At 71.9% G+C, this 107,615-nt stretch carries 91 protein-coding genes, 1 tRNA gene, 1 pseudogene and 1 riboswitch; of the genes and pseudogenes, 61 read left to right on the top strand and 32 right to left on the bottom strand.

Going from position 1 to position 107,615, the window contains the following annotated elements:
- Positions 1 to 404 precede the first annotated feature (404 nt).
- A complete protein-coding gene (locus Ade02nite_RS33565; protein WP_203772620.1) occupies positions 405 to 1,016 on the top strand; it encodes a DUF4291 domain-containing protein in 612 nt (203 codons plus the stop codon).
- 189 nt (positions 1,017 to 1,205) lie between these two features.
- Here the strand turns inward: Ade02nite_RS33565 and Ade02nite_RS33560 are convergent, their stop codons facing one another.
- Both Ade02nite_RS33560 and Ade02nite_RS33555 read right to left on the bottom strand, forming a co-directional pair.
- The gene (locus Ade02nite_RS33560) at positions 1,206 to 2,258 is read right to left on the bottom strand and encodes a family 43 glycosylhydrolase (RefSeq protein WP_203772618.1); all 1,053 of its coding nucleotides are present in this window, start codon (positions 2,256 to 2,258) and stop codon (positions 1,206 to 1,208) included.
- A 9-nt stretch (positions 2,259 to 2,267) separates the two neighbouring features.
- Positions 2,268 to 4,700 (bottom strand): alpha-L-arabinofuranosidase family protein, encoded by a 2,433-nt coding sequence (locus tag Ade02nite_RS33555; protein WP_203772616.1) that lies wholly within the window; start codon positions 4,698 to 4,700, stop codon positions 2,268 to 2,270.
- 115 nt (positions 4,701 to 4,815) lie between these two features.
- Between Ade02nite_RS33555 and Ade02nite_RS33550 the strand changes: the two genes are divergently transcribed.
- Positions 4,816 to 5,766 (top strand): arabinan endo-1,5-alpha-L-arabinosidase, encoded by a 951-nt coding sequence (locus Ade02nite_RS33550; protein ID WP_239169242.1) that lies wholly within the window; start codon positions 4,816 to 4,818, stop codon positions 5,764 to 5,766.
- Here the strand turns inward: Ade02nite_RS33550 and Ade02nite_RS33545 are convergent.
- Positions 5,763 to 6,650 (bottom strand): HhH-GPD family protein, encoded by an 888-nt coding sequence (locus Ade02nite_RS33545; RefSeq protein ID WP_203772612.1) that lies wholly within the window; start codon positions 6,648 to 6,650, stop codon positions 5,763 to 5,765. The genes Ade02nite_RS33550 and Ade02nite_RS33545 overlap by 4 nt on opposite strands.
- A gap of 21 nt (positions 6,651 to 6,671) precedes the next feature.
- On the opposite strand from Ade02nite_RS33545, the gene Ade02nite_RS33540 reads away from it, so the two are divergent.
- The 5 genes from Ade02nite_RS33540 to Ade02nite_RS33520 all read left to right on the top strand — a co-directional run bounded on the left by Ade02nite_RS33540 (position 6,672) and on the right by Ade02nite_RS33520 (position 9,612).
- On the top strand, positions 6,672 to 7,172 hold the full coding sequence (locus Ade02nite_RS33540; protein ID WP_203772610.1) for a glycine cleavage system transcriptional repressor: 501 nt from the start codon (positions 6,672 to 6,674) through the stop codon (positions 7,170 to 7,172).
- Positions 7,169 to 7,696, top strand: a complete 528-nt coding sequence (locus Ade02nite_RS33535; RefSeq protein ID WP_203772608.1) for a peptide deformylase — start codon at positions 7,169 to 7,171, stop codon at positions 7,694 to 7,696. The genes Ade02nite_RS33540 and Ade02nite_RS33535 overlap by 4 nt, the downstream gene beginning before the upstream one ends.
- A gap of 139 nt (positions 7,697 to 7,835) precedes the next feature.
- Complete coding sequence (locus Ade02nite_RS33530) at positions 7,836 to 8,552, top strand: adhesin (protein ID WP_307871241.1); 717 nt, start codon at positions 7,836 to 7,838, stop codon at positions 8,550 to 8,552.
- Complete coding sequence (locus tag Ade02nite_RS33525) at positions 8,553 to 9,068, top strand: 2'-5' RNA ligase family protein (RefSeq protein ID WP_203772604.1); 516 nt, start codon at positions 8,553 to 8,555, stop codon at positions 9,066 to 9,068. It abuts the gene before it with no gap.
- A gap of 7 nt (positions 9,069 to 9,075) precedes the next feature.
- The gene (locus tag Ade02nite_RS33520; protein WP_239169241.1) at positions 9,076 to 9,612 is read left to right on the top strand and encodes a P-loop nucleotide/nucleoside kinase family protein; all 537 of its coding nucleotides are present in this window, start codon (positions 9,076 to 9,078) and stop codon (positions 9,610 to 9,612) included.
- A 124-nt stretch (positions 9,613 to 9,736) separates the two neighbouring features.
- Here the strand turns inward: Ade02nite_RS33520 and disA are convergent, their stop codons facing one another.
- The 4 genes from disA to Ade02nite_RS33500 form a co-directional block, all read right to left on the bottom strand.
- Positions 9,737 to 10,924, bottom strand: coding sequence for a DNA integrity scanning diadenylate cyclase DisA (gene disA, locus Ade02nite_RS33515; RefSeq protein ID WP_203772601.1), 1,188 nt, complete (start codon positions 10,922 to 10,924; stop codon positions 9,737 to 9,739).
- A 51-nt stretch (positions 10,925 to 10,975) separates the two neighbouring features.
- On the bottom strand, positions 10,976 to 12,406 hold the full coding sequence (gene radA / locus Ade02nite_RS33510) for a DNA repair protein RadA (RefSeq protein WP_203772600.1): 1,431 nt from the start codon (positions 12,404 to 12,406) through the stop codon (positions 10,976 to 10,978).
- Between the two features lie 29 nt (positions 12,407 to 12,435).
- A complete protein-coding gene (locus tag Ade02nite_RS33505) occupies positions 12,436 to 13,218 on the bottom strand; it encodes a hypothetical protein (RefSeq protein ID WP_203772597.1) in 783 nt (260 codons plus the stop codon).
- An 84-nt stretch (positions 13,219 to 13,302) separates the two neighbouring features.
- The gene (locus Ade02nite_RS33500; protein ID WP_203772595.1) at positions 13,303 to 14,130 is read right to left on the bottom strand and encodes a UbiA family prenyltransferase; all 828 of its coding nucleotides are present in this window, start codon (positions 14,128 to 14,130) and stop codon (positions 13,303 to 13,305) included.
- Between the two features lie 46 nt (positions 14,131 to 14,176).
- Here Ade02nite_RS33500 and Ade02nite_RS33495 point away from each other — a divergent pair, with 46 nt between their 5' ends.
- The 4 genes from Ade02nite_RS33495 (at position 14,177) to Ade02nite_RS33480 (ending at position 17,721) form a co-directional block, all read left to right on the top strand.
- A complete protein-coding gene (locus tag Ade02nite_RS33495; protein ID WP_203772594.1) occupies positions 14,177 to 14,881 on the top strand; it encodes a methyltransferase domain-containing protein in 705 nt (234 codons plus the stop codon).
- Positions 14,878 to 16,032, top strand: coding sequence for an acyl-CoA dehydrogenase family protein (locus Ade02nite_RS33490; RefSeq protein ID WP_203772592.1), 1,155 nt, complete (start codon positions 14,878 to 14,880; stop codon positions 16,030 to 16,032). The genes Ade02nite_RS33495 and Ade02nite_RS33490 overlap by 4 nt, the downstream gene beginning before the upstream one ends.
- Before the next feature lie 160 nt (positions 16,033 to 16,192).
- Positions 16,193 to 17,254 carry a type III polyketide synthase gene (locus Ade02nite_RS33485; protein ID WP_203772590.1) on the top strand — a complete coding sequence of 354 codons (1,062 nt, stop codon included), beginning with the start codon at positions 16,193 to 16,195 and terminating at the stop codon, positions 17,252 to 17,254.
- The gene (locus tag Ade02nite_RS33480) at positions 17,251 to 17,721 is read left to right on the top strand and encodes a DUF6023 family protein (protein ID WP_203772588.1); all 471 of its coding nucleotides are present in this window, start codon (positions 17,251 to 17,253) and stop codon (positions 17,719 to 17,721) included. The genes Ade02nite_RS33485 and Ade02nite_RS33480 overlap by 4 nt, the downstream gene beginning before the upstream one ends.
- Positions 17,722 to 17,969: 248 nt before the next feature.
- On the opposite strand, the gene Ade02nite_RS33475 is transcribed toward Ade02nite_RS33480, so the two are convergent.
- Entirely contained in the window at positions 17,970 to 18,737 is a 768-nt protein-coding gene (locus Ade02nite_RS33475; RefSeq protein ID WP_203772586.1) for a hypothetical protein, read from the bottom strand.
- A gap of 376 nt (positions 18,738 to 19,113) precedes the next feature.
- On the opposite strand from Ade02nite_RS33475, the gene Ade02nite_RS33470 reads away from it, so the two are divergent.
- The 5 genes from Ade02nite_RS33470 (at position 19,114) to Ade02nite_RS33450 (ending at position 23,872) form a co-directional block, all read left to right on the top strand.
- On the top strand, positions 19,114 to 19,599 hold the full coding sequence (locus Ade02nite_RS33470; protein ID WP_030443670.1) for a CarD family transcriptional regulator: 486 nt from the start codon (positions 19,114 to 19,116) through the stop codon (positions 19,597 to 19,599).
- A gap of 49 nt (positions 19,600 to 19,648) precedes the next feature.
- Positions 19,649 to 20,341, top strand: a complete 693-nt coding sequence (ispD, locus tag Ade02nite_RS33465) for a 2-C-methyl-D-erythritol 4-phosphate cytidylyltransferase (protein ID WP_203772584.1) — start codon at positions 19,649 to 19,651, stop codon at positions 20,339 to 20,341.
- A 152-nt stretch (positions 20,342 to 20,493) separates the two neighbouring features.
- Positions 20,494 to 20,967, top strand: a complete 474-nt coding sequence (gene ispF / locus Ade02nite_RS33460; RefSeq protein WP_203772582.1) for a 2-C-methyl-D-erythritol 2,4-cyclodiphosphate synthase — start codon at positions 20,494 to 20,496, stop codon at positions 20,965 to 20,967.
- 586 nt (positions 20,968 to 21,553) lie between these two features.
- Entirely contained in the window at positions 21,554 to 22,705 is a 1,152-nt protein-coding gene (locus tag Ade02nite_RS33455; protein WP_203772580.1) for a tetratricopeptide repeat protein, read from the top strand.
- 63 nt (positions 22,706 to 22,768) lie between these two features.
- On the top strand, positions 22,769 to 23,872 hold the full coding sequence (locus tag Ade02nite_RS33450) for a tyrosine-protein phosphatase (RefSeq protein WP_203772578.1): 1,104 nt from the start codon (positions 22,769 to 22,771) through the stop codon (positions 23,870 to 23,872).
- Here Ade02nite_RS33450 and Ade02nite_RS33445 read toward each other — a convergent pair.
- Positions 23,858 to 25,045, bottom strand: a complete 1,188-nt coding sequence (locus Ade02nite_RS33445; RefSeq protein WP_203772576.1) for an ROK family transcriptional regulator — start codon at positions 25,043 to 25,045, stop codon at positions 23,858 to 23,860. The two genes, Ade02nite_RS33450 and Ade02nite_RS33445, sit on opposite strands and share 15 nt — an antisense overlap.
- A 126-nt stretch (positions 25,046 to 25,171) precedes the next feature.
- Between Ade02nite_RS33445 and Ade02nite_RS50425 the strand changes: the two genes are divergently transcribed.
- The gene (locus Ade02nite_RS50425) at positions 25,172 to 26,377 is read left to right on the top strand and encodes a chitosanase (RefSeq protein ID WP_203772574.1); all 1,206 of its coding nucleotides are present in this window, start codon (positions 25,172 to 25,174) and stop codon (positions 26,375 to 26,377) included.
- A 54-nt stretch (positions 26,378 to 26,431) separates the two neighbouring features.
- On the top strand, positions 26,432 to 27,091 hold the full coding sequence (locus tag Ade02nite_RS33435) for a hypothetical protein (RefSeq protein ID WP_203772572.1): 660 nt from the start codon (positions 26,432 to 26,434) through the stop codon (positions 27,089 to 27,091).
- Here Ade02nite_RS33435 and Ade02nite_RS33430 read toward each other — a convergent pair whose 3' ends face one another.
- Positions 27,092 to 28,255: a homogentisate 1,2-dioxygenase gene (locus Ade02nite_RS33430; RefSeq protein ID WP_203772570.1), complete on the bottom strand. Its 1,164-nt coding sequence runs from the start codon at positions 28,253 to 28,255 to the stop codon at positions 27,092 to 27,094.
- 88 nt (positions 28,256 to 28,343) lie between these two features.
- Between Ade02nite_RS33430 and Ade02nite_RS33425 the strand changes: the two genes are divergently transcribed.
- From Ade02nite_RS33425 to Ade02nite_RS33410, 4 genes are read left to right on the top strand one after another with little or no spacing between them, the layout of a single operon-like run.
- Positions 28,344 to 29,189, top strand: a complete 846-nt coding sequence (locus Ade02nite_RS33425; RefSeq protein WP_203772568.1) for a hypothetical protein — start codon at positions 28,344 to 28,346, stop codon at positions 29,187 to 29,189.
- The gene (locus tag Ade02nite_RS33420; protein ID WP_203772566.1) at positions 29,186 to 30,274 is read left to right on the top strand and encodes a fumarylacetoacetate hydrolase family protein; all 1,089 of its coding nucleotides are present in this window, start codon (positions 29,186 to 29,188) and stop codon (positions 30,272 to 30,274) included. The genes Ade02nite_RS33425 and Ade02nite_RS33420 overlap by 4 nt, the downstream gene beginning before the upstream one ends.
- 29 nt (positions 30,275 to 30,303) lie before the next feature.
- On the top strand, positions 30,304 to 30,762 hold the full coding sequence (locus tag Ade02nite_RS33415) for an SRPBCC family protein (RefSeq protein ID WP_203772628.1): 459 nt from the start codon (positions 30,304 to 30,306) through the stop codon (positions 30,760 to 30,762).
- A gap of 14 nt (positions 30,763 to 30,776) precedes the next feature.
- Positions 30,777 to 31,871, top strand: a complete 1,095-nt coding sequence (locus Ade02nite_RS33410; RefSeq protein ID WP_239169240.1) for an outer membrane protein assembly factor BamB family protein — start codon at positions 30,777 to 30,779, stop codon at positions 31,869 to 31,871.
- A 26-nt stretch (positions 31,872 to 31,897) separates the two neighbouring features.
- On the opposite strand, the gene Ade02nite_RS33405 is transcribed toward Ade02nite_RS33410, so the two are convergent.
- On the bottom strand, positions 31,898 to 33,565 hold the full coding sequence (locus Ade02nite_RS33405; RefSeq protein ID WP_203772564.1) for a fumarate hydratase: 1,668 nt from the start codon (positions 33,563 to 33,565) through the stop codon (positions 31,898 to 31,900).
- A 70-nt stretch (positions 33,566 to 33,635) separates the two neighbouring features.
- Positions 33,636 to 34,940, bottom strand: coding sequence for a PQQ-binding-like beta-propeller repeat protein (locus tag Ade02nite_RS33400; protein WP_203772562.1), 1,305 nt, complete (start codon positions 34,938 to 34,940; stop codon positions 33,636 to 33,638).
- Positions 34,941 to 35,147: 207 nt separating this feature from the next.
- On the opposite strand from Ade02nite_RS33400, the gene hppD reads away from it, so the two are divergent.
- The 3 genes from hppD to hisC are packed head-to-tail and all read left to right on the top strand — an operon-like array spanning position 35,148 to position 38,464.
- Complete coding sequence (hppD, locus tag Ade02nite_RS33395) at positions 35,148 to 36,302, top strand: 4-hydroxyphenylpyruvate dioxygenase (RefSeq protein WP_203772560.1); 1,155 nt, start codon at positions 35,148 to 35,150, stop codon at positions 36,300 to 36,302.
- Positions 36,303 to 36,362: 60 nt separating this feature from the next.
- Positions 36,363 to 37,385: an RDD family protein gene (locus tag Ade02nite_RS33390; protein WP_203772558.1), complete on the top strand. Its 1,023-nt coding sequence runs from the start codon at positions 36,363 to 36,365 to the stop codon at positions 37,383 to 37,385.
- Complete coding sequence (hisC, locus tag Ade02nite_RS33385) at positions 37,382 to 38,464, top strand: histidinol-phosphate transaminase (RefSeq protein ID WP_203772556.1); 1,083 nt, start codon at positions 37,382 to 37,384, stop codon at positions 38,462 to 38,464. Before Ade02nite_RS33390 ends, hisC begins: the two co-directional genes overlap by 4 nt.
- A gap of 33 nt (positions 38,465 to 38,497) precedes the next feature.
- Here hisC and Ade02nite_RS33380 read toward each other — a convergent pair whose 3' ends face one another.
- Positions 38,498 to 39,724, bottom strand: coding sequence for an MFS transporter (locus tag Ade02nite_RS33380; RefSeq protein ID WP_239169239.1), 1,227 nt, complete (start codon positions 39,722 to 39,724; stop codon positions 38,498 to 38,500).
- A gap of 48 nt (positions 39,725 to 39,772) precedes the next feature.
- Between Ade02nite_RS33380 and Ade02nite_RS33375 the strand changes: the two genes are divergently transcribed.
- Positions 39,773 to 40,954, top strand: a complete 1,182-nt coding sequence (locus tag Ade02nite_RS33375) for an ROK family transcriptional regulator (protein WP_203772554.1) — start codon at positions 39,773 to 39,775, stop codon at positions 40,952 to 40,954.
- A 76-nt stretch (positions 40,955 to 41,030) separates the two neighbouring features.
- Here the strand turns inward: Ade02nite_RS33375 and Ade02nite_RS33370 are convergent, their stop codons facing one another.
- The 3 genes from Ade02nite_RS33370 to Ade02nite_RS33360 form a co-directional block, all read right to left on the bottom strand.
- Positions 41,031 to 41,546 (bottom strand): GNAT family N-acetyltransferase, encoded by a 516-nt coding sequence (locus Ade02nite_RS33370; RefSeq protein ID WP_379036940.1) that lies wholly within the window; start codon positions 41,544 to 41,546, stop codon positions 41,031 to 41,033.
- A 90-nt stretch (positions 41,547 to 41,636) separates the two neighbouring features.
- The gene (locus Ade02nite_RS33365) at positions 41,637 to 42,779 is read right to left on the bottom strand and encodes an acyltransferase family protein (RefSeq protein ID WP_203772552.1); all 1,143 of its coding nucleotides are present in this window, start codon (positions 42,777 to 42,779) and stop codon (positions 41,637 to 41,639) included.
- Positions 42,780 to 42,846: 67 nt separating this feature from the next.
- Entirely contained in the window at positions 42,847 to 43,359 is a 513-nt protein-coding gene (locus tag Ade02nite_RS33360; RefSeq protein ID WP_203772550.1) for a hypothetical protein, read from the bottom strand.
- A 301-nt stretch (positions 43,360 to 43,660) separates the two neighbouring features.
- Between Ade02nite_RS33360 and Ade02nite_RS33355 the strand changes: the two genes are divergently transcribed.
- From Ade02nite_RS33355 to rlmB, 4 genes are all read left to right on the top strand, one after another.
- Positions 43,661 to 46,633: an AfsR/SARP family transcriptional regulator gene (locus tag Ade02nite_RS33355; protein ID WP_203772548.1), complete on the top strand. Its 2,973-nt coding sequence runs from the start codon at positions 43,661 to 43,663 to the stop codon at positions 46,631 to 46,633.
- A 198-nt stretch (positions 46,634 to 46,831) separates the two neighbouring features.
- Entirely contained in the window at positions 46,832 to 48,232 is a 1,401-nt protein-coding gene (locus tag Ade02nite_RS33350; RefSeq protein ID WP_203772546.1) for a class II fumarate hydratase, read from the top strand.
- A gap of 87 nt (positions 48,233 to 48,319) precedes the next feature.
- Entirely contained in the window at positions 48,320 to 49,732 is a 1,413-nt protein-coding gene (cysS, locus tag Ade02nite_RS33345) for a cysteine--tRNA ligase (RefSeq protein ID WP_203772544.1), read from the top strand.
- On the top strand, positions 49,732 to 50,853 hold the full coding sequence (gene rlmB / locus Ade02nite_RS33340; RefSeq protein ID WP_203772542.1) for a 23S rRNA (guanosine(2251)-2'-O)-methyltransferase RlmB: 1,122 nt from the start codon (positions 49,732 to 49,734) through the stop codon (positions 50,851 to 50,853). The genes cysS and rlmB overlap by 1 nt, the downstream gene beginning before the upstream one ends.
- On the opposite strand, the gene Ade02nite_RS33335 is transcribed toward rlmB, so the two are convergent.
- Both Ade02nite_RS33335 and Ade02nite_RS33330 read right to left on the bottom strand, forming a co-directional pair.
- Entirely contained in the window at positions 50,847 to 51,959 is a 1,113-nt protein-coding gene (locus tag Ade02nite_RS33335; RefSeq protein ID WP_203772540.1) for an outer membrane protein assembly factor BamB family protein, read from the bottom strand. The two genes, rlmB and Ade02nite_RS33335, sit on opposite strands and share 7 nt — an antisense overlap.
- 1,106 nt (positions 51,960 to 53,065) lie before the next feature.
- A tRNA-Thr gene (locus Ade02nite_RS33330) sits at positions 53,066 to 53,139 on the bottom strand.
- Between the two features lie 134 nt (positions 53,140 to 53,273).
- Here Ade02nite_RS33330 and Ade02nite_RS33325 point away from each other — a divergent pair.
- Entirely contained in the window at positions 53,274 to 54,359 is a 1,086-nt protein-coding gene (locus Ade02nite_RS33325) for an ABC transporter ATP-binding protein (RefSeq protein ID WP_203772538.1), read from the top strand.
- 49 nt (positions 54,360 to 54,408) lie between these two features.
- On the opposite strand, the gene Ade02nite_RS33320 is transcribed toward Ade02nite_RS33325, so the two are convergent.
- Positions 54,409 to 57,297 (bottom strand): Hsp70 family protein, encoded by a 2,889-nt coding sequence (locus Ade02nite_RS33320; protein WP_203772536.1) that lies wholly within the window; start codon positions 57,295 to 57,297, stop codon positions 54,409 to 54,411.
- A 54-nt stretch (positions 57,298 to 57,351) separates the two neighbouring features.
- Between Ade02nite_RS33320 and Ade02nite_RS33315 the strand changes: the two genes are divergently transcribed.
- Both Ade02nite_RS33315 and Ade02nite_RS33310 read left to right on the top strand, forming a co-directional pair.
- Positions 57,352 to 57,780: a GNAT family N-acetyltransferase gene (locus Ade02nite_RS33315; protein WP_203772534.1), complete on the top strand. Its 429-nt coding sequence runs from the start codon at positions 57,352 to 57,354 to the stop codon at positions 57,778 to 57,780.
- Positions 57,777 to 58,955, top strand: a complete 1,179-nt coding sequence (locus tag Ade02nite_RS33310) for a low temperature requirement protein A (RefSeq protein WP_203772532.1) — start codon at positions 57,777 to 57,779, stop codon at positions 58,953 to 58,955. Before Ade02nite_RS33315 ends, Ade02nite_RS33310 begins: the two co-directional genes overlap by 4 nt.
- Here Ade02nite_RS33310 and Ade02nite_RS33305 read toward each other — a convergent pair.
- Complete coding sequence (locus Ade02nite_RS33305) at positions 58,912 to 59,550, bottom strand: TetR/AcrR family transcriptional regulator (RefSeq protein ID WP_203772530.1); 639 nt, start codon at positions 59,548 to 59,550, stop codon at positions 58,912 to 58,914. The two genes, Ade02nite_RS33310 and Ade02nite_RS33305, sit on opposite strands and share 44 nt — an antisense overlap.
- A gap of 66 nt (positions 59,551 to 59,616) precedes the next feature.
- Here Ade02nite_RS33305 and Ade02nite_RS33300 point away from each other — a divergent pair, with 66 nt between their 5' ends.
- Positions 59,617 to 60,156: a peroxiredoxin-like family protein gene (locus tag Ade02nite_RS33300; RefSeq protein WP_203772528.1), complete on the top strand. Its 540-nt coding sequence runs from the start codon at positions 59,617 to 59,619 to the stop codon at positions 60,154 to 60,156.
- Positions 60,157 to 60,351: 195 nt separating this feature from the next.
- On the top strand, positions 60,352 to 63,639 hold the full coding sequence (locus tag Ade02nite_RS33295) for a S8 family serine peptidase (RefSeq protein WP_438871006.1): 3,288 nt from the start codon (positions 60,352 to 60,354) through the stop codon (positions 63,637 to 63,639).
- Between the two features lie 62 nt (positions 63,640 to 63,701).
- On the opposite strand, the gene Ade02nite_RS33290 is transcribed toward Ade02nite_RS33295, so the two are convergent.
- Positions 63,702 to 64,580 carry a hypothetical protein gene (locus Ade02nite_RS33290; protein WP_203772526.1) on the bottom strand — a complete coding sequence of 293 codons (879 nt, stop codon included), beginning with the start codon at positions 64,578 to 64,580 and terminating at the stop codon, positions 63,702 to 63,704.
- A 160-nt stretch (positions 64,581 to 64,740) separates the two neighbouring features.
- Here Ade02nite_RS33290 and Ade02nite_RS33285 point away from each other — a divergent pair, with 160 nt between their 5' ends.
- A complete protein-coding gene (locus tag Ade02nite_RS33285; protein ID WP_203772524.1) occupies positions 64,741 to 66,477 on the top strand; it encodes a potassium channel family protein in 1,737 nt (578 codons plus the stop codon).
- On the opposite strand, the gene Ade02nite_RS33280 is transcribed toward Ade02nite_RS33285, so the two are convergent.
- Positions 66,457 to 67,737 carry a DUF4032 domain-containing protein gene (locus Ade02nite_RS33280; RefSeq protein ID WP_203772522.1) on the bottom strand — a complete coding sequence of 427 codons (1,281 nt, stop codon included), beginning with the start codon at positions 67,735 to 67,737 and terminating at the stop codon, positions 66,457 to 66,459. The two genes, Ade02nite_RS33285 and Ade02nite_RS33280, sit on opposite strands and share 21 nt — an antisense overlap.
- A 60-nt stretch (positions 67,738 to 67,797) precedes the next feature.
- Here Ade02nite_RS33280 and Ade02nite_RS33275 point away from each other — a divergent pair, with 60 nt between their 5' ends.
- Positions 67,798 to 69,228 (top strand): trypsin-like serine peptidase, encoded by a 1,431-nt coding sequence (locus tag Ade02nite_RS33275; RefSeq protein WP_203772520.1) that lies wholly within the window; start codon positions 67,798 to 67,800, stop codon positions 69,226 to 69,228.
- A 10-nt stretch (positions 69,229 to 69,238) separates the two neighbouring features.
- Positions 69,239 to 69,961, top strand: coding sequence for a phosphatase PAP2 family protein (locus Ade02nite_RS33270; protein ID WP_203772518.1), 723 nt, complete (start codon positions 69,239 to 69,241; stop codon positions 69,959 to 69,961).
- Here the strand turns inward: Ade02nite_RS33270 and nagA are convergent.
- From nagA to Ade02nite_RS33255, 3 genes are read right to left on the bottom strand one after another with little or no spacing between them, the layout of a single operon-like run.
- Complete coding sequence (gene nagA, locus Ade02nite_RS33265; RefSeq protein ID WP_203772516.1) at positions 69,920 to 71,008, bottom strand: N-acetylglucosamine-6-phosphate deacetylase; 1,089 nt, start codon at positions 71,006 to 71,008, stop codon at positions 69,920 to 69,922. The two genes, Ade02nite_RS33270 and nagA, sit on opposite strands and share 42 nt — an antisense overlap.
- Positions 71,005 to 71,922: an ROK family protein gene (locus Ade02nite_RS33260; protein WP_203772514.1), complete on the bottom strand. Its 918-nt coding sequence runs from the start codon at positions 71,920 to 71,922 to the stop codon at positions 71,005 to 71,007. The genes nagA and Ade02nite_RS33260 overlap by 4 nt, the downstream gene beginning before the upstream one ends.
- Entirely contained in the window at positions 71,919 to 72,833 is a 915-nt protein-coding gene (locus tag Ade02nite_RS33255) for an SIS domain-containing protein (protein WP_203772512.1), read from the bottom strand. The genes Ade02nite_RS33260 and Ade02nite_RS33255 overlap by 4 nt, the downstream gene beginning before the upstream one ends.
- 194 nt (positions 72,834 to 73,027) lie before the next feature.
- On the opposite strand from Ade02nite_RS33255, the gene Ade02nite_RS33250 reads away from it, so the two are divergent.
- Entirely contained in the window at positions 73,028 to 73,813 is a 786-nt protein-coding gene (locus Ade02nite_RS33250) for a DeoR/GlpR family DNA-binding transcription regulator (RefSeq protein ID WP_203772510.1), read from the top strand.
- Here the strand turns inward: Ade02nite_RS33250 and Ade02nite_RS33245 are convergent.
- A complete protein-coding gene (locus Ade02nite_RS33245) occupies positions 73,810 to 74,295 on the bottom strand; it encodes a glutathione peroxidase (RefSeq protein WP_203772508.1) in 486 nt (161 codons plus the stop codon). The two genes, Ade02nite_RS33250 and Ade02nite_RS33245, sit on opposite strands and share 4 nt — an antisense overlap.
- A gap of 26 nt (positions 74,296 to 74,321) precedes the next feature.
- Positions 74,322 to 74,696 carry a Uma2 family endonuclease gene (locus Ade02nite_RS33240; RefSeq protein ID WP_203772506.1) on the bottom strand — a complete coding sequence of 125 codons (375 nt, stop codon included), beginning with the start codon at positions 74,694 to 74,696 and terminating at the stop codon, positions 74,322 to 74,324.
- A gap of 284 nt (positions 74,697 to 74,980) precedes the next feature.
- Here Ade02nite_RS33240 and Ade02nite_RS33235 point away from each other — a divergent pair, with 284 nt between their 5' ends.
- The 8 genes and pseudogenes from Ade02nite_RS33235 to Ade02nite_RS33200 form a co-directional block, all read left to right on the top strand.
- Positions 74,981 to 75,784, top strand: a complete 804-nt coding sequence (locus tag Ade02nite_RS33235) for a hypothetical protein (RefSeq protein WP_203772504.1) — start codon at positions 74,981 to 74,983, stop codon at positions 75,782 to 75,784.
- Between the two features lie 57 nt (positions 75,785 to 75,841).
- The gene (locus Ade02nite_RS33230; protein ID WP_203772502.1) at positions 75,842 to 76,237 is read left to right on the top strand and encodes a hypothetical protein; all 396 of its coding nucleotides are present in this window, start codon (positions 75,842 to 75,844) and stop codon (positions 76,235 to 76,237) included.
- Between the two features lie 86 nt (positions 76,238 to 76,323).
- Complete coding sequence (locus tag Ade02nite_RS33225) at positions 76,324 to 76,641, top strand: hypothetical protein (RefSeq protein ID WP_203772500.1); 318 nt, start codon at positions 76,324 to 76,326, stop codon at positions 76,639 to 76,641.
- Between the two features lie 31 nt (positions 76,642 to 76,672).
- Entirely contained in the window at positions 76,673 to 77,800 is a 1,128-nt protein-coding gene (locus Ade02nite_RS33220; protein WP_239169238.1) for a putative T7SS-secreted protein, read from the top strand.
- Positions 77,801 to 77,809: 9 nt separating this feature from the next.
- Positions 77,810 to 78,199, top strand: a complete 390-nt coding sequence (locus Ade02nite_RS33215) for a contact-dependent growth inhibition system immunity protein (RefSeq protein WP_203772496.1) — start codon at positions 77,810 to 77,812, stop codon at positions 78,197 to 78,199.
- Between the two features lie 23 nt (positions 78,200 to 78,222).
- Positions 78,223 to 79,200 carry an ATP-binding cassette domain-containing protein gene (locus Ade02nite_RS33210; protein WP_203772494.1) on the top strand — a complete coding sequence of 326 codons (978 nt, stop codon included), beginning with the start codon at positions 78,223 to 78,225 and terminating at the stop codon, positions 79,198 to 79,200.
- A complete protein-coding gene (locus tag Ade02nite_RS33205; RefSeq protein ID WP_203772492.1) occupies positions 79,197 to 80,207 on the top strand; it encodes an ABC transporter permease subunit in 1,011 nt (336 codons plus the stop codon). The genes Ade02nite_RS33210 and Ade02nite_RS33205 overlap by 4 nt, the downstream gene beginning before the upstream one ends.
- Before the next feature lie 76 nt (positions 80,208 to 80,283).
- Positions 80,284 to 80,508, top strand: a pseudogene (locus tag Ade02nite_RS33200) (DUF3263 domain-containing protein); the annotation flags it as partial.
- 2 nt (positions 80,509 to 80,510) lie between these two features.
- Here Ade02nite_RS33200 and Ade02nite_RS33195 read toward each other — a convergent pair.
- The gene (locus tag Ade02nite_RS33195) at positions 80,511 to 82,712 is read right to left on the bottom strand and encodes an AAA family ATPase (RefSeq protein WP_203772488.1); all 2,202 of its coding nucleotides are present in this window, start codon (positions 82,710 to 82,712) and stop codon (positions 80,511 to 80,513) included.
- Between the two features lie 77 nt (positions 82,713 to 82,789).
- Between Ade02nite_RS33195 and Ade02nite_RS33190 the strand changes: the two genes are divergently transcribed.
- The 8 genes from Ade02nite_RS33190 to Ade02nite_RS33155 all read left to right on the top strand — a co-directional run bounded on the left by Ade02nite_RS33190 (position 82,790) and on the right by Ade02nite_RS33155 (position 92,794).
- Complete coding sequence (locus Ade02nite_RS33190) at positions 82,790 to 85,507, top strand: alpha/beta fold hydrolase (RefSeq protein ID WP_203772485.1); 2,718 nt, start codon at positions 82,790 to 82,792, stop codon at positions 85,505 to 85,507.
- Positions 85,504 to 86,370, top strand: a complete 867-nt coding sequence (locus Ade02nite_RS33185; protein ID WP_203772483.1) for an ABC transporter permease — start codon at positions 85,504 to 85,506, stop codon at positions 86,368 to 86,370. Before Ade02nite_RS33190 ends, Ade02nite_RS33185 begins: the two co-directional genes overlap by 4 nt.
- A 74-nt stretch (positions 86,371 to 86,444) precedes the next feature.
- Positions 86,445 to 87,476, top strand: coding sequence for a type IV toxin-antitoxin system AbiEi family antitoxin (locus tag Ade02nite_RS33180; protein ID WP_203772481.1), 1,032 nt, complete (start codon positions 86,445 to 86,447; stop codon positions 87,474 to 87,476).
- On the top strand, positions 87,454 to 88,296 hold the full coding sequence (locus Ade02nite_RS33175) for a hypothetical protein (RefSeq protein WP_203772479.1): 843 nt from the start codon (positions 87,454 to 87,456) through the stop codon (positions 88,294 to 88,296). The genes Ade02nite_RS33180 and Ade02nite_RS33175 overlap by 23 nt, the downstream gene beginning before the upstream one ends.
- Before the next feature lie 118 nt (positions 88,297 to 88,414).
- On the top strand, positions 88,415 to 89,056 hold the full coding sequence (locus Ade02nite_RS33170; RefSeq protein WP_203772477.1) for a GNAT family N-acetyltransferase: 642 nt from the start codon (positions 88,415 to 88,417) through the stop codon (positions 89,054 to 89,056).
- 103 nt (positions 89,057 to 89,159) lie between these two features.
- Positions 89,160 to 89,293: riboswitch (SAM riboswitch) on the top strand.
- Between the two features lie 11 nt (positions 89,294 to 89,304).
- Positions 89,305 to 90,591: a threonine synthase gene (gene thrC, locus Ade02nite_RS33165; protein ID WP_203772475.1), complete on the top strand. Its 1,287-nt coding sequence runs from the start codon at positions 89,305 to 89,307 to the stop codon at positions 90,589 to 90,591.
- A gap of 242 nt (positions 90,592 to 90,833) precedes the next feature.
- On the top strand, positions 90,834 to 91,811 hold the full coding sequence (locus tag Ade02nite_RS33160; RefSeq protein WP_203772473.1) for a GNAT family N-acetyltransferase: 978 nt from the start codon (positions 90,834 to 90,836) through the stop codon (positions 91,809 to 91,811).
- A complete protein-coding gene (locus Ade02nite_RS33155; protein ID WP_203772471.1) occupies positions 91,808 to 92,794 on the top strand; it encodes a GNAT family N-acetyltransferase in 987 nt (328 codons plus the stop codon). The genes Ade02nite_RS33160 and Ade02nite_RS33155 overlap by 4 nt, the downstream gene beginning before the upstream one ends.
- On the opposite strand, the gene Ade02nite_RS33150 is transcribed toward Ade02nite_RS33155, so the two are convergent.
- Together Ade02nite_RS33150 and Ade02nite_RS33145 are read right to left on the bottom strand one after the other, a co-directional pair.
- On the bottom strand, positions 92,730 to 93,197 hold the full coding sequence (locus Ade02nite_RS33150) for a hypothetical protein (RefSeq protein WP_203772469.1): 468 nt from the start codon (positions 93,195 to 93,197) through the stop codon (positions 92,730 to 92,732). The genes Ade02nite_RS33155 and Ade02nite_RS33150 overlap by 65 nt on opposite strands.
- The gene (locus Ade02nite_RS33145) at positions 93,197 to 93,706 is read right to left on the bottom strand and encodes a GNAT family N-acetyltransferase (protein WP_203772467.1); all 510 of its coding nucleotides are present in this window, start codon (positions 93,704 to 93,706) and stop codon (positions 93,197 to 93,199) included. Before Ade02nite_RS33145 ends, Ade02nite_RS33150 begins: the two co-directional genes overlap by 1 nt.
- 108 nt (positions 93,707 to 93,814) lie before the next feature.
- On the opposite strand from Ade02nite_RS33145, the gene Ade02nite_RS33140 reads away from it, so the two are divergent.
- A complete protein-coding gene (locus tag Ade02nite_RS33140) occupies positions 93,815 to 94,714 on the top strand; it encodes a hypothetical protein (RefSeq protein ID WP_203772465.1) in 900 nt (299 codons plus the stop codon).
- Positions 94,715 to 94,979: 265 nt separating this feature from the next.
- The gene (gene groL, locus Ade02nite_RS33135) at positions 94,980 to 96,602 is read left to right on the top strand and encodes a chaperonin GroEL (protein WP_203772463.1); all 1,623 of its coding nucleotides are present in this window, start codon (positions 94,980 to 94,982) and stop codon (positions 96,600 to 96,602) included.
- Between the two features lie 73 nt (positions 96,603 to 96,675).
- Here the strand turns inward: groL and Ade02nite_RS33130 are convergent, their stop codons facing one another.
- Positions 96,676 to 101,682 carry an Ig-like domain-containing protein gene (locus Ade02nite_RS33130; protein ID WP_203772461.1) on the bottom strand — a complete coding sequence of 1,669 codons (5,007 nt, stop codon included), beginning with the start codon at positions 101,680 to 101,682 and terminating at the stop codon, positions 96,676 to 96,678.
- A 121-nt stretch (positions 101,683 to 101,803) separates the two neighbouring features.
- Here Ade02nite_RS33130 and Ade02nite_RS33125 point away from each other — a divergent pair, with 121 nt between their 5' ends.
- A complete protein-coding gene (locus Ade02nite_RS33125) occupies positions 101,804 to 103,600 on the top strand; it encodes a glycerol-3-phosphate dehydrogenase/oxidase (protein WP_203772459.1) in 1,797 nt (598 codons plus the stop codon).
- Positions 103,597 to 103,869: a DUF4031 domain-containing protein gene (locus Ade02nite_RS33120; RefSeq protein WP_203772457.1), complete on the top strand. Its 273-nt coding sequence runs from the start codon at positions 103,597 to 103,599 to the stop codon at positions 103,867 to 103,869. Before Ade02nite_RS33125 ends, Ade02nite_RS33120 begins: the two co-directional genes overlap by 4 nt.
- Here Ade02nite_RS33120 and Ade02nite_RS33115 read toward each other — a convergent pair.
- The gene (locus tag Ade02nite_RS33115) at positions 103,850 to 104,500 is read right to left on the bottom strand and encodes an HD domain-containing protein (RefSeq protein ID WP_379036957.1); all 651 of its coding nucleotides are present in this window, start codon (positions 104,498 to 104,500) and stop codon (positions 103,850 to 103,852) included. The two genes, Ade02nite_RS33120 and Ade02nite_RS33115, sit on opposite strands and share 20 nt — an antisense overlap.
- Before the next feature lie 59 nt (positions 104,501 to 104,559).
- Here Ade02nite_RS33115 and Ade02nite_RS33110 point away from each other — a divergent pair, with 59 nt between their 5' ends.
- On the top strand, positions 104,560 to 105,729 hold the full coding sequence (locus Ade02nite_RS33110; protein ID WP_203772453.1) for an FUSC family protein: 1,170 nt from the start codon (positions 104,560 to 104,562) through the stop codon (positions 105,727 to 105,729).
- Positions 105,730 to 105,798: 69 nt separating this feature from the next.
- A partial coding sequence (locus Ade02nite_RS33105) for a PrsW family intramembrane metalloprotease (RefSeq protein ID WP_203772451.1) occupies positions 105,799 to 107,615 on the top strand: 1,817 nt, incomplete at its 3' end.

Raw genomic sequence — 107,615 nt, 5'->3', positions numbered from 1 at the left:
CCCGCCCACAGGCCCGCCCACAGGCCCGCCCACAGGCCCGCCCACAGGCCCGCCCACAGGCCCGCCCACAGGCCCGCCCACAGGCCCGCCCTCCCAAGGGGGCCGCCGCCTGACGAGCGTCATTGTCGCGCGGATCGGTCGATCTTGCGGTTGGGCCTGTGGACAACGCGTGCTGTGGATAAGTCGGCCCGGCCCCGCGAAGTCGAGGCATCGTCCGCGGGCCCTTTAAGGTCGGGGGCCATGCAAGCCGATGACCAGCGAGTCCTGCCGGGCCTGTCCGATCGGGTCGCGTGATGGTGTCGCCACGAGGCGCTCCAGGGTGAGGAAGAACGCTGCCGTGGTGACCGGATCAGCTGACGTGGTCGCGCGTATTTCGGTGGAGCGGGGCGGCTCGAGGGTTGACCATGGCGGTCGTGAACTACCGAGAAGTCAGGGCGGTTTATACGGACACCGCCATCACGGTCTATCAGGCCTATCCGCCCGCGATTGCTGATGCGGCGCTGCGGGCGGGGCGGTTTGTCGCGCCGTTCAAGCGGGAGCGGATGACGTGGATCAAGCCGTCGTTCCTGTGGATGATGTATCGCTGCGGGTGGGCCACCAAGCCGGGGCAGGAGCGGGTGCTCGCCGTGTCGATCACGCGTGCGGGGTTCGAGTGGGCGCTGCGGCGGGCGGTGCTCAGCCATTTCGACCGGGAGTTGTACGCCGACCAGGCCGCGTGGAGCCGGGAGCTCAAGCGCAGCCCGGTGCGGGTGCAGTGGGATCCGGAGCGTTCGCTGCGCCTGGGTGAGCTGCCCTGGCGGTCGTTGCAGGTCGGGCTCTCCGGCGAGGCCGTGCACGCCTATGTGGACGAGTGGATCGTCGGGATCGCGGACGTGACCGCGACGGCGCGGGAGATTCGCCGGCGGCTGGACGATCAGGACGACGCGGGGGCCGCCTCACTGCTGCCCGAGGAGAAGGTCTATGCGCTTCCGAGTGACATCGCTGCTCGGGTGGGGGAGCGCGCGCCGGGCCGGTAGGGGGCCTTGGCCGGCTCCGGCGCGCGCCGGATCAGGGGTGGTCCCGCGCAGTCGAAGGATGCGAGGGAATGGAAGTGGAGTGCGCCCGCGCCACCAATAAGAGGCCGCCGACGATCGAAGGACAGGGGAACGGGATCGAGGGTTGGGGCCGGCGCAGCTTGGGGGCGGAGCGGCGCCGGCTCGCGCGGGTCAGGTTATGGGGCCGGCACCTCCTGAGGGGACGCCGAAGGAGGGGGTGCCGTCGGGGTTCCAGTTCAGGCGCTGGATGCGGGTGTGGCGGTTCGGGTCGTACAGGGGGTCGCCCGTGATGTCGCGGTAGTCGCGGGCGTGGTAGACGAGGACGTCCGTCACGCCGTCCTCGGCGACGGTGAAACAGTTGTGGCCCGGGCCGTACTGGGAGGTCTCGGGGTTCGAGACGAAGATCGGGTTGGGGGTCTTCGTCCACGATGCCCTGTTCAGCAGGTCCGCGTTGGCGGAGGCGGTGAGCAGGCCCATGCAGTAGCGGGCGTCGGTGGCGCTCGCCGAGAAGGTCAGGAAGACGCGGCCGTTGCGGATCAGTGCGGCCGGGCCCTCGTTCACCTTGAAGCCCTGGATCTCCCAGGTGCGGGTCGGGGTGCTGATGCGGGTCGGCTTGGTCGCGAGCGTCCACGGATTCGCCATCCGGGCGATGTAGAGGCTCGTGTTGACGGCGATCTCCGGCTCGCTCTGCGCCCACACCAGGTAGCGGCTGCCCCGGTGGGCGAAGGTGGTCGCGTCCAGCGTGAAGCCGTCCCATTCGGTACGCAGCTGGGTCTTGAGCGTCCAGCCGGCCGGGTCCAGCGGGTCGGCGCGGGTCGACTCGAGCACGTACGTGCGGATGCGGAACACGTCGTCGGAGTCGCCAGCCGCGAAGTAGATGTACCAGCGGCCGTCGATGCGGTGCAGTTCCGGGGCCCAGATGTGGCCGCCCATCGTGCCGCTCGCCGGGCGCCGCCAGATCACCGACTCCGCGGCGGTCGACAGACCGGTCAACGTGGACGCGCCGCGGACGATGATGCGGTCGTACTCCGGCACCGACCCGGTGAAGTAGTACATGCCGTTCGTGCGGGGGGTGATGAACGGGTCGGCCCGCTGGGTGATCAGCGGCGGGACGGGTGCGGCCGCGGCCGCCGGGGACGCCGAGGAGAGTCCGGCGACCGTCCCGGCGGCGGCCACCCCGAGTGAGCCGCGCAGCAGGGTTCGCCTGCTCATTCCGTACGACATGGGGATCTCCTAACGAAGGGGGATGCGCAGGAAGGTGATCGAGTTGGCCGGGAACGACCTGGTGAAGGTCGAGCCGAGCCCGCGGACCGTGGACGTGACCGGCTGGATCGGCTCCGCGCTGCGGGTGTTCTGCTCGCCCGGATCGCCGGTGAGCACGGTCATCCGTCCCGTCGACGCCACCCGGAGGCCGTCGAGGTCGACCTTGGTGAGGGCCGCCTTGTCCTGCGCGTTGACGACCTTGACGATCAGCTCGCGGGAGCGGAGGTCCTTCGTGATCACCTGGGCGAAGGGCTCGGTGACCTTGTTGTCGTCGAAGGTGCCCCACACCTCGCCGTCACGGATCAGCGTGACCTTTGTGCCGCGTACCTGGATCGTCAGGTTGTAGGTCTGGCCCGTCACGACCGTGTCCGGCCTGGTGAGCAGCTGCTCCTTGGCGTCGGCGCTGCCGGACGCCTTCTCGATCGCGCCCTGCGTGTTGTTCCAGCCGCCGAGGTTCCACCAGTACCAGTTGTCGGAGTCCTTGATGCCGAACGGGATGAGGAAGCCCTCGGCGCCGCCGGTCTTGGTGGCCTTCAGCGTGATGTCGTAGTCGGTCGCCGTGATGTCCGTGGCCGCGGCCACCATCGTGTTCGTCGCCGCGGTGTCGGACTGCACGTAGGCGCCGTCCTGCACGCTCCACGTGCCGCGGTTGCTCAGCGAGGTCCAGCCGTCCGCGTTGCCGTCGGCGAAGTCGTCGCTGTAGAGGACGGTGCCGTCCGTACCGGTGACCTTGACGTCGTCGTAGCGGGCCGCGGTGGCCCATGTGGACAGCCCGACCCGGCCGGTGATCGGCTTGGGCTGGACGACCGCGCCCGCGACGGAGGACGGCACCACCCGGTCGCCGACGTTGTTCATGAACAGCTTCTGGGTCTGGTAGCTCGTGGTGCCCCACGACTCGTCGGCGTCGAACCAGATCAGGTCGGGCCGCCACTGGACGTGGTCGATGTTGGCGAGCAGCGGCGCGTACGACGCCATCCGCACCACGTCGGCGTTGCGTTCGAGGCCGGTCATGTACGCGGCCTCGGCCAGCGAGTTGGCGAACTTGGCGTCCTGCGACGCGTACTCCCCGAGGAAGACCTTGGGGCCGTTGCGGTCGTAGCTGTCGTAGCGCGCGTTGTTCTGCAGGAACCACGACGGGCTGTTGTAGTAATGCTCGTCGACCATGTCCGATCCGGCCGACCGGTTGAGCTCCCAGAGGCGGTCGAAGGTGGCGCCCTGGTCGTCCGGTCCCGAGTTGCCGATCACCGTGATCGTGGGGTACGCGGCCTTGATCGCCTCCCGGAACTTCAGGTAGTTCGCGAAGTACGCGTCCGGCAGGTTCTCCTCGTTGCCCACCGCGATCATGGTGAGCCCGAACGGCTTCGGGTGCCCCATCTGGGCTCGCAGCTTGCCCCACGTCGACGTGACCGGCCCGTTGGCGAACTCGATCAGGTCGAGCGTGTCCTGGATGTGCCGTTGCAGCAGCGCCGGATCGTCGGTGGCGCGATTTTGGCCGCAGCCGGTGACCAGGGCCGGCACGACGGGCAGGGGTGCGGCGCCGATGTCCTCGGCGAACTGGAAGTACTCGTAGTAGCCGAGGCCGTAGCTCTGGTTGTAGCCCCAGAAGTTGGCGTTGGTGGCGCGGGTCTCGACCGGGCCGACCGTGTCCTTCCACTGGTACGAGCGGGCGCGCGGGTAGCCGGACGCGGCGTCGTAGCCGTACATGCTGCCGGTGTTGACCAGGCAGCCGCCGGGGAAGCGCAGGAAGCCGGGCCGCAGGGCCGCGATCTTGGAGGCCAGGTCGGCCCTGAGGCCGTGGTTCTTGAACGTCTTGCGCGGGAAGAGCGAGACCATGTCGAGCTTGGCGGGGCCGGCGGTCTCGACCTTCAGCGTCGCCGCGTCGGTCGTGGCTGTCGCGCGGAGCGTAGCGCTGTACTTCCGCCACTCCCCACTTCGGACATTGACGATATGCCGAGTGGAGCCAAGGGTCACCGTCAAGGTGGTGGCCGCGTCCGCACGGGCCCAGACCGAGAAGTCGTAGAAATCGCCCGCCACAGTGGCGAACGGTGAGCTGACAACGCTGCCGTTTATGTCCAGATAAGTACGGTTGCGCTCGTTGATCCGCGACGCGTCGTCGCGCGTGGTCGCCGTCCCGGTGACGGTCCACCCGGTCAACCCGTTGTACGAAGCATTGTCCGCGGGCGAGAACTCGAACGACCGGTTCCGGACGAGCTCCGCGTAGAGCCCACCGTCCGCCGCCCAGTTGATGTCCTCGAAGAAGACGCCGTACAGGGAGTCGCTGATCGCGGCCCCGGTGGTGCCGGAGTCGACGGTGATCGTGTAGTCCGGCGTCGGCGCAGGTTGCGCGCCCGCAAGGGGAAGAGCGGCCAGTGCGGCGACCGCACCGGCGAGGAGGCGTGGCATAGATGGCCCTCTCTGTTCACGTAAACAGCGTGGCACCCGTAACACCTTGACGGTTGTCTATGTGAACGTTCACTCTAGCGGTAACACGACGGAAATGTCAGGAGTCGATTTCGCCATGAGATGGAAGAGCCTGATCGCCCTCGCCGCGGCCGCTGCGGTGCTGGTGGCCGCCGAGCCCGCGCTCGCCTACCCGGGCCCCGGCGTCGTCACCGGCAGCATCAACGTGCACGACCCCGGCATCGTCAAGAAGCCCGACGGCACCTACCTGATAGCGCACACCGGCGACAACATCCCGCTCAAGACGTCGGCCGACCGCACCGCGTTCCGCGACGCCGGCGTCGTCTTCCCCGGCGGCGCGTCCTGGACCACCGCGTACACCGGCGGCAGCGCCAACCTCTGGGCGCCAGACCTGTCCTACCGCAACGGCCGCTACTACCTCTACTACTCGGCCTCGACCTTCGGCTCCAACCGGTCGGCGATCTTCCTGGCCACCAGCACCACCGGCGCCTCCGGCTCGTGGACCAACCAGGGCCTGGTCATCGAGTCGCGCACCAGCGACAACTTCAACGCGATCGACCCCAACCTCTACGTCGACCCGTCCGGTCGCTGGTGGATGTCGTTCGGCTCGTTCTGGAGCGGGATCAAGCAGGTCCAGCTCAACCCGTCGACCGGCAAGCGGCTCGACAGCACGATCCGCTCGCTAGCCGGGCGTGGCGGCGGAGCGATCGAGGCGCCGTACCTCTTCCGGCACGGCTCCTACTACTACCTCTTCGTCTCGTTCGACCTCTGCTGCCGGGGCGCCTCCAGCACGTACCGGATCATGGTGGGCCGATCGACCAGCCCCACGGGACCGTTCGCGGACCGCAACGGCACGGCGATGACCAGCGGAGGCGGCACGGAGATCCTCGCGGGGCAGGGCAGCGTCCACGGGCCGGGTGGCCAATCGGTCTTCACCGACGTCGACGCGGACGTGCTCGTCTACCACTACTACGCGGACAACGGCGCCGCCCGGCTCGGCATCAACCTCATCGCGTACGACTCGGCGGGCTGGCCCTACGTCTATTAGAGGATCTGCACCTCGGGGGAGTCGCCGGCCAGCACGAACGAGCCGCCGAACGGCTCGACCAGGCCGTCCTCCACCAGGCCGGACAGCGCCCGGGCCCGCTGCACCTCGTCGGTCCAGACCAGGTCCAGGCGCTGCTTCGGCACCGGGCCGGTCGCGTGCCGCAGCACCTCCAGCAGCAGGCCGCGCACCTGGCGGTCCGTGCCGGCGTACCGCTGCGGCTTGCGGCTCGGGCCGTCGAGCGGGGGTGAGCCGTCGAGCCGCCACGCGCAGATCGCCTCGAACGGGCAGTCGGCGCAGCGCGGCGAGCGGGCGGTGCACACCAGCGCGCCGATCTCCATGAACGCGATGCTGGCGCGTGCGGCCTTCGCGGCGTCGGACGGCAGCAGCTCCTCCACGGCGGCCAGGTCCGCGGCGGTCGTGTTCGGTCCCGCGTCCGGCTTGCCCTCGACCGCGCGGGACACGACCCGGCGCACGTTCGTGTCGACCACCGGATGCCGCTGCCCGTACGCGAAGGTCGCGACCGCCCGCCCGGTGTACGTGCCGACGCCGGGCAGCGCGAGCAGCTGATCGAGATCGGACGGCACGTCGCCGCCGTGCCGCTCCACCATCGCCACCGCGCATGCGTGCAGGCGCATCGCGCGGCGCGGATAGCCGAGCCGGCCCCACATGCGGATCGCCTCGGAGGGCGGGTCGGCGGCGAGCGCGGCCGGGGTCGGCCAGCGGGTCATCCAGGCCCGCCAGGCCGGCTCCACCCGCACCACCGGGGTCTGCTGGAGCATCACCTCGCTGACCAGCACCCCCCACGGAGTCGTGTCGGGCTGCCGCCAGGGCAGATCGCGGGCGTTGGCGTCGTACCAGGCGATGGCGTCTTCGGCGAGAGTCATGGCAGGTCTTACTGTAGGTGAGTGCATGAGCTGGCCATCACCGTCATCGGCCCCGACCGTCCGGGCATCGTCGCCGACGTGTCCGAGGCGCTCGCCGCGGTCGGCGCCAACCTCACCGACTCCACGATGACCCGCCTGCGCGGCCACTTCACGATGACGCTGATCTGCACGGGCCCGTCCCCGGCCGAGGCCGAGGCGGCCATCGGCACGCTTTCCGGTGTGGTCACCCAGGTGCGCCAGGTCTCTCCCGAGACGTACGCCTCGAGCGGCGAGCCGTACGTCGTGAGCGTGCACGGCGCCGACCGGCTCGGCATCGTGGCCGCCGTGACCCGGGTGGTGGCCGCGGCCGGTGGCAACATCACCGACCTTTCGACGCGCCTGGCCGGCACCCTCTACGTTCTGGTCGCCGAGATCGACCTGCCGCCCGCGGCCGCCGACGAGCTCGCCGAGCAGCTGGCCGTGGCCGGCGCCGAGCTGGGCGTCGAGGTGACGCTGCGCCGCGCCGAGCCGGAGATCCTGTGATCGCTTGGGACGGCCCGGCCGGCCGCGTCCTGCCCGTCGTCACCGCTCCGGCGCCGGTCCTGAGCGCGGTCGGCGCCGAGGTCGACCCGTGCTCGCCCGAGATCGTCCAGCTGGCCGCCGACCTCGTCGCCACGATGCGCGTCTCGCCGGGCTGCGTCGGGCTGGCCGCTCCCCAGGTCGGCGTCGGCGCGCAGGTCTTCTGCGTCGACGTGACAGGCCACCCCAAGGCGTCCACCACGCACGGCGTGTTCGTGCTCTGCAACGCCAAGGTCATCGAGGCGAGCCGCTGGAAGGCCGGTCGCGAGGGCTGCATGTCCGTGCCCGACCTGACCGGCGACGTGAAGCGGGCGGGCCGCGTCGTCGTCTCGGCCACGCTGCCCGGCAGCGGCGAGCCGGTGACCGTCACGACGGACGCCTTCGAGGCGCGGGCGCTGCAACACGAGATCGACCACTGCGCCGGAAAGCTTTTTCTCGACCGGGTCGCCGGCGCGCACGCCGTCTACCAGCGCAAGGTGTATCTCTAACGAAGAAGAGGCGAGGACGTGTCGCATAACCCGGCGCGTCGCGGCCTTCGTCTCGGTCATCCGGGTTTACGGTGGCCCCATCATGCGATCGACGGTTGGTCCCCTTCCACCCGCCGTCTACTGGCGGCGTCGTGCAGTCGTGCTGGGCGCAGTGCTGCTCGGCATCATCGTGCTGTTCGTTTCCTGCTCCGGCAACGACGACAAGGACAACCCCAAGGGCACCTCGTCGTCCCAGCTGCCGACCCCCGCGCCGGCGTCCTCGCCGACCACCGAGCCGTCGTTCCTCGACGGGGCTCCGGGCGGCAACGACCCGTCGTTGCCGGCGCCCGGCGACATCGAGTCGCCGTCGCAGGATCCGCAACAGCCGCAGCAGCCCACCGCCACCGGGCCGACGCTGCCGGCGAACACGGCCACCGTCGCCGGCGGCCAGAACTCGAACGTCGACGTGCCCGCCGGTGCCACCGCCTGCACCGACCAGGAGATGCAGGTGACGCCCGTCCCGGCGCGCACCCAGCTGAAGCGCGGCGAATCGGTCGAGATCCAACTCAAGATCAAGAACACGAGCTCCCGTACGTGTTCGCGCGACGTCGGCGCGGACCCGCAGGAGCTGTACATCGACTCGGGCGCCTTCAAGTACTGGTCGTCCGACACGTGCAGCACCGCCAAGGGCAGCGACGTGCGCCAGCTGACCGCGGGCCAGGAGCTCGTCTACCGGGTGACGTGGAACGGCCGCCAGTCGAGCAGCTGCTCCAACGGCGCGCCGTCCGGCCCGACCCCGCCGAAGGGCCAGTTCCAGCTCTGGGGCCGCCTCGGCACCCTGGTGAGCCAGCCGGTCGCCCTGACCATGACGTCCTAAGTGGTCGCGGCGATCGAGCTCTACCTCGACGTCGACGCGACCCGAAGGATCCGGACATTGTGGCGCGCCCTCGAGGAGGAGGGCGTGCCCACGCTGGCCTCCCTGCTGAACGACAAGCACCGCCCGCACGTGTCCCTGGCGGCGGCCCGCACGCTGCCGCCGGAGGAAGTGGTGGCGGCGTTGTCGGACATGGTGGTGGCGCGGCCCCTGCCGGTGCGGCTCGACTTCGTGGGGCAGTTCGTGGGCCGGGTGCTGTGGCTCGGGGTCACGCCCACTGTGGAGCTGCTGTCGCATCACCGCGAGGTGCACGACAGGCTGGCCCGGGCGGGCGTGGAGACGTGGGAGCTGTACAGGCCGGGGAAGTGGGTGCCGCACTGCACGGTGTCCATGCGGGTGCCCAACCCGGTGATGGCCGTGGCGGTGCGGCGGTGCCTGGAGATGTTGCCGGTTCCGGCCCGGGTCGCGGGGGCTTCGGTCACCGATCACGCCCGGGGCGTGGCCGAGGAGCTGCGGTGAGGTGATCATGAAGCGGCCGACGCTGTTCCTGACCGTGGGGTTGCCCTGCACGGGAAAGACCACTGCCGCTCGGCGCATCGAGACCGAGCGGCAGGCGCTTCGCCTGACGAAGGACGAATGGGTGAAGGCCCTCTACGGGCCGGAGAACCCGGCGCCGGCGACGGACGTGATCGAAGGACGGCTCATCGCGATCGGGCTGCGCGCCCTGGAACTGGGCACCAACGTCGTGATCGATTTCGGCCTCTGGAGCCGCGACGAGCGCTCCGCTCTGCGCCGGGCGGCAGCGGACGTGGGCGCGACGGTGGAGATGCGTTACTTCGAGCTCGCCCCGGCCGAGCAGCGGCGACGGCTGGACCGGCGGCAGGCCGAGGCGCCGGACACCACATGGCCCATGTCCGACGAGGAGCTCGCCGAGTGGGCTGCCCTCTTCGAGACCCCGACGCAGGGCGAACTCGACGGCAGCGAACCCGTCGGTGATCCACCGGCCGGATTCGCGACCTGGGACGCGTGGCGCGGACACCGCTGGCCGCCATCGGTCCTCTGACGGCCGCCCCACGCCCCGCTGTGGGACGCGGCGTTGTGAGACGTGGCGTTGTCGGGCGGCGCTGTGAGGCGTGGCGCTGTGAGGCGTGGCGCTGTCGGGCGTGGCGCTGTCAGACGTGGCGCTGTCAGACGTAGCGCTCGAGGATCGATGCCTCGGCCAGGCGAGACAGGCCCTCGCGCACGCCCCGGGCGCGGGCGTCGCCGACGCCGTCGACGGCCTGGAGGTCCTCGACGGTGGCGCCCAGCAGGCGCTGGAGGCTGCCGAAGTGGTCGACCAGGCGGTCGACGATCTGGGTGGGCAGGCGGGGGACCTTGGCCAGCAGCCGGAAGCCCCGCGGGGAGACCGCGGCGTCCAGGGCGTCGGAGGCGCCGGGGTAGCCGATGGCCTTGGCCACCGCGACCAGGTCGATCATCTCGGTGGCGGTGAGGAGGTCGAGCTCGACCAGGGCCTCGTCCAGCGTGCGCGCCTTGCGGTGGCTGGGCAGGTAGTCGCGGATGACCAGGGTGCGGTCGGAGTCGACGCCGGCCATGAGCTCGTCGAGCTGGAGGGCGAGGAGGCGGCCGTCGGTGCCCAGCTCGACCACGTAGCCGGAGATCTCGTCGGCGATGCGGCGGACCATCTCGAGGCGCTGGACCACGGCGACCGCGTCACGGACCGTGACCAAGTCTTCGATCTCCAGCGCGGAGAGGGTGCCGGAGACCTCGTCGAGGCGGAGCTTGTAGCGCTCGAGGGTCGCCAGGGCCTGGTTGGCGCGCGACAGGATGGCGGCCGAGTCGTCGAGGACGTGGCGCTGACCGTTCACGTAAAGGCCGATGATGCGCATGGACTGGCTCACCGAGATGACCGGGAAGCCGGACTGCTTGGCGACGCGCTCGGCCGTGCGGTGCCGGGTGCCGGACTCCTCGGACGGGATGGACGGGTCGGGCATCAGGTGGACGGCGGCGCGGACGATGCGGGTGCCGTCGCTGGAGAGCACCACGGCGCCGTCCATCTTGCACAGCTCGCGCAGGCGGGTGGCCGAGAACTCGACGTCGAGCGGGAAGCCGCCGGTGCAGATGCTCTCGACGACGGCGTCGTAGCCCAGGACGATGAGCGCGCCCGTGCGGCCGCGCAGGATGCGCTCGAGGCCGTCGCGTAACGCTGTGCCGGGGGCCATCAGCGCGAGGTTGGCGCGGAGCGGGTCGGCGCTCACGCCCGAGCTGGTGAGGCCGGCGCTGGGATTGGTCGCCGCACGATGGGCCGAACCGTTGACACCCGTGCGGGGCGTCGGGGTGGCGGCGGCGGGCTTGGAACCATCGCGGTCGAGCGGCACCTGTACATTCTACGGACCCGTCTCCAGGTCAACGAGGCGTGGTTCGATGAATCACCGAGGGTCACCGCCGTGGGCGGCCGAGGCACGGGCCGCGGACTGGAGCGCGGAGCGCAGATCGCTCACCTCGATCACCTCCATGGCCTTGAGCGAGCCGGCCGTCTCGGGGGCGCAGCCGGGCGGCACCAGCGCCACCTTGAAGCCGAGCCGGGCCGCCTCGGCCAGCCGCCGGCCGACCGCGCCGACCCGCCGGATCTCGCCGGTCAGCCCCACCTCGCCGATGGCCACCAGGTGGGGCGCCATCGCCAGGTCGAGCCCGCCGGAGGCGACGGCGAGCGCCATGGCGAGGTCGGCCGACGGCTCGGTGAGCCGGATGCCGCCCACCGTCGCGGCGAAGACCTCGCGGTTGTAGAGCTTGAGCTGCTTGGTGCGGCGCTCGAGGACGGCCAGCACCATGGCGAGCCGGGCGCTGTCGAGGCCGGAGACCGTGCGCCGCGGCGAGCCCTGCACCTCGGCGCCGATCAGTGCCTGCACCTCGGTGACCAGCGCGCGCCGGCCCTCCATCGCCACGGTCACGCAGGTGCCGGGGACCGGCTCGGAATAGCGGGTGAGGAACAGGCCGGACGGATCGGGCAGGCTGGCGATGCCGCCCTCGTGCATCTCGAAGCAGCCCACCTCGTCGGCGGCGCCGAAGCGGTTCTTGACGCCGCGCACCAGGCGCAGCGACGAATGCTTGTCGCCCTCGAAGTGGAGCACCACGTCGACCAGGTGCTCCAGCACGCGCGGGCCGGCGACCTGGCCGTCCTTGGTGACGTGACCGACCAGGACGGTGGCGATGCCGCGCTCCTTGGCGACCCCGACCAGGGCGGCGGTGACCGCGCGGACCTGGGTGACGCCGCCGGGGACGCCCTCGGTGCCGGGGGCGGAGATGGTCTGCACCGAGTCGAGCACCAGCAGGCCCGGCTTGACCGCGTCGAGGTGGCCGAGGACGGCGGAGAGGTCGCTCTCGGACGCCAGGAAGAGCTTGTCGTGCAGGGCGCCGAGCCGCTCGGCGCGCAGGCGCACCTGGCTCACCGACTCCTCGCCACTGACCACCAGGGACGGCGAGCCGGCACCGGCGGCCCACTGCTGGGCCACGTCGAGCAGCAGTGTCGACTTGCCCACACCGGGCTCGCCGGCGAGCAGCACCACCGCGCCCGGCACCAGGCCGCCGCCGAGCACCCGGTCGAGCTCGCTCACATTTGTCGGCACGGCCTTGGCCGGGGCCGCGCTGATCTGGGCGATCGGCTTGGCCGGCTCGGACGGCATGCGCGAGCTGACCACGCGGCCCGCGCCGAGCGGCGTGGTCACCGTGGACTCGATGACCGAGCCCCACTCGCCGCACTCGGGGCACCGGCCCAGCCACTTCGGCGGCTGATGCCCGCAGGCGTCACAGACGAAAGCCGGCCGGGCGGCCTTGGCGGCGGAGCGAGTCGAAGATGTCACCCCGCCAAGCTAGCCGCCCGGTATGACAATTACTCGCCGCCGCCGAGGTTCTCGTGCTCCTCGTTCTCACCCGTCAGCGCCGGGCCGCGCGAGGCCGGCGACAGCGGCACCGCGAACGGCGCCTCCACCTGCAGCGGCTGCGAGTTGCCGCTGACCTCGAAGGTGAGGGCCAAAGACGTGCCGGGGGCGAGCTTGTCGCTGAGGCCGACGGCCCAGACCTTCTGCTCGTCCTCGGGGAGGAAGGTGGCGCTGCTCAGCGCGGGGATCGTGATCTGCGCGGGCAGCAGCTGCTGGGCGGGCTCGCTGGGCGCGCTCGCGCCGGCGCTGGGCCGGCCCGAGGAGCCGCCGGGCGCGACCGAGGGCTGGTCGGGGATGCCGCCGGCCTGGTCGTTGCTGCCGCCGACCTCGTCCTGCGACGGGCGGCTGCCGGAGGGCTCGGGGTTGGGGCCGGGCGAGGCCGCCTCGGCGCCGCCGCTCAGGCCGATCTGCTGCGCCGACACCAGGTTGTTGGTCGAGCCCTGCTGAGGGCTGCTGCTGATCGACACCTGGATCGGCGAGGTGGTCGTGTTGTAGAGGCTCAGCTCGAGCTGGGCCCGGCCGCCCGCCTCGTAGCCCTCGGGGCTGTTGTAGATCACCTGAAGATTGCGGATCTCGAGTCGCCCGTCGGGGCTCTGGGTGTTGAGACCCGAGATCGGTGCATCCAAGATGGCGGTCTCGGCGACCTGTCCGGCCGAGCAGGCGGACAGCGCCATCACGGCGACCGTGGCGACACCCGCGGCCAGTGCGACGCGGCGGGTTCCCAGCGAGCGCATCACGATCCTCCAAGAAACGAACACCAAAGGGCGTAAGCCCCAGCCTAGAGGTCGGCGATCGGGCTCGTGCGCCGACCCGTCCATTCACACCACCCGGCCGCTGAAGATCAGCAGCAGGACGTCGATCAGGGCCACCACGATGACCGCCCGGAACATCGCCACCGCGCGTCCCGAAGCGCGCGTGGTCGCGTACCAGCCCAGGGGAAGGACCACGACGCAAGCGCAGGCCGCCGCCCAGCCCGCCCACGACGGCGGCCCGGGCGGCCCGAAGACCAGCGTGAGGGTCGCGGCGAGAAGGAGCACCGCGGCGGCGATCGTGGAACCCGTGGCGCCTAGCACATGTGGCAGTCCTCGCACGCCGGTTCGGGCATCATCGGCGAGATCCGGCAGCACGTTGGCGAAGTGAGCGCCGCCACCCAGCAGCGCGCCCGCGGCCACCAGCCAGGCCGGCGGCGCGGGGTTGCCCGGCAGCGCGACCACCACGAAGGCCGGCAGCAGGCCGAACGCGACCAGATAGGGCACCACGGAGAACACCGTGGACTTCAGCGGCCAGTCGTAGAGCAGCGCGAAGACGCCGACCAGCGAGATCACGATCGTCGGCCCCCAGCCGAACGGCAGGCCCAGAAAGGGAATGGCCAGAGCGGCGATCAGACCCGCGACCCCGACGGTACGGCGGCTGACCGCACCCGAGGCGACGGGCTTGTCCGTACGGCCCGCCCGCCTGTCCCGGTCGGCGTCGAGCCAGTCGTTGACCCAGCCGACGGCGAGCTGGGTGGCGCCGACCGCGAGGAAGACACCGAGGATCGCCCAGCCGCGATGACCTGCTCCGATCGCCAGCAGCGTCATCGCCACCGTGACCGCTCCGCCGGGCTCCGGATGGGACGACTTGATCAACGCGAGGGCGCGGGACATGAATGCAGTGTGGTGGTTGTGCCGGATGCATGCCACGCTCGATCACATGCCGTCGATGCCGCGTAACGATCCGCGTCAGTACGACGACCTGGCCGGCGAGTGGTGGCGGCGCGGCGGCGGGTTCGAGCTCCTGCATTGGCTGGCGGCCGCCCGCGCGGAGCTGATCCCGCCCGCGCCGTCGCGCGGCGCCGTCCTCGTCGACGCGGGCTGCGGCGGCGGCCTGCTCGCCCCGCACGTCGAGGGCAAGGGCTACCGGCACGTCGGCGTCGACCTGCGCTGCTCGGGACTCGAGCAGGCGGCCGCGCGCGGGGTGACGCCGGTGCGCGGCGACGTGCTGGCGCTGCCGCTGGCCACCGGCTCGGCCGAGGTGGTGGCGGCCGGCGAGATCCTCGAGCACGTCACCGACCTGCCGGCCGCCGTGGCCGAGCTGGCGAGGGTGCTGCGGCCCGGCGGGCTGCTGGTGCTCGACACGGTCAACAGCGGCGCGCTGAGCCGCTTCGTGACGGTCACCCTCGGCGAGTGGCTCGGCCTGGCCCCGCGAGGGCTGCACGACCCCGCTCTCTTCGTCGATCCGCGCCGGCTCACCGCCGAGTTCGCCACCCACGGCGTACGCCTCGAGGTGCGCGGCGCCCGGCCCAGTGTTCCCGGTATGTGCCGCTGGCTGGCGTTGCGCCGGGCCGGCGGCCGCATCGTTCCCACCCGTTCGACAGCCGTGCTCTATCAGGGGCGTGGCCGCAAGGAGGACCCATGATCGAGGAAGCGCGGCGGCTGGCGCCCCGGTTCGCGGCCCGTGCGGCCGAGCACGATCGCGACGGCTCGTTCCCCGCCGCCGACTTCGCCGACCTGCGCGACGCCGGCTTCTTCGGCCTGATGGTGCCGAAGCGGCTGGGCGGCGCGGGGGCGGGCTTCGCCGAATACGCGGCCGTCGCCTACGAGCTGGCCCGCGGCAACGGCGCCACCGCCCTGATCTTCAACATGCACGCCTCGGTCACCGGCGCCCTGGCCGGAGTGAGCGACGAGCTCGCCGACGCGCTGGGGCTCTCGGCCGAGGCGCTCCAGGCCCGCGACGACCACCTGCGGGCGGCGGCCGACGGCTCCTGGTACGCGGTGGCGATGAGCGAGCGCGGCGCCGGCTCCCGGCTTTCCAAGATCACTACCTCGTACGAGCGCACGGACGGCGGCTACCACATCCGGGGCGCCAAGACCTTCTGCTCGGGCGCCGGGCACGCCGGCGCCTACCTGGTGGCCGCCCGCAGCGCCGACGACCCCGACCAGGTCTCGCAGTTCCTCGTGCCGGCCGGCGACGGCCTGCGCGTCGAGGAGACCTGGGACGCGCTCGGCATGCGCGCGACCGGCTCGCACGACCTGCACGTCGACGCGACCGTCCCGGCCGGCGCCCTGCTCGGCGGCGTGGAGGGCCTCGCGCTGGTGATCGCCCAGATCGCCCCGCACTGGATGGTGGCCAGCTACGCCGCCGTCTACGTGGGCGTGGCCCGCGCCGCGGTGGACGCCGCCGTCGAGCACGTCAACCAGCGCAAGCTCGGCCACCTGCCCGCCGTGCGCGCGCGGATCGGCCGGGCCGACGCCGCGGTCGCGGCCGCCCACCTGGCCGTGCTGGAGGCCGCCCGCCGGGTCGACGAGCAGCCCGGCGAGGCCGAGACGACCCGCTGGGTGTGGCGGGCCAAGCTGCTGGCCGGCACCACGGCCGCCGAGGTCGCCGCGTCGATGCTGGAGGCCGCAGGAACCTCGGCGATGCGCCGCGGCCATCCGCTGGAGCGCCTCTACCGCGACGCGCGGGCCGGGTCACTCCAGCCTGCCACCAGCGACGTGTGCGCCGACTGGCTCGGCGTCGACGCGCTCGGCGGCGATCCCGACTCCGACGGCTCCGCACCGCGGTGGTGACGGCGCCATGGGGTCGGCGCACTCGGCGCGATCCCGACTCCGACCGCTCCGCACGACGTTGGTGACGGCGTCGACGGGGTCGGCGCGATCCCGACGCCAAGCGCTCCGCATCACGTTGGTGACGGCGCCGACGGGGTAACAGTGGCCTGGGGAGGCTTAAGTGAATAACGAAGCGACCGTCGCCGGGGTGGGCACAGCACTACCGCCGGCCGTTGTTCAAGGCGAGCTGTGGGACGGCTACTTCGCGCGGCACTATCCCGCCGAGCGCCGGGCGCTGGTCAAGCGGATCTTCGAGAACTCGGGGGTCCGCACCCGGCAGGCGGCGGTGAGCCCGATGCTGGAGGACGTCTCGGACTGGTCCACCGAGCGCCGGATGCGCCGCTACCAGGTCGAGGCGGTGCCGCTCGGCAAGGAAGCGGTCGGCCGGGCGCTGACCGACGCCGGGATCAGCGCGGACGAGCTGGGGCTCTTCGCGGTCTGCTCCTGCACCGGATACGCGACGCCGGGGCTGGACATCCTGCTCGCCCGTGACCTCGGCATGTCACCGAGCGTGCGGCGGCTTTTCGTCGGGCACATGGGCTGTTACGCAGCGTTGCCGGGCCTGGGCTCGGTGGCCGACTACGTGGTGGCACAGGGCCGGCCGGCGCTGCTGCTCTGCGCCGAGCTGACCAGCCTGCACCTGCAGCCGGCCGCGGCCCGCCTCGACATGCAGCAGATCGTCTCGCACGCGCTCTTCGCGGACGCGGCGGCGGCCGTGGTGGTCACCCCGGGATCCGGCGGGTACGCCGTCCGCGAGGTCGCCGCGATCACGGACACGACGACCGCCGACCACATGACGTGGGAGGTCACGGACCTCGGGTTCCGGATGGGCCTGTCGCCGCGCGTGCCGGCGGTGCTGAAGGCGCACGTACGCCGGATGGTCGACGATCTTCTCGCCCGGCACGGCCTGACCGTCGCGGACGTGGACGGCTGGGCGGTGCACCCGGGCGGCCCGAAGATCCTCAACGTGGTGCAGGAACAGCTCGGGCTCGACGACGCGGCGATGGCGCCCTCGCGGGACGTGCTCGCCACGTACGGCAACTGCTCCTCACCGACGGTGTTGCTGGCGCTGGACGCTCTGCGTCGACTGCCGGAACCGCCGCAGCGGATCGTGATGCTGGCCTTCGGGCCGGGGCTGACGCTCTACGGCACGCTGCTGGAGACCTCTACAGTCACAGGGTGACAAGCGAGCGGGTGCGGGGGGCGGTGCTCTACGCGGCGGCGGCCGTGCTGCTCGCCGGCGGGACAGCGTGGTGGCTGCTGGCCGCGCCGGACGACACCAGGCCGGCCGGCCAGATCGACGAGTGGCAGCGCACCGCCGAGCGGCTCCTGCCGGACACCGACATGCAGCAGGACCGCAGCACGTTGACCCTCGACGCGGGCGCCGAGCAGTCGGTCTCGACCGAGCTGCCCAGCGGCGAGTACTCGGTGTCGCTGATCTGCGTGGGCGGGCCGGGCAGCACGGTGCGGGTCTCGCTCGACGCGACCGGCTTCGGCGGGGTGGGCGACTCGGGGCTGGGCCTGACCTGCGAGCAGGAACGGTCGCCGGAGAGCTTCCCGCTGCGGCTGACCGACGAGTTCCGCATGACCGTCAGCGCCGGTGAGGACAGCCCGGTGATCTTCCGCTACTCCGTGGTGCGCATCTCTTAGCCGCGTTCGGCAGCTTTCCTGCACGCCGTCCTCTGCGGCCTTCGGTCTGGGTGGCCTTCGGTCTGGGTGGCCTTCGGTCTGGGTGGCCTTCGGTCTGGGTGGCCTTCGGTCTGGGTGGCCTCCGGTCTGGGTGGCCTCCGGTCCGGGTGGCCTGGGTCTGGGCGGCCTCCTTCTGGGCGGCCTCCTTCTGGGCGGTCCCCTTTTGGGCGGTCCCCTTCTAGGCGGCCCCCTTTCTCAGAGGCCCCTTCTCAGAGCCGCGCCAGGTCCGCGCGGAGGTCCTCGACCGAGGCGATGCGGGGGATCTGGCGCACGATCTTGGAGGACCGGTCGACGATGATCGCGGCGGCGACGCCGTCGGGTGCGGGCAGCTCCAAATGGCTGCGGAGGCTGCCGGTCGGGTCGTGGAGCGGGCGCAGGATCTTGCCGGCGGCCTGAGGTGTCGTGTTGGTCGGCGGGGTGCCGGCCGCGCTCGCGGTGGCGGTGGACGACACGGTGATCACGGCGATCTCGGGACGCACGGCGTCGACAGTGTCGGAAACCAGCTCGGCGCAGGCGCAGCCGTCGATGAGCAGGATGACAGCGGGTAGCTGCCCGTTGATCGGGACCGTGCGGCCGTCGGAGGCGATCAGCTCGAGCGCGGGCAGCGTGGTGCCGCCGACGGCAGCGGTGGCGGCCGTGCGCTGGGCGGCGGGCTGGCGTGGCGGCCCGGGCCACGCCGAGGCGAAGAGGCTGGCCACGGTGACCATCACGGCCAACGAGACGATCAGCACGGGGGCGCGCACGGCCTTGGCGGCGAGCCGGCGCACGCGGCGCACCCCGGGGCGGCGGAGCAGGCGCTGCCACCGGGTCGGCGGACCGGAAAGGCGCAGCTCCTCGCGGATCGCCTCGACTTCGTCGGAGAGCTCGGAGAGATCGTCGGGGATGACGATGACGCCCCACTCCTCGGGCAGATCAGGCAGGTCGTCCGGCGAGCCGCCATCCGACGACCATCCGCCGTTGTCGCTCGCACCAGCCATGACTCACCCTCCCCCCGGGCCGACCCACACTTCTCTCCGGAGGAACCCAGTCGTCTCCGAAAACCCAGTCGCTCTTCGGTCGGGGACCTTGCCTCCCAGCCTTCCTCACGCGACGCTTCACCGCCAGAGGTGCGTGATTCCGGACCTTAGCGATAAGCTTGACCTCACAAACGCCGTAGGTACGAAATATCCGACCCACAGGTCATAGCGGTCACCCTTTCGTCACTTTGCGTCACCAAGGCAGCTCGCGGCGCTTCTGTCAAGCCGTAGAAAGGCCCGTCACAGGGCCTCTGAGCTGCACTAACAGTCACCGGCAGGGTGGGACATCGCTGCCTGAGCGTGTTACCCTAGACACAGCGAAAGGGGCTTCGAACCTATGGTTTTCAGTGTCGGCGAGACCGTTGTTTACCCCCACCACGGGGCCGCACTCATCGAGGCAATCGAGACTAGGGTCATCAAGGGCGAGGAAAAGCAGTATCTGGTCCTGCGCGTCGCCCAGGGCGACCTGACTGTTCGGGTGCCCGCTGAGAACGCCGAGATCGTCGGCGTGCGCGAAGTGGTCGGCGAGGAAGGCCTGGGCAAGGTCTTCGACGTCCTCCGCGCTCCGCACACCGAGGAGCCGACCAACTGGTCGCGGCGTTACAAGGCCAATCTCGAGAAGCTTGCCTCCGGTAACCCCCTCAAGGTTGCCGAGGTCGTTCGCGACCTCTGGCGTCGTGAGCGTGAGCGCGGCCTCTCGGCCGGCGAGAAGCGCATGCTCGCGAAAGCCCGCGACATTCTGGTCGGTGAGGTTGCTCTTGCGGAGAAGAGCACCAAGGACGAGGCCGAGGTTCTCCTCGACAAGGTCCTCACCGAGGCCTGATCTACCCAGCGACACAACAGCAAAACGTGTGTTTTCACAGGACCGCGACGTGACCGCGCAGCTTCGTGCTCGCGGTGACGTCGCGGTCCTGGTTCCGGCGGCAGGCGCCGGCCTGAGGCTCGGCCCGGGCGGCCCCAAGGCCCTGCGCCTGCTCGCCGGTGAACCGCTGCTTGTGCACGCGGTCCGCCGGGTCGCGGCGGCGCCGTCGGTGCGCCTGATCGTGGTCGCCGCTCCAGCGGCCGAGGTCGAGGCGGTTCGAGAGTTGCTGGCGCCGGTCGCGCCGGTCACCGTGGTGGCCGGCGGGGCCGAGCGGCAGGAATCGGTGGCTCGGGCGCTGGCCCAGGTGCCCGCCGACATCGAGATCGTGCTGGTCCACGACGCCGCCCGCGCGCTCACCCCACCCGACCTGATCGAGTCGGTGGCCGCGGCGGTCCGCGACGGACATCCCGCGGTGATCCCCGCCCTCCCGGTGGTCGACACGATCAAGGAAGTCGATCCCGGCGAGACGGTCCTCGGCACGGTCGACCGTTCCGTCTTGCGCAGCGTCCAGACCCCGCAGGGCTTCCGCCACGACGTGCTGGCCGCCGCGCACGCCGCCGCCGCCGACCACCTCACCGACGACGCCGGCCTGGTCGAAAAGGCCGGCCGCCCGGTGATCTGCGTCCCCGGCTCCGAGCTGGCCATGAAGATCACCCGGCCGCTCGACCTGATCCTCGCCGAGGCCCTCCTCAACCTCGGCTGACCTGCTGGATCGTTACCTCGCCGCCTCCTCTGAGCGCGCGTGGTCTTCTGCGGGCTCCGCCGACTCGTTGCCCGCCGCCTGCCCGGCCTGGGCCCGGCCGTCCCGCGTGTGCTTGCCTCGGGCCGCCGATCACGCGTCGGTAGGCTGAGCCGGTGATCAATCAGCGGGTCGGTATCGGGACGGACGTGCACGCCTTCGAGCCGGGCCGGCCGTGCTGGGTGGCGGGCCTCCTCTGGCCCGGCGAGATCGGCCTCGCCGGACACTCCGACGCCGACGTGGCCGCGCACGCCGCGTGCGATGCGCTCTTCGGGGCCGCCGGCCTGGGCGACCTGGGCAGCAACTTCGGCACTTCGCGGCCGGAATGGGCGGGCGCCTCCGGCGTGGCCCTGCTCACCGAGACGGCCCGGCTGGTGCGGGCCGCGTCCTTCGAGCCGGTGAACGTCTCGATCCAGGTGATCGGCAACCACCCGAAGATCGGCAAGCGCCGCGCGGAGGCCCAGGAGACCCTCTCGGCGGCGGTGGGCGCCCCGGTCACGGTCTCGGGCACCACCACTGACGGCCTGGGCCTGACCGGCCGAGGCGAGGGCCTGGCCGCGATGGCGGTGGCCCTGATCGCGGCCGTCTGAGCTCGTCGCTCGGGTCGCGCCTCTTCGGGCCGGGCCTCTTCGGGCCGGGCCCTTCGAGCCGCACCCAAGGCCAGCAAGATCACGGCTCTGGCGCGAATATCCTGATGGACGGGCCTGACAGCTGCTCACGCCTCACTCGAACCGGCTTCACGGCGAAACGGCTGTCCGCCGTAGGTTGCTGGGCGGCAACTCGTGCCGTCCAGCGGTCAACGTAAGGCTCTATGCCGTCGACGGTGCGTGGCAAGGCTGAGCCAGTCCCAGGCGGCGTCACGACTCTCCCATTGGGCGATCATCTCGCTGGCCCGCCGTAATCACACGGGTAGCCGTAAACGATGTCCGACAGATCCGCCATGACCGGATACAACGCTTCGACATCCCATCGATGTGGGGGAGGTCGTAGCCACCGTGCGCGGCGACGAAGGCGTATGCCCTGCCTGCTCGAAGTCGTCTTCCCGGGTGCACTCGGCGGCGCTGACCGATGTGCCGGTTGGTGGGTCGTGGGGTGGCTGTGGACAAAGTGTGGCGCTGTGGATAACGGCTCGCACCCGCGGAGGCGGGGTTTTGGGGGAGCGCCTACCCTCGACTCGTGGCCGCGCCTCTGGATCCCGAGACCACGCCGGAAGAGTACCGGCAGCGTGCTCTGCTGCTTGCCGACCTGGGCCGCTATGACGAGGCGGCGGGGGAGGTCGCGGCGGGGCTGAGTGTGGCGCCCGACGATGCGAGTCTGCTGGCGACTCTGGCGCGCATTCATCTGGCGGCGGAGCAGCCGGCGGAGGCTCTTGTCGCCGCGGATCGGGCTGCTTCGGCGGCGCCGGCCGAGGTGACTGCTCTTGTCGTGCGGGCGATGGCGTTGGCCGACACGCGCCAGTTCGGTGAGGCGGCTCGGGTCGCGGGCGACATCTTGCGGCAGTGGCCTTCGGACGCCTATGCGCAGCGGACCGGCGCTGCCCTGCTGAGCGAGTCGCGCAACGGGCAGGAGGCGCTGAACGCCGCCTGGAACGCCGTGCGGGTCGCGCCGTCGGAGGCCGAGGCGCATCTGGTGCTGGCGGTCGTGGCGGCGCGGCTGCGGCTTTTCGATCTGGCGCAGCGGGCGTACGCGCAGGCCCTGGATCTTGATCCGTCGATCGGGGACGCCCAGCGTGACATGGGCATCGTCCGGTTCGAGCGGCGGCGCTGGGCGCGGGCGCTGGAGGACCTGGCCGACGAGGCGACGTTGCCGGTGCCGCCGGACGCGGAGGGGGAGTATCCGTCGCCGTTCCCGCGGGCCTATCCGGCGCCGGACCGGCCGCAGGAGCCGGAGCCGCCGTCGGCGGCGCACTGGACCGAGGTGCCCGCGGTGAGCCGGCCCACCGGGCCGGTGCTGGACGTGTCGGAGAGCTCGGCGGAGCAGGTGCGGCGGTACGCGCTGTACGGGGCGAACGCCACCCAGATCACCGCGGTGATCGCGGGACTGATGACGCTGGCCAGCGACGGCATCTCGCGCATGTGGGCGGGCCTGATCGGGGTTCTGATCTTCGTGGGTGTCACCTTCCTGCTCAACCGGAACGTGCCCGAGCCGCTGGCGGTGGCGCTGTCGCGGCTGCGGGCGAACGATCGGCGGCTGGCCGCGGCGGCGTACGTGGGGTTCGTCGCTCCGCTGCTGTTGTTCGTCTATGCCCTGGCCGGCGGCATTGTGGCGCTGGTGTCCGCGATGGTGCTGGCGGCGGTGGCCGAGCTCCTGATCTTGACGCGGCGTTAACCCGGCGGTGGAGTGGCGGCTACCTCTGCCGCAGATTCTTTCGCGGTGCGCAACTTCAATGAAATGCAGCAGAGTCGCCGCCGGTTCCTGACGACCGTCGGCGCCGGGGCCTTGGCGGTAGGCGGCGGCCTCGCGACGAGCGCCGCACCCGCCCAGGCGAGCGCCGCACCCGCCCGGGCCGGCGGGCACCGCATCCCGTTCACCGCGGCCAAGGTCAGCCAGAACGCGGACGGCTCGTTCACGATCGGCTGGACCGCGCCGGGCGTGCGCCGGGTCGCCGTCTACGCGGGTAAGGACCAGCACCGGATCTCGCGGCGCCGGGCGGTGGCCCACGGCGGCGGGGCAGGCACGGTGACCGTGCGCGGGCTGGGCGCGGCCGACCGCTGGTGGTTCGAGATCGTGCCGGAGCGGGGGCAGTCGCTGACCCTGGCCGACCGGTCGCTGCACCTGGCGGCCGCGCCGAACTTCCGCGACGGCGGCGGCTACCGCACGGCCGGCGGGCAGTGGGTGCGGATGGGCGTGTTCTACCGCTCCAACAGCCTCGCCACGCTCACCGACGCGGACGTGGCCAAGCTCAAGCGGCTCGGCATCCGTACGGACATCGACTTCCGCACGGACGCCGAGGTGGCCGCCGGGCCGGACCGGATCCCGGCGGGCACGAAGTACGTCTTCGCGAACGTGGCCGGCACGTCGGACACGGGACTCGGCGGCTACTCGCTGGAGACCGAGGCCGGCGGCGTCGCGCTGATGGTCGCTGGCGAGAAGAGCATGGTGTCGGCGGACTCCGCGCGCAAGGCGTACCACACGTTCCTCACCACGGTGGCCGACCCGCGCGCCGCCGGCGTGCTCTACCACTGCACGGCGGGCAAGGACCGGACCGGCTGGGCCAGCGCCGCGCTGCTCACCGCGCTGGGCGTGCCGCGCGCGACGGTGTTCGAGGACTACCTGCTCAGCAACAGCTGTCTCGCCGCCTCGAACGCGGCCGCCCTCGCCGCGGTGCCGGCGTCGATCCGGGCCGGCTACAAGGCCGTGCTGGACGTGCGCGCCGAGTATCTCCAGTCCGGGTTCGACGAGGTCGCGGCGAAGTTCGGCACGTTCGACGGCTACCTGCGCGAGGGCCTCGGCATCTCGGCGCGCTCGCTGCGCGCCCGGCTACTGGTGGGCTGAGCGGATCGAGGCGATCAGGCTCTCCCGTACGGCGGTGAGCCCGGCGTCGAGCGCACCGAGCAGCACCGCGTCGTCGTCGATGGCGGTCAGCGCGATGGGGCTCTCCAGCGGCGCCGCGCGTCGCATCGCCGCGCTCACCGCGGAGAGCAGGGTGCCGCCGCCGGCCTGCGCGATCGGGCCGGCGAGCACCACCAGGTAGGGGTCGAGGACGGCGACGACCGCGGCGAGGCCGACAGCGATCCGGTCGGCCAGCCCGGTGAGGAAGTCGCCGGCCGCCGCCGGGTCGGCCGCCGCCGTGCGGACCGCCTCGGCCGGTGTGCGGCCCGGGACGCCGTTGTCCCGGGCCAGCTCGAGGATGGCCGCGCCGCCGAAGAGGTGCTGGAGGTCGAGCTTGCGGCCGGTGGAGTCGGGCGAGTAGAGCGGCATGTAGCCGATCTCGCCGGCGCCGCCCCGCGCGCCGCGCATCAGGGTGCCGGCCATGTCGATCGCCAGGCCCAGGCCCTCCTGGCCGAGCCAGAGCAGGGCGAAGCCGTCGGCGTCGCGGCCGACGCCGCGCCGGCGCTCGGCGACCGCGGCGAGGTTGACGTCGTTGTCGACGCCGACCTCGGTGCCGAGGGCGGCCGCTATGCGCGGCACCAGCCCGGCGCGCCCGAAGCCCGGCAGGTGCACGTGCCGGATGGTCGCGGCGCGCGCGTCGTAGGAGCCTGCCACGCCGAGGCGCACGTGCCGGACGCGGTCGGCGGGGACGCCGGCCTCGTCGCGCAGCCGGGCGACCACGTCGACGAGCGCGTCCATCGGGTCGCTGGCGAGGAAGTCCACACGCGACTCGACGCGGCCGCGCACCTCGCCGGTGAGGTCGCACAGCGCGGCGACCACCGAGGGCGCGCCACTGGGGCCGATGTCGCGCACGGAGACCGCGGCCGCGTACGCCGCGTCGGGCTTGGCCGCGTAGATCTCGGCGTTCGGGCCTGGGCGGCCGCTGTTGTGACCGACCACTGTGACCAGTCCGGCGTCGGTGAGCCGGCGCAGCACCTCGGAGATGGTCGGCGTCGACAGCGCGGTGAGTTTGCGGAGGTCGGAGCGGGTGAGCCGGCCCGGGTCGAGCAGGTGGGCCAGGGCCGCGCTCTCGTTCATGGCTCGGAGCAGCTTCGACGAGCCGGCCAGACGGGTCACCCGCCGGACGTTAAGCGGGGCCGTCACGGCATGTCAAGGGCATCGAGCCATATTGATAAAGTTGGTTAACTGTTCTAACGTCTCCCCGGCGCGCGCCACCCCTCATCCCCCGTCTCGAGGAGCGCCATGTTCCGCGCAAGGAGAGTCGCCTACGCCGGCGTCGCCCTGGCCGTCCCCGCCGCCGCCCTGATCTACGGGTTGCTGCCGGCCAGCGCCGCGACCGCCGGGCCGATCACCGGCATCGGCGGCAAGTGCATCGACGTCGCGAGCGCCAGCTCGGCCAACGGCGCCGCCGTCCAGCTCTACGACTGCAACGGCACGAACGCGCAGGTCTGGACCGTCGGCAACACCGACGGCAGCATCCGGGCGCTGGGCAAGTGCCTCGACGTGTCCGCCGCGTCGACGGCGAACGGAGCCAAGATCCAGCTGTACGACTGCAACGGCAGCGGCGCGCAGAAGTGGTCCACATCCGGCGGCGCGCTGGTCAACACCGGCTCCGGCAAGTGCCTGGACGCCACCGGGCAGAGCTCGGCCAACGGCACGCGGCTGCAGATCTGGACCTGCACCGGCACGGCGAACCAGACTTGGAGCCTGCCCGGCGGTACGACGCCGCCGACCACGCCGCCTGCCACTGGGGTCAACTTGGACAACCCGGCTAAGAAAGACGTCGCCATGCAGCTCGTGTCGGCGGCGGAGAACTCGTCGCTCGACTGGCGGGCCCAGTTCTCCTACATCGAGGACATCAACGACGGCCGCGGCTACACGGCCGGCATCATCGGCTTCTGCTCGGGCACCGGCGACATGCTGGAGCTCGTCGAGGCGTACACGGCCGCCGTGCCCGGCAACGTGCTGGCCAAGTACCTGCCGGCGCTGCGCTCGGTGAACGGCACCGCCTCGCACGCGGGCCTCGACCCCACCTTCACCCGCGACTGGCGTACGGCCGCGGCCGACCCGGCCTTCCAGGCGGCCCAGGAGGCCGAGCGGGACAGGGTCTACTTCAACCCGTCGGTGCGCGACGGCAAGAACGACGGCGTCCGCGCCCTCGGCCAGTTCGCCTACTACGACGCCGCGGTCATGCACGGGTACGAGGGCATGCGCCAGATCCGCAGCGCCGCCCTGAAGCGGGCCAAGCCGCCGGCGCAGGGCGGCGACGAGCGCACCTGGCTCAGCGTCTTCCTGGACGAGCGCGTGACCGAGATGAAGAAGGAGGCCGCGCACGACGACACCACCCGGGTCGACACCGCGCAGCGCCGCTTCCTCGCCAACGGCAATCTCGACCTGAACACGCCGCTCGACTTCGCGGTCTACGGACAGAACTTCCATATCGGCTGATACGACAGTGGGGCCGGGGCTGATCATCGGTCCCGGCCCCACTAGTTTGTCGGCATGGTCGATCTCGTCATCGCCGGTGTGGCGGTCCTGCTTCTCGTGGCGGTCACCATCGCGGTCGTACGAGGGGAGCGCCTCACCCGCGCCCGGATGGCCGCCGCGCTGGCGGTGGCCGTGCTGGCCGCCGGCACGTTCGCGGTGACGCTCTACCACAGCCAGGCGTCGTCCGGCTCGGACGAGGCCGAGGTGCCGACCGCCTTCGCGTCGTCGGCTCCGCGCCAGGCCTTCGGCACGGCGGTGCTCCCGATCGACGTGCCGATGGGCACGGGCGACAAATATCCGCAGGGCGCCCTCTGGCTGTCGCCGCCGCGCGTCGGGACGAACGCCTACACCGGCGACATCTCGCTGCTCTGCTCGACGCCGGGCAAGGACGACAAGGTGCAGAACTGCACAGGCACGGACAAGCGGGTGTGGAGCGCCGAGCCGCTGGAGAAGCGCGCGACGATCGGGCCGGCGACGGGTGACCCGTTCACCGACCCGGCCGCCTGCGACGAGGGCAACGGCGTGACCTACGGCTCCGGCTACCTGGAACTGACCGCGGGCAAGGCCTACTGCCTGCACCGCGGCGGCGACGTGCTCGGGATGCGGGTGCCCGCCTTTCCGGGCGAGCAGCCGCTGCCCGAGCACATCGTCGTCGAGCTCTCCGTGCTGCGCTAGCTAGGGCTGGCGGTTCCAGGTCCAGGCGTACGCGGTGTCCTCCACCGAGAGGCCCGCGTCGCACAGATCGAGCGGGCGGAACGTGTCGATCATGACGGCCAGCTCGTCGAAGGCCTCGGCGCCCAGCGCGCGCTCGACAGCGCCCGGCTGCGGTCCGTGGGTGAAGCCGGACGGGTGCAGCGAGATCGATCCCTGCTCGATGCCGGAGCCGCGGCGGGCCTCGTAGTTGCCGCCGGTGTAGAACATCATCTCGTCGGAGTCGACGTTGTGGTGGTTGTACGGCACCGGGATCGCCAGCGGGTGGTAGTCGACCTTGCGCGGCACGAAGGAGCAGACCACGAAGTTGGGCCCCTCGAAGGTCTGGTGCACCGGCGGCGGCTGGTGCACGCGGCCGGTGATCGGCTCGAAGTCGTGGATCGAGAACGCCCACGGGTAGAGGCAGCCGTCCCAGCCGACCACGTCGAACGGGTGCTGGGCGTAGACGTGCCGGGTCCAGCCGGCGCGGTGCTTCACGTAGACCTCGACGTCGGTGCCCTCGGCCAGCAGCGGCTCGCCCGGCCCGCGCACGTCGCGCTCGCAGTACGGGGCGTGCTCGAGGAACTGGCCGCGCACCGAGAGGTAGCGCTTCGGCGGTCCGATGTGGCCGGTCGCCTCGATCGTCAGCAGCCGTACGGGCCCGTCCTGCGGCACGACGCGGTGCACCACCGAGGTCGGGATGATCACGTAGTCGCCGGTGCCGATCTCGAGCGTGCCGAAGCTGGTCTCGACGATCGCCCGGCCCTGTTCGACGTAGAGGCACTCGTCGCCGATCGCGTCGCGGTAGAGCGGCGACGGGCGGTCCGCGACCACGTACCCGATCTTGACGTCGTTGTTGGCCAGCAGCGGGCGGCGCCCGAGGACCGCGTCGGCCGGTCCGGCGTCCAGCTTGTGCGTCCGCAGGTGGCGCGGCTTCAGCGGGAGGTTGGGCGAGCGGGTGCTCGGCGGTGGCTCGTACGTCTCGGCCGAGACGATGGCGGTCGGCGGGTGCCGGTGGTAGAGCAGCGACGAGTCGGAGGAGAAGCCCTCCTGGCCCATCAGCTCCTCGGCGTAGAGCCCGCCGTCGGGGCGCCGGAACTGCGTGTGCCTCTTGTGCGGCACCTCGCCGACGCTGCGGTAGTACGGCATCGTTGCCTCCCAGAGTTCGCCTGGACAGCAAAACCGACATAGCGGACGTGGTTGTCCGCCTCTCGAAGCGTCTATTAGGTTCGGATTCGTGTCAACGCTGGTGCCTCCGCTCTTCGCCGGGCTGGTGGACGACGCGTCCCTGATGCCGCCGAGCCCGGTCGGCGTGCCCGAGGCTGTCGCCAAGCACGCCGAGCACCGCGAGGGCTGGTTCGCCGGCCTGCTCGGGCCGCTGCTCGTCCCCGCCTCGCTGATCGGTGCCGACCTGAGCGCCGCGAAGCTGCCGGTCGCGCTGGTCGGCGACGTCGCCGTGAGCGCGGTGCCGATCGCGGTCGACAAGCTGCGCGCCGCCGGGGCGGTCGTCACCCACCTCGAGGCCGCGGTGGCGCGCCGCGGCGAGGATCCGCAGCCAGGTCTGGCCAACCTGCGCGCCCTGGCGGGCGACGATCCGACCCTCGAGGTGTACGCGGAGATCCCGCTGAGCTGGGGACTGCTGGCCGCCCTCGACGCGGTCGCCGAGGCGCGCGCGGCCGGGTTGCGGATGGCGCCCAAGTTCCGGGTGGGCGGGCTGGCCGCCGAGCTCTTCCCGACCCCGGTGGAGCTGGCCGCGGTGCTGTGCGCCTGCCGCGACCGGCGGCTGCCGTTCCGGCTGGCGGCCGGGCTGCGGCACGCGATCCGCCACACCGACCCCGAGACCGGCTTCACCCACCACGGCTTCCTCAACGTGCTGACCGCCTCGATCGCCGCCGAGCAGGGCGGCGAGGTGGCCGAGGTCGCCGAGGTGCTGGCGGCCACCCATCCGGTGCCGCTGGTCGAGTCGTGCCGCGCCCGGCGTGACCAGCGCCGGCCGCTGTTCGCCGGGTTCGGCGTCGCCAACGTCGTCGAGCCGCTGACCGAGCTGGTCCGGCTCGGCCTGATCAACGGGGGTTACTCATGACCGGCTTCGGCATCGACAACCTGCCGTACGGGGTGTTCAGCGTCCCCCGCGGGGAGCGCCGTCTCGGCGTACGGCTGGGGAACGACGTTGTTGACCTCTCGGGTCTCGGCGGGCTCTTCGCCGCGCCCTCGCTCAACCCGCTGATGGCCGCCGGCCGTCGGGAGTGGACGGCGGCGCGCGAGGCGGTGATCGACCACGTGATGGCGGGGCCGCCGACGATCCCGCTGCACGACGTGACGCTGCACCTGCCGTTCGAGGTGGCCGACTACACCGACTTCTACTCGTCCGAAGCGCACGCGGTGAACACGGCGCGCATCCTGCGGCCCTCGTCGCCGGAGCTGCCACCGCAGTGGCGGCACCTGCCGATCGGCTACCACGGCCGGTCGTCGACGGTGGTGGTCTCGGGCACGCCGATCCGGCGGCCGTCCGGGCAGCTCGACTCCGGCGTCTACGGGCCCACCCGGCGGCTGGACATCGAGGCCGAGGTCGGTTTCGTGGTCGGCGTGCCGGGCCGGCTGATCCCGACCGGCTCCTTCGAAGATCACGTGTTCGGGGTCGTGCTGGTCAACGACTGGTCCGCGCGCGACATCCAGGCCTGGGAATACCGTCCGCTCGGGCCGTTCCTCGGCAAGTCGTTCGCCACGTCGGTGTCCCCGTGGGTCGTGCCGCTGTCCGTGCTGACGCCGGTCGCGCCGCCCCGGCAGGATCCACAGCCGCTGGACTACCTGCGGCCGGCCGGCCCGGCGTACGACCTGCGCCTGTCGATCTCGTGGAACGAGACGCCGGTGAGCTCACCGCCGTTCGCGACGATGTATTGGACCGCGGCGCAGCAACTCGCCCACCTGACCAGCAACGGGGCGTCGGTGCGGACCGGCGATCTGTACGCGTCGGGCACCGTGTCCGGCCCCGAGCGCGGCCAGGTGGGCTCGTTCCTCGAGCTGACCTCGAACGGCGCGGCCCCGGTGACGCTCGCCGACGGGTCGCGGCGCGGCTACCTGCGCGACGGCGACCGCGTCGAGATCAGCGGATCCTCGGCCGACGGCAAGATCGCGCTCGGTTCGGTCCTCGGAACCGTTGCCGGATAGCTACTGTCGGACGCATGGGGGGTGACGCTATGTCGACGGTGGTGGTGACCCGGCCGATCGACGCGCCTGTCGCGGTGGTCTGGCGAGTCTTCACCGATCTGAGCCGGCGGCGGGAGTGGCTCTCCGCCGTCACCCGGGTCGAGGTGCGCAGCCACGGCGACTTCGGCGCGGGCACGGTCTGGCGCGAGACCCGGCAGATGGCCGACGGCGGCGAGGTCACCGAGGAGTTCCGGGTGCTCGAATGCGTGGTGCCGGAGCGGTTCGTGGTCACGTCGCCCGGCATCGGCGCCGACTACCGCATGACCTACTCGTTCCAGCCGGTGATCTCCGGGCGGCACCGCGGCGGCACGATGGTGACCGTGGTGCAGGACGGCAGCCCGACCGCGCCGGCCGGGCGGATCCTCGCGCTGATCTTCGGCGGCCTGGCGGCGGAGACCGCGGAGGGCGCGCTGCGGCGCGACCTGGACGACCTGGCGGCGGCCGCCTGACATAACCTCTTCTGGTGCTCCGAGTGCTGATACGTACGTCGTTGGCGCTCGTCGTAGCCGTCGCGGCCGCCCTGATCGGCTGGCGGGTGCTGGCACCGGCGGAGGTCTCGTCCACGGTCGCCGGCCCGTCACCGGTGGCCGTCACGCGTTCGCCCGGGGTCACCGGCCGGACCAATCAGGCGCCGCTGATCGTCGGCGACGCGGTCCGGGTGTACGCGTCGAAGCGCCAGACCCGGGCCGACACCCCGGTCGACGCGAAGAGCGTGATGACCGCGATCTGGTCGCTGCGGCGCTGGCCGCAGCAGCTCTCCGGCGTCGTGGCCGTCGGCGACACGGTGGTCAGCCGCTGGGCCGACGGCGAGCTGATCGCGCTCTCCGCCCGCACCGGCAAGACCGTCTGGCGCGTCTCCACCGGCATCGGCGCGCCGGCCTTCGACGGCCACCGGACCGGGGCGTCCACCGTCTGGGCGCCGGGCGACCTCCACACGGGCGACGGCGCCGTCCTGGTCGGCGGCGCGAGCCGGGTGAACGCCTACGACGCGGCCACGGGAGCCCTGCGCTGGTCGGAGCCGATCTCGTGCGGCGACGCGTTCACCACCGCGGGCGGTCAGTTCGTCTGCACGGAGCAGGCCTTCTCGCTGGCGACCGGCAAGGCGGTGACCGGGTGGCCGGCCGGCCCGCACACCCCGCTGGGCTGCGACGTCGCCGCGTCGGCGTGCGGCGGCCTGCGCGACGCGGCCGGGCAGGGCTGGCTGGTCACGGGCGCCCGGCCCGAGCGCTCGGCCGTGCTCGACCAGCAGGGCAGCACGGTGGCCGCCGGGCGCGCGATCGCCCCGCGGCCCGGCGCGCAGGTGCTGGGCGCTTCGCAGGGCCGCCTGGTGCTGCTCACCGACGACCGCCACCTGCGCATCGCCGACGCCGTCACGGGCGCCGTGTCGGCCGATTTCGCGCTGGCCGTGGACACCGAGAAGCTGACCTGGAAGCCGGGCCTGTGGCAGGTCACCGACCACTGGGTGGCGATCGAGCGCCTGGCCGCGGACGGCCCGGCAAGCCCGGACAAACCAGGCCACTACTTCACCGTCGACACGGTCATCATCGCCGCCATCTGACCGGCCGGTGCCCCACCCGACGGGGTCTAGGGCTTCGGGCCGATGCGGAGGGTGGGGTTGGGCTTGGTGACCTCGGCGAAGAAGTCGTTGCCCTTGTCGTCGACGACGATGAAGGCGGGGAAGTCCTCCACCTCGATGCGCCAGACGGCCTCCATGCCCAGCTCGGGGTATTCGAGCACCTCGACGTGGCGGATGCAGTCCTGGGCGAGGCGGGCCGCCGGGCCGCCGATGGAGCCGAGGTAGAAGCCGCCGTAGGACTGGCAGGCCCGGGTCACCTGGGCGGAGCGGTTGCCCTTGGCGAGCATGACCAGGGAGCCGCCCGCGGCCTGGAATTTCTCGACGTACGAGTCCATGCGGCCGGCCGTGGTGGGGCCGAACGAGCCGGAGGCGTAGCCTTCGGGGGTCTTCGCCGGGCCGGCGTAGTAGACGGCGTGGTCGCGCAGGTACTGGGGCATGGGCTCGCCGGCGTCGAGGCGTTCGGCGATCTTGGCGTGGGCGATGTCGCGGGCCACCACCAGCGGGCCGGTGAGCGACAGGCGGGTCTTGACCGGGTACTTCGAGAGCTCGGCGCGGATCTCGGCCATCGGGCGGTTGAGGTCGACCTTGACCACCGGCTCGTTGCTGACGTCGACGTCGGGCAGGAAGCGGGCCGGGTCGGTCTCGAGGCGCTCCAGCCAGACGCCGGAGGGCGTGATCTTGGCCAGGGCCTGGCGGTCGGCGGAGCAGGAGACGGCGATCGCCACCGGGCAGGACGCGCCGTGCCGGGGCAGGCGGATCACCCGTACGTCGTGGCAGAAGTAGCGGCCGCCGAACTGGGCGCCGATGCCGAAGTCGCGGGTCAGCTCGAGGACCGCCGCCTCCAGCTCGACGTCACGGAAGCCGTGCCCGGCCATCGTGCCGTGCCGGGGCAGGTTGTCCAGGTACTTGGCGCTGGCCAGCTTGGCGGTCTTGAGCGCGTGCTCGGCGCTGGTGCCGCCGATGACCACGGCCAGGTGGTACGGCGGGCAGGCCGACGTGCCGATCAGGCGCAGCTTCTCGTCGAGGAACTCCATCATGCGCGCCGGGTTCAGCAGCGCCTTGGTCTCCTGGTAGAGGTACGACTTGTTGGCCGAGCCGCCGCCCTTGGCCATGAACAGGAACTTGTACGCGTCGGGCTGGCCGCCCGGGTCCTCCGCGTACAGCTCGATCTGGGCCGGCAGGTTGGATCCCGTGTTGCGCTCGTCCCACATGGTGAGCGGCGCGAGCTGGGAGTAGCGCAGGTTGAGGCGGGTGTACGCCTGGTAGACGCCCTGCGCGATCGCCTGCTCGTCGGTGCCGTCGGTGAGCACGTGCCGGCCGCGCTTGCCCATCACGATGGCCGTGCCGGTGTCCTGGCACATCGGCAGCACGCCGCCGGCCGCGATGTTGGCGTTGCGCAGCAGGTCGAGCGCGACGAACCGGTCGTTGGCCGAGGCGCGCGGGTCGTCGATGATCGAGCGCAGCTGGGACAGGTGCGCCGGGCGCAGGAAGTGGGCGATGTCGTGCATCGCCTCGGCGGTGAGCTGGGTGATCGCGAACGGCTCGACGGTGAGGAACTGCCGGCCGCCCGGCCCCGCGACGACGTCCACACCCTCGTCCGTGACCAATCGGTAGTCGGTCAGGTCGTCGCCGGTCGGCAACAGCGGCGAGTACGTGAATGCGGCGCCTCTGCTCATGAGCGGCAAGCCTAGGACAGCCGCCGCGGGGGATGCGAACCGCTCCCGCGCTCCCCGCGTACCAGTTCGGTCAAGCCCACGGCAGATACGCCATGTCGCGCCCCGAGACGACGATCATTCCCCCTGGTCCGGCGGCGAAGACCTCGGCACCCGTACGGACGTCCGCCAGCACCCGCCCGCTGCCGGGCGCGACCGCGACGACCCGGTCGGGTTTACGACTGACGATGATCGCCGCGTACGGGGTGAGCGCCGCGGACGCGTTCTCTCCCGCGGGCCGGGACCACACCGTGCGGCCGCGCGCGAAGGCGTACCCCCGCAGCGTGCTCTTGCCCGCGTCGCGGATCACGGCGTAGCTGTCGTTGACCCCGAGCACGTTCTCGCCCTTGGCGCCGTGCCACAGCACCCGCCCGTCGTGCGCGGCGAGCAGCTCCTCGCGGCCGACCGGGTCGACGCCGAGCAGCACGTCCTCGCCGCCGGCCGGGTCGCGCTCCTGCTTGCAGTCGGCGCCGTTGTCGGCCGTACGCAGGTTGAGCCCGTCCCTCTTCCAGACGGCCGCCGGCGACGGCGGGTCGGTCGCCACGACGCTGTAATAGCAGGTGCCGTCGCCGGGCGTGCCCGTGACGGTCAGCATCCGCCCGCCCGCGAGCGCCACCCGCTGGTCCTGTGCCGGCCGCACGGTCTGCGCGACGCGGCCGGTGGCCGTGTCCACCACCCGGATCTGGCCGTCGTCGGGCAGCCCGATCAGGCTCGGCATCTGCCGGGGCCGGGCCACGTCGTCGTCGACCCGGTCGGCGGTGAGCTGCCGGCTGTCGGGCAGGTCGGGGTTGGCGGCGTTGAGCACGAACCCGATGCCCCCGGTGTCCACGGTCCACAGTGGCTTGCTGCCGCGCGGCGTCCACGCCGTGAGCCGGCACTCGCTCCCCTTCGAGCAGTGCAGATCCAACAGGGCGTTCCTATACGTCCACACGGCCGTCGCCTCGGTGTCGGCGCGCAGCACGGCCCCGCTGCCCGGGTCGAGGACCTGGTAGCCGTTGGTGAGCAGCCGGCCGGTGGCGACCACCGCGTCCTTGCCGTCGCCCGCGATCGACGCCCAGTCGGCGTCGCTGTCCCAGAGCTTCACCCCGGCGGTCAGGCCGTACGCCTCGACGGAGGTCCGGTATTCGACGATCACCGCCTCGCCGGCGATCGCGACGCTCTGCGGGCTGCCGCCGATCCGCTGCTGCCAGCGCGCCGCGTCCCCGGCGATGGGCTGGCTGGTGTTGACCCACGACCAGACCCGCGGCCACGGGTTCCACACCCCGGTCGTGGCGAGCACGATCACGATCACGATCGCGACCAGCGCGTACCCCTTCCAGGGGCTGCCACCCGAGGCCATGCGCGACACGCTAGCCAGGTGGATCACCCGGACGATGGATCTCGATCCGCCCGTGTCGATCATGTATGTCCGGAAGATCACCTATGGCACGCGGCTCACTGTGCAACTTGCACAGTGAGCGCGTCGTGACCGGGAGTGGATCGCGCAGACTGCCCAACGCCGCGAGCAGGTGTTGCCCACGGCTGTGACCTGCGACAACCTCAGCCAATGACGCAGACGATGGAACACGGGACCCGCACCGCCGACGTCTTTCCGGTCAAGGGCGTCGATCATCTTCAGTTCCTCGTGGGCAACGCCAAGCAAGCCGCCCACTATTACGCCACAGCCTTCGGCATGAAGCTCGTCGCCTACCGCGGCCCCGAGCAGGGCTACCGCGACCACGCCGAGTACGTGCTGGTCAGCGGCTCCGCCCGATTCGTGCTCACCGGGTCGGTGCACGCCGGGGCGCCCGGCGCCGACCACGTCACCAAGCACGGCGACGGCATCCGCGACATCGCGCTCGAGGTGCCCGACGTCGACGCCGCCTACCGGCACGCCACGAGCGCCGGCGCGCGCGGCGTCACCGAGCCGTACGACCTCAAGGACGAGCACGGCACCGTGCGGATCGCGGTGATCGCCACCTACGGCGACACCGTGCACTCGCTGATCGACCGCTCCGGCTACGACGGGCCGTTCCTGCCCGGCTTCGTGGCGCGCGAGCCGATCGTCGACCGGCAGCCCGCGATCGACGCGGGCCTGCAGCCCAAGCGCTTCTTCCAGGCCGTCGACCACGTGGTCGGCAACGTCGAGCTGGGCCGCATGGACGAGTGGGTCGAGTTCTACCGCCGGGTCATGGGCTTCACCAACATGGCCGAGTTCATCGGCGACGACATCGCCACCGACTACTCCGCGCTGATGTCCAAGGTCGTCGCGGACGGCAGCCGCAAGGTGAAGTTCCCGCTCAACGAGCCGGCCGTCTCGCAGCGCAAGTCGCAGATCGACGAATACCTCGAGTTCTACGGCGGGCCGGGCGCCCAGCACGTCGCGCTCGCCACCAACGACATCATCGCCACCGTCGACGCGATGCGGCAGGCCGGCGTCGAGTTCCTCAACACCCCCGACTCGTACTACGACGACCCCGAGCTGCGTGCCCGCATCGGCAAGGTCCGCGCGCCGATCGAGGAGCTGAAGAAGCGCCGCATCCTGGTCGACCGGGACGAGGACGGCTACCTGCTCCAGATCTTCACGGCGCCGGTGCAGGACCGCCCGACGGTGTTCTTCGAGCTCATCGAGCGGCACGGCTCGCTCGGCTTCGGCAAGGGCAACTTCAAGGCGCTCTTCGAGGCCATCGAGCGCGAGCAGGAACGACGCGGAAACCTTTAAGGATGCGGCTGTACCATCAGGCCCCATCCCGCTGAAGAGCCTGGTCGTTAAGGTTTTCCCATGAGTTCGCTGCCCGCCGGTTGGTACAAGGACCCGGCCGACCCCGAGACCCAGCGCTACTGGGACGGTGAGGGTTGGCTGGGCAAGGCCATCCCGGCCGACGCGGTGCCGCCCGAGGGGCCGCCGCCGGTCGAGGAGGAGCCGCCACCCGCGGCAGCTGCTCCCACCCCGCCCACTTCCACCCCACCGGCCTCGCCTGTTCCGCCGCCGCCGGCGGGGCCCCCGCCGGGCTGGCAGCAGCCGCCGGGGCAGCAGCAGCCGCAAGGGTGGCAGCAGCCGCCGGGGTGGCAACAGCAGCCGCCTCCGCAGGGGTGGCAGCAGCCGGGACCGCCGAACGGGTGGCAACCGCCCCCGGGCTGGCAGCCCCCGCCGGGATGGGAGCGCATGCCGCCCGGCATGCGCCAGGCGATGTATCCGGTGCAGGCCCGCCCGCACGGCTACGCGCTCGCCGGGCTGGGACCGCGCCTCATGGCCCGGCTCCTCGACATCCTCGCGGTGCTGCTGCTCAACGTCGTCGTCAACGGCTGGTTCGCCTACCAATGGGCCAAGGAGTTCGTGCCGCTCTACCGCGCCACCATCGACGAGATGGCCAACGGCGGCAGCGCGTTCGACGTGCAGGCCTCCGGGCGCATGGACGGGCTGCTCTGGGCCATGCTGATCGTCGCGACGCTGCTCTGGCTGGCGTACGAGGCGCCCGCCATCGCCGGCAGCGGCCAGACCCTCGGCAAGCGGATCATGCGGATCAAGGTGGTCGCCGTCGAGAACACCGAGCCGCTCGGCTTCGGCCGCGCGTTCGGGCGCTGGGCCCGGCTCGGCCTGTGGACCCCGGCGTGGGGCTGCGCCGGCATCGGTTTCGTGCTCCAGCTCATCGACTGCATCTCGCCGGTCTTCGACCAGCAGCTGAGGCAGGCGTTCCACGACAAGACGGCACGCACGGTCGTGATCGCGCTGCCGCCGGACGACCGCCGCCCGGTCGACGCCACCACCGGTGGCGGCTCCAACGGACAGAAGGGCGTCTCATGACCCGCCTCACCCGCCCCGACCTCGACGGACTGCCCGCCTACGTGCCGGGTCGCAACCTGGCCGACCTGACCCGCGAGCTGGGCATCGCCGAGGCGGTGAAGCTCGCCAGCAACGAGGTGCCGTACGGCCCGCTGCCCGGCGTGGTGGAGGCGGCCGCCGAGGCGCTGGGCTCCGTGCACCGCTACCCCGACCTCGGCGCGGTGGCGCTGCGTGACGCGCTGGCCGAGCGCCTGAGCGTGTCCGCCGACCGCATCGTGACGGGCTGCGGCTCGGTGGCGCTCGCCGAGATCATCGTCAAGGCGACCTGCATGCCCGGCGACGAGATCGTGTATTCGTGGCGCTCGTTCGAGGCGTACCCGATCATCGCGGCCGGCGTGGGCGCGACCAGCGTGCGCGTGCCCAACACACCCGAGCACGGGCACGACCTGGACGCCATGGCCGAGGCGATCACCGACCGCACCCGGCTGGTGTTCGTCTGCAACCCGAACAACCCGACCGGCAGCTCGCTGCGCAAGGCCGACCTCGACCGCTTCCTCGACGCGGTGCCCTCCGACGTGCTGGTGGTGCTCGACGAGGCGTACCGCGAGATGGTCACCGACCCGCAGGTGCCGGACGGCCTGGAGACCTACGGCGACCGGGCGAACATCCTGGTGCTGCGCACCCTGTCCAAGGCGTGGGGCCTGGCCGGCCTGCGCATGGGCTACCTGGTCGCCCAGCCGGGCGAGGCGGCGGCGATCCGCAAGGTCGTCACCCCGTTCTCCACCAGCCTGGTCGCCCAGGCGGCGGCGCTCGCGGCCCTCCAGCAGGAGGACGAGGTGCGCCGCCGGTGCGCGCTAGTGACCGCGGAGCGCGAACGGGTGACCGAGGCGCTGCGCAAGCTCTCGGTCGACGTGCCGGCCAGCCAGGCCAACTTCGTCTGGCTGCCGCTGGGCGACCGGTCGGCCGCGTTCGGCCAGGCCTGCGAGAGCCGCGGCGTCATCGTGCGCCCGTTCCAGCCCGACGGCGTACGCGTCACGATCGGCACGCCGGAGGAGAACGACCTCTTCCTGGCGGCCGCCGAGGCCGCCCTCGAGGGCTGACGGTGCTCCCCGCCGTCTGCGCCTGCTCGCTGTCTACGCGGCCAACTGTGCCTCGATGCGGTGATGGTCCTCCTCGCTGAGCCGGGCGGGGAAGACCCGCCGCCCGGCCGTGACCACCAGCAGCATCGCGACGACCGCCAGCCCGGCGGTCAGCAGCGGCAGCACGCCCAGGTGGCCGGCGCGGACCAGGCGCTCGCCGAGGAAGGCGCCGGCCCCGATGCCGATCTGGAAGGCCACCACGTAGACGGCGGAGGCGGCGTCGCGCGAGCGGGGAGCCACCCGCAGCGCCGCGCTCGCCAGAAAGACCGGCAGCGTGGTGAAGGCGCCGCCCCACAGCAGCGCGGCGAGCACGGTCGGCACGACCCCGAGCACCGGCGCGAGCGCGCCCGCCGAGACCGCCAGCACGATCAGCAACCCGGCGACGATCTGCCCGGGCCGGCGGTCGGAGTGCCGGCCGAGCAGGAAGTTCGCGATCAGCCCGACCGCGCCGTAGCCGAGCAGCAGGGCGCTGAGCGCGACGCCTTCAAGGCCGGCGTCCCGGCGCACCAGCGGGGCGATGTACGTGTACGCCGCGAACTGCCCGACGACGACCACCGCGGTGATCAGGCAGAGCATGGCGACCTGCCGGTCCCGCACGATCGCGACGGCGGCGCGCAGCTGCGCCCCGGGCCGCACGTTCAGGTCGTGCGGCAAGGGCTGGAGCCTCGGCAGGACGCGCGTCAGCAGCAGCACGCACACCGCGCCGCCGACCGCCATCGCGCCGATCGCCACCCGCCAGCCGAGCCACTGCCCGAGCGCCGTGCCGAGCGGCACGCCGAGCACGATGGCCAGCGAGTTGCCGACGAAGACCAGCGCCGTGGCGCGCCCCGCCTGCCCCGGCGGCGCGAGACGCGCGACCACCGGCCCGTTCACCGACCAGAAGACGCCGTGCGCCAGCGCGCAGATCAGCCGCGACAGCGTCAGCACCAGAAACGTCGGCGCCACCGCGGCCGCGGCCTGCGACACCACGAAGATCGCCACCGTGATCGCGATGACCGTGTGCCGCGGCATCCGCATGGTGAGCGCCGTCAAAGGGATCGTGCTGACCGCCGCCACCAGGGCGTAGCTGGTCAGCAGCAGGCCGACGTCGGCCTCGCTCACCGAGAGCCCGTCGGCGATCTGCGGAAGCAGCCCGACCGGCAGCGTCTCCGCGGTCACGTAGAAGAAGGCGGAGGCCCCGATGGCGGCCAGCGCCGGGCGATTCATGGTCGGCTTGGTCACCGCCGCAGAATAAGCTCTAGCATCGAGTAAAAGAAGGGACCCGTTCCTGTGACGACGCGCTCAGTGGAGCTGCTCCGGGTGGTCCACGCCCACCCCGGAGTCACCCGAGCCGACGCCGCCCGCCGGCTCGGCATCGGCACCGGCGCCGCCACCGAACTGGTGTCCCGCCTGGCCCAGGCCCACCTGCTCGCCGAGGCCCCCGCCGCTCCCAGCGGCGCCCGCGGCCGCCCCACGACCGTCCTGGTGCCCCACCCCGACGGCCCGCTGGTCGTCGCCGCCGAGATCACCCACGAGGGCTGGCGCCTCGACGTGGTCGAACTCGGCGGCGCCACCCTGACCTCCGTCAGCGGCACCCACACCGACACGTCCTGGCCGTCGGTGGTCGCCACCGTCAACGCCGCGACCGACGCCTTGTACAAGACCTACCCCGGCCGCCTGCGCGCCATGGGCGTCTCGGTCCCCGGCACGGTCTCCCGCACCCTGCGCCTCGACGCCACCAACCTGGGCTGGCACGACGTGGACCTGACCGAGTTGTGGCCCTCCACCGTCTTCGTGGCCGGCAACGACGCCAGCCTCGCCGCCGCCGCCGAATCGGCCCGCGGAGCCGCCACCGGCGCCCGGCTGGCCCTGCACCTGCGCATCGAAGGCGGCCTCGGCGGCGCCGCGGTCGACCAGGGCCGCCTGCTGATCGGAGCCTCGGGGTATTCGGGCGAATTTGGGCATATGCCCTTCGGGGATCCGGGCATCTCGTGCCCCTGCGGCGCCCGGGGGTGCTGGGGTACCGCTGTTGACGGCACGGCTCTGGCCCGGCATCTTGGCCACCCGGCCCCACACGATCCGGTCAGTTACGCGCGCCGCGTCATCGCGTCGGCTGTCGCCTCGCGGCATGGGGTGCTCGTCGCTGAGAGTCTTGCCGCTGCTGACGGGGGCTCCGTGGGTGGGGCGGAATCGGGCGAGTGGCAAGCCGTGTGCACGGTTGCCGCCGCTCTCGGGCGTGGCATAGCGGGCCTGGTCAACGGCCTCGACGCCGACCTGGTCACCCTCGGCGGCGTCGGTGTCGACCTGCTGGCCGCCGCCGAGGCCGAGATCCAGGCCGCCTATCGCGCCGGTCTCATGGCCATCCGCCGCGACGACCCGCCGCCGATCCTCCCGGCCGCCCTCGGCGCGGACGGCCCCATCGCCGGCGCCGGAGAAGAAGCCTGGTCGAGTCTCATCCCCCACCTGGCCTGACCGGCCTCGCCGGCGTGAGCGGGCCGCTTCTCAGCTCACGACCAGGCCGCTTCTCAGCCCACGACCGGGCCGCTTCTCAGCCCACGACCGGGCTGCGGCGTTCGAGGAACACGACGTCGCGCCAGACGCCGTGGTGCCGCCCCACTCGTTCGCGCGTGCCGATGATCCGGAAACCGCAGGCGCGGTGCAGCGCGAGGCTCGCCTCGTTCTCCGGGAAGATCCCCGACTGGATGGTCCAGATTCCCGCCGCCTCGGTCGAAGCGATCAACGCGCCGAGCAGAGCCCGCCCCACGCCTTTGCCGCCCGCGCCGGGATGGACGTAGACCGAGTGCTCCACGACCCCGGCATACACGCAACGGTCCGAGCCCGGGCTGCAGGCGACCCAGCCCACGACGCTTCCGTCCTCGTCCAGCGCCACGAACCGGTGCCCGGCCAGGCGCCCCGCCACGAATCGATCCCACGACGGCGGCTCGGTCTCGAAGGTGGCGTTCCCGGTCGCGATGCCGAGCCGGTAGATCTCCAGCACCGCCGCGGCGTGCTCGTCGTCCATCGCCGCGATCCGGATCCCGCCTGCGCCGTCAGCCTCGGTCATCGAGATGCCACCCCCTCGAACTCCACACCGGGCAAAGTCTCGCAGGCTGACGGGACGGAGGCGGGGACGGTGCGGGATCCGTGGTGCGTGCTATCGCCGCTCCGGGAAGCGGGCCCGGGGGGCCGAGCCGGTGTCGAGGTCGGGGCGGCGGCCCGCGTACGGCTGGGCGACGATCGTGGCCCGGCGTGGGGTGAGGCGTGCGCGGAGGTGGGCGGCGAGCGGGCGTTCGATCCACCGGTGCACCAACCACGCGGCCAGCAGCATGACGGTGATCGTGCCGGCCAGGACGAGCCAGTGCGGGGCGCGGTCGTGGGTCGCGTGGATGAGCAGGAAGCCGATGTTCTGGTGGAGCAGATAGAACGGGTATGTGAGCAGGCCCGCCGTGGTCAGCGCGCGCCAGCGGATGCGGGACGTCCAGCCCAGCGCGATCGCCGCCAGGACCGCGAAGAACGCTGTGACGATCAGGATGGCGACCGTGTCGGAGAGCGGGGCCTTGATGTATGTCTTCTCGGTCAGCGTGACGCGGGCCAGCAGGTTGTGCTGCGCCATCAGGTACGACGCGGCGACCAGGCCCCAGAGCTCGAGGCGCGGGCCGTACCGGTGGATCAGGTAGAAGGCGATGCCGGCCACGAAGAGGGGCGCGTAGTCAGGCTGGAGCACGACGATCAGCAGGCGTTCGCGGCTCGTGTGGGCGATGACCGCGGCGATCAGCCACCCGTAGCCGAACCACATGACCCTTCGCAGGGTGAGGCCGCGCCCCAGCAGCAGGGCGAAGAGCAGGTAGAACCGCGCCTCGACCCAGAGCGTCCAGTAGACGCCCTCGACCCCGTGCACGCCGAGCGGCCATTGCAGCATCGTCAGGTTGAGCAGCACGTCGCTGAACCGGAGCGGCTGGGCCACGACCGGCCACAGGCCCACGCACACGGCCGTGATCAGGACCGCGGGCCAGTACGCGGGGAAGAGCCGGATGAGGCGGGACCGGACGAACGAGCCGGTGTCGCGTCCCCATGCGCTCATGCAGATGACGAAGCCACTGATCATGAAGAACAGTTCGACACCGAGCCAGCCGTACGCGGAGACGTCGTGGGCGCGGGACACGGCGACCGCGGGCGGGGCGTCCCACGCCGCGACGATGTCGTTGCGCCCGGCGAAGTGGTAGAAGGCCACCATGACGGCGGCGATCAGCCGGAGACCGTCCAGGACCACGATCCGGCTGTCGCGTTGGGTTCCCATCGACGGTTCAACGCGGAGCCGCCGCAGAAGTGTCGATGGCGTTGCGGGGAAAGCTGGTGGCGGGGGCTCAGCTGGGCGCGCAGAAGCCGGCGGCCGGGCTCAGCCACTCGGCGTACTGGGCCTCGATCGTGCCGTTCAGGTCCTTGAGGGTCTTGACCTTCTTGATGTACGCGCGATCGGCGGCGCTGGCGTCGACCTTGGCGGCCGAGGTCGAGCCGGCGGCCTGGAACTCGGGGTCCTCGGCCGCGGCGGTGACCGTGCGGATCTTCGCGGCGACGGCCTTGAGCTTGGCGGCGGCCGCGTCCTCGGCCTTCTTGGCCTCGGTGGCCTGCTTCGCCTCCCGGTACGTGATCAGCTTGCCCATGGCGGCGCCGAACTCTTTCATCTCGGCCGAGTACAGCTTCTGCATGTTCGCGCAGACCAGCGTGGTGTCCGCCGAGTAGTCGGGCTCGGGCGAGGCGCTGGGTGAGGCGCTCGCCGTGGGGGCGGCGGCCGCGCTCGAGTCGTTCGCGTCGCTGTCGCAGGCGGCGCCGGTCAGCAGGGCACCGGCGGCGATCACGGCCAGGAGGGCGCGTCGCATGAGAGGGGATCCTGTTCGTCGGGGGCACGTACGCCCCGCCGACGTTACGTTCCGCTGGGCGCATCGTCCAACCGACAGTGATCACCGAGATACCGACGAGCAGTCCGCCCGCGTCTGCCGCCGCGGACGGACTGCGTGCCCCCCGTCGGGCCGCGCCGCCGTACCGGGCTGGGGCGATGTGAAACATCCCCGGTACGACGGCGACCCTCAGACTGCCGAAGACCGCTGTCGTTCCGCTGTCGTTTCACTCTCGTCACCTCGGTTAGGCTCGATGGCTCTACCGAGGGCTGGGGGACGGGCGATGCGGTATCGCATTCTCGGGCCACTGTCCGTCACCGCGGGCGGGCAGGACGTCACCATCACAGCGGGCCGTGACCGTGTCGTGCTGGCCATGCTGCTCCTGCACCCTGGCCGTGTGCTCGGCGTCGGTGCCCTGGCCGACGCGGTGTGGGGCGCCGACCCGCCGGCCACCGCCCGCGGTCAGCTGCAGACCTGCGTCTCCCGCCTGCGCCGGGTCCTGCCGCCGGGAACGATCCGCACCGATCCGGCCGGTTACCGGATCGAGGTCGGCCCGGACGACCTCGACGCGCGTGTCTTCGACCGTCTCGTCGCGAAGGGCAGGTCGTCCGCGGAACCCGAGGCGGCGCGGAGGGCGTACCGCCAAGCCCTCGATCTCTGGCGTGGGCCAGCGCTCGGCGAGAGCGAGAGCGAGGCGGTCCGCGCGGCCGGGGCGATGCTCGACGAGCGCTGCCTGGCCGCCGCCGAGGACTGGGCCGGCCTCGAGCTCTCCGCCGGTCAGGCGCGCGACCTGATCGGTGTGCTGACCGCGCTGGTGGAGCGCTACCCGCTGCGGGAACGGCTGCGCGGCCAGCTGATGACCGCGCTGCACCGCACCGGGCGGCAGGCCGAGGCGCTGGCCGAGTTCCGCCGTGTCCGCCAACTCCTCCGCGACGACCTGGGCATCGAGCCGGGCGCCGAGCTTCAGCTGCTGCACAAGGCGATCCTGGCGGGCGAGGCGCCGGCGCGCCGGTCCGCCGGCGACGAGCCTCCGGGGGAGCGGCCCGTGCGGTGCCTGCCGCGCACGGTCGGTGACTTCACCGGCCGGGAGGCGGCGGTGAGCCGGCTGGTCACCGCGATCGGCTCGGCGACCCCGGACGGGCCGGTCATCGCGGTGATCGACGGCATGGCCGGCAGCGGTAAGACGACGCTCGCGCTGCACGTGGCCGCGCTGCTCGGCGACCGCTACCCCGACGCGCACCTCTTCGTCGACCTGCACGGGCACAGCGCCGAGCGCCCCCTCGACCCCGCCGAGGCGCTGCTCGTGCTGCTGCGCCAGCTCGGCCTCGACGCCGACCGGATCCCGCCGGAGCTGGTCGACCGGGTCGGGCTGTGGCGCACCGAGCTGGCCAAGCGGCGGGTGCTGGTGCTCTTCGACAACGCCGCGTCCAGCGCTCAGCTCAGCGACCTGCTGCCGACCGCCCCGGGAAACCTGGCCCTGGTCACCGGCAGGCGGCGCCTGGCCGGCCTCGACGGTGTGCATCCCGAGTCGCTGGCTGTGCTCCCGCACGCCGAGGCCGTCGAACTGCTCGCCCGGATCGTCGGGGACCGGGTCACCGCCGAACCGGAGGCGGCGGCCGAGGTGGCCCGCCGTTGTGGCGGCCTGCCCCTCGCCCTGCGGCTCGCCGGGGCACGGCTGGCGCATCGCCCGCGCTGGCGGGTGGCCGATCTGGTGAGCCGGCTCGGCGAGTCGGCCCTGCCCGAGCTCGCCGCCGAGGACCGGTCGGTGGCGAGCGCCTTCGCGGTGTCGTACCGGCAGTTGCCGCCCCGGGTCCGTGCGGTGTTCCGGCTGCTCGGGCTCTGCCCCGGCACGGAGTTCGACGCGCTCACCGTCGCCGCGCTCACCGGGCTGCCGCTGCCCGGCGCGCGGGACGTCCTCGACGATCTGGTCGACGTGCACCTGATCGACGAGCCGGAGCCCGGCGTCCACCGCATGCACGACCTGCTGCGCGAGTTCGCGGCGGCGCTCGCGGCCGACATCGCGCCCGCCGAGCGGATCGAGGCGTTGCGGGGCCTGCTCGACCAGCAGTTGCACGCGGCGGCGGCGACCAATCTCCCCGCGTACCGGCAAGGGGTGGAACGCGACATCGGAGCGCTCACCCCGCTGCGGCCGGACCTGCTGGCGGCGCTGGCCGATCCGGACGCCCGGCTCGACCGGGAGCGGCCGCAGCTCGGCAGGTACGTCAGCGCCGCCGCCGCCGAGCCGGAGCTGGCCGCCTACGCCTGGCAGCTGCCGCGCGCCGCCTGGCGTCACCTCTACATGCGTGCCTACCTCGACGACGTCCACAGCCTGCATGAGCAGGCCCGGGTGATGCTCGAGAGCCGTGCCGACCCCGCGGCGACCGCGACGGTGCTCAACTACCTGGCCTCGGTGCACTGCCGCCGGTCGCGCAACGACGAGGCGGTGCCGCTGCTGGAGCGGTGCATCGCGATCCGCCGCGAGCTGGGCGACCGCAACGCCCTGGCCACCGCCATGTCGAACCTGGCCGTGGTGCATCACGAGTCCGGCCGGTGGGCGCAGAGCCTGGAGCTCGCCCACGAGGTGCGCCGGCTGACCGCGGCCCGGCACGGGCGCGACGAGCTGAACACGCTGGCGAACAACTACCGCCGTCTCGGCCGTCACCGGGAGGCGCTGCGCTACTTCCGGCTGCGGCTCCTCGCCCAGCTGGAGATCCGGGACATCACCCGCATCGGCGCCAGCCTGACCTTCATCGCCGTGCTCAAGCACAAGCTCGGCGAGGTGTCGCTGAGCACGGCGATCCAGCAGGTACGGGTGGCCCTGCGGCCCATCGAGCGGGCCGGATATCGGCACGGGGCGGCCGACGTACGGCACGAGCTGGCGCTGCTGCTCGCCGCCGACGGGCGGATCGCCGAGGCGGTGGCCGTGCACCGGCAGGCCGTCGACTTCGCCGGGCAGGTGCACAACCGGGAGCAGGAGTCCCGGTTCCGCCACGGTCTCGGGGCGACCCTGCGGCTGGCGGGCGACGACGCGGCGGCGCGCGCGATGTTCGAACGGTCGCTGGCCCTCGCCCGGCAGGCGCGGATGCCGTACCGGATCGCCGTGGCCCAGGCCGCGCTCGGCGACTGCCTGGCCGGCGAGAACCCCGCCGAAGCCCGGCGGCTGCTCGGCCAGGCCCGCGCGGTGCTGGCCGCCCTGGCGGCACCCGAGCAGCGCGACGTCGAGAAGTCGCTGGCCGCGCTGGGGGAGTCCGGGTGACGGCCGGCGCGGCGTACAGCATCCTCGGCCGTCTGCCCGTGACCGCGGCCGGCCGAGGCGCGGCGGCTGCTGGAGCAGGCCCGGGCGCAGCTGTCCGCGCTCTCCGCGCCCGAGCTGCACGACGTCGAGAGGCTGCTCGCCGCGACTCGGTGGTGAGGATCATCTGCGTACCGGCGCCGCGGGAGAGACGATAAGGGCGTGACTACTACTGACGAGAGCGGTTACCGGGTCGAGAAGGACACGATGGGCGAGGTCCGGGTGCCGGCCGCCGCCCTGTGGCGGGCGCAGACGCAGCGGGCGGTGGAGAACTTCCCCCTCTCCGGCCGCGGGCTGGAGCCGGCGCACATCAAGGCGCTGGCCCAGATCAAGGGCGCGGCCGCCCAGGTGAACGCGGCGCTGGGCGTGCTCGACGACGATCTGGCCAAGGCCATCGCGACGGCCGCGGCGCACGTGGCCGAGGGCGGCTACGACGACCAGTTCCCGATCGACGTGTTCCAGACCGGGTCGGGCACCTCGTCCAACATGAACGCCAACGAGGTCATCGCCACGCTGGCGTCGCGCGAGCTGGGCCGCCCGGTGCACCCGAACGACCACGTCAACGCGTCGCAGTCGAGCAACGACGTCTTCCCGTCCTCGATCCACCTGGCCGCCACCGAGGCGGTCACCGCGACGCTGATCCCGGCCCTGGAGCACCTGCACTCGGCGCTGCGGGCCAAGGCGCAGGACTGGGACGACGTGGTCAAGAGCGGCCGCACCCACCTGATGGACGCCACGCCGGTCACGCTCGGCCAGGAGTTCTCCGGCTACGCCCAGCAGGTCGCCAACGGCATCGAGCGGCTGCGCGCGACCCTGCCCCGCCTGGCGGAGCTGCCGCTCGGCGGCACGGCCGTCGGCACCGGCGTGAACACCCCGCCCGGCTTCGCGCCCAAGGTGATCGACCGGCTGCGCGAGGTCACCGGGCTGCCGCTGACCGAGGCGCGCGACCACTTCGAGGCGCAGGGCGCCCGTGACGGGCTGGTCGAGGCGTCCGGCCAGCTGCGGACCATCGCCGTCGGCCTCTACAAGATCGTGAACGACATCCGCTGGATGGGCTCCGGGCCCCGCGCCGGCCTGCGTGAGCTGCGCCTGCCCGACCTCCAGCCGGGTTCGTCGATCATGCCGGGCAAGGTGAACCCGGTGGTGCCCGAGGCGGTGCGCCAGGTCGTCGCCCAGGTGATCGGCAACGACGCGGCGGTCGCCTTCGCCGGCACCCAGGGCGACTTCGAGCTCAACGTGATGCTGCCGGTGATGGCCCGCAACATCCTCGAGTCGATCCGGCTGCTCGCGAACGCGTCCCGCCTGCTCGCCGACCGCTGTGTCGAGGGCCTCCAGCCCAACGTCGACATCGCTCTGGCGTACGCGGAAGGCTCGCCCTCGATCGTCACCCCGCTCAACCGCTACCTCGGCTACGACGAGGCCGCCGCGATCGCGAAGCTGGCGCTCGCCTCGAACCGGACGATCCGCGAGGTCGTGATCGAGCGCGGCCACGTGAAGTCGGGCAAGTTGACCGAGGAGCAGCTCGACGCGGCCCTCGACGTGTTGCGGATGACGCGCCCGTAGGCCCTGTGGATAACGTGTGGATATCCGCCCTGCTCGGTCCCTCGGGCGGGGCGGGTATCCGCTTGGCAGGGCCGGTACCCTTGTCAGGTGAGTTTGCGCTTGTATGACACCGCGACCCGATCCGTCCGGGACTTCGTCCCGAAGACGCCCGGTCAGGTCGGTATCTACCTGTGCGGTCTCACCGTGCAGTCGGTGCCCCACATCGGCCATCTCCGTTCCGCCGTCAACTACGACGTGCTGCGCCGCTGGCTCCTGCACACCAACTACGAGGTCACCTTCATCCGCAACGTCACCGACGTCGACGACAAGATCCTCGACAAGGCGGTGGCGCAGGGCCGGCCGTTCTGGTCGATCGCGTTCGCCAACAAGCAGGTGCTCGACGCGAACTACCGCGACCTCAACGTGCTCCCGCCGACCTACGAGCCGCTGGCCACCGCGCACATCCCCGAGATGCACGAGCTCATCACCACGCTGATCGAGCGCGGCCACGCCTACCCGGCGGCCGGCGGCAACGGCGACGTCTACTTCGACGTGCCCTCCTACGCCGGCTACGGCGCCCTCTCCGGCCAAAACCCCGACGACATGCGCCCGCCGTCCGACGGCGGCGAGCCCGACAAGCGCGACTACCGCGACTTCGCCCTCTGGAAGGGCGCCAAGGCCGACGAGCCCGCCGACGCCTCGTGGCCGTCGCCGTGGGGTCACGGCCGCCCCGGCTGGCACATCGAGTGCTCGGCCATGGCCCGGCGCTACCTGGGCGACGAGTTCGACATCCACGGCGGCGGCGTCGACCTGACGTTCCCCCACCACGAGAACGAGATCGCCCAGTCCCGCTCGGCCGGCCTGCCGTTCGCGCGCCACTGGGTGCACCACGCGCTGCTCAACCTCGGCGAGGCCAAGATGAGCAAGTCGCTGGGCAACGTGATCGACCTCGACTCGGTGCGCGCGATGGGCATCCGCGACGTCGAGGTGCGCTACTACCTCGCCACGCCGCACTACCGCTCGCGCATCGACTACTCCGACGACGCGCTGCGCGAGGCCGCGACGGCCTACCGCCGCATCGAGGGCTTCGTGCAGCGGGCCGCCGAGATCGTCGGGCCCGGCCGTCCCAAGGACGTGCCGCCGGCCTTCGCCGCCGCCATGAACGACGACCTCAACACGTCGGCGGCGCTGGCGATCGTGCACGACACCATCCGCGAGGGCAACACGGCCCTCGCGGCCAACGACGAGGCCGGCATCCGCGGGGCGCTCACCGCCGTCCGCGCGATGCTGGGTGTCCTGGGCCTCGACCCGCTCGACGAGATCTGGACCGGTGGCTCCGCACAGAGCGACCTCAAGCCGGTCGTCGACGCGCTGGTCAAGCTCGCGCTCGAGCAGCGCGCGCAGGCCCGGGCAAGGAAGGACTGGGCCGCCGCCGACTCGGTGCGCGACCAGCTCAAGAACGCGGGAATTCAGGTGGAGGACACTCCGGCCGGGCCGCGATGGACGGTAGGAGAGCACTGATGCCGGGCAATTCACGAAACGCGAGCAAGCGCACGGTCGCCAAGAAGGGCGCGCCGGCCGGGTCGGGCGGCAAGAACCGCTCCGGCCTCAAGGGCAAGGGCCGCACCCTGCCCGCCGACGAGCGCCCCTGGCACAAGGGCTACTCGGGCACCGAGAAGCTGCCCGAGAAGACGGCCCGCAAGCAGGACAAGGAGCGCCGCGCGGCGGCCGCCGAGGGCCGCGCGCCCAAGGTCGGCGTCCCCGGCAGCAAGGACACCACCTGGGGTCGCGGCGGCGGCCGTGGCGTCCCGGCCCGGGGCCCGCAGCCGCGCGGCAAGTTCGCCACGCGCGGCGGCCCGCGGGTCGCGCCCGGCCGGCGCTCCAACCCCACCAAGGAAGGTCCCGAGCTGCTGCTCGGCCGCAACCCGGTGGTCGAGGCGCTGCGCGCCGCGGTGCCGGCCACCGCGCTCTACGTGGCGCAGGGCATCGACATCGACGACCGGGTCGCCGAGATCGTCCGTACGGCCGGCGACCGTGGCATCCCGATCCTCGAGATCGGCCGCAACGAGCTCGACCGGATGACCGGCGGCGTCCTCCACCAGGGCATCGGCCTCCAGGTCCCGCCGTTCGCCTACGAGGACTTCGACGACCTGGTCGCCGCCGCCCTCGAACAGCCCGCCCCGCTGCTCGTCGCGCTCGACGGCGTGACCGACCCGCGCAACGTGGGCGCGGTCATCCGCTCGGTGGCGGCCTTCGGCGGTCACGGCGTCTTCATGACCGAGCGCCGCGCCGCCGGCATCACCGCGACCGCCTGGCGCACCAGTGCCGGCGCGGCCGCCCGCGTGCCGGTCTCCCAGGTCGTCAACCTGACCCGCGCCGTCAAGGCCGCGCAAAAGGCCGGCTTCACCGCGATCGGCCTCGACGCCGACGGCGAGACCGACCTCTACCAGCTCGAGGCCGCCGTGGGCCCGCTGCTCGTGGTCGTCGGCTCCGAGGGCCGCGGCCTGTCCCGCCTCGTCGGCGAAACCTGCGACCTGCGCGTGAGCATCCCGATGGCCACCGACGTCGAGTCGCTGAACGCCAGCGTCGCCGCCGCGGTGACCCTCGCCGAGGTGACCCGCCGCCGCACCTACGGTCAGTAGTAGGCGCGCAGCACCCCACCCCGAGTGACATAGAGCCACCCGCCCGCGACAACGGGCGGGTGGTCCTGGTCGGCGCTCAGCTTCACCTTCAGCGGTACGCCCGTGGCGGCGCTCGCCACCGACAGCCCCGCGCTCGTCGGCGTGTAGAGCAGGCCACCGGCACGCACGCAACGGCCCGCGGCCGCCGCGGTGTGCACGGAGTAGAGCTTCCGGCCGGTCCCGGCGTCGAGAGCGGTGGCGCTGCGGTGCCGGCTGAAGAACACGTGGTTGTTGTCCGCGGTGACGTCACCGGCCTGGATCCGGGTCGACCAGACCACCTTCCCGGTGGCCGCCTCGACGGCGCTGAGCCCCGGCCCGCCGGCGACGTAGAACCGCGTGCCGGCCGGGTCGGCGCCCACCGCGTACCAGTTGCCGGTGGTCTGCCAGAGGGTCTTGCCGCTGGTCACCGCCACCGCGACCGCCCCACCGCCCGCCCTGCGCAGCAGTAGGCGCCCACCGGCGGACACGAGACCGTCGCCCCGGTCACCTCGCCGCAGCCAGCGGAACTTCCCGTCCACCACCGCGTAGGCGATCGTCGAGGCGAGGCCGTCCCGGTTGCTGTCGAGCACGACGGTGCCCCGATCGACACGCATGTCGTAGCTGAACTTCTCCAGCCCGGTCGCCCAGAGCCTGCTGCCGGTCGCGGGATCGAAGGCCGACAGGTGGCTCTCGAACTTCGCCGGGACGCGGCACTCCGACGACAGCATGAGCAGCTTGCCGTCGGCCAGGGCGAGGCTCCTGACGGTCGTCCGGGGCAGGGCCACGTGCCATCTCCGCTTGCCGGTGGCGGTGTCGTAGGCGCCGATGCCGCCGGGATCGTTGCTGTACAGGCTCTTGCCTTTGACGACGGGCTGGGCGCCGACGTCGCAGTTCGAGGTCCGGGTGGGGAGCGTCCAGCGCTGTTCGACCCGGGCGATGGTGGCGGCGTTGAGGCGGCTCTCGGCGGGGTTGTAGTGGGTGTTGCCGGGGCCGTAGCCGGGTTGGGGCCAGTCTGTGCTTTCGGCCGCCGCCGCGGGGGTGGGGACCAGGACCAGGGCGGTCACCACTGCGTACAACTTGATCTTCATGTGGTGATCAACGAAGTTTGTTCGGTGTAAGACCCTGGGGCTCTGCCCCAGACCCCGGTCATCGCTGCTGGGATCCGGATGAGGCTTGGGGCTTGGCTTGGGGGATCCCGTTGCGGCGCCGTGCGAGGGGATCACGAGGGGGTGGGGTGCGCAACCACACCCCGGTTGCGCACCCCACCCCCTCGTGATGGACCACACCCGTCGTCGCAACGGGATCCCCCAAGCCAAGCCGGGCGATGAAAACCCGTTTGACGGCACCGGGGATATTTCCGACATGCGACGCGGGGCAGACCTTGGCCGCCCAGGACGGTCCGCTTCCGGCTCGCGCTGGTAGGGCTGGGGCATTTCGGCCTGGGTTTGTGGGGTGTCGGGCCGAGTGCGCCGCTTGCGCTGACGGCCCGCCCGGGTGCGCTGGTCTGGCGCCTGGCTGGGTGGCCTGTCCGCGCCGTTGGGGCTCGGTGGGTGGCTTGGGCGAGCGTGCCCGACCTTAACTGTGGATGGCCGAGGCCGAGTTTGCCTGCCCGCGCTGGTCGCCTGCCCCGACCCGGGCGCGCCGGCCATGCACTGGCCAGCTGCCCCGAGCCGGGCGTGCTGGCTGGCTTGCCGATCTGGCGCAGGCGCGCTGGCCTCGGACTGGCCGGCTGCCCCGACCCGGGCGTGCTGGCTGGCTTGCTGATCTGGCGCAGGCGCGCCGGCCTCGGACTGGCCGGCTGCCCCGAGCCGCGCGTGCTGGCTGGGCTTGCTGGCCCGGCGCAGGCGCGCTGGCCTTGGACTGGTTGCCTGGCTGGGCGGATGGCTCGGCCGAGCGCGCTGGCCCCGGCCGAATGAATGGCCCCGGGCCGAGCATCCCGCCTCGGACTTACTGATTGACCGGCCGACCACGCCGGCTCAGTCCGGCCGAATGGCCCAGGCCAAGCGCACCACCTCGCCGTGCCCCAGTGACGACGATCCGCGCGCAGCGCGGCAGACCCCCGCCCACAACCGCAGCCGCAACCGCCCCCGCAAGCGCAACCACCGCACCGTGGGGGTCTGGGGGCTCGGCCCCCAGGTAGATACGCGAGGCGGGATGGTTTGCGCTTTCCGCAAACACACTCCACCCCCACCCGAGCCCCCGGTCGGGATCGAACCGACGACCTCCCGTTTACAAGACGGGTGCTCTGGCCAGCTGAGCTACAGGGGCGTGGGTGTGAGCATATCTGCTGGGGGCTTAACGGCCACTCTTGGCATGACGTGTAAAAAGCTTTACGTTTACGGGGCTGTTTCCACTCGGATCGTCCGGCACGTTCCTGCCGGTGGAAAGGAAGTCGGTTCACCATGGCTACGGTCACCTATGACAAGGCCTCTCGTATCTACCCGGGGTCTGAGCGCCCCGCGGTGAACGAGCTCGATCTCGAGATCGGTGACGGGGAGTTCCTCGTTCTGGTCGGCCCTTCCGGTTGTGGCAAGTCCACCAGCCTGCGCATGCTCGCGGGTCTGGAGGATGTCGACCGGGGGCGGATCCTCATCGAGGGCAAGGATGTCACCAACCTTCCTCCGAAGTCCCGCGACATCGCGATGGTCTTCCAGAACTACGCTCTGTACCCGCACATGTCGGTGTACGAGAACATGGCTTTCGCGCTGAAGCTGCGTAAGACGTCGAAGGCGGAGATCGACCGCCGGGTCAAGGAGGCCGCTGCCCTCCTGCAGCTCGACGAGTACCTTTCGCGTAAGCCGAAGGCGCTGTCGGGTGGTCAGCGTCAGCGTGTCGCGATGGGCCGCGCGATTGTGCGTGAGCCGCAGGTGTTCCTCATGGATGAGCCGCTGTCGAACCTTGACGCGAAGCTGCGTGTGCAGACGCGTTCGCAGATCGCGACGCTGCAGGCGAAGCTGGGTGTCACGACGGTTTACGTGACGCACGACCAGGTCGAGGCCATGACGATGGGCCACCGGGTGGCGGTCATGCTCGACGGTGTTCTGCAGCAGGTGGACACGCCGCGGGCCCTGTACGACACGCCGGGCAATGTTTTCGTCGCGGGCTTCATGGGCTCGCCGGCGATGAACATCAAGACGGTTCCGCTGTCGGAGGCGGGTGGCAAGTTCGGTTCGCTGACGCTTCCGATGACCCGTGAGCAGGTCGCGGCGGCGCAGTCGGGCAACGGCAAGGTGACGATCGGTTTCCGTCCGGAGGCTGCCGACCTGGTGTCGGAGGGCGAGGGTGGCTTCCCGATCGTGGTGGACCTGGTCGAGGACCTGGGTTCGGACGCGAACGTGTACGGCCACGCCGACCTGGACGGTGGCTCGGAGCGTTTCGTGGTGCGCACGGACCGCCGCCACATGCCCAACATGGGTGAGACGGTCTTCATCAAGCCGCAGACGGCCGGCATCCACGTGTTCAACGCGGAGAGCGGCGTTCGCATCTGATGTAACTGACTGATAGAAGCGGCCTCCCGGATCTCCGGGGGGCCGCTTTTTACTTGGCGTATCGGGTGATCAGGAAGTCTTCGTCGGCCACGCAGGCCAGCAGGGACGTGTTCCAGGCGCAGGTGCTGGTGCGGGCGCCTTGGAGGGGGCCGAGCTGGACGGGGTCGTCGCCGAGGTGGCGGCCGGCGAGGGCGGGGTCGTCGACGTAGCCGACGAGGGGCTTGCTGAATTCGAGGATGTTGGCGGCGTCGAGGCGTACGGCGTCGGCCTTGGCTGTCCAGATCTGCTTGCCGGACGCGTCGATGAGCGTGGTCTGCGGGGCGGTGGAGCGGGCGAGGACGGCCTCGCCGACGGGGACGAGGGTGTCGGCCTTGGGCACCGGGCGCTCCCACAGCTTTCGGCCTTGTGCCACGTCGAGGGCGACCACGACGGCGTTCTCGTCGCCGTACCCGGTGGATTCGATGGCGCAGACCCGGTCGTCGCCGCACGGGGTGAGGCCGCTCAGCTTGGCGGTGGCGGTGCGGGCCGTGTAGGTGACGTCGGGCTCGCCGAGCTTGTCGAGCTGGTAGGTGACGATGCGGTCGGCGTCCTGGCCTTCGCGGACGATCAGCCGGCCGTGGTGGGCGATGAGCTCGTCGTCGGTGTCGGCGACGCTCTGCCGTTCGGCGGTGACCTCGCCGGTGGCCGCGTCGATGACCCGGACGGAACGGTCGGGGGTGACCTGCACGAGGCGGGGGTCGTCGCCGAGGTCGGCGTCGACGGGGCGGCCGGTGAGGGTGGCGGGGCCGTCGAGGTCGGCGGGGGTGGTGACGGTGTGGACGGCGGTCGCCAGGGTGGATTCGCCGGGGTCGGGCAGGGTCCACTGTTCTTTGCCGTCGCTGAGCCGGACGCCGATGAGGCGGCGGTCCTGCCGGTCGGTGACGATCGCGTGGCCGCCGGCGAAGAAGACGAGGTCGTCGCGGCCCAGGGTGCGCTGCCAGCGCTTGCCGCCCTTGCCGGCGTCGAGGATCAGCAGTTCGCGGGTGCCGTTGTCGGTGTCGGTGTCGCTGAAGAGGGCCACGCCGTCGGGGAGGGCGGTCATCTGGCGCCAGCGGTCGGCGACGCCGGTCTCCTTGTGGCTCCAGGCCGGGGTCTTGTCGTCGCCGTCGACCGCGACGACGCCGAGGTCGCCGGTGTCGTAGTCGGTGGAGGCGAAGTAGACGCGGTCGCCGAGCACGGCCGCGTCGGACCAGGCGGAGCCGATCGGCACGGCGGCCGGGATGTGCCGCGGGTCGCTGAGAGGCTGGTAGTCGAGGGCCGGGTAGCGCGGCCAGAGGGTCCAGGCCAGGGCGGTGCCGGCGGCGAGCGTGACGGCCAGGCCGGCCGCGCCGGCGATGATCCAGGCGCGGCGGCGGCCACGGCGGGGCTGGGCGGCGGGGTCGCTGGGTGGCGGCGCGGGTGGCTGCCAGGGCGCTGCCGGCGAGGGCTCGGGCGGAGCGGACACGTGACCTGCGGCGATCGCGGCGGCCTCGGCCGTGGCCCACGGGTCGACGGGCTCGGGATATTCCGCTTCGCCCTTTTTGTCCGGAACGGAAGGGGAAGGGAGAGGGGGCGGTGAGGAAGGCGGCCCGGAAACGGCGGCATGCGAGGCGGCCGCTGCGTCGCGGTGGGAGGGCGCGCTGGGGTGGGAGGGCGCGCTGGGGTGGGAGGGCGCGCCGGGGTGGGAGGGCGCGCTGGGGTGGGAGGGCGCGCCGGTGTGGGCGGGGGAGACCGGATCGACGGGTGTGCCGGCGGCCTGGGTGTCGGTGATGGGAGGCGGAACGGCGGGGACGGTCGGCGGGGTGGGGGCCGGGGTGGCCGCCGTGGCCACGCCCGGGGCGTAGCGGAGGGCGCCCGCGAGGGTGGCGCCCTCGGCGACCGGGAGCTCGGGCTGTTCCAGGACGGTGGGGGCGATGCCGAGCTCGCTGTGCAGCAGGCGGGCGACGAGCGGCACGCGGGAGGAGCCGCCCACCAGGAACAGGCCGGCGAGGTCGGCGGGGGCCAGTCCGGCGGCGGCGATCACTGTGGCGGCCTCGGTGACGGCGCGGCGCACCAGGGGGTCGGCGGCGGCCTCGAGCTCGTCGCGGGTCAGGTGGACGGCGTGCTCGACGCCGGGGATCGGGACGGGGGCGAAGGAGCCGCGGGACAGCATCTCCTTTGCGCCGCGCACGTCCTCCCAGAACTGGCGGCGGGCGCGCCACTGGGCGAGGGTCGCCGGCTCGGTGAGGGCCTGCCAGGCGGTGGGCTCGGCGGCGCTCAGCGACTTGCCGAGGTGGTCGACGAGGGCCGCGTCGATGTCGAGGCCGCCCAGGTCGTCGGCGCCGCCCGACGCGGTGACCGAGAAGCCGTCGGCGTCGCGGCGGACCACGGCCGTGTCGAGGGTGCCGGCGCCGAAGTCGAAGACGGCCAGCGAAGCGCCCTCGGGCAAGGGGCGGCGCAGGACCTCGGCGAAGTAGCGGGCGGCGGCCACGGGCTCGGGGACCAGGGCGGTCTCGGCGGGCCAGCCGGCTCGGGCGAGGGCCTGGGTGAGCACGGCGCGGCGCTGGGCGCCCCACGACGCCGGGTGGGTGACCACGGCGGGCGGCAGGAAGCCGGCGGTGGCGACGGCCTCGCGGGCCACGGCGCCGAGCAGCGCGGCGAAGAGGCCGTCCACGGGCACTGTCGCGCCGTCGCCGAGCATGACCGTGTCGTCGTCCACGTGGCGTTTGGGGTGGGGCTCCAGGCGGCCGGGGTCGGCGTGGCCGAGGCGCAGGGCGTCGGCGCCGACGTGGAGGCGGCCGGTGGGGTCGAGGAACACCGCCGAGGGCAGCAGCGGGCGGCCGTCGAAGAGCAGCGGGCGGGTGCGCCCGTCGGGCCGGCGGAGCATCGCCACCGTGTGCGACGTGCCGAGATCGACACCGAGCACGAAGCCGTCGGTCATGCGCGTCATGCTACGACCTGGGTACGACGCGTCCCGCCACCTATGGTGGTCGCCATGCGTATCGAGCGGATCGAGGAGGCCGGCGCGGTGCACGCCGCCGCGGGGCTCTTCGACGCGCCGCCGTTGCCCGGGGTGACCGAGCGGTTCCTCGCCTCGCCGGGGCATCACCTGCTGGTGGCGTACGACGACGCCGGCGTGCCGATCGGGATGATCTCGGGGGTCGAGATGACCCATCCCGACAAGGGCACCGAGATGTTCATCTACGAGCTGGGTGTGAGCGAGGGCTCGCGCCGTCACGGAGTGGCCACCCGTCTGGTCGAAGAGCTGGCGGCCGTGGCGCGGCGCACCGGCTGCTACGGCATGTGGGTCGGCACGGAGCCGGGCAACGACGCGGCCCTCGCCACGTACCGCCGGGCCGGCGCTTCCGAGGAGGCGCCGTTCACGCTGCTCAACTGGGACCTGATAGACGGAGTGCGCGAATGACGAGTCCGACCCGCCAGTTCCTGGCGCCGATGCGGGCGCGCTCGGCCGACGAGCCGCACCGCGTCGCGACGCCGCTGGAGCTCTTCTTCGACCTGTGTTTCGTGGTGGCGGTCGCCCAGGCGGCCCTGCCGCTGCACCACAGCATCTCCGAGCACCACGTCGGGCACGGGCTGTACGGCTACCTGACCGTGTTCTTCGCGATCTGGTGGGCGTGGATGAACTTCACCTGGTTCGCCTCGGCCTACGACACCGACGACGACGTCTACCGGATCACCACGCTGGTGCAGATCGGCGGCGCGCTGGTGCTGGCCGCCGGCGTCGAGGCGGCGTTCGAGCGCACCGACTTCCTGGTCATCACGATCGGCTACGTCATCATGCGGCTGGCCCTGGTGTCGCAGTGGCTGCGCGCCGCGCGCTCCGACGCGCCGCGGCGCCTGACCGCGTACCGGTATGCGATCGGGGTGACCGCCGTGCAGGTGCTCTGGCTGCTGCGGCTGCTGATCCCGCACGACTCGCCGTGGATCACGCCGGCCTTCGTGGCGCTGGCGCTGCTGGAGCTGGCCGTGCCGGTCTGGGCGGAAGCCGCGCCGGGCGGGCCGACCACGTACCACCCGCATCACATCACCGAGCGGTACGGCCTGTTCACCATCATCGTGCTGGGTGAGGCGGTGCTGTCGGCGACGGTCGCCTTCCAGAGCGCCTTCGACGAGGGCGAGCACGAGGCGGAGCTGATCAGCCTGGCGGTGTCGGCGATCGTGGTGGTCTTCGCGCTGTGGTGGCTCTACTTCGACCGGTCGGCGCACCACCTGATCACCCGGTTGCGCACGTCGCTGATGTGGGGTTACGGCCACTACTTCATCTTCGCGGCGGCGGCCGCGGTGGGCGCCGGTATCGGGGTCAACGTCGACTACGTGACGCACCACGCGGAGATCTCGGGGCGGCCGGCCGCGTACGCGATCGCCGTGCCCGTCGCCGTCTATTTGTTCTTCGTGTGGCTGCTGCACATCCGGCCGCACCAGAGCGGCCCGTTGCTGCTGGTCTATCCGGCCTTCGTGGTCCTGTGCCTGCTCACTCCGCTCGTGCCGGGGCCGGTCGAGGTCCTGGCGGTGCTGCTGGTCGTGCTGGTCGCGATCACCATGACGCTGGGCCGGCGGGTGCCGGACCGGATCGGCTGAGCCCGCGCAGCACGATGTCGAGGCCGCCCGCGAACTCGTCCTCGGGCGAGACGTGCCGGGCGGCCCGCGCGGTGTCGCGCATCATCGGGAAGTCGGTCTGCGCCGCGATGGTCTCGGTGCCGGTGCCGCCGAGCGCGCCGAGATGCTCCTGGAGCAGGGCTCCGTTGAGGTAGCCGACGAGGCCGCGCAGCGCGATCACCCGGTCGGTCCCGGTGAAGCCGGCGGCGTCGAGGACCGTTGTCACCGCTTCGGCCCAGCGCAGCAGGGGGCGGCTGCGCTGCCGGTTGGCGATCAGCAGCGGCACCGCCTGCTGATGGGTGCCGATCTGATCCCGTACGCGCAGAACGAGGATTTTGATCTGGTCTGTCCACTGCGGAGCGGGTGGCAGTGACGTGTCCAGGTCGCGCAGGCACCAGTCGGCCACGAGCAGTTCGAGCTCGGAGCGGTCGGCGACGTAGCGGTAGAGCGCCATGGTGCTCATGCCGAGCTCGGCGGCGACGGCGCGCATGGTGAGGCCGGCCAGGCCGTCGCGGTCGATGACCGCCAGCGCGGCCTCGGCGAGGCGGTCGGGGTGCAGGGATCGAGGGCGGGGCACGGGTTGACAGCGTACGCCATACGCCTACATCCTTGAGCGTACGTTGTACGCCTACGAGGGAGTGCCATGCGTGAGCTGATCGCCGCCGACGGCGCGGTGGTGCCGGTCCCCGACCCCGAGCGCCTCGTCCACCTGCAGTTCCGGCGGTTCGCCGGATGCCCGATCTGCAATCTGCACCTCCAGTCGATCGTCCGGCGGCATGCCGAGATCGAGGCGGCCGGCATCCGCGAGGTCGTCGTCTTCCATTCGCCGGCGGAGGAGCTGCGGGAGTACGACCTGCCGTTCGCCGTCATCCCCGATCCGCAGAAGAGGCTCTACATCGAGTACGGGGTGCAGGCGTCGCCGCGGGCGCTGGCGCACCCGCGCGCGTGGTGGCCGCTGGTCCGGTCGCTGGCCCGCGGGACGGTGATGATCGTGCGGGGACGGGAGGCCGCGCCGGCCGGCACGCAACCGCACGGGCGGCTCGGGCTGCCGGCGGATTTCCTGATCGCGCCGGACGGGCGGACCGTGGCGAGCAAGTTCGGCAAGCACGCGTACGACCAATGGTCCGTCGACGATCTCCTCGCGAGGTCGGGCAATTGGCTTCGCATGGGCGGATATCGATAAGGCGCGCGCGAGCGCATTCTGCGTTTTCGCCGGTAACCTGCCGGAAATGGTCCGGCTTCCATGCGTAGTTTTGAATGTCACGGCCTAGTCACGACGTCATAGACCGTAGTGACTTCTATTCAGATCGATCGGAAGATTCCGGGAGATGCGCGCAGTGAACCCCCGCTGAGCGCCTTCCTTCCGGAGGACCCGTACGTGAGACAACAATCCACTTGGGGCCGTCGAACGTTCATCTCGGTGCTGGCGGCCGGCCTGGCCACCGGCGCGGCGACGATGACCGGATCGCTCCCGGCCGCGGCCGAGCCCGGCTCGGGCAGTTCGCCCGCCGCACAGCAGAAGGCATCCGACACCCCCAAGGAGTCGCCGGCCGACACCCTCGGCTCGCACGACGCCGAGTTGCTCGCCCAGGCCGTGGCGGCCAAGAAGAAGAACGTCACCGTCATCATCGCGGCCGAGGACGGCAAGTCCGCCGACGTCGCCGCGAAGATCGAGGGGCTGGGCGGCGTCGTCGCGCGGCGCTTCGACCAGATCGGCTACGTGCTTGCCTCGGTACCGACCGGTCAGGTCGTCGCCGCCGCGAAGCTCGCCGGCATCCAGGCCGTCGACCTCGACGAGACCATCAAGCTGCCCGAGACCGACCTGTCCGGCACGCAGTCGTCGAAGCCGGCCGCGCCGCTCGCCCCGCCCGGCCCGTCGACGCCCGCCGCCAACCCGTACCTGCCGACCGACGAGACCGGCTCGGTGGACTTCAAGAAGAAGAACCCGAAATACGACGGCCGCGGCATCACGATCGGCATCATGGACTCCGGCGTGGACCTCGCCCACCCGGCCCTCCAGAAGACCACCACCGGCGAGCGCAAGATCGTCGACTGGGTCACCGCGACCGACCCGCTGCTCGAGGGCGACGGCTCGTGGCGCGCCATGCTGACCTCGGTCACCGGTCCGTCGTTCACGTACGCGGACGCGACCTGGAAGGCCCCGGCCGGCGCCTACCTCATCAACCGCTTCAGCGAGTCGATCACGGCCGGCAGCGACCCGGCGGGTGACGTCAACCGCGACGGCGACACCACCGACAGGTGGGGCATCCTCTACGACCCGGTGAGCCACGACATCCGGGTCGACGTCAACCAGAACCTCGACTTCACCGACGACGCCGTGATGCGGCCGTACCAGGAGAAGTACGACGTCGGCTACTTCGGCAAGGACAACCCGGCCACCGAGGTGGCCGAGCGCATGCCGTTCGTCGTCGAGTACCGCGAGGACGTCGACATCGAGCCGGCCGGCTACCCGGAGGGCACCGTCGCCGACTTCGTCAACATCGGCATCCCGGAGAGCCTGCACGCCTCGCACGTCGCCGGCATCGCCGCGGGCAACGACCTGCTCGGCAACGCCAACTTCGACGGCCAGGCGCCCGGTGCGAAGATCGTCTCGTCCCGGGCCTGCTCGTGGGGCGGTGGCTGCACCGCGGCCGCGCTGACCACCGGCATGAGCGACCTGGTGATCAACCGGCACGTCGACGTGATCAACATGTCGATCGGCGGCCTGCCCGCGCTGAACGACGGCAACAACGCGCGCGCCGACCTCTACAACGACCTGATCCGCAAGTACGGCGTGCAGATGTTCATCTCGGCCGGCAACAGCGGCCCGGGCGTCAACACGATCGGCGACCCGTCCGTGGCCTCCGACGTGGTCAGCGTGGCGGCCAGCATCACCAAGGAGACCTGGCTCGCCAACTACGGCGCGGTCACCCGCAAGGACCAGCAGCTGATCCCGTTCTCGTCGCGCGGTCCGCGTGAGGACGGCGGCTTCAAGCCGAACATCGCCGCGCCCGGCTCGGCCGTCTCGCTGAGCCCGACGTGGGAGGTCGTGCCCGGCCTGGCCACCGTGCCGTACACGCTGCCGGTCGGCTACTCGATGCAGAACGGCACGTCGATGGCCTCCCCGCAGGCCGCCGGTGGCGCCGCGCTGCTGCTCTCGGCCGCCAAGCAGAACGGCTTCAAGGTCTCCCCCGCGTCGCTGCGCCGCGCGATCTACTCGACCGCCGACGCGATCCCGGGCGAGCAGGTCAACGAGCAGGGCTACGGCCAGCTCGACGTGCCCAGCGCGTGGAGCCTGCTGAAGAAGAAGTCGCCGACGCGCGACTACACGTCGTCGGCGCCGGTCTGCACGCCGCTCGACGACCTGCTGGCCACCGACGGCCAGGGCGTCGGCATCTACAACCGGTGCGCGGCCTCCGCGGGCGGCTTCAAGGCCGGCCAGACCAAGGTCGTCACGATCAAGCTCACCCGGACGTCGGGCCCGAGCTACCCGGTGCTGCACAAGCTGACCTGGAAGGGCGACCGCGCCAACTTCCTCACGTCGCCGCTGGTCGTGCTGCCGCTGAAGAAGACCGTCTCGGTGCCGGTCGTGGTGCGCGCCAACAGCGGCGTGACGAGCGGCCTGCTCGAGGTCGACGACCCGACCACCCCGGTGATCGACTTCGAGGTGCTGAACACGGTGGTCACCGGCGTCGAGTCGCCGAAGCCCGCCTACAGCAACACGTTCAAGGGCGCTGTCGACCGCAGCTCGACGACCTCGTTCTACGTCAACGTGCCGGTCGGCACCAAGGCGCTGCAGGTCGACCTGTCCGGCATCGCCGCCGGCTCGCAGGTCCGCTGGATCGGCGTCAACCCGTACGGCGTGCCGGTGGAGGACACCGCGTCGACGGCCTGCTACACCAACTACAGCGACGAGGCGGCCTGCAAGCCGAGCGAGCGGGCGTACGAGAACCCGATCCCCGGCATCTGGGAGCTCGAGGTCGAGTCGCGGCGCACCAGCCCGCTGCTCAGCAACCCGTTCACGCTGACCGCCAAGGTGCAGGGCGTGACGGTCGCGCCCGAGACCACGACGCTGACGAACGTGGCGATCGGCGCGGCCAACCCGGTCACCTGGACGGTGACCAACAACTTCGGCCCGGTGACGGTCACGCCGCAGGGCGGCCCGCTCGGCAGCGCCAACCGGCAGCGGCCGACGATCGCCGACGGCGAGAGCCAGGAGTACACGTTCACGCTGCCGGCCGGCTCGGCGTCGCTGAACGTGTCGATCGGCAACCCGGCCGACGCGGCCGCCGACCTCGACCTGAGCCTCTACCGGGGTGACACCCTGGTCGGGCAGGACGCGGACGGCGACTCGGAGGAGTCGATCTCGCTGGCGAACCCGCCGGCGGGTGACTACACGGTCGTGGTGGACGGCTACTCGGTGCCCGCGGGCACGACGGCCTACGACTACCTCGACGTCTACTACAGCACCGCGCTCGGCACGATCACCGCGCCGGCCACGGCGGTCACCCTGGCCAACGGGGCGAGCACGACCGTGACCGGCTCGGTGACGGTGGCCTCGACGCCGCCGGCGGACCGGGAGCTCTTCGGTGACCTGGCCATCGTGACGGACGAGGGCGCGGTCGTCGGCCGTGCCAAGGTCGTCGTCGCCTCCGTCGCCGGATAACGACAGGCAGCAAACAGGCCCGCCTCCCGTGTTCGGGGGGCGGGCCTGTTTGCTGTCCGGGCCTACTTGTACTGCGTGTCGACGCCGGCGACCGGGCGACCGTTCGGCGAGAACGGGCGGTGCTCGTCGATGGGCTCCTCGTGCAGGCGCGGGTCCTCCGGGGCGGCCATCGGCTGCGGCTGCTGCGCGGGGGCCTTGGTGTGGCTCTTCGCCGGGTTCTTGGTCTGGCTCTTGGTGGCGCCGAAGCCGGGCGCGGCGGTCGCGGCCGGGATGATGGCCATGCCGCCGGCGGGCAGGCCGCTGGTGTCCGCGTCGTCCGGGCCGGTGCCGTCCGGCAGGAGGCCGCCGGCGACGGCCTGGCGGGCGACCGGGCGGGTGGCCGGGCGGGCGAGCTGCTGACCCGGCACGGCCGCCTGCTGGCCGTCCGGCATGAGCAGGCCGCCGATCAGCGGCAGGTTGCCGGAGTCGCCGACCAGCGGCAGGTTGCGCAGCGGCAGCTGCCGCAGCGGGAGCTCCTGCAGCGGCAGGTTCTGCAGGGGCAGATCCTGCACGGGCAGGTCCTGCAGTGGGCGGTCGAGCGGGCGGCCGTCGCGGGTCCGCTGGAGCGTGCCGCCCACGACGTCGGCGGCGGGCAGCTTCGGCTTCGGCTCGTTGACCGCGTTGCCGGGCAGCATCGGGTTGAGGTCGGGGGTGCCCTGCGGCGCCTTGAACTGCACGACCGGGTTCTGGGCGATCGGGCTGTCGTTCAGCGAGCTGTAGCGCAGCGGATTGTCCACATTGACCCCGTTGCTCTGCCCGAGCAGGTCGGCGAGCCGCTGGTCGAGCTGCTGCTCGGCGGTGTCCGTGCCCGCACCGGGCAGGAGATCGGCCTGAGCGGGGGCGGCCCCGAACAGGAAGATCCCTCCGGCGAGCACCGCTCCGGCGACGATCGATTTGCGCACTGAACTTCTCCCTTTGGCGACTGGGGGATGCTAGCCATTAGCCCTAAATCGGACGAAAGGCGTCGGAAGGGGCAACGAGCGGCCCCAGCAACCGGTTCCGGCTGACTACGATCGCGGCGTGGCGACGGATCAAGCTCGTGAAGTGGCGCGACGGTCTCTCATGTCGAGGTTGCGCGAGCGTGCGGGCGACGCCCGGCCCCATCTCGTGGTCTGCGGATCGGACGCTCTGGTCTACACGCTGGCCGAGGAGCTCGCCCGATCCGGACACCGTGTCCGTCTCACCTTGATCACTCCGCCGGAGCTGAAGCCGCTCGTGCCCGACCTGGGCGCCCTGCGCGCCCGCGGCGTCCGGGTGATCACCGCGACCCGGCTGGACGAGCAGACCTTCCGTGACGCCGGGCTCGCCGGGGCCGACGCCCTGGCGCTGGTCATGCCCGACGACATGGTCAACCTGCACGCGGCCCTGTGCGCCCGCGCGGTCGAGGGCGATCTGCGGCTCGTGATCCGCATGTTCACCACCAATCTGGCGTACGGGGTGAGGCGGCTCTTCGCCGACTGCGCCGTGCTGTCCGACGCCGCGATGGCCGCGCCCGCCTTCGTGGCCGCGGCGCTGGGCGAGGTCGCACCCACCCACTTCCGGTACGCGGCCCGCACGCTGAACGTCTCGAAGCGCGCCGACGTGCCGGCCGACGCGATCGTCACCACGCTGGCCACATCGGACGGCAACGGCAAGACGACCGTGCTGCCGCCGGCCGGCGAGCCCCAGCCGGCCGACCTCGTGCTGGCCGAGGCGGGCCGGCGGCCCGCGGCCCAGACGGTGGCCGCCCGGCGGCTGGCGCGCGCGGGCCGGCGCCGGCGGCCGTGGCTGTCCGTCGGCCGGGCGATCCGGGTGGGGCTGAGCCGCAAGCTCGGCATCGCCGTGCTGGTCGCGCTCGGTCTCACCGTGGTCTCCGGCGCCTTGCTGACGCACTTCACCGGCGTGCAGGGCTTCTGGCGGTCGATCTACGTCACGCTGCTGACGATGGTCGGCTCGTCCGATGTGGAGGCCGACAACGCGCCGCGCGCGCAGGCGGCCCAGCTCGTGCTGACGCTGGCCGGGGTGGCGCTGCTGCCGCTGGTCACCGCCGCGGTGGTCGACGGCGTGGTCAAGACCCGGCTGGCGCTCGACCGCGGCGAGATCCTCAAGGTCTACACGGGCCATATCGTGCTGGTCGGGCTCGGCAACGTCGGCACCAGGGTGCTGCGCCAGCTCACCGACCTGGGCCTCGATGTGGTGGCGATCGACCGCAACCCGGAGGCGCGCGGCGTCAAGGTCGCCGAGGACCTCGGCGTGCCGGTGATCGTCGGGGACGCGGCGCAGGAGGAGACGCTGCGCTCGGCGTCGATCGCGAACTGCCAGGCGCTGGTGGTGGTCTCCACCGACGACGCGGTCAACCTCCAGGCGGCCCTGCACGCGCGGCAGGCGCGCGACGGCATCCGGGTGGTGCTGCGGCTGTTCGACGACGACTTCGCGCGGCGGGTGCAGGACGCGTTCAACATCGACATCTCGCGCAGCGTCTCGCGGCTCTGCGCGCCGGCGTTCGCGGCCGCGATGCTGGAGCGCGAGGTGCTCGCCACGATCCCGGTCGAGCGGCACGCGCTGCTGGTGGCCGCGGTGCGGGTGACGCCGGGCTCGGCGCTGGACGGCGCGCCGCTGGAGAGCGCCGACCGCCCCGAGAGCGTCCGCGTGATCGGCCTGACGACCGCCGGTGCGGAGTGGGTGGACTGGTCGCCGGACGGCCGGCGGGTGCTGGCACCGGACGACGAGATCGTGGTGGTGGCCCGCCGGGCCGGGCTGCGGGTCCTGCTGGACCAGGCGGCCCGGCCGATCGAGAGCTCAGACGCCGGTGGGCAGTGAGCCGACCTCGACGCCGAGGACGGCCTGCTCGTCGGGCTTCTTGGCGAGAATGTCCTTGAGGTAGGACTGCACGGCCGCGGCCATGCCCACGTCGCGCCCGGCCTGCTCGGAGAGCAGCCACTTGTGCTGGATGACCTGGGTGAAGATCTCCTGCGGCTCCAGCTTGCGGCGCAGGCCGGGCGGCACGGCCCGGACTACCGGCTCGAAGACCTCGGTGAGCCACCGGTGCGCGGCCTGCTGCTCGTCGGTGAGCAGGCTCTCGGCGCGGTAGGTGTCGAGGTCGTTGAGGAGCTGCCGGGCCTGGTTCTCCTCGGCGTCGAGGCCGGTCAGGCGCAGCAGGCGGCGGGTGTGGTAACCGGCGTCGACGACCTTGGGGCGCACCCGGTATCCACCGTCCGTGGTGGACATGGCGACCTCGGCGACGTCGAAGCCCAGCTCGTTGAGCCGGCGGATGCGGCCCTCGATGTCGTGCCGGGCGTCGTCGCGGGGCACCTTCTGCTCGTAGGTGACCTCGTGCCACAGGCGCTCGTAGCGGGCCACGATGTCGTCGACCACCGCCTCGGGGTCGATCGACTCGTGCAGCAGCTCGGCGGCCTGGAGGTCGAGCAGCTCGCCGAAGATGTTGAGCCGCAGGATCTCGATGTCCTCGCTGCGCTGACCCTCGGAGAGCTTGGGGTAGAGGTTGCCGGTCTCGGCGTCGACCAGGTAGGCCGCGAAGGCGCCCGCGTCGCGCCGGAACAGCGTGTTGGACAGCGAGCAGTCGCCCCACGAGAAGCCGGTGAGGTGCATCCGCACGACCAGCGCGGCGAGCGCGTCGAGCAGGCGGTTGAGCGTGTTCGGGCGCAGCACGTGCGAGAACAGGGCGCGGTACGGCAGCGAGAACTGGAGGTGGCGGGTGATCAGCACGGTCTCGAGCGGCTCGCCGTGCGGGTCCTCGCGGTCGGTGACGATGGCGACCGCCTCGACGGCGGGGAAGTCGATGCGCTCGAGGGCGCGCAGCAGGTCGTACTCCTTTTCGGCGATCCGCTCGCGGGTCTCCTTCAACGCGTAGACCACGTCGTTGAGCTTCACGAATCGCACGACGTGACGGGAGATGCCCTGGGGGAGGGCGACCAGGTGATCGGCCGGCCACTCCTCCAGCGGGATGTGCCACGGCAGTTCCAGCAAAGCCGGGTCGACGACGGCGGAGGTGATGCGCACCGACCCAGTGTGCACGGTCTCCCCGGCGTGTCGCTGCCGCAGGTGGCTCGTTGCACACATGCGAGAACGCCTGATTAGTACATATGTCCCTGATATGACGTGAATGGCGGGTTGACACGAATGCGACGTAAGGCAGGCATAGCGATCGCGGCCTGCGCTGCCCTGGCGCTGACCGGCACGGCCGGAGCCACCGCGTGGAAGGCCGCCGGCGACGAAGGACGACCCGTCGGCGTGTGGCAGAAGGCCGACCCGGTGACGCGTACGCCTGTCGCAGCGAACCAGCAGCCCCAGAACGACCAGCTGCCCCAGCAGCAGCAGGCACCGGGCGCGAGCCTGCCCGGCGTGGTGGCACCGGAGAAGGGCACGGCGGCATCGCCCGCGGCGCCGTCCGCCGGGGAGTCCACGCCGCCGCTGCTCGATCAGGAGGGCCGGCACGAGTCGGTAACCGCGGCGAAGGACGGCGGCCGCCAGCGCGTCGGCGAGCTGATCACCGTCCGCAAGCTGCTCGGCTACCTCGGCGGCAAGCCGCGCAAGGAGACGTTCCGCTACCCCGGCGCCTCCTATGTGAAGCTGCACTTCGCCCGGATCCAGATGCTGCCCGGCGACTACGTGACCGTGTCGAACGCGGACGGCACCGAGTCCTACCGCTACGACGCGCCGGAGCTGAGCGACCGCGACACCGGCCGCTGGGCGATGTCGGTAACCGGGGACACCGCCGTGCTGGAGATGCACCGCGGCCCCGCCGATCCGCTGCGGCTCAACGACCTGCTGGGCACGCTCGGCGTCGACGTCGACCGGGTCGCGCGCGGCTTCAGCCGCTCCGAGCAGCAGAAGCGGCCCGAGGAGCAGCTGACCGCGCCGGGGCGTACCGGCCGGGAGGAGTCGGTGTGCGGCAGCGACACCTCCGCCGACGCGGTCTGCTACCGCTCGTCCGACCCGGTCGCGTACACGAAGTCGAAGGCCATCGCCCGGCTGCTGATCAACGGCACCGAGCTGTGCACGGGCTGGCGGATCGGCACGCAGAACCGCATGCTCACCAACAACCACTGTTTCACCAGCACGTCCGAGGCGTACGAGACCGAGGTGTGGTTCAACTACCAATGCGCGCGGTGCGGCGGCTACGAGGTCTACAAGCCGACGAAGGTGTGGGGCTCGAAGGTCCTCGCCACCGACCGGGTGTACGACTACACGCTGTTCTCGGTGTCGAACTTTGCGGCGGTGCAGAAGTTCGGCCACCTCACCCTGGACACGGCGAGGCCCGCCCGCAACCAGGAGCTGTACGTGCCGCAGCACCCGGCCGGCGAGCCCACCCGCATCGCCGGGTCGCTGGGCGAGCAGGCCGGCAACTGCTCGGTGACCAACCCGGCCTACGACGGCTATGCGGCCCAGTCGGACGTGGCCTACTTCTGCGACACCGAGGGCGGATCGTCCGGTTCGCCGGTGCTGTCCCGCAAGACGGACAAGGTGGTGGCCCTGCACCACTTCGGCGGCTGCCCCAACTCCGGGGTCCGCGGCGACCTGCTGGCCGCGAAGTTGCGCGCGTACCTCTAACTTTGAGGGCGTGCCTCGTACCCCCAAGAGCTGGTGGCCCGACGTCGCGTCTCTGGCGGCGTTCGTCGCGATCACCGTTGCCCTGATCAACGGTCACCTGCTGTCGCTCGACCAGCGGGTGGCCGACTGGGCGTTCGCGCACCAGCCCGATCCGGTCTACTGGACCGCCCGCGTGCTCAACTACTTCGGGCAGGGCGGGCAGGTGCTGATGCCGGTCGCGCTGATCTTGACCGGGGTGCTGGTGTGGCGCAGCCGGTCGGTGCGGGCGGCGCTGCCGTTCGTGGCGGGCTTCGTGCTGACGTACGTGACGATCGGGCCCCTCAAGATCTGGGCCGATCGGGCGGCGCCGCGGTTCGACGGGCCGGACAAGACGGTCATGTTCAATCCGTACGCGTCGGGCGCCGAGGCGATGAGCTACCCGTCGGGGCACCTGGGCAACTCGCTGGTCTGGTACGCGGTGCTGGCGATCCTGATCGCGGCGCTGCTGCGGCGGCCGCTGTCGGCGCGCGAGACCGTGCTGATCCGGGTGGTGCCCGTGGCGATCGTCTTCTGCACGACGGTGTACACGGGATTCCACTGGCTGACCGACTCGGTGGCCGGGCTGCTGCTGGGCGTGGTGCTGGCGCGGCTGGTCGAGCGGATCCCGTGGGACTCGGTGCCGCTGCCGCGCCTGCGGGGCTGGGAGCGGCCGCTACACCCAGGCGCCCCGGCGCATGACGCGCTGCACCGTTAGGTCGGGGCTCAGCACGACGAGGTCCGCGCTGAGGCCGGCCTCCAGGGCGCCGGTCCGGTCGGCGAGGCCGAGGACCCGGGCGGGCGTGGTCGAGGCCATCGCGACGGCGTCCGGCAGGGGTATGCCGGCGGCGACGGTGTTGCGCAGCGCCACGTCCATGGTCAGCGTGCTGCCGGCGATCGAGTCGTTGCGGGCCAGCCGCGCCACCCCGTCGGCGACGATGACCTGCTGGCCGCCGAGGTCGTAGGTGCCGTCCGCCATGCCGGTCGCGTCGATCGCGTCGGTGATCAGGGCGGCCTTGTCGGGGCCGGCGGTGTGCGCGGCGAAGGCGAGCATGCCGGGGTGCAGGTGGATGTTGTCGGCGATCAGCTCGCAGACCACCGGCGACGAGAGCAGGCCGATCACCGGCCCGGGCTCGCGGTGGTGCGGCGGGCGCATGCCGTTGAACAGGTGGGTGCCGACGGCGGCGCCGGCCTCGACCCCGGCCCGGGCCTGCTCGTACGTGGCGTCGGTGTGCCCCACCGCCGCGGCGACGCCGTTGTCCCGCAGGAACGCGATGGCCTCCAGGGCGCCCGGCAACTCGGGGGCGATCGTCACCATCCGTACGGCATCGGTCTTGATCAGTTCTTGCAGCTCGTCGATCGACGGGTCGCGCAGGAAGTCCGGGTTCTGCGCGCCGCAGCGCACTCCCGAGAGGTAGGGGCCCTCGTAGTGCACGCCGGCGAGGACGCCCTCCTCGACGAGCGGCAGGTAGGCCGCTGTCGCCTCGCGCATCAGCTCGAACGGGGAGCTGACCAGGCTGGCCAGCAGCGTCGTGGTGCCGTGGCGCAGGTGGAACTCGGCGGCCCCGCGCGCGGAGAGCGCGTCGCCGGTGGTGAAGGTGTGCCCGCCGCCGCCGTGGCAGTGCAGGTCGACGAAGCCGGGCACGATCACGTCGTCGCCGGCTCCCGGCGCGTGGACGACCTCGAGGATCGTGGGGCCGTCGACCTCCACGTACCCCTCGACGACGGCGCCGGGACGGACGATGCGGCCGCCGATGCGGGTCACGTGGTCTCCAGGTGGTCCAGGGCCAGCAGGGCCGCGCCGAGGCAGCCGGCCTCGTCGCCGAGCTCGGCGCGAACGATCTCGGGGGTGCGGTGAAAGGTGACGCGGTCGGCGAAGGCCGTGCGCAGGGGGCCGAGCAGCGCCTCGCCGGCCTCGGCCAGCCCGCCGCCGAGCACGAGCACGTCGACGTCGTACAGGGCCTGGGCAATGATCAGGCCGTCGGCCAGCACGTCGACGGCCTCCTGCCAGACGGTGCGGGCCAGCTCCTCGGTCTCCAGGCGGGTGACGACGTCGTAGGCGGTGGCGCCCGGCTCGCCGGACAGCTCCGCGTAGCGCCGGCCGATGGCCCGGGCCGACGTGTACGCCTCGAGGCAGCCCGCCTGCCCGCACGGGCAGGCGGTGCCGCCGGGGCGCAGCACGATGTGGCCGAGCTCGCCGGCGGCGCCGTGCGCGCCCGAGTAGCCGGCGCCGCCGACGACCAGGGCGGCCGCGATGCCGGTGCCGATCGCGACGAAGAGCACGTGCCCGCGGCCGCGGCCGGCGCCGAGCCGCGCCTCCGCGATGCCTCCGACGCGCACGTCATGGCCCAGCGCGGCGGGAAAGCCGAGCCGGGCCTCCAGACGGGCGCGCACCGGCACGTCGCGGAAGCCGACGTTGGACGACCAGACCGCGACGCCGTTCGCCTCGTCGACCACGCCGGGGACGGCGACGCCGGCCGCGATCGGCGTCAGGCCGTCGGCGCGCGCCTTGGCGGCCAGGCCGTCGGCGACGTCGGTGATGTTGTCGAGGACCGCTGCGGGTCCGCGGTCGGCCAGGGTGGGATGGCGCTCGCTGTGCCGCACCGTGCCGTCCGTGCCGACCAGCGCACACTTCATGCCCGTGCCGCCCACGTCGAGGGCGACGACCACCTCCGTCATTTGAGGACGACGGAACGGGTGAGGTTGCGGGGGTGGTCGGGGTCGAGGCCCTGGCTGGTGGCGAGGAGCACGGCGACGCGCTGCGCGACGACCAGGTCGGCCATCGGGTCGAGCGGGGCGCGGCCGCCGCACCAGCTGCCCAGCGCCGCGTAGCCGCCGTGGTGGCGGCTGTGCACGAAGGAGGCGCCGGTGGCCTCGACGTCGTCGGCCAGGCCGGCCGGGATCTCGCCGAACGCCCAGACGACCCGGCGCGGGGCGGCGATCGCGATCGGGCCGTGCCGGTAGTCCATCGCCGGGTAGGCCTCGGCCCAGTAGCCGGCGGCCTCGCGGCACTTCAGGGCGGCCTCCTCGGCCAGGCCGATGGTCCAGCCGCGGCCCAGGAAGGTGATCTGCTCGGCGAGGGCCGGGTGCACCGGCAGCGGCAGGCGGATCGCCACCTCGGCGTCGGCGGCCAGCGACTCGATGTCCTCGCCGAGGTGGCCGCGGAGCAGCGCGAGGGCGCTGGTGGCGAAGCGGGTCTGCACGACGGACTTCTCGTCGGCGAAGTCGAGCACGATCGCCTTTTCCGCGGCCGCGGCGGCGGGCTGACCGCCGTCTGCCGTGATCACGGTGGTGTTCCTTGTTTCCTTGATCAAGTCGAGCACTTCGGTGGTCGTGCCCGAGCGGGTGATCGCGACAATCCGGTCGTATGTGCGGCCCTGGGGGAACTCGGAAGCCTGGAACGCGTCGGTCTCGCCCTGGCCGGCCCGCTCGCGCAGGGAGGCGTACGCCTTGGCCATGAACCACGACGTGCCGCAGCCGACGACGGCGACGCGCTCGCCCGGCTGGGGCAGCCCCGGGGAGCCGGCCAGCTCGGCGGCCTTGCGCCAGCATTCGGGCTGGCTGGCGATCTCCACCTTGACGTAGCTCATGGGGTCACCCTTCACACCGTGCGTCGCTGCGCATAAGCGCTCGGTTTCCGGCACTTTCGAGCGTCATTCTGCGCGGAAGGCGGCGGGAGATGCAACCATTGTTTAGCCGACCGCGCAGCGCCGGGGTTTGCTTCCCGGGCTTTCGCTCACTAATGTGCACACTCTTATCATGGAACGCTCATCGGGGAGTCTCGGTGGACCGGTACGCGCGGTGGAATGCCCTGCTCGAGGTACTCGCGGAGAGTGGCCGGGTCAGCGTGGAGGAGGCGGCTGACCGCCTGGACGTCTCCCAGGCCACCATCCGCCGCGACTTCGACCAGCTCGCCCAGCAACAGATGATCACGCGGACGCGGGGCGGCGCGGTCGCCAACGGCGTGTCGTACGACCTGCCGCTGCGCTACAAGAGCGCCAAGCACTCGGCGGAGAAGCAGCGCATCGGCGAGGCCGCGGCCCGGCTCGTCGCGCCCGGCACGGTCGTCGGCCTCAACGGCGGCACCACGATGACCGAGGTGGCGCGCGCCCTGGCCGTACGGCCCGACCTGAACGCGGTCGGCGAGGGCGCCCAGCTCACCGTGGTCACCAACGCGCTGAACATCGCGAACGAGCTGCTCGTCCGCTCCCGCATGAAGATCGTGGTGGCCGGCGGCGTGGTCCGCCCGCAGTCCTTCGAGCTGGTCGGCCCGCTCGGCGGCGCGCTGCTCAAGGAGGTCACCCTCGACGTCGTGCTGCTGGGCGTCGACGCGCTCGACGTGGAGCTGGGCGCGGCCGCCCACCACGAGGGCGAGGCGGCCATGAACAGCCTGATGGTCGCCCGCGCCAAACGCGTCGTGGTGATCGCCGACTCGTCGAAGCTGGGCGGGCACGCCTTCGCCCGCATCTGCCCGATCAGCAAGGTGGAAACCCTGGTCACGGACTCCGGCGCCCCCGCCGAGACCGTCGCGGCCCTGCGCGACGCCGGCGTCCACGTGATCTGCGCTTAGAGCTGGTTCTGAATGGCCTCGACCAGCGTCTCGTCCTCGGGCGTGACGCCGGGCGCGAACCGGCCGACGACCTCGCCGTCCCGAGAGATCAGGAACTTCTCGAAGTTCCACTGCACGTCGGTGCTGCCGTCCTCGTGCGCGACCGCCGAGGTCAGCGCCGCGTAGAGCGGATGCTGCCCGGCGCCCTTGACGACGATCTTGGAGAACATCGGGAACTCCACGCTGAACGTGCTCCGGCAGAACTCGGCGATCTCCTCGTCGGTGCCCGGCTCCTGCCGGCCGAAGTCGTCGGCGGGGAAGCCGAGCACGCTGAAGCCGCGGTCGCGGTAGCGCTCGTGCAGCTTCTCGAGACCGTCGTACTGGGGAGTGAGGCCACACCGGGAGGCCACGTTCACCACGAGCAGCACCTGCCCACCGAACGCGCCGAGCGTGGTCTCGTCACCGCTGATCGTCCGCAGCGGGATGTCCTGAATCGCCGTCATGCCCGACAGTCTTCCTCAGCCCGGGGTCATGCGATGGCGGGGACCGTGCTCAGCAGCCACGCGAGTGGCTGCGCCCCGTCCGGATCCAGTTCGTACTCCCCGGTCTCGGCGTTGAGAGAGTGGCGGTGCACGGTCGTGACGCCGTCGCGCTCGACGATCCAGTAACGGGGGATGCCGGCCTTGGCGTATTCGGTCTTCTTGATGACCCGGTCGACGATCTCGGAACCCCTGGACACCACCTCGACGGCCAGCAGCAGGCCCGCCGTGCCGGCGTAGCTCGACCGCGCCGGCCGTGGTGGCCGGCCCTTGGCCCACACGGACAGGTCCGGTTGGTGCCCGCCGCCGCCCACGTCGATACCGCAGTCCGTGACGACCTGTTCCGCGCCGTATCCGTTGGTCACCAGCCAGACAAGATCCGTGAAACCAGCAACGCGTGTTCGGGATCGGCGCGGGGCACGACCGACAACAACTCCCTGCGTCGGCATCCCGGCACCACGGCCTCGGCGCTCATCATGCCTCCCTCAGCAGCGTGCGCTTCCCACCCGGTCGTACAGACCCAAAGTACCGGGCGAGGCCGACCCGGGAGGCCACGGTGCCGCCCAAGGGTGCGGTGGCCTGGTCGGGGCGGCACCCCAGCGAGATGCCTGCCTTGAGTTCGGCGCAAGGGCGGCGGTAGAACTCCGGCATGACGAGCGAAGAGCAAATGATCCCGGACGTCGGCGAACTGCTCGACGGGCTCGTCGACCGGGAGATCCAGACGGTCACCGGCGCCGTCAACCGGATCACCGTGGTGCGGCCGCCGAACGTCATGGTTGCCACCGCCAAGTCGCCGGACGGGCGGCCCGTCCCGATCGCCTGGGTCGAGGAGGCCCTGCGCCGGCTGGTGGCCGACGGCGAGGTGCCGATCGAGCCCTCCGAGATCGGCTACCGCAGTGCCTTCATCGGCGCTGTCCTCAAGACTCTGCCCGGCGCCGTTGTCGAGGGCGGCAGACCTCCCGTCATCCGGTTGAGCGGACCGGCCGGCGGCCGTGTGGCCACGCCGTACCGGCCGCAGGACGAGAATGTCGAGGTGGCCGCCCCCGCGCCGGCCGTGGCCGCCGATCCCGACAGCTTCGGCAACGGGCTTCGGGCGCACCACAGGCTGCAGAACGAGCTCGCGCGGCTCGTCGTGGCCAACGGGCTGGAGCCGCTCTCGCCCTCGCCGGACGGGCCGCACTACGACCTGGCCTGGAAGACCGATGCCGGCAGCATCACCGTCGTCGAGGTCAAGAGCGCCACCGAGGCCGGCGAGGTCCGGCAGCTGCGCATGGGGCTCGGCCAGGTGCTGGATTACGCCAGCGTGCTCCAGCGCCGCGGCTTCGCGGTCCGTTCCGTCCTCCACATCGAACGGGAACCGGCCGGCGCCGAGCGGTGGCTCGAGATCACCGGAAACGCCGGCGTCCTGCTCACCTGGCCCGGCGCTGAGGAGCGGCTCGGCCTCATCGGTTGACCTTCGAGCTGGTCGAACGCACATCATCGGCGGCGTTCGACGGAGAGGGGACCGGTCATGGATCTCGGCAATCGGGTGCTCGAGTTGTGTCAGGACGGGATGCGGGCGGAGGCCGAGGGGCGGCCGGCCGACGCGCGGGCGCTGTTCGAGCGGGCGTGGACGGCGCGGACCGACGACTACGACGCCTGTGTGGCCGCGCACTACCTGGCCCGGCAGCAGGACGACCCGGCCGAGATCCTGCGGTGGAACACCGAGGCTTTGCGGCACGCCGACGCCGTCGGTGACGAACGGGTGGCCGCCTTCTACCCTTCCCTGCACGTGAGCGTGGCGATGGCCCACCAGCGCCTCGCCCGCGCAGCCTACGAGCGGGCGGCTCGGCACCTCGCGGAGTTGCCGGCCGGGGAGTACGGAGATCAGTTGCGCGAGGCGATCGACGAGGGGCTTCGTCTCTGATCATCATCGATATTGCCTTCGGGTCCTAGCCTCGCTGTAGCGACGTTCGACGACCGCCGATACGGGGTGAAGGCAGGCGATGAACGATGGACGGCACCGGATTCCACGTGGAGCTCGAGGCCCTGGAGTCGGCCTCGGCAGGCATCAGGCAGAGCGTGGCCGATCAGCGCGGATCCGCTCTGGAAGATCTTGATCGGGCGGCCGGCGCGTACGGGCACGCGGGGCTGCACCGGGCGATTGAGAACTTCTGTGACCGCTGGAACGAGGGCCTCGACATCCTGACCGGGGATGCCGAGGCGATCGGCACGATCCTCAGCGATGCGGCCAAGGCTTATCGCGCGGCGGACGCTGCCTCACAAGGGCGGCTGACCACCGACCCGGCCGAGGCGATCGTCGATGACTGAGCTAGGCCAGACACGTGACCCCCTCGCTCTGGTGCCGGGCGATCCGGCGGCTGTCGAGGGCAACGTCCAGGCGCTGCGGAGCCGGTCGGCGAACGCGGAGAAGGCCGGCGACGGCCTGGTCGACATCGACACCGGAGCCTGGACGGGTGTGGCAGCCGACGCGTTCCGGGACAAGTTCAGCTACGAGCCCAACAAGTGGTACGAGGCTTCGAACTCGCTCGCCACTGCTGCCGACGGCCTGGCCAGCTTTGCGGGCACGCTGCGGTGGGCGCAGGGGCAGGCGGCCGAGGCGATCCGGCTGTGGGACGAGGGCGAGGCCGCCTCGGCGCGGGCGCGGCAGGCGTACGACCAGCAGGTCGCGCAGGCCGCGCCGGGTCAGAGCGTCGCGCCCTTCGTGGACAGCGGCGAGGCCGGTCGGCAGGCAGCCCGGGACACCCTGGAGAACGCACGCGCGCAGGTCACCCGGGGCGGCGACTCGGCGGCGCGATTCCTCGATCAGGAAGCGGAGGCCGCGCCTGAGGAGTCGAGCTGGCTGGACGCGGTGGGCGACTTCGCGCTGGACGTCGGCGCGGACGTCGTCAACGGCCTGGCCTCGTTCGGCAATGCGATGATCCAGCACCCGGGCGAGACCGCCGCTTTGGCGGGCGGGCTCCTGCTCACAGCTGTCAGCGCGGGTGGGGAGGGCTTGGGTTTCGCGCTCGACGCCACCGGAGTGGGCGCCGTCGCAGGCGTACCGCTGAATGTCGTCTCTGCCGCCGGCATCACGACCGGGGTGGCCATCACGGGCGCTGCCACGACCTCTCTCATGCAGCATGCCGCCGGCGAGGACGCCGTCTCGCCGATGAGCGGCAGTCAACCTTCGCGACCGGCGCCCACCAAGACGGATCGGATGAAGGAGCATCTGACGGATCGCGATCTCGACGCGGCCCGGCGCGAACTCAACGGCGAGGTCGTCGCCCGCAAGCCGTCGGGACAGCCGTGGGACCACGTCGACGAGGTACGCAATGCACAGCGTGGCCTCACCCGCCGGATCGACCAGCTCAAGCGGCTGCTCGGAGACTCACGGACGACCGAGGCGGAACGCGCGGCGTATCAGAGCGAGTTGTCCGAAGCCAGTCGGCTGCTCGATCATTCGGAGCAGTTCGTACCTCGTATCTAGGAGACAGACGTGCAGCAGTCGCTGGAGGAGATCGAGGGGAACGCCTGGGGCGACCCACCCCCGGGCGCGTCTCGGCTTGTTGTGACGGTTCATGCGCTTCGGCGGCGGCCGGTCGGGGAGCTCGGCGTCGAAGGGCTGCGGGTGCTGATCGGGCAGCGGGAAGGGCTCGCGACCCTGGTGCCGCTGGCGTTGGGCGAGCTGGAGCGGGATCCGCTCGCCGAGGGCGACTTCTATCCGGGTGATCTGCTGGCGGCGGTGGTGCGGGTTCCGGAGAGCTACTGGCGCGAGCACCGGGATCAGGCGGTGCGGCTGCGGGCGGTCACCGAATCGGTGGATCTCGGGGAGCTTGACGAGGGCACGAGGGGGGACATCGCGGCGTTCCGTGGCTGCGAATATTGACGGCTGTGCCTAGAGTCTCGCGGGTGACTGCCGTATTGGAGATCGTGGGGCTGCGCAAGACCTATCGCAGCCGCAAGGGGACGCGGAAGGCGCTCGACGGGTTCGACATGACCGTCGACGCGGGGCAGGTGCATGGCTTTCTCGGGCCGAACGGCTCGGGCAAGACGACCACGTTGCGGACGCTCCTCGGGCTGATCAAGCCCAACGGCGGGCGGATGGCGATCTTCGGCAAGGAGGTGCCGCGGCATCTGGCGGAGACCGCCGGGCTGGTCGGGGCGATCGTGGAGAGCCCGCAGTTCTTCGGCAACTTCAGCGCTCAGGACACGTTGTCCTTGCTTGCCGACGCGGGCAACGTGCGCAGGCAGCGGGTCACCGAGGTGCTGGAGCTGGTGGGCCTGCGGGACCGGGGCAAGGAGCGCGTCAAGACGTACTCGCTCGGCATGAAGCAGCGGCTCGCGGTGGCCTCGGCGCTGCTCAAGGAGCCGAAGCTGCTGATCCTCGACGAGCCGGCGAACGGCCTCGACCCGGGCGGTATCCGCGAGATGCGGTCGCTGATGCGCAACCTGGCCGCGTCGGGCATGACTGTCGTGCTCTCCAGTCACATCCTCGGCGAGATCCAGCTGATCTGCGACGAGGTCACGATCATCGCGGCCGGGCGGCGGGTGGCGTCGGGGTCGGTGGCGTCCGTGCTGGCCACTGCCGGTGGCGGCAAGGTGAGGGTGCGGCTGGAGCCCGGCGTCGACACGCGCGGCGCCGTCGAGCTGCTGCGGGCCAACGGCGCGCAGGTCACCGTCGAGCCCGATCATTTCACGGTCGGCAACGCCGGCAACCCGGCGCAGATCACCCGGATCCTCGCCGAGCGGCAGATCTACGTCAGCGAGCTGAGCCCCGTCTCGGCCGACCTGGAGAGCGTCTTCCTGGAGCTCACCGGCACCGCGCCGGTCGAGGGCCAGAACCGCCAGGTCGACCAGACCGCGGCCGTCGGAGGGTGGGGACAGTGAGCCTCTACAGGGCCGAGACGCGGCGGCTGTTCAAGCGCCGGTTCACCAAGCTCTTCCTGCTGGGCGCCGTGGTCGTGCTGGCGGCCGTGGCGGTGTCCACTTTCCTCACCAACGAGTCGGTCGGCCCCGAGCAGATCGCCGCCGCGAAGGCCGAGGCGCAGGCCCAGTTCGAGCGGGACACCCAGCAGGTGGAGAAGGACCGGGCGAGCTGCGAGGCGGCGAAGGGCACCGCGCAGGCGAACCAGTGGCCGCCGGACTGCGCGCAGCTGACCGCGCCGCGCCTGGAGAACTACGACTACGAGTGGTACATGCCGCCGACCTTCATCTTCCGGGAGAGCTTCCCGGACATGGCAACCACGCTGGCGGCGCTGCTGGCGCTGGCGGCGTTCATCATCGGCGCTTCGTTCGTGGGTGCCGAGTGGAACAGCGGCGGCATGATGAACCTGCTGCTGTGGCGGCCGCAGCGGCTGAGGGTGCTGGGCACGAAGCTGCTCACCCTGCTGCTCACGTTCACCGCGATCACCGTCGTGCTGTCGGCGCTCTGGACCGGCGCGTTCTATCTGCTGGCCGAGGCCCGCGGCAGCACCGACAGCATGACCCCGGGAGCCTGGCAGTCGATCGGGCTGATGGAGCTGCGCGGGCTGGCGCTGGTGCTGGTGGCGGGCGCGGTCGGGTTCGGGCTGGCCTCGCTGGGCCGGCACACGGCGATGGCGCTGGGCGTGACGGTCGGCGCGCTGATCGTGTTCCAGTTCGGGCTGGGCGCGGTGCTCCAACTGGCCAAGGTGCAGTTCGTGGACGCGTTCCTCATCCCGGCGTGGCTCATCGCCTGGATGGACAAGGAGATCACGCTGGAGGACTACAACTCGTGCGACTTCTCCTCGGTGAACGGCTGTCAGCCGGAGACCTTGACGCTGACCTGGACGATGGCGGGCAGCCTGCTGGCCGGTCTCTTCGTCGTCGTGGTCGGCGCCGCGATGTGGACGATGCGTAGCCGAGACATCACGTGACGTAAGAGCATATGCTGACGCCATGTCCGAGCAGCAGCCGCCCATCCCGGCGCCCCGCGAGCCGGACAAGTCCGAGCTGTCGGACCGGGAGCGCGAGATCCTGGCCTTCGAGGCCCGCTGGTGGAAGCACGCGGGCTCCAAGGAGCAGGCGATCCGCGACACCTTCGAGCTCTCCTCGACGCGTTATTACCAGATCCTCAACGCGCTGCTGGACAACCCGGCGGCCCTCGAGCACGATCCCGTGCTCGTCGGCCGCCTCCGGCGCCTGCGTTCCACCCGCGCGCGGACGCGCCGGCGCTGACCTCAGGGCTGGTGCGTCTCGGCGTACGCCTCCAGCCACGCCACCTGCGTCGGATCCAGGCTCGCTCGTACGCGTCCCCGCGCGGTAGCGACGTTGTCGGCGGTCACGGTCGTCGCCTCCAGCGAGTCGCGCATGGCCGCCAGCGCCGCCTCGCGGATCAGCGCCGCGCAGTCCGCCGCCGAGAAGCCCTCCAGCTCCGCGCCGAGCTTGCCCAGGTCGACCGACTCGTCGAGCGGCACGGCCTTGGCCGACGCCTCCAGGATCGCGGCGCGTGCCGTGGCGTCCGGCGGCGGAACGTACACCAGACGCTCGAGACGCCCCGGCCGCAGCAGGGCCGGATCGATCAGATCGGGCCGGTTCGTCGCGCCGACGACGACCACGTTGCGCAGGTCCTCCACGCCGTCGAGCTCGGTGAGCAGCGCCGCCACCACCCGGTCGGCCGTGCCGCCGTCGGTCGCCTGCCCGCGGGTCGGCGCGAGCGCGTCGACCTCGTCGAGGAAGACCAGCGTCGGCGCGGCCTCGCGGGCGCGGCGGAACAGCTCGCGCACCGCCCGCTCGCTGTCGCCGACCCACTTGCTCAGCAGCTCGGCGCCCTTGACCGACAGCACGTTCGCCTTGCCGGTGCCCGCGATCGCCTTGACCAGGTACGTCTTGCCGCAGCCGGGCGGGCCGTAGAGCAGGACGCCGCGCGGCGGGGAGACACCGAGCCGGGCGAACGTGTCCGGATAGGTCAGCGGCCACAGCACCGACTCGGTCAGCACCTGCTTGACGTCGGCCAGGTCGCCCACGTCGTCGAGGGTCACGGCGGCCACCTCGAGCGTCGAGTCGGCCATCGAGGTGGGCCGCACGACGTCGAGCGCGGCCTCGAAGTCGGCCATGGTCACCGTCGGCGACTCCGCTTCCTTCTGGCGCAGGGCGGCGCGCACACCGGCCTCGCGGGCCAGCGCGCCCAGGTCGGCCGCGACGAAGCCGGGAGTGCGCCCGGCGACCTCGTCGAGGCGTACGTCCTCGGCCAGGGGCATGCCGCGGGTCAGCACGCCGAGCTGTTCGCGGCGCAGCGCCTGATCGGGCAGGGGCACGGCCAGCTGTACGGCGAGCAGGTCGGGCGCGCGCAGCGACGGGTCGACCGACTCGGGCCGGCTGGTCGTGCAGACCACCGCCGCGCCGGAGCGCACCACCTCCTCGACGGTCTGCCGGAAGACGGTCGCGATCGGCTTCGGCTCGTCGCGCGGCGCGAGCGCGTCCACGTCGGAGAAGAGCAGCACCGCCGGGCCACCGGACCGCGCGTCGCGGGACAGCTCGCGCAGCCGGGCCGCGGCCGAGTCGGCGGCGAGCGCGGCCAGCTCCGGCGCCCACACCGGCAGGACCCGCGCGCCGACCTGGGCGGCCACCGCCCGTACCAGAGCGGACTTGCCCGACCCGGCCGGGCCGGAGATCAGCACGCCGAGCGACACCTTGGTGTTGAGCCGGGCCAGCACCTCGCCGTGGTGGAAGCCGAGGTCGAGCAGCTCCTCCAGCTCCTTGGCCTGGGCGCGCAGGCCCGGCAGGTCGTCGAGGCTCGGCGGCGGCACGTCGGGGTCGGTCGAGGCCGGCGCCGCGGGCTGGACCGCCGGGCCGGGCACGGGCGAGGAGGTCTGGCCGTCCTGCCAGCCGACCACCGTGTCCATGGTGACCACGGCGGAGCCGGCACCCGCCACCGCGACCACGGTGAGCAGGGCGGTCGTCCACTGGTAGCCGAGCCGGTTGCGCAGGTTGCGCCCGATGTCCTGCACCGGCATGCGCTGGCCCTCGCGCAGCGGCACGTCCTGCGGGTAGAGCGAGACGTTGTCGCCCTCGCTGAGCACCTTGCCGAGCAGCGCCAGGCGCAGGATCTCGGGCGAGACCAGCGCGACCACGTCGGCCGGGCCGGACAGGGTGACCCGCTGGGCGGCCACCGCCGGCAGTTTCGCGACGGTGACCCGGGCGCCGTCGCGGATGCCGAGGTTGCCCAGCGTCAGGTCGTCGGCGTAGAGGAACTCGCGGCCGGCGGACGGCTCGGCCTTGGCAGCCAGCGCGGCGGTCGTGCGGGTGCCGGTCAGGCGTACGGGATCACCGGGGTTGATCGCCAGAGCCGTCATGATCGCCGGATGCAACCGGACCACACCGCGGCGGTTGTCGAGACCGGCCAGCCGCAGGGTCGCCGTCAGCGTGAGTTCTTCGTCCACCGGCACAACGCTATCGTCCGACGGCTCCTGAGGGGTTTCACAGCCGTCGCTCAGATCGCTGCGGATAGCGTTTCGGTATGTCTTGGTCTTCACGGCTGCCCCGGCTCACCCGCGGCCGCGTCATCGCCGGCGCGGTGGTCCTCGTGCTCGTCGCCGGGCTGGCCGGATGGGCCGCGTGGCCGGAGACCGAGGACTGGACCTCGCGCGACCAGATGCTCACCGTGCCGACCGGGCCCGGCGGCCGCGGGTCGGTCGCCCTGGACACCCGGTTCTACCTGCCGAAGGACCGCGACGGCAAGGTGCCGGCGGTGCTGCTCGCGCACGGCTTCGGCGGGACCAAGGACTCCGTACGGGACGACGCCGAGTCCCTGGCGTCGCGGGGCTACGCGGTGCTCACGTGGACCGCGCAGGGCTTCGGGCGCAGCGGCGGCCAGATCCACCTCGACAACCCCGACTACGAGGTGCGCGACGCGCAGGGGCTGCTCGACTGGCTCGCCGGCCGCCCCGAGGTGCGCACCGACGCGGCCGGCGACCCGCGGGTCGGCGTGGTGGGTGGCTCCTACGGCGGCGCGCTCGCGCTGATGCTCGCCGGTCAGGACGCGCGGGTCGACGCGATCGTCCCGTCGATCACCTGGAACGACCTGGGCAACGTGTTCCTTGAGCAGTCGGCGGACACCGCCACGACCGGCGTCTTCAAGAAGGGCTGGGCCGGCGTCTTCTTCGGCTCGTCGGACGGCGGGCCGGGCGGCACCCCCGCGTGCGGGCGCTTCGCCGCCGACGTCTGCGCCGCGTACCTCCAGGTCGCGACCACCGGCGTGCCCGACCAGAAGACGCTCGACGTGCTGCGCGCGTCGAGCCCGGCCCCGATCCTCAGCAAGATCAAGGCGCCGGCGCTGCTCGTGCAGGGCGAGGTCGACACGCTCTTCCCGCTCTCCGAGGCCGACGCGAACGCGCGCGGCATCGCCGCCGCCGGCACGCCGGTGCGGGTGGCCTGGTTCACCGGCGGCCACGACGGCGGTGAGGGCCCGCAGACCGACCAGGACAGGGTGAAGCTCCTGACCCTCCAGTGGCTCGACCACTACGTGAAGGGCGAGGGCGACAAGCCGTCCGACAGCTTCACCTACTCGCGGGTGGCCGGCTTCAGCGCGCTCGACCGGGGGCTGGTGACCAACGGATACTCCACCGACGCGTACCCCGGCCTGAGCGGGACCGGCAGCACCCAGCTGTCGGTGGAGGGCCCGGCGCAGCCGATCGCGAACCCGCCGAACGGCAACCCCGGCGCGCTGTCGTCGCTGCCCGGCACGGGCGGGCGGCTCTCCGAGATCCTGGCGGGCGTGGCGTCGGACATCCCGGGCCAGTTCGCGGCCTTCCAGTCGTCGCCGCTGACCGAGGCGGTCGACGTGGCCGGCTCGCCCACCGTGCGGCTGCGGGCCGCCTCACCGACCGGCGAGGCCACACTCTTCGTCAAGCTCTACGACGTCGACCAGCAGGGCGCCGAGACGCTCAGCGCCGGCCTGGTCGCTCCGGTACGGCTCACCGGCCTGCCCAAGACGATCGACGCCGCGCCGCCGGTGACCGTCACGCTGCCCGCCATCGTGCGCCAGATCGACAAGGGCCATTCCGTACGCATCGTGGTCGCCACCACCGACCAGGCGTTCCTGTCGCCGACCCAGCCCGCCACCTACACGGTCGCCGTCGACCCGGCGCTGACCCTGCCGACGATCGTCGGCGAGCCGATCGCCAACCCGCAGACCGTGTGGCGCTACGTCCTCGCCGGGCTCCTGCTGGCGATCGTCGCCGGCCTCGTCGTGGTCCTGCTGGTGCGGCGCCGCCGGCTCCGGCGTCAGCACACCCCCACAGAGCAGGGGTACGCCGACACGCCGCTCGTCGTCAAGGGCCTGCGCAAGGAGTACGCGGACGGGTTCGTCGCCGTCGAGGAGATCGGCTTCACCGTCGAGCGGGGCCAGGTCGTCGGCCTCCTCGGCCCCAACGGCGCCGGCAAGACGACCACCCTGCGCGTGCTCATGGGCCTCACGATGCCGACCGCGGGCGAGGCGCTCGTCTTCGGCCACCGGCTCGTCCCCGGCTCGCCGGTGCTGTCCCGGGTGGGTGCGCTGGTCGAGGGCCCCGGCTTCCTGCCCCACCTGACCGGCTGGGAGAACCTCCAGGCGTACTGGCGGGCCACCGGCCGCCCGATCGAGGACGCCCGCTTCGAGGAGGCGCTGGAGATCGCCGGCCTGGGCTCGTCGGTGCACCGGCGCACCCGCAAGTACAGCCACGGCATGCGCCAGCGGCTCGCCATCGCCCAGGCCATGCTCGGCCTGCCCGAGCTGCTCGTGCTCGACGAGCCGACGGACGGGCTCGACCCGCCGCAGATCGCCGAGATGCGCCGCGTCCTCAAGCGCTACGCCACCGACGGCCGGGCCGTGCTGGTCTCCAGCCACCTGCTCGCCGAGGTCGAGCAGACCTGCACCCACGCCGTGGTGGTCAACAAGGGCCGCATCGTCGCGTCCGGCCCGGTCGAGGAGATCGTCGGCGAGTCGCCGTCCGTGCAGATCGAGGTCTCCGACGTGCCGGCCGCCGCCCAGGTGCTCAGCGGCCTCGGGGTCCGCTCGGTGACCCCCGACGGCCCCAACGGCCTGATCGTGGACATGAACGGAACCCCACGCTCCGAGGTCGTCGCGTCGCTGGTGCGCGCCGGGGTGGACGTGGACAGGGTGGTGCCGCGCAGGCGGCTCGAAGACGCTTTCCTGGCCCTGGTCGGCGAAAGCTCGGCGGGAAGTGGAGACCGATGAGCGTGCTGACGAACGCGGGCGCGACCGGCTACCGGCCGTCCCGCACCCTGCCCCTGCGGGCCGAGATCCGCCGGCAGGCCTCCCGCCGGCGCACGCAGGGCGCGCTGGGCTTCATGGCCCTGCTCCCGCTGATCGTCCTGGTGGCCTTCGCCTTCGGCGGCAACAACGACGAAGGCTCCGAGGGCGGCGCCTTCGACAGCCTCGTCGACCTGGCCACCTCCGGCGGCCTCAACTTCGCCCTGTTCTGCCTGGCCGTGTCGGCCGGCTTCCTGCTGGTGGTGGTCGTGGCCCTGTTCTGCGGCGACCCGGTCGCCAGCGAGGCCGGCTGGGGCAGCCTGCGCTATCTGCTGGCCATCCCGGTGCCACGAGCCCGGCTGCTGGCGACGAAGCTGATCGCCGCCCTGCTCTACTCGCTGCTGGCCCTGGTCATCCTCACCGGGGTGGCCCTGCTGGCGGGCACGCTGCGCTACGGCTGGCACCCGCTGGGCAGCACGGTGGCTGCTGAGATCCCACCCGGCCAGGGCCTGCTGCGCATCCTCGGCGTGGCCGGCTACCTGGCGGTCTCGATGCTGGTGGTGGCGGGCCTCGCGTTCCTGCTGACGGTGCTGACCGACGCGCCCCTGGCCGCGGTCGGCGGCGCCGTGATGCTCTGGATCCTGTCGAGCATCCTCGACCAGATCACCGCCCTGGGCGGCATCCGCAACGTCCTGCCGACCCACTACAGCGACGCGTGGATGGGCCTGCTCTCCACCCCGGCCCAGGTCGACGACCTGGTCAAGGGCGCGATCAGCGCCGTCTGCTACGCCACGGTGTGCTGGTCGCTGGCGTTCTGGCGCTTCACCCGCAAGGACGTCACGTCGTAGCCGCGTTCAGTTTTGCGCGATGTTCAGTTAAACTGAACAGGCACAGATAATGAACGAAGTCGGGTGTTGACGCCATGAGTGCTCTCTTGGATGCCGTGCGGGAGCGGCTGCGCGAGTTCGGCATCACGCTCGAGGTGCAGCGGCAGGCCGCCGACGCACACATTGACGCGATCGTCACCCTGTCGCGCGAGGGCCAGTCACAGCGGTATGCCGCCGAAGCCAGAGCGACGATGACACTCGGTTCGACCGTCAGGGATGCACAGGACCGATTCGAAGGGGCGGTCGACCCGCTGCTTGTCATCGGCCACCGCATCAGCCCACGCAGCGCTGACGCCTTCCGCGCCGCGGGTATTCAGTTCGCGGATGCTCTGGGCAACGCCTTCCTCGCCTTCGGCAGCGTGTTGATCGATGTGCGGGGCCGCACCGAATCGGCGGCCGCCTCCTCCGGCGCCTACCGTCCGGCCGACCGGTCACCGCATCCGGCCAATCTCTTCAGTTCCCGGCGCGCGCAAGTCATCCTCGTGCTGCTGGCCTGGCCGGAGCTTTCGCGCATGACGGTTCGGGAGATCGCAACCGCTTCCGGTGTCTCTACGGGGCAGGCGCATGACACCCTGAATCGGCTCCAGCAGGCCGGATTCCTGGTGCCGGACTCCAAGAGACTGGAACGGACCGACCAACTTCTCGACCTCTGTACCGCCGCGTATTTGACAGGTTTGGGCCCGCGACTGGAACTGGCCAGGTACCACGGTGACCCGTCCCGGCCCCTCAGTGGAGTGACGCCTGAGCGGCGGGTCTATCGCAGCGGCGAGTCGGCTGTGGGCAGCGGAGTTGTGCGTCCGGCGACCTTGACGCTCTATCTCGACGACCCGAATCCGAAGTTTCCGATCCTGAATCGATGGGACGCAAGCCCGGACCACGAGCCGAACATCTTCGTCCGGCGGAAATTCTGGTCATCGCCAAGGGCTAGCGAGGAGAAATTTTCGGCAGACGGGCAAAACGCACCGTGGCCGCTGGTCTACGCCGATCTCATCGCCGCCCGCGATGCCCGCCTCCGTGAAGTCGCACAGAGCTGGAGGGCTCGCTGTGCTCGATCTGACGAAGTGTGATCCTTCGCTGCTCCAACTCCCTGATGCGGTGATCACCGCGCTTCTGGCACGGTCGACCTCATTGCCGGCTCAACAGGTGATGATCGTGGGCGCGCATTGCCGCGACATCCTGCGTAGCGCCTCGGGGCAGCAAGCTGGACTCAGGACTACGGAGGACATCGACTTCGGCCTGGCGTTGGCCGATTGGACCTCGTACAGCGGACTGACGGACAACCTGGAACCGGCCGGCGGAACGGGCATCCGGTACAAGGTCGTCGGTGTCCCTACCGACCTCATTCCCTTCGGCAACGTGGAACAGCCGCCAGGCACGGTGAATCCGCCGGCTCGCGGTGAGTCGATGGGGGTGTTCGGCTTCACCGAAGTCTTCAAAGCCTCCCAGCCGCTTGTTCTGCCCCATGCCGGGACGATTCGCATCCCTACAGTCGCCGGCTACGCCGCACTCAAGTTGGCCGCATGGCTCGACCGTAGCGCCTACAACAAATACAAGGATGCTTCCGACATCGCCTCGGTTCTCCATTGGTATTCGGAGTCGCCGGAGGTCTCCACGTTTCTCTACGAGACGGAAGAGGGCGTGGAGATCCTCGTGAACGAAGGGGCCGACTACCCCGTGGCGGCCGCCCGGCTCCTCGGCCGAGACATCGCCGCGATCCTTGGCAGCCGTACCTCTGAGCTCACGCGAGTCTGGCCGGGCCCGCGGGCAGACTCCCTCTACTACGAGATGACCGCGACGGGGGCTCCCAACTGGCCCGGCAGTTCGAGCCGCCGCAGAGAGCTTGTCCAGGGAATGGAGCGCGGTCTCGGCATGGACCCGGCCGGCTGATGCAGCGTTCAGGAATCCCGGCTGTTCGGGAAAATGAACACGGCTCGAAACTGAACGCGGGAGGGCTGCGGACCGATAACCGGTGGCGTGGGCGTGTGCCGGTCGGGAGGATCGGTGCGTGGATGTGGATCTCTGGCCGTTGTTCGGGCTATCGGTCGGCACGGGGCGGCTGGAGCTGCGGCTTCCTCGGGAGGCCGAGGTGATGGAGCTGGCCCGGCTGGCCGGCGAGGGGGTGCACCGGGACGGTGAGCGGCCCTTCCTCACGCCCTGGACCGAGGGGAGTGCCGAGGAGCGGGCACGCCGGGTGCTTCAGGGGCACTGGGGCGATCTCGCCTCGTGGAGCGTCGAGTCGTGGTCGCTGGGGCTCGGGGTGTTTCTCGGCGGCGCGGTGATCGGGTCGGTTGGTCTGCGTGCGCGGGACTTTCCCGTCGTACGGGAGGTGAAGACGTCCTCGTGGCTCGGGGTCGAGCATCACGGCCGTGGGTACGGGACCGAGGCGCGCGCCGGTGTGCTGGCGCTGGCGTTCGAGCACCTCGGTGCGAGCGCGGCGCTCAGTGAGGTGTTCCGGGACAACCACGCGTCGCAGGCCGTGTCGCGCAAGCTCGGCTATGAGCGCGACGGGATCTCGGTCGATGCCCGCGACGGGGAGGCGCTGCTCTCCGATCGGCTGCGGCTGACCAGGGAGAAGTGGGTGGCGCTGGCTCGTCCGCCGGTGGTGGTGGACGGGCTTGGCGGCTGCCTGGCGATGTTCGGGCTGTAACGGGACGGGTGGGCGTTTCCGCGGAAGGGTGTGGCTCACACCTCGGGATCCCACGAGCCGCCGGGCGGGATTTCGTCGTAAGGTGTTCGAAACACAACTGAATACCTCATCCAGAGGGGCAGAGGGAACGGCCCGATGAAGCCCCGGCAACCACCGCGCAGTCTCGACGACGAGGCCGAGCCCGGCAGGTGCTAATTCCGTCCCCGGTCGGCAGGTCGCCGCGGGGAAAGATGAGAGGGAAGGCCTCGATGACGTCTACCGTCAGTGCACCCAGCGCTACCACCACCACCTCGCCCGCCAAGGGTCTCGTGTGCCGTGCGTGCGGTGCGGAATACCCGCTGGTCGCGCAGCACGCGTGTTACGAGTGTTTCGGCCCGCTCGAGGTCGCGTACGACCAGGCGGCGCTCGCGCGGGTGACCCGGGCCGACATCGAGTCGGGCCCGCAGAACATCTGGCGGTACGCGGCGCTGCTGCCCGCCGGCCAGGACCCGGCGACCCGGGTGACGCTCGACCCGGGGCTGACGCCGCTGGTCAGCGCGCCGGCGCTCGCCGCCGCGGTGGGGCTGCGCGCTCCGCTCCACGTCAAGGACGACTCGGCCAACCCGACCCACTCGTTCAAGGACCGGGTCGTCTCGGTCGCGCTCACGGCCGCCCGCGGGCTCGGGTTCACCCGGTTCGCCTGCGCGTCCACCGGCAACCTGGCCAACTCGGTCGCCGCGCACGCGGCCCGGGCCGGTGCGCCGAGCATCGTCTTCATCCCGTACGACCTGGAGCAGGGCAAGGTCATCACCACCGCGGTGTACGGCGGTGACCTGGTGGCGATCGAGGGGTCGTACGACGACGTGAACCGGCTCTGCGGCGAGCTGGTCGAGACCGACGAGTTCGAGGACACGGCGTTCGTCAACGTCAACGTGCGCCCGTTCTACGCCGAGGGCTCCAAGACCCTGGGGTACGAGGTGGCCGAGCAGCTGGGCTGGCGCATCCCCGCACAGGTGGTGATCCCGATGGCCTCCGGTGAGCTGCTGACCAAGGTGGACAAGGCGTTCAGCGAGCTCGTCGAGATCGGCCTGGCCGAGGCGCCCGAGGGCGGCTGGACGGTCTTCGGCGCGCAGTCCGCCGGCTGCAACCCGATCGCCACCGCGCTGCACAACGGCACCGACGAGATCGTCCCGGTGAAGCCGACCGGCATCGCGAAGTCGCTGAACATCGGCGACCCGGCCGCGGGGGCGTACGCGATCGAGGCCGTCAAGCGCACCGGCGGCTGGATGGACTACGCGGACGACGAGGAGATCCGCGCGGGCATCCGGCTGCTGGCCGAGACGACCGGCATCTTCGCCGAGACCGCGGGCGGCACGACGGTCGCCGTACTCAAGAAGCTGGTCGAGAGCGGCAAGCTCGACCCCGAGAAGGAGACCGTCGTCTACAACACCGGCGAGGGTCTCAAGACGCTCGACGCGGTCGCCGGCCAGGTCGGGCCGACGCACACGATCAAGCCGTCGCTCAAGGGAGCACGCGAGGCCGGCCTGCTCGGATGACGCTGTGTAGTCGGCTATCTGCCACCAAGTGAGAAATCCATCGCGAGAGGACTTGCGAACCGATCACAGGGTCGGCAGGATGCTCTCTGCGGGAGGGCGCGACGCCGTACGCGGACCCTCACTCTCGAGCTTGGCGACAATCTCTCGAGGGACCCAACGACCCACTGCCGGAGGCGGTGTGCGTCCGTTCTCCCGACCAAATTCGTTCGCGTTCATGGCCGTCACCGGGCAGGGTGGCGGCCATGCGCGTTTCCATCGAGCCTCTTGATTCTCACGAGACCGCCTACGAGATCCGGTCGGCCGTGCAGAAGCACGACGTGCCCGACATTCCCTTCGGGACAAAAGCGAACTTCATCGCCACGATCGACAATCCACCACCCGGTCACGAGTTCGAGCGATATATCGGGCGGCTGGACGGTGAGCCGGCGGGCTTCCTCGAGCTGCGGCTGTTCCAGCTGGACAACCTCGCCAACGTCGAGGTCGAGCTCGAGGTGCTGCCCGAGCATCGCCGCAAGGGCGTGGGCCGCGCCCTGTACGCCCTGGTGCTCGACCGCGCCGCCGAGCACGGCCGCAAGCACGTCATGGGCGCCACCGTGGACAGGTTCCCCGACGGCGCGGCGTTCGCCACGGCCATGGGTGCGGTGGCGGGCCTCGAGGACACGCGCAGCCGGCTCGACCTGACCCAGGCCGACACGGCCCACCTCGACGAGCTGCGTGCGGAGGCGCTGCCGTACGCCGAGGGCTACCGCGTGATCGACTGGCTCGGCGTGCCGCCCGACGACATCATCGACGACGTCGCCTACCTCGAGAGCCGGCTGATGGCCGACGCGCCCACCGGCGACATGGCGTGGGAGCCCGAGAAGATCGACGCCGACCGGCTCCGCAGGGACCAGGAGGCGCGCGAGAAGAGGGGCCGGGTCAGCTACTGCGCCGGCGCGTTGCGGGGCGACCGGCTGGTGGCCTGGACGACCATCGCGGGCGAGCGCGACCTGCCGCAACAGGCGTGGCAGCAGACCACGCTGGTCGACCCGGAGCATCGCGGGCACCGGCTCGGCATGCTGGTGAAACTCGCGAACCTGGACAACATCCGGCGTAACCGGCCCGGCATCGAGGCGATCGACACGTTCAACGCCTCGCAGAACGAGTACATGTTGCGGATCAACCGGGCCATCGGCTTCCGGGCGGTCGACATCTGGACGGAATGGCAGCACAACCTGTGACCCGAGTACGTATCGAGGAGCTGGGCGACGCTGTCGAGGCGGCGTACGAGATCGCGCGGACGTGTCAGGCGTACGACCAGCCCGATGTGCCGTTCTCGACGCTCGACGACTTCCGGGCGTTCCTGACGACCGGATGGCCGGGCTACGGCCACGAGCGCTACCTCGGGTTCCTGGACGGCGCGCCGGTCGGTCGGATGAACCTGGCCATCGCGCAGGACGACAACCTCGACACCGTGATGATCGAGATGAGCGTGCTGCCGGAGGCGCGGCGGCACGGGGTCGGGCGGGCGCTGTTCGACCTTGCTGCCGAGCGCACGCGGGCCCTCGGCCGCCGCCATCTGATCGGCGGATCCGTGCAGCGGCATCCCGACGGCGGCGCGTTCGCCACGGCGATGGGTGCCAAGCCCGGCCTCGAGGAGCTTCGCAGCCGTCTCGACGTGCGGACGGCCGACGATGCGCTGCTGGGCCGGCTGCACGCCGACGCCCTCGCCCACTCGGGCGGATACCGGCTCGTCCGGTGGACCGGGGTGCCGCCCGACGAGATCATCGACGACGTCGCCTACCTGGACGGCCGGCTGAACGCGGACGCTCCGGTCGGCGACCTGTCGATCGAGCCGGAGAAGGTCGACGCGGAGCGGGTCCGCCAGAGCGAGCTGGCGCGCATCGCGCGCGGGCGCATGAGCTACAACACCGGGGCGCTGCGGGGTGACCGGCTGGTGGCGTGGACGGCGATCGCCGTCGAGCCGGCCGCGCCGCGGCAGGCGTGGCAGAACATCACGCTGGTCGACCCGGACCACCGCGGCCACCGGCTCGGCCTGCTGGTCAAGATCGAAAACCTGCGGTACGTCCGCGCGGAGCAGCCGGGGCTCGAGGTCATCGACACGTTCAACGCGGCGGCCAACGAGCACATGCTGCGGATCAACCGCGCGATGGGCTTCCGGGAGGTGGAGACGGTCGTCCAGTGGCAGCGGACCCTGGCCTGACGTGCCGCCGGTAGCCGCCCGACTCCAGGCCGGCCATCCGCTCGAAGATGTTGCGGGTGCCGTAGTGGCGGGCGACCGCGTACGAATAACCGCACGCCAGCCAGTAGGCCGGCCAGAACAGCGGGCCCAGCACCGCGTACTGCGTGGCGTGGTTGCTCTCGTGGCCGAAGAGGGCCGCCTTCTCGTCGGAGAGCAGCCACTCGGCGGTGCGCCTGGTCATGATGACCGAGCCGACGGTGAAGCAGGTCGCGGGCGGCACGGGCAGGCGGTAACCCTCGGCGATCAGCACGCCGTTGCGCCCGCGGCGCAGCTTGGCGCCGCCGAGCTTCGCGACGAGCAGGCCGACCGCCGTGGTGCCGTTCACCGCGGTGACGATCGAGCGCGCCACATGCCGCCGCGCCATCAGATCCGCCGTCGCATGCGCAACTCGGTCAGCGCCGGCAACACGGGGTGCGGCACGCGCTCGCCGGTGTCTTCGAACCCCAGCTTCTCGTACGCCCGCACGGCGCGCTCGTTGCCGACGACCACCTCGAGCATCGCGCGACGCCGCCCGGCGGCGCGCGACCAGTCGAAGACCGCCTCGGCGAGCTCGGCCAGGACCTTGCCACCGCGGTACGCCGGAGTGACGTAGACGGCGAAGATGACCGTCTCGGCCGACGACTCGTGGGTGACCGTGCCGCCGGCGTGACCGATGAGCCGCTTGCCGGGGCCGGGATCGGCGACGAACTGGGCCAGCTCGGGCCCGGCCGCCGCCTGGGCGATGCGCTGCCGGTAGCCCTCGTGCGACCGGGCAGCCGCCTGGGCGAGCGTCTCGAGGAAGGCGAGCGGGGCGTCGGCGAGCATCTCGAGCCGGAGGGCCCGCATCCGCGCCGCGTCGTCGACGGTGACCCGGTGCACGCTCCAGCTGTCCATGCCGTCCTGACTACCCCGAGACCATGCCCGCGGCAACCTGTTGCCCGGAATCGGACGAGCGTGTCGCGCGGGTGGCGGCCCGGGGTGGTGCTGGTGCAAGGTGTCTCGATGGATCAGGTCGAGGGCGCCATGCACATGGTCGAAGGCCCGGTGGTGGTGGCCGCCGACCCCTTCGACCCCGAGTCGCGGACCGCGGAGCTGCCGCGTGGCGGGGCACCCGATCCGGTGATTCCGGGGGTCGTCGACCCGCTGGTGCCGGCGGCCGGGTCGGGGCTGCGGGGCTGGGCCGGCCGGGTGGGCGCGGCTCTGGTGCGCGACGGGCTCGGGTTGCTGCCCGTGATGGCGCTGGCGGCGCTGCCGATGCACTTCTTCGTGGGGCGGCTCGACGACACGGTGATCGCGGCGCCGGCGCTCTTCGACCTGGCGGGTGGGTTCGGGCTGCTGCTGCTTCCGCTCATGTGGGTGGCTTATCTGACAGTGTCGGCGCTGCCGCTGGTGGTCTGCCTGGCGGGGGCGGTCGGCGTGGTCGTGCCGTCCGCCGCCGACGGGGTGCGGCCGCGGCCGCGGGAGGTCTGGGCGTCGGTACGGGACAGGCTGCGCGCGCTGTGGCTGTGGTTCGCCGTCGTGGGGCTGGTGACCGGCGGGCTGGCGCTCGTCACGGTGCCGGCGGTGGCCGCGGTGGCCTCCACGGGGCTGATGACCCTCGCCGGGGTGTTCGGGTGCGGGCTGCTGATCGAACGCGGTCATGGGGTGCGGCGTTCGCGGCATCTGCTCGCCCGGGCGCCGCTGGCCGGGCTCCTCGGTTGCTCGGCGCTGGCCGCGGTGCTGCCGCTGGTGGCCGACGAGCTGGTCGGCGGGGTCGCCGCGACGGCCGTCGCGGTGCTCGCGGTTCAGGTGTGGGCGGTCGGCGCCCTGGTCACATACGCCCAGGCGCGCCGCCGGGAAGCGCCGGTGACCAGCGGGTCGTTGCGCGCTGAGCTGAAAGCTCCTGAGGAGTGGCTTAGGTAAACCTGGGACTCCTTGCACTCGCCACCCGAGAGTGCTAAACAAGTCATTGGCACTCGCTAGTGGTGAGTGCCAAGCAGGTCGGGACGGTGGGGTCTCGGGCACGGCGTCGCCATCGGCGCGGGGCCACGGGGCCGGTCGTCGCGGGCTATCCGGCTCGGCCTGAGGACGTCACGACGCCAGGTGGTGACGTCCGCAGAGTTCCGCAACGTGCGGAGGGCGGGGCCAAGCGGCCCGGCACCGCGTATGTCCAGGAGGACAAAGCCGTATGGCCAAGATCATCGCATTCGACGAGGAAGCTCGTCGCGGCCTCGAGCGGGGCATGAACCAGCTCGCCGACGCCGTAAAGGTGACGCTGGGCCCCAAGGGCCGCAACGTCGTGCTCGAGAAGAAGTGGGGCGCTCCCACCATCACCAACGATGGTGTGTCGATCGCCAAGGAGATCGAGCTCGAGGACTCCTACGAGAAGATCGGCGCCGAGCTGGTCAAGGAGGTCGCCAAGAAGACCGACGACGTCGCCGGTGACGGCACGACGACGGCGACCGTCCTCGCCCAGGCGCTGGTTCGTGAGGGCCTGCGCAACGTGGCCGCCGGCGCCAACCCGATGGCCCTGAAGCGGGGAATCGAGGCCGCCGTGGCCAGCGTCTCCGAGGGCCTCCAGCAGCTCGCCAAGGACGTGGAGACCAAGGAGCAGATCGCCTCCACCGCCTCCATCTCCGCCGGTGACTCCACGGTCGGCGAGATCATCGCCGAGGCCATGGACAAGGTCGGCAAGGAAGGCGTCATCACCGTCGAGGAGAGCAACACCTTCGGCCTCGAGCTCGAGCTCACCGAGGGCATGCGCTTCGACAAGGGCTACATCTCGGCGTACTTCATGACCGACGCCGAGCGGATGGAGGCCGTCTTCGACGACCCGTACATCCTGATCGCCAACAGCAAGATCTCCGCGGTGAAGGACCTGCTCCCGATCCTCGAGAAGGTCATGCAGGGCGGCAAGCCGCTGGTCATCATCGCCGAGGACGTCGAGGGCGAGGCCCTGGCCACCCTGGTCGTCAACAAGGTCCGTGGCACCTTCAAGTCCGTCGCCGTCAAGGCCCCGGGCTTCGGTGACCGCCGCAAGGCCATGCTCGAGGACATCGCCATCCTCACCGGTGGCGCGGTCATCAGCGAGGAGGTCGGCCTCAAGCTGGACGGCGCCGACCTGAGCCTGCTGGGCACCGCCCGCAAGGTCGTCATCACCAAGGACGAGACCACCATCGTCGACGGTGGCGGCAACGCCGAGCAGATCCAGGGCCGGGTCAACCAGATCCGCGCCGAGATCGAGAAGTCGGACTCCGACTACGACCGCGAGAAGCTGCAGGAGCGCCTGGCCAAGCTGGCCGGCGGTGTTGCGGTCATCAAGGTCGGCGCGGCCACCGAGGTCGAGCTCAAGGAGCGCAAGCACCGCATCGAGGACGCCGTTCGCAACGCGAAGGCGGCCGTCGAGGAGGGCATCGTGCCCGGTGGTGGCGTCGCCCTGGTGCAGGCCGGCAAGACCGCGTTCGACAAGCTCGACCTGGTCGGCGACGAGGCGACCGGCGCGCAGATCGTCAAGCTCGCGCTCGACGCCCCGCTGCGTCAGATCGCCGTGAACGCCGGCCTCGAGGGCGGCGTCGTGGTCGAGAAGGTGCGCAACCTCGACGCGGGTCACGGCCTCAACGCCGCGACCGGCGAGTACGTCGACCTGCTCGGCGCCGGCATCATCGACCCGGCCAAGGTCACCCGCTCGGCGCTGCAGAACGCCGCGTCGATCGCCGCGCTGTTCCTCACCACCGAGGCCGTCGTGGCCGACAAGCCCGAGAAGACCCCGGCTCCGGCCGGTGCCCCGGGCGGCGGTGACATGGACTTCTGAGTCCAGTCTTAGATTGGCGGGTCCGCTTCGGCGGGCCCGCCTTTCGCCTTTCCCGGGGACCGCGGGCCGGGTGTCAGTCGGTCGGGCGGCGGGCGCCCACCCAGTAGAGGACGCCGCCGATCGCGACCGTTATGGCGCCGGCGGTGATGACGGCGGGGATGTCGTCGCCGGTGACGGGGAGCGGCAGGATGCCGGGGGCCGGGATGTCGGTGGGCGGCAGGGCGGGCTTGCCCACGGTGACGGTGATGGTGGCCATGGCGACGTTGCCCTCGGCGTCGACCACCTCGTAGGTGAAGCTGTCGACCCCGGCGAAACCGGGCGCCGGGATGTAGGTGACCGTGCCGTCGGCGTTGAGGACCGCTGTGCCGTGAGCCGGCGCGCCGAGCTTGTGCACGGTGACGGGGCGGCCGTTGGCGTCGGTCGTGGGCATGAGGATGCCGATGGCCTTGCCCGGTTCGGCGGCGGCCACGCGGTCGGGGACCGAGGGCTTGTAGGGCTTGCCGGGCACCTGGGGTGGCGCGGGCGAGCTGGGCGGTCCGGTCCCGGTGGACGGCCTGGTCCCGGTGGGCGTCGCGGTTGCGCTGGACGGCCTGGCCGGCGATGAGGTGGTGGCCGTCGGCGAAGGGGGACCGGTGGGCGGCGTTGTCCCCGGTGGAGTGGTCCCCGATGGCCTGGTGGTCGGTCGCGTCGTCGGCGGTGGCGTGGTGGCCGGTGGCGTTGTCGGCGGTGGAGGCGCCGTCGACGAGGCGGTCCCGGTGGGCGTGGTGGTCCCGGGCGGCGTGGTGGTCCCGGGTGGCGTGGTGGTCCCGGGTGGCGTGGTGGTCGGCGGGGTGGGGACGGGCGGCGAGGTCGTCGCGGGTGGCGTGGTGGTCGGTGGCGTTGTCGGCGGCGGAGTGGTGGTCGTCGGTGGCGTGGTCGCCGGCGGCGTGGTCGTCGGAGGGGTGGTCGCGGGCGGCGTGGTCGGGGGTGCCGTGGTGGCCGGCGGCGTGGTGGTCCCGGTCGGGGTGGTGGTCGGCGGGGTGGTCGTGGGTGGCGTGGCGGTCGGGGGTGGCGTCGTGGGCAGCGGGGCGTTCACGTGCACGGTGATCTGGGCGCTCGCGGTGTTGCCGGCCTGGTCGCGGATGGCGTACGAGAACGTGTCCGCGCCGGCGAAGCCGCCCGCGGGCTGGAAGCGGATCCGGCCGTTCGGGAGGAGCGTCGCCGTGCCGTGTGCCGGCGTCGCGACCGTGTCGACGGTCAGGGGAAGCTCTTCCGGGTCGGTGTCGTTGGCCAGCACGGGGATGTCGATCGGGGTGCCCGACGGTGTCGTCACCTCGTCGTCGGCCGCGGCCGGGGGCCAGTCGACAGTGATCTGGACCGTGCCCGTGTCGGTGCGTCCCAGGTCGTCAGTGAGCACGTAGGCGAAGGCGTCCGCGCCCGGCGAGTCCGCGTCGGCCCGGTAGGTGACCGTCCCGTCCGGGGCCAGCGCTGTCGCGCCCTCGGCGGCCGGGCCCACCGAGGCGACCGTGAGCAGTTGGCCGGTGTTGGGGTCGTGGTCGTTCGCGAGCACGTCCACCACCGTGGTGATCGCCGGCCGTACCACGAACATGTCGTCCACCGCGATCGGCGCCGCGTTGCGGACGGTGATGGTGACGGTCCCCGAGACGGCCATGCCGTCGGTGTCCTCGATCGTGTAGGTGAACGCGTCCGTGCCGTAGAAACCGCTTACCGGCGTGTAGGTCAGTGTCTCGTCGGACTCGCGGGTGACCGTGCCCTGCGCCGCCGCGGTGAAGCCCACCAGCGCCAGCGGGTCCCCGTTCGGGTCGCTGTCGTTGGCGAGCACGTCGACGGTCACCGGGGTGTCCGTGTCGGTGGCGGCCGCGTCGGTGCCGGCGACCGGCGGGGAGTTGACCACACCGATCGTGACGGTCGCCGTGGAGGTGTCCTGGCCGTCGCTGAGCGTGTAGTCGAACGAGTCGGTGCCGTGGAAGCCCGAGCCGGGCGTGTACGTGATCTTCCGGCCGGGTCCGGCCGCCGCGGTGCCGTTCGAGGGCGCCGCGCTGATCGAGAGGGTCAGGGGCGTGCCGTTCGGGTCCTCGTCGTCGTTGGCGAGCACGTCGATCGCCTCGGGCAGGTTCGTCCGCACGGTCACCGAGTCGTCCCGGGCCACCGGGACACCGTTCGCCACGGTCACCGTCACGCGCGCGGTGTCCGTACCACCGCGGTTGTCACCCACCGTGTAGTCGAACGTGTCGGTGCCCGAGAAGCGGGCGTCCGGGGTGTAGGTCAGCGTGCCGTCGGGGTTGCGCGCGACCGAGCCGTTCGGCGGGTCCGTGGTGCCGGTGACCGCCAGGGTGTCCGTGGTGTTGGGATCGGTGGCGTACGAGAGCACGTTGATCACCACCGCCGTGCCGTACGGGGTGGTCGCGCTCCGGTCCGCCGCGACCGGCGGCGCGTTGCCCACGGTGACCGTGACCGTGGCGGTCGACGTCAGGCCGCCGTTGTCGGCGATCTCGTAGGTGAACGTGGCGACGCCCGAGAAGCCCGCCGGGGGCCGGTAGCGGATGCCGCCCGGCTCGGCAGTGGCCGTGCCGGCGCCGGGGGTGCCGACGGTGGTGACCCGGATCGTGTCGGCGAGGTTGGGGTCGCGGTCGTTGCCCAGCACGTTGACCAGGATGTCCGTGAGGTACGGCGTCGAGGCGTGATCGTCGGCCGCGGTCGGTGCGGCGTTCTCCACGTCGACGTACGCCTGGCCGGTCGCCTGGCCGCCGTGGCCGTCGTCGACGACGTACGTGAAGGCGGCCCGGCCCGAGAACGACCAGGACGGCTGAAAGGTGACCAGGTCGCCGATGCGGCTGACCGTGCCCGCCGAGGACGGCGTGACCGCGCCGAGGGAGCTGACGTGCAGCGTGTCGCCCGGGTTCGGATCGGTGTCGTTGGCCAGCACGAGCAGGGTCACGGGCGTGGCCGGGCGGGTGCTGGTGATGTCGGTGTTGGCGACCGGTGGGGCGTTCGCGGTGGTCACCGTCGCGGTCCCGGTCGCGGTGCCGCCGTGGCCGTCGGAGATCGTGTACTGGAACGAGTCGGCGCCCGACCAGCCGTGCACCGGCGTGTAGCGGACGGTGTTGTCGGCGAGGACCACCGCACTGCCGTGCGCGGGCTGGCCGGTGATGGTGACCGTGAAGCTGGTGTTCGGGTCCTCGGGGTCGGTGTCGTTGTCCCGCACGGCGAAGGTGACCGGGGTGCCGGGGCCGGTGGCCGCCGTGTCGGCCACGGCCACGGGCGGCGAGTTGACCCGCAGCGTGGCGGTGGCGGTGTCGTTGGCCGAGGAGGTGTCCCGGCCGCTGCCGAGGACGCGCAGGGTGGCCGTGGCGGCGTTCGCGGCCCCCGAGGTGACGACCGCGGGGACCGTCACGGTCTCGCTGCTGCCGCTGACCAGCGGGCCCACCGCGCACGTGACGACCTGGCCGGCGGCCGTGCAGCCGGCCGGCAGCGTGCCGGGGCTGACCCCGGCGGGCAGGGTGAGCTCGGCCCGGGCGGCCGGCTCGACGTCGGGCCCCCGGTTGGTGACCGTGGCCGGGTAGCTCACCGTGCCGGGCGCGGCGCGCTGCACGTCGGCGGGGCTCACGGCCAGCCCGGCGGCGAGGTCGACGGCGGGCTGCTGGACCGTCGAGGCCAGCGTGCCGCCGACCGCGGCGACGCTGACGTTCGTGGTGCGCCCGGTGTAGGTGACGGAGACCAGGTTGGCGATCGCGTACTGCGGCGGGGTGTCGAGCGCGACCCGCACCCGGAACGTCACGGTGGTGGTGCCGAGATAGGGGATGCTGCCCAGGTCGAAGGTGACGACCCCCGCGGCGTAGACACCACCTCCGGTGGCGGAGCCCGGCACGTACGTGGTGTAGGTGGGGATCGGGTCCGAGAGGCGCACGCCGTCGGCGGTGTCGCTGCCCTCGTTGCGGACGACGATCCGGTATTCGATCTCGTCGCCCTGGAGCAGGTCGCCGCCGTTGACGTCGGTGCCGGTCATCGTCGTGGTGATCCTGGGGGCGTAGAGGTCGATGGTGATGGTGATGACGCCGGGGTAGTAGGCGTCGCCGCTCGTCGACATGGTCAGCTTCGCCTGTTTGGCGCCGTTCGCGAGCACGCCGCTCGCGTCGTACTGGTCGATGTCGAAGCCCAGCAGGTTGCGGTAGTTGGGGTCGCGCCCGCCGACGATCGCGCCGTTCTCGCTCACCGTGCTGTTGAAGGCGTTGGTGGCCGGGTTCGCCGCGTCGCTCAGCGCCCGCCCGTTGAGCTCCAGGCTGTCGCCGGTCGTGCCGAGATCGCCCTCGTACGCGACCGCGCCCACCTGGGCGTGCACGGTGCCGGAGTGCGGGGTCTCGAAGCCGGTCACCGGGATGTTCACGTCGGCCGAGGTGATCGAGCCGAACCCGTCGTAGACGCGCAGGCTGCGCATCGGCTCGGCGGGATTGCCGTACGCGATGACCAGCGCCCACCCGGCGTACCGGTCGGCGCCGGTGCCGGCCTGGATGTTCGCCACCGAGTACGTCCCGTTGCCGGCCCCGGCGACCAGCGACGTCACGTCGGCGAAGCCCTGGTAGGACCCGCCCGAGGTGGCCGAGTAGACGTCGTCGGCGGTGATCGCGGTCCACGCCGTGCCGGCGGGCGTCCGGAACTGGACCTTGTTCTTGTTGGCCGCCGAGGGGGCGGGGAAGCCGCCCGTGCCGAGCGTCGTGTCCGCGCCCCAGTAGAGGCCGGCGAAGAGCACGGTGCTGCCCGCGGGCAGCGTGACGGTCGAGCTGCTGTCGTTGAACGTCGAGGACGCGTCACCGTCGGTGTCGGTGTTCGTCATCGTGTAGCCGTTGTCGTTGAGCAGCGTGCCCGTCACGCCGCTGCCGGTGCGCGCCGAGGTGCAGCCGAGCGCGAGGACCGGGCAGGTCAGGTTGGCGTTGCCGCGCAGCAGCACGGCGCCGTTCGCGTTGACGTCGAAGCGGGTGGTGAACGGCGTCGAGATCGCCGCGCCGGCGCGTCCCGTGACCAGTGTGGCCAGCGTGACCGCGACCGCGAGCAGCATCGCCGCCGCCATCCTCGGTCCGCGCACGATCGTCACGGTAGGCGCGGCGAGCGCCCGGCGTGACCGAATCGGCGATCAGGTCCGGTCGCGGCCGCGGCGGCGGGATTCCCTCGCCGGGGTGACACGCGGGAGCGCTAACGTGGGACGGGTGCGCGATCCCTCCGTCTCCCGCTACGCGGCCGGCCGGCTGTCCCCGATCCGTCGCGTCGCCGATCTCCGGCGCCTCCGCGACGAGCAGTTCGACGTGTTGGTCATCGGCGGCGGGGTCACCGGCGCCGGCGCCGCGCTCGACGCCGCCTCCCGCGGCCTCAAGGTCGCCCTGGTCGAGGCGCGTGACCTCGCCGCCGGCACGTCCAGCCGCTCCAGCAAGCTGATCCACGGCGGCCTGCGCTACCTCGAGCAGCTCGAGCTCCACCTGGTGCACGAAGCGCTCACCGAGCGGGGGCTGCTCTCCACCCGGCTGGCGCCCCACCTGGTGCGCCCGGTGCCGATCCTGGTGCCGCTGCCGGCCGGCAACCCGGCCGCGCGGGTCGGCCGCCGCGCCTACTACGGGCTCGGCGTCGCCGCGTACGACGTGTTCGCCGGTGTCTTCGGCAACGGCCGGGGCATGCCGCTGCACCGCCACCTGACCCGCGACGGCGCCCGCCACCTCTTCCCGAGCCTGCGGGCCGAGGCGGTCAGCGGCGCGATCCGCTACTACGACGGCCAGGTCGACGACGCGCGGCTGGTGGTCACCCTGGCCCGCACGGCGGCCAGTATGGGCGCGGCCGTGGTGACCAGCGCCCGCGTGGTCGGCTTCGTGCGCGAGGCCCGCGAGGTGGTGGGCGTGCGCGTCCGCGACCTGGAGGCGCCCGACGAGCCCGAGTTCGAGGTCCGCGCCCGCACGGTGGTCGCCGCCACCGGGGTGTGGAGCGACGACATGTCCCAGATGCTCAGCGACGTGGGCGTCCGGCCGGGCCTGCGGGTGCGCGCCTCCAAGGGCGTCCACCTGGTGGTGCCGCGCTCGGCGATCACCGGCGAGGCCGGCCTCATCCTGCGCACCCCCACCTCGGTGCTCTTCGTCATCCCGTGGGGCGGTCACTGGATCATCGGCACCACCGACACCGACTGGCAGCTCGACCGGTCCCACCCGGCCGCCTCCGCCCGCGACATCCGCTACCTGCTCGACCAGGTCAACACGGTGCTCGACCGGCCGCTGACCACCGACGACATCGAGGGCGTGTACGCGGGCCTGCGCCCGCTGCTGTCCGGCGAGGCCGAGTCGACGTCGAAGCTGTCCCGCGAGCACGCGGTGTTCGAGCCGATGCTCGGCCTGATGCTGGTGGCCGGCGGCAAATACACGACGTACCGGGTGATGGCCGCCGACGTCATCGACCGGGCGGCCCGCCGGCTCGGCTCCGAACGGCCCTCCGAGACCGCCCAGCTCCCGCTGCTCGGCGCCGACGGCTACGCGGCCGCCTGGCGCGACCGGCACGACATCGCCCGCCGCCACGGCGTCCCCGCCGGCGTGGTCGAGCACCTGCTGGAGCGGTACGGCACGCTCAGCGTCCACCTGCTCGCCATGATGAAGGCCGACCCGGCGCTGGCCGTCCCGCTGCGCGGCGCGCCCGAATACCTGGCGGCCGAGGTGGCCTACGCGGCGCTCGCCGAGGGCGCGCTGCACGTGGACGACGTGCTCACCCGGCGCACCCGGATCTCGATCGAGACCACCCACCGGGGCACCGAGTCGGCCGAGCACGCGGCCCAGATCATGGGCGAGGTGCTGGGCTGGGACACGGCGGTGCGCGAGCGGGAGGTCGAGCACTACCTGGCCCGGGTCGCCGCCGAGCGGCAGTCGCAGACGATGCCCGACGACCTGACCGCCGACGCGGCCCGGGTCGGCTCGCCCGACGTGCGGGGCTTCGCCGCCGATCGCGGGGTCGACCTGCTCCAGATCGACCTTTGATCCTCGTCGACGAGCCGCTCTGGCCGGCGCGCGGCCGCCTCTGGTCACACCTGGTGAGCGACCTCTCGTACGAGGAGCTGCACGTCTTCGCCGAGATGCTGGGCGCGCCGCGCCGGGCCTTCGACCGGGACCACTACGACATCCCGGAGACGCGCTTCCGCAGCGCGGTGTGGCTCGGCGCGACGCTGCTGCCCTCCCGCGAGCTGGCCGCGCGGCTGCGCGCGGCCGGCCTGCGGCGGCCCAAGCACCTCAATCGGTCAGGCTCGTGAACTCCCGCTCCAGGTTGGCCCGCGCCCGGGCCTCCCACTGCTCGCGCAGCGGCGCCAGGCGATAGATCGAGGGCAGCTCGAGCAGGGCCTTGAGCACCTGCGCCCGGCCGGCCCGGAAATCGTCGTCCGGCACGTGTGCGTACTCGTCGCGGATCGCCGCGGTGTACGCCGCGTACGCCTGATCGTCGCCGGCCAGCACGGCCAGGTCGGCGTCGCAGAGCAGCTCGCCGTCCAGGTCGTTCTCCTCGGTGGCGTGCCCGGCGGTCAGCCCGACCAGGCGGGCCACCTCGGCCGCCGCCTCCTCGGGCACCCCCAGCGTCACCAGCAGCCCGGCCGCGAACTCGGCGCTGTCCCGCTCGTTCGCGTCGCCGAGCGCCCGCGGGTCGTAGACGGCGTCGTGCATCCAGGCCGCCAGCCGCACCCGCTCCGGATGCGGCGCCAGCTCCGCGTGACGATCGACGACCGCCAGCACCGCGGTCAGGTGCGCCACCGTGTGATAGTGCCGCTGCGGCTCCGACCAGCGGGTCAGCAGATAGCCCCCGGCCGCGTCGAGGTCATCGTCCGCCGCCGTCGCGCCCGCCGCCCGGGCCGCCTGCCGAAACCGTTCCACGAGATCTTCCACGCGGCCCATCCTGGCACGTCGCCGTGACGGCCCGGCCGGTCCGCCGGACAAGCTCTAAGGTCATCAAGGTGACCTCGCCCGCCCGCCGGAGCCTCACCGGCACCCTCACCAAGGCCGGGGACCGGTCGCGCACCGGCTTCCGCGCCGGGCTGCGGCGGGTGCGCGGCGGCCTCGCGCTCGCCGTCCAGGCCGGGGTCGCGTCCGGGCTCGCCTGGTTCGTCGCGCACGACCTGATCGGCCGGCCCGCGCCGTTCTTCGCCCCGATCGCCGCGGTGATCACGCTGGCCTCGTCGGTCGGCCAGCGCGTGCGGCGCACCGCCGAGCTGGTCGTCGGCGTCGCCATCGGCATCGGCATCGGCGACGCGCTGATCCTGCTGATCGGCAGCGGCCCGTGGCAGATCGGCCTGATCGTCGTGCTCGCCGTGCTGGTCGCCACGGCCGTGGGCGGCGGAACCCCGCTGGTCGTGCAGTCGGCGTCGTCCGCGGTGCTGGTCGCCACCCTCACCTCCAGCACCGGCCTGCCCTGGACCCGATTCCTCGACGCGCTGGTCGGCGGCGGCATCGGGCTGGTCGTGATGACCCTGGTGCTGCCGCTCAACCCGCTCAGCGTGGTGCGGCGGGCCGCCGACCCGGCGCTGCAGGCCCTCGCCGACGGCCTGCACCGGGTCGCTGCCGGCCTGGGCGAGAAGGACCGCGACGAGGTACGCGACGCGCTGGCCGGGCTGCGCGAGGCCGAGGGGACGTTCGCCGCGTTCTCGGCCGCGGTCACGGCGGCCCGCGAGAACGTGGCCTTCGCGCCGGCCCGGTGGCGCAGCCGGGGAGCGCTGGCGCTGTACGTCGAGGGTGCCGACCAGATCACGTACATGCTCCGGAACGTCCGCGTGCTCAGCCGGCGGGTCGACACGGCGCTCGGCGACGACGAGCCGGTCCCGCCGGTGCTGCCGGTCTCGGTCGCGCTGCTCGGCGACGCGGTCGAGCTGCTCAAGCAGGAGTGGGCCAAGGGCGTCGAGCCGGAGGCGGCCCGCGAGCGGGCGCTGCGCGCCGCGACCGAGTGCGGACGCGCGTACGAGGAAGGGGTGGGCTTCTCCGGCGGTGTCATCGTGGCGCAGATCCGGACGGCCGCCACCGACCTGCTGCGGGCCAGCGGCGTCGACTACGCGGAAGCGCCGAGACTGGTGCGGCGTGCCGTCGGCTGGCACCTGCGGCCGCGCTCCGGCAAACGCCGCACCCGCTCTTGATCGTCCTCTTGATCGTTTGGGGGCGTCCTCGGGGCGGCCCGGCGTCGACCGGGTGACTACGCTGGCGGCATGGCCGACGTTTCGCCGGGTGCGCCTGTGCCGCCCGTCCCCCACGAGCTGCCGCCGGCCGCGACCGCGGGCAAGCCCCGCACGGGTTGGCGCCGCTGGCTGCCCATCGCCGGCGTCGTCGCGTTCCTGCTGGCCGGCGCCATCGGGCTGCTGCTCTACCTCGGCTTCAACATCGGCGTCACCAGCCTGCTGGTCGGCCTCGTCGCGGCCGTGCTGCCCGTACCGCTGCTGGTCTCGGCCTTTCTCTGGCTCGACCGCTACGAGCCCGAGCCCATCCGCTACCTGGCGTTCTGCTTCGTCTGGGGCGCCGCCATCGCCACCTCGGTGGCCCTGGCGGTCAACACGACGATGGCCTGGCTCTTCGACAAGTGGGGACTGCCCGAAGCCCTGGTCGCGGTGATCGTGGCCCCCTTCATCGAGGAGTCGATGAAGGCGCTCGGCCCGTTCCTGCTCTTCTGGCGCCGCCGAGCCGAATGGTCCGGCATCACCGACGGCATCGTCTACATCGGCCTCTCCGCCCTCGGCTTCGCCATGGTCGAGAACATCCTCTACCTGGGCGGGCACGGCTACGCCTCGGGCGTCGAGGAATACGGCCCGGCCACCGGCCTGCAAAACCTCTTCGCGATCTTCATCGTCCGCATCCTGTTCACCGGCTTCGCCCACCCGCTGTTCAGCTCGATGACCGGCATCGGCCTGGGCATAGCGGCCCGCTCCGGCGACCGCCGGGTGCGCTGGCTGGCACCCATCGCCGGCCTGCTGCTGGCGATGATCCTGCACGGCACGTTCAACCTGCTGCCCACCCTGACGGCAAGCCTCGGCCAACCCCTGATCATGCTGTACGGCTACCTCGGCTTCATGGTGCCGTTCTTCTTCGCGGTGGTCGGCTTCGCGATCGCGCTGCGCAGCTGGGAGGGCCGCCTGACCGAGCGGATCCTGCCCTACTACGTGCACACGGGCTGGTTCTCCCCACCCGAGGTCGCCGCCCTGGGCAGCCTCGGCCGCCGCTACTCCGCCCGCCAGTGGGCCCGCCGAGTAGCGGGAACGGCCGGCCAGAAGGCGATGCGAGGCTTCCAGTTCGCCTCCACCCAGCTGGCCCTGCTCCGCGACGGCATGCAGCGGGGCCTCGACCGCAAGCCGGCCGAGCTCGAAAGAGCCGCCGCCGAGGAACACCGCCTCCTCACCGAGATCCTCGAATACCGAGCGGTCTTCACGGGGCGCGACCCGGCTACGCCGCGGGCCTTCTGGAACGGGCAGGCCTACCAGATCGCCTTCCCCGACGGCGTGACCCGCACGGTGGCCGCACCCGCGGAGCCGGTTGTCCCGATCCCGGTGGCGGCGCCGCAGCCGGTTTTTGCTTATCCGGGGGCGGGGGCCTTGCCTTACGGGCAGCCTGGTTACGGTCAGCCCGGTTATGGCCAGCCTGGCCACGGGCAGCCTGGCTATGGTCAGCCCGGCTACGGTCAGCAGCCTGGCTATGGGCAGCCTGGCTATGGGCAGCCTGGCTATGGGCAGCCTGGCTATGGTCAGCCCGGCTACGGTCAGCAGCCTGGTTACGGCCAGTCCGGTTACGGCCAGCCCGGTTTTGGTGAGTCCGGTTATGCCCAGCCCGGTTACGGTCAGCAGCCGGGTTATGGCCCGCCCGGTTATGGCTCGCCCGGTTACGGCCAGCAGCCCAGCGTTGGCCCGCCGCCTAGTTACGGCCTGCCGTCCGGATACGGGCCGCAAGCGCAGCCCGGCTACGAGCCGGCGCCGAATCCTGCCCCTTCCCCGGGTCACGGTGCTCAGCCGAACTATGGGCAGGCGCCGGCCTCGGGTGC

Source organism: Paractinoplanes deccanensis (assembly GCF_016862115.1).
GTDB lineage: Bacteria > Actinomycetota > Actinomycetes > Mycobacteriales > Micromonosporaceae > Actinoplanes > Actinoplanes deccanensis.
The sequence above is the reverse complement of the archived record's forward strand: the minus strand, read 5'-3'. Positions and strand labels throughout refer to the sequence as shown.

Excerpts from the sequence above, each read along its gene's own strand:
- Ade02nite_RS33190 (WP_203772485.1), top strand. The coding sequence starts at position 82,790 with ATGTCTTGGTCTTCACGGCTGCCCCGGCTCACCCGCGGCCGCGTCATC.
- Ade02nite_RS33300 (WP_203772528.1), top strand. The coding sequence starts at position 59,617 with ATGCGTGAGCTGATCGCCGCCGACGGCGCGGTGGTGCCGGTCCCCGAC.
- Ade02nite_RS33435 (WP_203772572.1), top strand. The coding sequence starts at position 26,432 with ATGGTCGATCTCGTCATCGCCGGTGTGGCGGTCCTGCTTCTCGTGGCG.
- Ade02nite_RS33565 (WP_203772620.1), top strand. The coding sequence starts at position 405 with ATGGCGGTCGTGAACTACCGAGAAGTCAGGGCGGTTTATACGGACACC.
- Ade02nite_RS33230 (WP_203772502.1), top strand. The coding sequence starts at position 75,842 with ATGGATCTCGGCAATCGGGTGCTCGAGTTGTGTCAGGACGGGATGCGG.
- Ade02nite_RS33115 (WP_379036957.1), bottom strand. The coding sequence starts at position 104,500 with ATGGGCCGCGTGGAAGATCTCGTGGAACGGTTTCGGCAGGCGGCCCGG.
- Ade02nite_RS33140 (WP_203772465.1), top strand. The coding sequence starts at position 93,815 with ATGGATCAGGTCGAGGGCGCCATGCACATGGTCGAAGGCCCGGTGGTG.
- Ade02nite_RS33500 (WP_203772595.1), bottom strand. The coding sequence starts at position 14,130 with ATGTCCCGCGCCCTCGCGTTGATCAAGTCGTCCCATCCGGAGCCCGGC.
- Ade02nite_RS33315 (WP_203772534.1), top strand. The coding sequence starts at position 57,352 with ATGCGTATCGAGCGGATCGAGGAGGCCGGCGCGGTGCACGCCGCCGCG.
- Ade02nite_RS33430 (WP_203772570.1), bottom strand. The coding sequence starts at position 28,255 with ATGCCGTACTACCGCAGCGTCGGCGAGGTGCCGCACAAGAGGCACACG.
- rlmB (WP_203772542.1), top strand. The coding sequence starts at position 49,732 with ATGCCGGGCAATTCACGAAACGCGAGCAAGCGCACGGTCGCCAAGAAG.
- Ade02nite_RS33545 (WP_203772612.1), bottom strand. The coding sequence starts at position 6,650 with ATGACTCTCGCCGAAGACGCCATCGCCTGGTACGACGCCAACGCCCGC.
- Ade02nite_RS33280 (WP_203772522.1), bottom strand. The coding sequence starts at position 67,737 with ATGTGTGCAACGAGCCACCTGCGGCAGCGACACGCCGGGGAGACCGTG.
- Ade02nite_RS33180 (WP_203772481.1), top strand. The coding sequence starts at position 86,445 with ATGAGTGCTCTCTTGGATGCCGTGCGGGAGCGGCTGCGCGAGTTCGGC.
- Ade02nite_RS33235 (WP_203772504.1), top strand. The coding sequence starts at position 74,981 with ATGACGAGCGAAGAGCAAATGATCCCGGACGTCGGCGAACTGCTCGAC.
- Ade02nite_RS33325 (WP_203772538.1), top strand. The coding sequence starts at position 53,274 with ATGGCTACGGTCACCTATGACAAGGCCTCTCGTATCTACCCGGGGTCT.
- thrC (WP_203772475.1), top strand. The coding sequence starts at position 89,305 with ATGACGTCTACCGTCAGTGCACCCAGCGCTACCACCACCACCTCGCCC.
- Ade02nite_RS33400 (WP_203772562.1), bottom strand. The coding sequence starts at position 34,940 with ATGGCCTCGGGTGGCAGCCCCTGGAAGGGGTACGCGCTGGTCGCGATC.
- Ade02nite_RS33555 (WP_203772616.1), bottom strand. The coding sequence starts at position 4,700 with ATGCCACGCCTCCTCGCCGGTGCGGTCGCCGCACTGGCCGCTCTTCCC.
- groL (WP_203772463.1), top strand. The coding sequence starts at position 94,980 with ATGGCCAAGATCATCGCATTCGACGAGGAAGCTCGTCGCGGCCTCGAG.
- Ade02nite_RS33550 (WP_239169242.1), top strand. The coding sequence starts at position 4,816 with ATGAGATGGAAGAGCCTGATCGCCCTCGCCGCGGCCGCTGCGGTGCTG.
- Ade02nite_RS33255 (WP_203772512.1), bottom strand. The coding sequence starts at position 72,833 with ATGAGCTACGTCAAGGTGGAGATCGCCAGCCAGCCCGAATGCTGGCGC.
- Ade02nite_RS33390 (WP_203772558.1), top strand. The coding sequence starts at position 36,363 with ATGAGTTCGCTGCCCGCCGGTTGGTACAAGGACCCGGCCGACCCCGAG.
- Ade02nite_RS33505 (WP_203772597.1), bottom strand. The coding sequence starts at position 13,218 with ATGCGCTCGCTGGGAACCCGCCGCGTCGCACTGGCCGCGGGTGTCGCC.
- Ade02nite_RS33225 (WP_203772500.1), top strand. The coding sequence starts at position 76,324 with ATGGACGGCACCGGATTCCACGTGGAGCTCGAGGCCCTGGAGTCGGCC.
- Ade02nite_RS33335 (WP_203772540.1), bottom strand. The coding sequence starts at position 51,959 with ATGAAGATCAAGTTGTACGCAGTGGTGACCGCCCTGGTCCTGGTCCCC.
- Ade02nite_RS33145 (WP_203772467.1), bottom strand. The coding sequence starts at position 93,706 with ATGGACAGCTGGAGCGTGCACCGGGTCACCGTCGACGACGCGGCGCGG.
- Ade02nite_RS50425 (WP_203772574.1), top strand. The coding sequence starts at position 25,172 with ATGTTCCGCGCAAGGAGAGTCGCCTACGCCGGCGTCGCCCTGGCCGTC.
- Ade02nite_RS33310 (WP_203772532.1), top strand. The coding sequence starts at position 57,777 with ATGACGAGTCCGACCCGCCAGTTCCTGGCGCCGATGCGGGCGCGCTCG.
- Ade02nite_RS33560 (WP_203772618.1), bottom strand. The coding sequence starts at position 2,258 with ATGTCGTACGGAATGAGCAGGCGAACCCTGCTGCGCGGCTCACTCGGG.
- Ade02nite_RS33520 (WP_239169241.1), top strand. The coding sequence starts at position 9,076 with ATGAAGCGGCCGACGCTGTTCCTGACCGTGGGGTTGCCCTGCACGGGA.
- hppD (WP_203772560.1), top strand. The coding sequence starts at position 35,148 with ATGACGCAGACGATGGAACACGGGACCCGCACCGCCGACGTCTTTCCG.
- Ade02nite_RS33320 (WP_203772536.1), bottom strand. The coding sequence starts at position 57,297 with ATGACCGACGGCTTCGTGCTCGGTGTCGATCTCGGCACGTCGCACACG.
- Ade02nite_RS33285 (WP_203772524.1), top strand. The coding sequence starts at position 64,741 with ATGTCGAGGTTGCGCGAGCGTGCGGGCGACGCCCGGCCCCATCTCGTG.
- Ade02nite_RS33365 (WP_203772552.1), bottom strand. The coding sequence starts at position 42,779 with ATGGGAACCCAACGCGACAGCCGGATCGTGGTCCTGGACGGTCTCCGG.
- Ade02nite_RS33490 (WP_203772592.1), top strand. The coding sequence starts at position 14,878 with ATGATCGAGGAAGCGCGGCGGCTGGCGCCCCGGTTCGCGGCCCGTGCG.
- hisC (WP_203772556.1), top strand. The coding sequence starts at position 37,382 with ATGACCCGCCTCACCCGCCCCGACCTCGACGGACTGCCCGCCTACGTG.
- Ade02nite_RS33405 (WP_203772564.1), bottom strand. The coding sequence starts at position 33,565 with ATGAGCAGAGGCGCCGCATTCACGTACTCGCCGCTGTTGCCGACCGGC.
- Ade02nite_RS33415 (WP_203772628.1), top strand. The coding sequence starts at position 30,304 with ATGTCGACGGTGGTGGTGACCCGGCCGATCGACGCGCCTGTCGCGGTG.
- Ade02nite_RS33355 (WP_203772548.1), top strand. The coding sequence starts at position 43,661 with ATGCGGTATCGCATTCTCGGGCCACTGTCCGTCACCGCGGGCGGGCAG.
- Ade02nite_RS33360 (WP_203772550.1), bottom strand. The coding sequence starts at position 43,359 with ATGCGACGCGCCCTCCTGGCCGTGATCGCCGCCGGTGCCCTGCTGACC.
- Ade02nite_RS33370 (WP_379036940.1), bottom strand. The coding sequence starts at position 41,546 with ATGACCGAGGCTGACGGCGCAGGCGGGATCCGGATCGCGGCGATGGAC.
- Ade02nite_RS33470 (WP_030443670.1), top strand. The coding sequence starts at position 19,114 with ATGGTTTTCAGTGTCGGCGAGACCGTTGTTTACCCCCACCACGGGGCC.
- Ade02nite_RS33185 (WP_203772483.1), top strand. The coding sequence starts at position 85,504 with ATGAGCGTGCTGACGAACGCGGGCGCGACCGGCTACCGGCCGTCCCGC.
- Ade02nite_RS33160 (WP_203772473.1), top strand. The coding sequence starts at position 90,834 with ATGCGCGTTTCCATCGAGCCTCTTGATTCTCACGAGACCGCCTACGAG.
- Ade02nite_RS33475 (WP_203772586.1), bottom strand. The coding sequence starts at position 18,737 with ATGGCTGGTGCGAGCGACAACGGCGGATGGTCGTCGGATGGCGGCTCG.
- Ade02nite_RS33420 (WP_203772566.1), top strand. The coding sequence starts at position 29,186 with ATGACCGGCTTCGGCATCGACAACCTGCCGTACGGGGTGTTCAGCGTC.
- Ade02nite_RS33450 (WP_203772578.1), top strand. The coding sequence starts at position 22,769 with ATGCAGCAGAGTCGCCGCCGGTTCCTGACGACCGTCGGCGCCGGGGCC.
- Ade02nite_RS33495 (WP_203772594.1), top strand. The coding sequence starts at position 14,177 with ATGCCGTCGATGCCGCGTAACGATCCGCGTCAGTACGACGACCTGGCC.
- Ade02nite_RS33275 (WP_203772520.1), top strand. The coding sequence starts at position 67,798 with ATGCGACGTAAGGCAGGCATAGCGATCGCGGCCTGCGCTGCCCTGGCG.
- Ade02nite_RS33260 (WP_203772514.1), bottom strand. The coding sequence starts at position 71,922 with ATGACGGAGGTGGTCGTCGCCCTCGACGTGGGCGGCACGGGCATGAAG.
- Ade02nite_RS33245 (WP_203772508.1), bottom strand. The coding sequence starts at position 74,295 with ATGACGGCGATTCAGGACATCCCGCTGCGGACGATCAGCGGTGACGAG.
- Ade02nite_RS33150 (WP_203772469.1), bottom strand. The coding sequence starts at position 93,197 with ATGGCGCGGCGGCATGTGGCGCGCTCGATCGTCACCGCGGTGAACGGC.